Annotated in this window: 81 protein-coding genes (2 of these 81 cut by a window edge); 54 read left to right on the top strand and 27 right to left on the bottom strand. The window is 42.9% G+C overall.

From position 1 onward, the window contains the following. Nucleotides 1-373, bottom strand: the 5' end (the start) of a protein-coding gene (locus AAFX28_RS01650) for an aldehyde dehydrogenase family protein (protein ID WP_408685039.1). 1,148 nt of this gene lie to the left of the window's left edge; the window shows 373 of its 1,521 coding nt (coding positions 1-373); the start codon lies at nucleotides 371-373; the stop codon falls past the left edge of the window. A 265-nt stretch (nucleotides 374-638) separates the two neighbouring features. Here AAFX28_RS01650 and AAFX28_RS01645 point away from each other — a divergent pair, with 265 nt between their 5' ends. Further along, a complete protein-coding gene (locus AAFX28_RS01645; RefSeq protein ID WP_408685037.1) occupies nucleotides 639-2,405 on the top strand; it encodes a sigma-54-dependent Fis family transcriptional regulator in 1,767 nt (588 codons plus the stop codon). On the opposite strand, the gene AAFX28_RS01640 is transcribed toward AAFX28_RS01645, so the two are convergent. Then, complete coding sequence (locus AAFX28_RS01640; protein ID WP_408685035.1) at nucleotides 2,398-2,802, bottom strand: VOC family protein; 405 nt, start codon at nucleotides 2,800-2,802, stop codon at nucleotides 2,398-2,400. The two genes, AAFX28_RS01645 and AAFX28_RS01640, sit on opposite strands and share 8 nt — an antisense overlap. A 90-nt stretch (nucleotides 2,803-2,892) precedes the next feature. Between AAFX28_RS01640 and AAFX28_RS01635 the strand changes: the two genes are divergently transcribed. From AAFX28_RS01635 to AAFX28_RS01555, 17 genes are all read left to right on the top strand, one after another. Beyond that, complete coding sequence (locus AAFX28_RS01635; RefSeq protein ID WP_408685033.1) at nucleotides 2,893-3,201, top strand: putative quinol monooxygenase; 309 nt, start codon at nucleotides 2,893-2,895, stop codon at nucleotides 3,199-3,201. A 17-nt stretch (nucleotides 3,202-3,218) separates the two neighbouring features. Further along, on the top strand, nucleotides 3,219-3,662 hold the full coding sequence (locus tag AAFX28_RS01630; protein WP_408685031.1) for a YtoQ family protein: 444 nt from the start codon (nucleotides 3,219-3,221) through the stop codon (nucleotides 3,660-3,662). Nucleotides 3,663-4,166: 504 nt separating this feature from the next. Continuing rightward, nucleotides 4,167-5,576 (top strand): undecaprenyl-phosphate glucose phosphotransferase, encoded by a 1,410-nt coding sequence (locus AAFX28_RS01625; RefSeq protein ID WP_408685029.1) that lies wholly within the window; start codon nucleotides 4,167-4,169, stop codon nucleotides 5,574-5,576. A gap of 23 nt (nucleotides 5,577-5,599) precedes the next feature. Then, on the top strand, nucleotides 5,600-6,169 hold the full coding sequence (locus AAFX28_RS01620; RefSeq protein ID WP_408685028.1) for a polysaccharide biosynthesis/export family protein: 570 nt from the start codon (nucleotides 5,600-5,602) through the stop codon (nucleotides 6,167-6,169). Between the two features lie 27 nt (nucleotides 6,170-6,196). Continuing rightward, nucleotides 6,197-8,425 (top strand): GumC family protein, encoded by a 2,229-nt coding sequence (locus tag AAFX28_RS01615; RefSeq protein ID WP_408685026.1) that lies wholly within the window; start codon nucleotides 6,197-6,199, stop codon nucleotides 8,423-8,425. A gap of 70 nt (nucleotides 8,426-8,495) precedes the next feature. Further along, nucleotides 8,496-9,620, top strand: coding sequence for a non-hydrolyzing UDP-N-acetylglucosamine 2-epimerase (gene wecB / locus AAFX28_RS01610; RefSeq protein ID WP_408685025.1), 1,125 nt, complete (start codon nucleotides 8,496-8,498; stop codon nucleotides 9,618-9,620). A gap of 13 nt (nucleotides 9,621-9,633) precedes the next feature. Then, nucleotides 9,634-10,881 (top strand): UDP-N-acetyl-D-mannosamine dehydrogenase, encoded by a 1,248-nt coding sequence (wecC, locus tag AAFX28_RS01605; RefSeq protein ID WP_408685023.1) that lies wholly within the window; start codon nucleotides 9,634-9,636, stop codon nucleotides 10,879-10,881. A gap of 16 nt (nucleotides 10,882-10,897) precedes the next feature. Beyond that, a complete protein-coding gene (locus tag AAFX28_RS01600) occupies nucleotides 10,898-12,043 on the top strand; it encodes a lipopolysaccharide biosynthesis protein (protein ID WP_408685021.1) in 1,146 nt (381 codons plus the stop codon). Between the two features lie 122 nt (nucleotides 12,044-12,165). After that, nucleotides 12,166-13,875, top strand: a complete 1,710-nt coding sequence (locus tag AAFX28_RS01595) for a heparinase II/III-family protein (RefSeq protein ID WP_408685020.1) — start codon at nucleotides 12,166-12,168, stop codon at nucleotides 13,873-13,875. Beyond that, nucleotides 13,876-14,943 (top strand): hypothetical protein, encoded by a 1,068-nt coding sequence (locus AAFX28_RS01590; protein WP_408685018.1) that lies wholly within the window; start codon nucleotides 13,876-13,878, stop codon nucleotides 14,941-14,943. Beyond that, nucleotides 14,940-16,004, top strand: a complete 1,065-nt coding sequence (locus AAFX28_RS01585) for a hypothetical protein (RefSeq protein ID WP_408685016.1) — start codon at nucleotides 14,940-14,942, stop codon at nucleotides 16,002-16,004. Before AAFX28_RS01590 ends, AAFX28_RS01585 begins: the two co-directional genes overlap by 4 nt. Beyond that, nucleotides 15,997-17,193, top strand: coding sequence for a glycosyltransferase family 4 protein (locus AAFX28_RS01580; protein ID WP_408685014.1), 1,197 nt, complete (start codon nucleotides 15,997-15,999; stop codon nucleotides 17,191-17,193). Before AAFX28_RS01585 ends, AAFX28_RS01580 begins: the two co-directional genes overlap by 8 nt. Then, on the top strand, nucleotides 17,190-18,317 hold the full coding sequence (locus AAFX28_RS01575) for a glycosyltransferase family 4 protein (RefSeq protein ID WP_408685012.1): 1,128 nt from the start codon (nucleotides 17,190-17,192) through the stop codon (nucleotides 18,315-18,317). The genes AAFX28_RS01580 and AAFX28_RS01575 overlap by 4 nt, the downstream gene beginning before the upstream one ends. A gap of 16 nt (nucleotides 18,318-18,333) precedes the next feature. Further along, nucleotides 18,334-18,984 (top strand): hypothetical protein, encoded by a 651-nt coding sequence (locus AAFX28_RS01570; protein WP_408685011.1) that lies wholly within the window; start codon nucleotides 18,334-18,336, stop codon nucleotides 18,982-18,984. Nucleotides 18,985-19,139: 155 nt separating this feature from the next. After that, nucleotides 19,140-19,619, top strand: a complete 480-nt coding sequence (locus AAFX28_RS01565) for a hypothetical protein (protein WP_408685009.1) — start codon at nucleotides 19,140-19,142, stop codon at nucleotides 19,617-19,619. A 343-nt stretch (nucleotides 19,620-19,962) separates the two neighbouring features. Next, nucleotides 19,963-21,066 (top strand): O-antigen ligase family protein, encoded by a 1,104-nt coding sequence (locus AAFX28_RS01560; RefSeq protein WP_408685007.1) that lies wholly within the window; start codon nucleotides 19,963-19,965, stop codon nucleotides 21,064-21,066. Beyond that, a complete protein-coding gene (locus tag AAFX28_RS01555; RefSeq protein WP_408685005.1) occupies nucleotides 21,056-21,502 on the top strand; it encodes a low molecular weight protein-tyrosine-phosphatase in 447 nt (148 codons plus the stop codon). The genes AAFX28_RS01560 and AAFX28_RS01555 overlap by 11 nt, the downstream gene beginning before the upstream one ends. Nucleotides 21,503-21,547: 45 nt before the next feature. Here AAFX28_RS01555 and AAFX28_RS01550 read toward each other — a convergent pair whose 3' ends face one another. From AAFX28_RS01550 to AAFX28_RS01530, 5 genes are all read right to left on the bottom strand, one after another. Further along, the gene (locus AAFX28_RS01550; protein WP_408685003.1) at nucleotides 21,548-21,685 is read right to left on the bottom strand and encodes a hypothetical protein; all 138 of its coding nucleotides are present in this window, start codon (nucleotides 21,683-21,685) and stop codon (nucleotides 21,548-21,550) included. Nucleotides 21,686-21,883: 198 nt separating this feature from the next. After that, nucleotides 21,884-23,332, bottom strand: coding sequence for a decarboxylating NADP(+)-dependent phosphogluconate dehydrogenase (gnd, locus tag AAFX28_RS01545; RefSeq protein WP_004742688.1), 1,449 nt, complete (start codon nucleotides 23,330-23,332; stop codon nucleotides 21,884-21,886). A gap of 35 nt (nucleotides 23,333-23,367) precedes the next feature. Then, nucleotides 23,368-24,084 carry a 6-phosphogluconolactonase gene (pgl, locus tag AAFX28_RS01540; protein WP_408685000.1) on the bottom strand — a complete coding sequence of 239 codons (717 nt, stop codon included), beginning with the start codon at nucleotides 24,082-24,084 and terminating at the stop codon, nucleotides 23,368-23,370. After that, nucleotides 24,081-25,583 carry a glucose-6-phosphate dehydrogenase gene (zwf, locus tag AAFX28_RS01535; protein WP_408686795.1) on the bottom strand — a complete coding sequence of 501 codons (1,503 nt, stop codon included), beginning with the start codon at nucleotides 25,581-25,583 and terminating at the stop codon, nucleotides 24,081-24,083. Before zwf ends, pgl begins: the two co-directional genes overlap by 4 nt. 349 nt (nucleotides 25,584-25,932) lie before the next feature. Next, nucleotides 25,933-28,809, bottom strand: coding sequence for an HD domain-containing phosphohydrolase (locus AAFX28_RS01530; protein WP_408684998.1), 2,877 nt, complete (start codon nucleotides 28,807-28,809; stop codon nucleotides 25,933-25,935). Nucleotides 28,810-29,037: 228 nt separating this feature from the next. Between AAFX28_RS01530 and AAFX28_RS01525 the strand changes: the two genes are divergently transcribed. Next, nucleotides 29,038-29,421 carry a cytochrome b562 gene (locus AAFX28_RS01525; protein ID WP_408684996.1) on the top strand — a complete coding sequence of 128 codons (384 nt, stop codon included), beginning with the start codon at nucleotides 29,038-29,040 and terminating at the stop codon, nucleotides 29,419-29,421. Between the two features lie 150 nt (nucleotides 29,422-29,571). Here AAFX28_RS01525 and AAFX28_RS01520 read toward each other — a convergent pair whose 3' ends face one another. From AAFX28_RS01520 to AAFX28_RS01510, 3 genes are all read right to left on the bottom strand, one after another. After that, a complete protein-coding gene (locus tag AAFX28_RS01520) occupies nucleotides 29,572-30,120 on the bottom strand; it encodes a cytochrome b (RefSeq protein ID WP_408684994.1) in 549 nt (182 codons plus the stop codon). A gap of 73 nt (nucleotides 30,121-30,193) precedes the next feature. After that, nucleotides 30,194-31,768: an N-acetylglucosamine-binding protein GbpA gene (gene gbpA, locus AAFX28_RS01515; RefSeq protein WP_408684993.1), complete on the bottom strand. Its 1,575-nt coding sequence runs from the start codon at nucleotides 31,766-31,768 to the stop codon at nucleotides 30,194-30,196. A gap of 478 nt (nucleotides 31,769-32,246) precedes the next feature. Beyond that, nucleotides 32,247-36,014, bottom strand: a complete 3,768-nt coding sequence (locus AAFX28_RS01510; RefSeq protein ID WP_408684991.1) for an Ig-like domain-containing protein — start codon at nucleotides 36,012-36,014, stop codon at nucleotides 32,247-32,249. 376 nt (nucleotides 36,015-36,390) lie between these two features. Here AAFX28_RS01510 and AAFX28_RS01505 point away from each other — a divergent pair, with 376 nt between their 5' ends. The 5 genes from AAFX28_RS01505 (at nucleotide 36,391) to AAFX28_RS01485 (ending at nucleotide 43,210) form a co-directional block, all read left to right on the top strand. Continuing rightward, nucleotides 36,391-37,140 carry a helix-turn-helix domain-containing protein gene (locus AAFX28_RS01505; protein ID WP_408684989.1) on the top strand — a complete coding sequence of 250 codons (750 nt, stop codon included), beginning with the start codon at nucleotides 36,391-36,393 and terminating at the stop codon, nucleotides 37,138-37,140. Beyond that, nucleotides 37,128-37,571, top strand: a complete 444-nt coding sequence (locus tag AAFX28_RS01500) for a hypothetical protein (protein WP_408684988.1) — start codon at nucleotides 37,128-37,130, stop codon at nucleotides 37,569-37,571. Before AAFX28_RS01505 ends, AAFX28_RS01500 begins: the two co-directional genes overlap by 13 nt. A 570-nt stretch (nucleotides 37,572-38,141) precedes the next feature. Beyond that, entirely contained in the window at nucleotides 38,142-41,045 is a 2,904-nt protein-coding gene (locus AAFX28_RS01495) for a glycosyl hydrolase family 18 protein (protein ID WP_408684986.1), read from the top strand. Nucleotides 41,046-41,291: 246 nt separating this feature from the next. After that, nucleotides 41,292-41,648 carry a hypothetical protein gene (locus AAFX28_RS01490; RefSeq protein WP_408684985.1) on the top strand — a complete coding sequence of 119 codons (357 nt, stop codon included), beginning with the start codon at nucleotides 41,292-41,294 and terminating at the stop codon, nucleotides 41,646-41,648. A 107-nt stretch (nucleotides 41,649-41,755) separates the two neighbouring features. Beyond that, nucleotides 41,756-43,210, top strand: coding sequence for a PepSY-associated TM helix domain-containing protein (locus AAFX28_RS01485; RefSeq protein ID WP_408684983.1), 1,455 nt, complete (start codon nucleotides 41,756-41,758; stop codon nucleotides 43,208-43,210). A gap of 54 nt (nucleotides 43,211-43,264) precedes the next feature. On the opposite strand, the gene AAFX28_RS01480 is transcribed toward AAFX28_RS01485, so the two are convergent. Next, nucleotides 43,265-44,641 carry a DUF3131 domain-containing protein gene (locus tag AAFX28_RS01480; protein WP_408684981.1) on the bottom strand — a complete coding sequence of 459 codons (1,377 nt, stop codon included), beginning with the start codon at nucleotides 44,639-44,641 and terminating at the stop codon, nucleotides 43,265-43,267. A 221-nt stretch (nucleotides 44,642-44,862) separates the two neighbouring features. Between AAFX28_RS01480 and AAFX28_RS01475 the strand changes: the two genes are divergently transcribed. The 4 genes from AAFX28_RS01475 (at nucleotide 44,863) to AAFX28_RS01460 (ending at nucleotide 49,622) form a co-directional block, all read left to right on the top strand. Continuing rightward, nucleotides 44,863-45,498, top strand: a complete 636-nt coding sequence (locus AAFX28_RS01475) for a hypothetical protein (protein ID WP_408684979.1) — start codon at nucleotides 44,863-44,865, stop codon at nucleotides 45,496-45,498. Between the two features lie 119 nt (nucleotides 45,499-45,617). Continuing rightward, nucleotides 45,618-47,321 carry a type I secretion system permease/ATPase gene (locus AAFX28_RS01470; RefSeq protein WP_408684977.1) on the top strand — a complete coding sequence of 568 codons (1,704 nt, stop codon included), beginning with the start codon at nucleotides 45,618-45,620 and terminating at the stop codon, nucleotides 47,319-47,321. A gap of 11 nt (nucleotides 47,322-47,332) precedes the next feature. Continuing rightward, nucleotides 47,333-48,646, top strand: coding sequence for an HlyD family type I secretion periplasmic adaptor subunit (locus AAFX28_RS01465; RefSeq protein WP_408684976.1), 1,314 nt, complete (start codon nucleotides 47,333-47,335; stop codon nucleotides 48,644-48,646). A gap of 262 nt (nucleotides 48,647-48,908) precedes the next feature. Further along, on the top strand, nucleotides 48,909-49,622 hold the full coding sequence (locus tag AAFX28_RS01460) for a hypothetical protein (RefSeq protein ID WP_408684975.1): 714 nt from the start codon (nucleotides 48,909-48,911) through the stop codon (nucleotides 49,620-49,622). A 126-nt stretch (nucleotides 49,623-49,748) separates the two neighbouring features. On the opposite strand, the gene AAFX28_RS01455 is transcribed toward AAFX28_RS01460, so the two are convergent. Further along, the gene (locus AAFX28_RS01455) at nucleotides 49,749-54,614 is read right to left on the bottom strand and encodes a beta strand repeat-containing protein (protein WP_408684973.1); all 4,866 of its coding nucleotides are present in this window, start codon (nucleotides 54,612-54,614) and stop codon (nucleotides 49,749-49,751) included. 158 nt (nucleotides 54,615-54,772) lie between these two features. Next, on the bottom strand, nucleotides 54,773-55,765 hold the full coding sequence (locus tag AAFX28_RS01450; RefSeq protein WP_408684972.1) for a hypothetical protein: 993 nt from the start codon (nucleotides 55,763-55,765) through the stop codon (nucleotides 54,773-54,775). A gap of 200 nt (nucleotides 55,766-55,965) precedes the next feature. Here AAFX28_RS01450 and AAFX28_RS01445 point away from each other — a divergent pair, with 200 nt between their 5' ends. The 11 genes from AAFX28_RS01445 (at nucleotide 55,966) to AAFX28_RS01395 (ending at nucleotide 68,356) form a co-directional block, all read left to right on the top strand. After that, entirely contained in the window at nucleotides 55,966-57,219 is a 1,254-nt protein-coding gene (locus tag AAFX28_RS01445) for a PP2C family protein-serine/threonine phosphatase (RefSeq protein WP_408684970.1), read from the top strand. Beyond that, entirely contained in the window at nucleotides 57,171-57,503 is a 333-nt protein-coding gene (locus AAFX28_RS01440) for an anti-sigma factor antagonist (RefSeq protein ID WP_408684968.1), read from the top strand. Before AAFX28_RS01445 ends, AAFX28_RS01440 begins: the two co-directional genes overlap by 49 nt. Nucleotides 57,504-57,512: 9 nt before the next feature. Then, nucleotides 57,513-58,637 (top strand): sugar phosphate nucleotidyltransferase, encoded by a 1,125-nt coding sequence (locus tag AAFX28_RS01435; RefSeq protein WP_408684966.1) that lies wholly within the window; start codon nucleotides 57,513-57,515, stop codon nucleotides 58,635-58,637. Nucleotides 58,638-58,656: 19 nt separating this feature from the next. Further along, nucleotides 58,657-59,151, top strand: coding sequence for an ATP-binding protein (locus AAFX28_RS01430; RefSeq protein ID WP_408684964.1), 495 nt, complete (start codon nucleotides 58,657-58,659; stop codon nucleotides 59,149-59,151). Between the two features lie 62 nt (nucleotides 59,152-59,213). Continuing rightward, nucleotides 59,214-61,073 carry a glycosyltransferase gene (locus AAFX28_RS01425; protein ID WP_408684962.1) on the top strand — a complete coding sequence of 620 codons (1,860 nt, stop codon included), beginning with the start codon at nucleotides 59,214-59,216 and terminating at the stop codon, nucleotides 61,071-61,073. Further along, the gene (locus tag AAFX28_RS01420; protein ID WP_408684961.1) at nucleotides 61,063-62,388 is read left to right on the top strand and encodes a DUF3131 domain-containing protein; all 1,326 of its coding nucleotides are present in this window, start codon (nucleotides 61,063-61,065) and stop codon (nucleotides 62,386-62,388) included. Before AAFX28_RS01425 ends, AAFX28_RS01420 begins: the two co-directional genes overlap by 11 nt. A gap of 21 nt (nucleotides 62,389-62,409) precedes the next feature. Then, complete coding sequence (locus AAFX28_RS01415) at nucleotides 62,410-63,810, top strand: DUF3131 domain-containing protein (protein WP_408684959.1); 1,401 nt, start codon at nucleotides 62,410-62,412, stop codon at nucleotides 63,808-63,810. Between the two features lie 9 nt (nucleotides 63,811-63,819). Then, nucleotides 63,820-65,202: a DUF3131 domain-containing protein gene (locus AAFX28_RS01410; RefSeq protein ID WP_408684957.1), complete on the top strand. Its 1,383-nt coding sequence runs from the start codon at nucleotides 63,820-63,822 to the stop codon at nucleotides 65,200-65,202. Beyond that, entirely contained in the window at nucleotides 65,199-66,122 is a 924-nt protein-coding gene (locus AAFX28_RS01405) for a hypothetical protein (protein ID WP_408684955.1), read from the top strand. Before AAFX28_RS01410 ends, AAFX28_RS01405 begins: the two co-directional genes overlap by 4 nt. Before the next feature lie 144 nt (nucleotides 66,123-66,266). Continuing rightward, complete coding sequence (locus AAFX28_RS01400; protein WP_408684954.1) at nucleotides 66,267-66,992, top strand: family 16 glycosylhydrolase; 726 nt, start codon at nucleotides 66,267-66,269, stop codon at nucleotides 66,990-66,992. 80 nt (nucleotides 66,993-67,072) lie between these two features. Further along, nucleotides 67,073-68,356, top strand: coding sequence for a glycosyltransferase family 2 protein (locus tag AAFX28_RS01395; RefSeq protein ID WP_408684952.1), 1,284 nt, complete (start codon nucleotides 67,073-67,075; stop codon nucleotides 68,354-68,356). Between the two features lie 70 nt (nucleotides 68,357-68,426). Here AAFX28_RS01395 and AAFX28_RS01390 read toward each other — a convergent pair whose 3' ends face one another. Next, complete coding sequence (locus tag AAFX28_RS01390; RefSeq protein WP_408684950.1) at nucleotides 68,427-68,759, bottom strand: Hpt domain-containing protein; 333 nt, start codon at nucleotides 68,757-68,759, stop codon at nucleotides 68,427-68,429. 12 nt (nucleotides 68,760-68,771) lie between these two features. Next, complete coding sequence (locus tag AAFX28_RS01385; RefSeq protein ID WP_408684949.1) at nucleotides 68,772-70,472, bottom strand: response regulator; 1,701 nt, start codon at nucleotides 70,470-70,472, stop codon at nucleotides 68,772-68,774. Nucleotides 70,473-70,659: 187 nt separating this feature from the next. On the opposite strand from AAFX28_RS01385, the gene pepT reads away from it, so the two are divergent. From pepT to AAFX28_RS01335, 10 genes are all read left to right on the top strand, one after another. Further along, nucleotides 70,660-71,889 (top strand): peptidase T, encoded by a 1,230-nt coding sequence (gene pepT, locus AAFX28_RS01380; RefSeq protein WP_408684947.1) that lies wholly within the window; start codon nucleotides 70,660-70,662, stop codon nucleotides 71,887-71,889. A 75-nt stretch (nucleotides 71,890-71,964) separates the two neighbouring features. After that, nucleotides 71,965-72,432: a DM13 domain-containing protein gene (locus tag AAFX28_RS01375; RefSeq protein WP_408684945.1), complete on the top strand. Its 468-nt coding sequence runs from the start codon at nucleotides 71,965-71,967 to the stop codon at nucleotides 72,430-72,432. A 259-nt stretch (nucleotides 72,433-72,691) separates the two neighbouring features. Beyond that, nucleotides 72,692-83,671 carry a DUF11 domain-containing protein gene (locus AAFX28_RS01370; protein ID WP_408684943.1) on the top strand — a complete coding sequence of 3,660 codons (10,980 nt, stop codon included), beginning with the start codon at nucleotides 72,692-72,694 and terminating at the stop codon, nucleotides 83,669-83,671. 21 nt (nucleotides 83,672-83,692) lie between these two features. After that, nucleotides 83,693-87,226, top strand: a complete 3,534-nt coding sequence (locus AAFX28_RS01365) for a hypothetical protein (RefSeq protein ID WP_408686794.1) — start codon at nucleotides 83,693-83,695, stop codon at nucleotides 87,224-87,226. A gap of 9 nt (nucleotides 87,227-87,235) precedes the next feature. Continuing rightward, the gene (locus AAFX28_RS01360; RefSeq protein ID WP_408684941.1) at nucleotides 87,236-88,153 is read left to right on the top strand and encodes an OmpA family protein; all 918 of its coding nucleotides are present in this window, start codon (nucleotides 87,236-87,238) and stop codon (nucleotides 88,151-88,153) included. A 47-nt stretch (nucleotides 88,154-88,200) separates the two neighbouring features. Further along, a complete protein-coding gene (locus AAFX28_RS01355; protein ID WP_408684940.1) occupies nucleotides 88,201-89,055 on the top strand; it encodes a mechanosensitive ion channel family protein in 855 nt (284 codons plus the stop codon). Between the two features lie 9 nt (nucleotides 89,056-89,064). Beyond that, the gene (locus tag AAFX28_RS01350) at nucleotides 89,065-89,460 is read left to right on the top strand and encodes a GFA family protein (RefSeq protein WP_408684939.1); all 396 of its coding nucleotides are present in this window, start codon (nucleotides 89,065-89,067) and stop codon (nucleotides 89,458-89,460) included. 192 nt (nucleotides 89,461-89,652) lie between these two features. Continuing rightward, nucleotides 89,653-90,243, top strand: coding sequence for a response regulator (locus AAFX28_RS01345; RefSeq protein WP_408684937.1), 591 nt, complete (start codon nucleotides 89,653-89,655; stop codon nucleotides 90,241-90,243). Between the two features lie 140 nt (nucleotides 90,244-90,383). Further along, nucleotides 90,384-90,704: a hypothetical protein gene (locus AAFX28_RS01340; protein WP_408684935.1), complete on the top strand. Its 321-nt coding sequence runs from the start codon at nucleotides 90,384-90,386 to the stop codon at nucleotides 90,702-90,704. Between the two features lie 339 nt (nucleotides 90,705-91,043). Further along, on the top strand, nucleotides 91,044-93,077 hold the full coding sequence (locus tag AAFX28_RS01335) for an EAL domain-containing protein (RefSeq protein ID WP_408684933.1): 2,034 nt from the start codon (nucleotides 91,044-91,046) through the stop codon (nucleotides 93,075-93,077). Nucleotides 93,078-93,149: 72 nt separating this feature from the next. Here the strand turns inward: AAFX28_RS01335 and arsB are convergent, their stop codons facing one another. Both arsB and AAFX28_RS01325 read right to left on the bottom strand, forming a co-directional pair. After that, nucleotides 93,150-94,229 (bottom strand): ACR3 family arsenite efflux transporter, encoded by a 1,080-nt coding sequence (gene arsB, locus AAFX28_RS01330; RefSeq protein WP_408684931.1) that lies wholly within the window; start codon nucleotides 94,227-94,229, stop codon nucleotides 93,150-93,152. Nucleotides 94,230-94,308: 79 nt separating this feature from the next. Further along, nucleotides 94,309-94,653, bottom strand: a complete 345-nt coding sequence (locus tag AAFX28_RS01325) for an ArsR/SmtB family transcription factor (protein ID WP_408684929.1) — start codon at nucleotides 94,651-94,653, stop codon at nucleotides 94,309-94,311. 165 nt (nucleotides 94,654-94,818) lie between these two features. Between AAFX28_RS01325 and AAFX28_RS01320 the strand changes: the two genes are divergently transcribed. Then, nucleotides 94,819-97,569: a M16 family metallopeptidase gene (locus tag AAFX28_RS01320; protein ID WP_408684927.1), complete on the top strand. Its 2,751-nt coding sequence runs from the start codon at nucleotides 94,819-94,821 to the stop codon at nucleotides 97,567-97,569. Between the two features lie 41 nt (nucleotides 97,570-97,610). Here AAFX28_RS01320 and AAFX28_RS01315 read toward each other — a convergent pair whose 3' ends face one another. The 7 genes from AAFX28_RS01315 to AAFX28_RS01285 all read right to left on the bottom strand — a co-directional run bounded on the left by AAFX28_RS01315 (nucleotide 97,611) and on the right by AAFX28_RS01285 (nucleotide 106,916). Next, nucleotides 97,611-98,228: a lipase family alpha/beta hydrolase gene (locus AAFX28_RS01315; RefSeq protein ID WP_408684925.1), complete on the bottom strand. Its 618-nt coding sequence runs from the start codon at nucleotides 98,226-98,228 to the stop codon at nucleotides 97,611-97,613. Nucleotides 98,229-98,303: 75 nt separating this feature from the next. Continuing rightward, nucleotides 98,304-98,978 carry a prepilin-type N-terminal cleavage/methylation domain-containing protein gene (locus tag AAFX28_RS01310; protein WP_408684923.1) on the bottom strand — a complete coding sequence of 225 codons (675 nt, stop codon included), beginning with the start codon at nucleotides 98,976-98,978 and terminating at the stop codon, nucleotides 98,304-98,306. Nucleotides 98,979-99,059: 81 nt separating this feature from the next. Continuing rightward, nucleotides 99,060-99,830, bottom strand: a complete 771-nt coding sequence (locus tag AAFX28_RS01305) for a hypothetical protein (protein WP_408684921.1) — start codon at nucleotides 99,828-99,830, stop codon at nucleotides 99,060-99,062. A 218-nt stretch (nucleotides 99,831-100,048) separates the two neighbouring features. Beyond that, nucleotides 100,049-100,837: a PhzF family phenazine biosynthesis protein gene (locus AAFX28_RS01300; RefSeq protein ID WP_408684919.1), complete on the bottom strand. Its 789-nt coding sequence runs from the start codon at nucleotides 100,835-100,837 to the stop codon at nucleotides 100,049-100,051. Between the two features lie 149 nt (nucleotides 100,838-100,986). Further along, a complete protein-coding gene (locus AAFX28_RS01295) occupies nucleotides 100,987-103,824 on the bottom strand; it encodes an FAD-binding and (Fe-S)-binding domain-containing protein (RefSeq protein WP_408684917.1) in 2,838 nt (945 codons plus the stop codon). A gap of 102 nt (nucleotides 103,825-103,926) precedes the next feature. Next, nucleotides 103,927-105,066, bottom strand: coding sequence for an FMN-dependent L-lactate dehydrogenase LldD (gene lldD, locus AAFX28_RS01290; protein ID WP_408684916.1), 1,140 nt, complete (start codon nucleotides 105,064-105,066; stop codon nucleotides 103,927-103,929). 158 nt (nucleotides 105,067-105,224) lie between these two features. Beyond that, nucleotides 105,225-106,916, bottom strand: coding sequence for an L-lactate permease (locus AAFX28_RS01285; RefSeq protein WP_408684915.1), 1,692 nt, complete (start codon nucleotides 106,914-106,916; stop codon nucleotides 105,225-105,227). Between the two features lie 155 nt (nucleotides 106,917-107,071). Between AAFX28_RS01285 and AAFX28_RS01280 the strand changes: the two genes are divergently transcribed. Then, nucleotides 107,072-107,971 (top strand): LysR family transcriptional regulator, encoded by a 900-nt coding sequence (locus AAFX28_RS01280; protein WP_408684913.1) that lies wholly within the window; start codon nucleotides 107,072-107,074, stop codon nucleotides 107,969-107,971. A 94-nt stretch (nucleotides 107,972-108,065) separates the two neighbouring features. Here the strand turns inward: AAFX28_RS01280 and AAFX28_RS01275 are convergent, their stop codons facing one another. Both AAFX28_RS01275 and AAFX28_RS01270 read right to left on the bottom strand, forming a co-directional pair. Then, complete coding sequence (locus AAFX28_RS01275; protein WP_408684911.1) at nucleotides 108,066-109,688, bottom strand: ABC transporter ATP-binding protein; 1,623 nt, start codon at nucleotides 109,686-109,688, stop codon at nucleotides 108,066-108,068. Between the two features lie 12 nt (nucleotides 109,689-109,700). Beyond that, complete coding sequence (locus AAFX28_RS01270; RefSeq protein ID WP_408684909.1) at nucleotides 109,701-110,195, bottom strand: hypothetical protein; 495 nt, start codon at nucleotides 110,193-110,195, stop codon at nucleotides 109,701-109,703. A 204-nt stretch (nucleotides 110,196-110,399) separates the two neighbouring features. On the opposite strand from AAFX28_RS01270, the gene AAFX28_RS01265 reads away from it, so the two are divergent. Then, nucleotides 110,400-112,760, top strand: a complete 2,361-nt coding sequence (locus tag AAFX28_RS01265) for a Lon protease family protein (RefSeq protein WP_408684907.1) — start codon at nucleotides 110,400-110,402, stop codon at nucleotides 112,758-112,760. Nucleotides 112,761-112,808: 48 nt separating this feature from the next. Here the strand turns inward: AAFX28_RS01265 and AAFX28_RS01260 are convergent, their stop codons facing one another. Continuing rightward, nucleotides 112,809-113,807, bottom strand: coding sequence for a 2-hydroxyacid dehydrogenase (locus AAFX28_RS01260; protein ID WP_408684905.1), 999 nt, complete (start codon nucleotides 113,805-113,807; stop codon nucleotides 112,809-112,811). 158 nt (nucleotides 113,808-113,965) lie between these two features. On the opposite strand from AAFX28_RS01260, the gene AAFX28_RS01255 reads away from it, so the two are divergent. Then, nucleotides 113,966-114,433: a GNAT family N-acetyltransferase gene (locus AAFX28_RS01255; RefSeq protein ID WP_408684903.1), complete on the top strand. Its 468-nt coding sequence runs from the start codon at nucleotides 113,966-113,968 to the stop codon at nucleotides 114,431-114,433. Nucleotides 114,434-114,637: 204 nt separating this feature from the next. After that, a protein-coding gene (locus tag AAFX28_RS01250; RefSeq protein WP_408684902.1) for a methyl-accepting chemotaxis protein crosses the window boundary here: on the top strand, nucleotides 114,638-115,343 show its 5' portion. It continues 932 nt past the right edge of the window; 706 of the gene's 1,638 nt are visible here — the first part of the coding sequence; it begins with the start codon at nucleotides 114,638-114,640; its stop codon lies off the right edge, out of view.

Below are 115,343 nucleotides of genomic sequence, written 5' to 3'. Positions count from 1 at the left end.
AGTGATCCACAACCAAAGGTAAATCTGCTGCCAATGTCTCTCTAACAGGCTTACCATTTTCCCAAGTTTCTGCCACCGCTAGTTCTTCAAGGTTTTGTTCAATTCTATCTGCTATTTTAAGCAACATATTTGAACGTTCAGTTACGCTAGTAGAAGCCCAACTTGCGCGTGCTTTATGAGCGGCATCAAGCGCCAAGCTGATATCAGCTTCACCAGAACGAGCGACTTGGCAATAGACTTGTCCATTGACTGGTGACGTGTTTTCGAAGTACTCGCCAGATACAGGCTTTACCCATTCTCCCCCGATATAGTTGTCGTAATGTGTTTTAAAATTAACGATGGACTCCTGGCTGCCTGGTTGCGCGTAAATCATAAAAATATCCTTATTGTGTTTACTTTTTGTGTGTTATTTATCGCGGTTGTCACAACCTCAGTAGGTGAACAATTCGCGAGTGAGCGAAGTAGGTAACGCAAATCACAGACCAAATGTTAAAAACTTGTTGTATTTTTTGTCTAAAGCTAGAGTGTTCAAAGGCTACACGAAGGCGTTTTAAACAGAGGCAATAACTGGACAGTCGTAACAATGTGTTCAGTTGTTCATTATTGGAACACTTAGAGTGTTCCGTGCTGGGACAGGTATGGAATTACAATCTTTTGAAACAGACGGTTGGTTGGCTTCCTCATGGAAGAGAAGCTCTAATGCAGGTTTGAAACAAATAAAGAAACCAGATGATATTCATTTGCCGAGATCGCTGTTGAAAGAGAGGCGATCTATGTCTCAGGTCGTAATTGAGGCGGTCGAACAGTCTGCACTCCCTCTTTTTAATCAAGTCCTTGCTCATAGCGACAGCCGTTTGATCTTGACGGATCCAGATGGTGTTATTCTTGCCGCTTGGGGCCAAGATAGATTTCGAGAAAAGCTATTATCTATTGCTTTAGAGCCTGGGAGTTGTTGGCAAGAGAAGTTAAAAGGGACGAACGCGATTGGTACCGCCCTGTATGAACAGCGAGCGGTTTCAATTATTGGCGATCAACACTTTATTAAACAACACCGATTTATAAGCTGCTCGGCAAGCCCACTGTTTAACTCTGAGGGAAAGTTAGTTGGGGTTCTTGATATTACGAGCGAGCAAAGTCGGCATGATGTCACGGTTCAGGTCTTAGTCCAGAACATGGTGCAATTAATCGAAAATCACATGCTGACTCATACTCCCAATGGTGCAATTCAGATCAACCTAGCGCATGATGAGTCGGTATTGAAAAGTGGCTGGCAAGGAATTGTGATTGCAAACGAACATGGAGAGGTATTGGCGCACAATCAAGTAGCAGCACAACTTATCCCTGAAGTGCCATTGCTTGGTTCGAGTATTGAGACTCTTTTGGAACACCGAACAGAAGGGCTGTATCCATTAGTCTTTGACCAAAAGGCGTTAGGAAAAAGCAAACGACCGAAAAAGAGCTTAAGCCCGTCCAGTCAGCTTCATTATGGGGAAGAGAGGATAGAGTTGGCTTGGCAACAAGCAAATAAAGTCATCGGGCGTGATATCAATCTTCTGATACTGGGCGAAACTGGAGTCGGTAAAGGAGAGTTTGTTAAAGAATTACATAAGCAAAGCAATCGCGCCAAACAACCATTAATTACAGTAAATTGCGGTGCATTACCTAAAGATCTAATTGAATCAGAACTGTTTGGGCATGCCCCTGGTGCATTTACAGGCGCGAGCAAACAAGGTTACTTAGGTAAGATACGTCAAGCGGACAAAGGGATTCTGTTTTTGGATGAAATAGGAGAGATGCCTTTGGAAGCACAATGTCGTTTGCTAACAGTCTTACAAGAGAAAATGGTGGTGCCAGTCGGTGGTGTAACCAGCCATAAAGTTGATATCCAAATTATTTCTGCGACCCATCAAAATTTGGCTACATTGGTTGATCAAGGCATGTTTCGAGAAGATCTTTACTACCGTTTAATTGGGCTCGCAGTTACTCTGCCTCCACTTAGGGAGCGTCAAGATAAGCAAAATATCATCGAAGCCATCTTTGCCAAGTACAGACAAGGAATTCAATCGATTTCTCCTTCGTTAATGGCTGAATTAATGACTTATGAGTGGAAAGGAAATCTAAGAGAGCTAGACAACTTACTGAAAGTCACTGCTTTGATTGCCAGTGAACAAGAAGAGCTTTCGGTAGAGCATATCCCTGAGCATCTCGCTCAACCATTGATGTCTACTGCTATGTGCAAAGAAGATACTTCAGGAACAGACTTAAATACCACATTAAATCAAACACTTATCAGTGCCTATAAAGTACACCAAGGCAACATCAGTAAAGTTTCACGTGTATTAGGGGTAAGTAGGAACACCGTGTACCGAAAGCTTAAAGTATTAGGTCTAATACCCACTAAGTAACGCTTTGCCCAGAAAGTGCGGGGTGGTACAGCGGCTGAATGATGTGACCTTCGGGATCTTTACAATGAAAGCTTCTAGCTCCGTCACTGTGATCATGCGGTGAATCGAGCAAAGGAACGCCTTTAAACAGCATATATTCATACCATTGATGGAGCTGTTCTTTACTTTCCACAATCAATCCGAAGTGGTCAACGCTAATTGGAGAACAAATCCGCTGCGTCTTAGCTCTACCCAAAGAAAGATTGTCACACCCATTTGTTAGGTATATTAGGTTGTTATTTGCGCGGCGAAGAATCTTCATACCGATCACTTCGGTGTAAAATGATTCACACTCTTCAAACTTTTGCACCACTAAGGCTATATGTCTGATACCTGAAAATGCTTTTGGTCTTTCCATGACTTAGCTCCTTGTTTTAAATTTTGATTGTTATTGTATACAATCTGTATGTAATATATCAAATAATGACAATAATTTCAGGGAGAAAGTATGAGTATGTATTGTATCGTTGTTTCTAATCGCGTGAAGGAAGGGCGAGAAGGGGACTATCTAGCCATCATGCAAGAGAATGCAAAGTCATCGGTCAACAATGAAGTTGGATGTATACAATTTGATGTCTTGGAAGATACTTCGAATCCCCAACTATTCCATCTTTATGAAATCTATCAGTCTTCTGAAGCATTGGCTGAGCACAAAACTACAGCGCATTATCTTTCAAGTAGAGAAAAGCTAGCGGATATTGTCGTGGAGCAATCGGTAATTCGCTCTAATGTCGTTATGATGAACACTAAAAACTAGTTAGGAGAAATAGAACAATGCTATGGAAAGTATATTTAAGTGGAGAAATACACACAGATTGGCGTGAGCGAATCATCGATGGTGCGAAGGCCAACGATCTCAATGTCCAGTTTTTCTCAGCTAATACTGATCATGAATCAAGTGATGCAGCGGGTGATTTGCTGAGAGGTAACGAATCTAACTTTTGGAGAGATCACCAATCCTCTAAGGTCAATTCTATTCGCACTTCTACGTTGATAAAGCAATGCGATATAGGAGTCGTGCGCTTTGGTGATAAATACCGTCAGTGGAATGCAGCATTTGATGCAGGAATGTTAGCTGCACACAATAAACCCTTTATCACTTTACATGATGAGGCTCTAGTCCACCCTCTTAAAGAAGTTGACGCGTCGGCAATGGCTTGGGCAGAGACCCCAGAGCAAGTTGTAGAGCTACTCCGTTATGTAATTAACTCACGTTAGTTAAGCAAGCGATGACTATGGCTACGAGTTTTCCGAAAGATTCGTAGCTACATTTAAATGAGGTTATACACTATAACCCAAAGGCATAACTTATTATTAATTAGCCATATATTAAATTCACTTCAAGAATAACTCTCTTCGTCAATTCAACCTGCTCATATGTTGAGCTTAAACATTAGTTGTCTCAAAAATAATAAGCTCTAAATCATAGTTTCAAATCTAAGACTTATAGGTCTATTTATGTTTTTTGTTTATTAAATCTGACTTTTTGCGATCTGTGTATCAAACAATAGTGAAAAAAATAATAGATATGTAATCAATTTATGGAGGCATATTTAATTCATTTTTAAGTTATTTTGATTATCAAAAATGAGACTTTACAACTCGTGTGTATATATTTAAAAATGAGACCGCCTAGTCCAGTAATTGAGATGGGCAGATTCGATCATCATTATTTATAGCAATCTAATAACCACAAGGTTAAAGGTGGTAGCGTACTAAAATATGGACATGACAACGTACAGTAAGGTTAAGTTTGGTGAAGAAGAATCAAATGCACTCTATCGAGTAATTGATGGTTTTATAATTATAATATCATTGCTTACCATATCCCTTTTATATTTGGGGTCTATTTCAAAAATATATATCGTATCTGGTTTGATATCAGCGCTGCTATTTGTTTTTTTTGCAGAGCAGTCGAGCCTTTATAGAAATAGAGGAGCATTTACTCAAAAAGGTGAATTTAAAAATATACTCTCAGTTTGGATGCAAACACTATTAGTATTGTTGCTCTTTGCATTTTTTACAAAGTGGACCGAAATTCACTCGAGAGTTGTTGTGACTGCGTGGATGCTAGCTACACCGATCACTCTTATCACTTGTCGCCTAGCGGGCAACCAATTGTTGCGTTCGCACTATAAGAAGTTTGATTACAAACAAAAGGCGATAATTGTTGGTGTATCGAATGCTGGTATTCGACTTGCTCAAGATATTCAATCTGACAAGTCATCGAACTTGGAGTTTGTTGGCTTTTATGATGATAGAGAGCCGAGTCGCCTGCCTGCAAGTAGCCAAGAACATCAAATACTGGGAACAATTGCAGACTCAGTAACAAAAGCCAAAATGCGTGAAATTAGACATGTATATATTGCGCTCCCGATGGGAGAGGTTAAGCGAGTCAAAGATGTTGTGAACATGTTTTCAGACACAACGGCGCGTGTGTACTTAATCCCTGATATCTATACGTATGAACTGATGCAAGCACGTTGGAGAACAATAGGCAATAGTCCAACAATTAGCATTCAAGATACGCCATTCTATGGGCTGGCAAGCGTTACTAAAAGACTTGAAGACATTGCTTTAGCATCTTTAATTACTCTTTTAATCAGCCCTGTTCTCTTTTTTGTTGCGTTAGGTGTCAAGCTCTCGAGCCCAGGCCCGATTGTGTTTAAACAACTCAGATATGGCTTAGATGGTGAAGCGATTGAGGTCTGGAAGTTTAGGTCAATGAGAACAACGGACAATGGCTCTGTGGTTAAACAAGCAACCAAAAATGACCCCAGAGTGACAAGGTTTGGTGCGTTTATTCGAAGAACATCCTTAGATGAGTTGCCACAGTTTATTAATGTACTTCAAGGGCGAATGTCCATTGTTGGGCCAAGACCTCACGCTGTCGCGCACAATGAAGAATATCGACAAATTGTAGACAAATATATGCTTCGTCATAAAGTCAAACCCGGCATCACAGGGCTTGCTCAGGTGAATGGTTATCGAGGTGAAACCGATACCTTAGATAAGATGGAAAAACGAGTTGAGTATGACTTGAGGTATATCCAAAACTGGAGTTTAACCTTAGATATTAAGGTGATTGTTCTAACCGTCTTTAAAGGTTTTGTCGGAAAGACGGCATACTAAATAGATAACATTTTGAGCAAGTAATGATTAAGAAAATACTAATTGTAATTTTTGCAATGGTGAGTTTTAGCTCGCTCGCAAAAAGTCATGGAATAAAAGACTATCTCGTTTCTCCAGGAGATGTAATTAATATTACTGTTTACGGAGAAAACGATTTAACGATCGATAAATTACATATTGATACTCGAGAAATAATCGAGTTCCCTTATTTGGGTAATCTGTCAACTAAAAATAAAACACTCAATTTAATTCAGAAAGAGATTACAGATGGTCTAAAAGGAAGCGTGCTAATTAACCCTAAAGTCTCTGTGACTATCGAAAGGTACAGAAATATCTATGTAAATGGTGTTGTTAACCATCCAGGAGCGTTCGAATGGCAGCCTGGTTTAACAGTAGAAAAAGCGGTATCGCTAGCGGGTGGTTTTACTGCTAGATATAAGAAAACGCGCGATATCTATCTTACCAGAGAGAATGACCTTAAAGGGTTGAAAGGTAATGAGTTAGAAGAGTTCCTAAAAGACCAAGAAGAAGTTTCTCTTACGCAGTTTGTGGGACCTGGCGACACCATATACGTCGTAAGCACATTATTTTAATCATTCAGTTAACGTTAGCTAAATTTCATGCAACTACTAAAAACAGAGCAAAGCTCGGCATCATTGCAACTTATAGACTTAGGAAAATATTTAATCCTTCTTCGTAAGAATTGGTTCAAGATTGCCTCATTCTCACTACTAGTAACCGCACTTGTGGTTCTAATTGTATTTTCAATGACACCTAAGTTTCAGGCTACGGCGATTCTAATGATAGAGGCAGAAACCAACAAAGCTGTTTCTATTGAAGAAGTTGTTGGAATTGATTCGACCAAGAAAGAGTATTACCAAACTCAGTTTGAAATCCTTAAGTCAAACCAAATTGCGGAAAGAGTCATTGAAAAACTGAACTTAGAAGATCTTGCTGAGTTTAATAGCACATTGAAACCCAATACGTCGATTTTAGTAACGCTCAAAAACTTGCCTCTTTTTCAAGCTTACAGTGTTCAAGAGTCTCCTACTGATAGTGAGTTAAGAGAGTCTATACGACAAGAGGCCATATCGACCTTTTCAAAGCAGTTAACTATTACGCCGATTAGAAAGACGCAACTTGTTAAAATAAGTTTTTTATCAGATAACCCTCAATTAGCAGCTCAAATAGCAAATGAAGTGGGTAAGGCGTACATTGAGTCAAATGTTGAAGCGCGACTAGCGGCAACCAAAGACGCTTCTATCTGGATCAGTAACAGATTGAAAGAGCTTCAAAGTGAATTGCTAGCTTCGGAAACAACGCTTACAGACTACTTAACCCGTGAAGAGTTGATTGATGACAGCGGTATTGATGCATTAGCAAGTGCTGAAGTCAGTAATTTGAGTGAACGACTAGCTGAAGTGACAGATAGACGTATTGAAGTTGAATCAGCGTATTCATCCCTGCGTCGTGGCAAAAATCTAGACATAACAACCATCGCTTCCATTCCTGCTATTTCGACACATCCACAGGTTGTTGAAATTCGCAAGTTGCAGGTCACTGCTGAAAAGAATGTGCGAGAGCTAGCGCTTCGTTATGGGCCAAAGCATGAAAAAATGCTTCAAGCTCATGCGCAACTCGACTCGGTTAAAGAGCAATCAAAGCAGTTAGTTGGACAGCTCATTAATGGTATGGGCAAAGAATTATCATCACTAAGAGCGCAAGAATCTTTGCTTAGTAAAGAGCTAAGCCGCAAAAAGAAAGAGTTCCAAAGTCTTTCCGTTAAAAAACGAGAATACGAGTCTTTAAAACGCGAAGTGGAAACTAACCGCCAAGTCCTGAATTTATTTCTAACACGCCAGAAAGAGACAACCGCGACAAGTGATTTCCAAGCGGCTAACGCGCGTTTCACTGACCTGGCAAGGGTACCGCTTTCCCCAATCAAGCCGAATAAGAAGTTGATTATAGCGATGGCATTGGTGGCATCATTCGGCTTCGCGGTTGTATTAGTGTTCGTTTTAGATGCGATTCGCAACACCATCTCATCGGTGAAAGATTTTGAAGAACGTTTTGGTTTAGTGCCATTAGGCGGAATACCGCAGGTGGTGAATAAAAGGTTTAAGCGTGAGAACTTAGATAACTCTGTCTTCTTTGATACTGAACACCTGCCATTTAGTGAGTCATTCCGTTCTATTCGAACAGCATTGACACTCAATTTGATGAATAGTGGCAAAAAGCGCTTAGCTGTTACTTCGTCTCTGCCTAGCGAAGGAAAAACAACGTGTTCGATTAATTTGGCGATGGCATTCGCGAAGGTCGAAAATGTAATACTCGTTGATTGTGACTTAAGAAAACCTGCTGTAGCTGAACGCTTTGGATTGAAGAAATACCATCAAGGTTTAACCAACCATCTACTGCTCGGTACAAATTTAAAAGAGTGTCTGATTAAAGATGAAGCCTCAGGTCTAACGGTATTGCCTGCTGGCATGCTTACCCCAAATCCTCAAGAGCTGCTCAGTTCGGAAAAGTTCGCCAAGTTGTTGGATAAACTAGAGCAACATTTTGACAGAGTCATTGTTGATACACCCCCGACTTTGATGGTGAGCGATAGCATGGTTATCAGTAAGTTGGTAGGCAGTATCATCGTGGTCCTAAAGGCAAACTCAACACGAGTTAATAGTTTAAAAAATACGATGGCACGGTACATAAGCCACGATATCTCAATTGATGGCGTCATTGTCAATCAAGTTACTAGCAAGACACTCAAAGCGGAATATGGATATGGCAGTTATAGCAAATATGGCGCTTACGGAACCTATGGTGAGAACCATTTAGCCGAGCAATCGTAAACCACATTCATAATGAAGCATACCCTGTATGGGCAGGGATTATTTTTAAACTCAATAGAGCTCTTAGATTATGGAAAATAAGAAGATTCTTACTGTTTTTGGTACGCGCCCTGAAGCGATCAAAATGGCTCCCCTTGTTCATGCTCTTAATGCAGACGAACGCTTTGATGCACGATGTTGTGTAACTGCTCAACATCGAGAGATGCTAGACCAAGTCTTAGAATTATTTGAGATCACACCAGATTACGATTTGAATTTGATGAAGCAAGGTCAGACGCTCAATGATGTCACTTCACGAATACTCACTGAACTAAAACCTGTATTAGAAGAGTTTGAACCAGATGTTGTATTAGTCCATGGAGATACTGCTACAACTTTTGCTGCCAGTTTAGCGGCTTATTATCAACAAATCGAAGTTGGTCACGTTGAAGCAGGCCTGCGTACAGACAATATATATTCCCCTTGGCCTGAAGAGGGGAATAGGAAACTAACCGGAGCTTTGACTAAGTATCACTTTGCACCGACGGAAACTTCAAAACAGAACCTACTTAAAGAAAATGTTGTGGAAGATACTGTTTCTATCACCGGGAATACGGTTATTGATGCGCTATTGATGGTGAAAGAAAAAATAGCGGCAGATACAGCATTAGAATCTTCTTTATCGGCACAATTTCCGTTTTTGGATAGCAATAAAAAACTGGTTCTTGTTACAGGTCATAGGCGTGAGAGTTTCGGTGGAGGCTTTGAACGCATTTGCCAATCATTAGCACATGTAGCAAAAGCACATCCCGATGTACAAGTTGTTTACCCGGTTCATTTAAATCCAAACGTTCGTGAACCTGTTAACAGAATTCTACAGAATGTCGACAATATACATTTGGTAGAACCGCAGCAGTACTTGCCATTTATTTACTTAATGAGCAGAGCTTACATCATTTTGACCGACTCAGGTGGAATTCAAGAAGAAGCCCCTTCGCTTGGTAAACCAGTTCTTGTAATGCGTGATACTACGGAACGCCCAGAAGCAGTCGCTGCAGGGACTGTACAGCTAGTGGGTACCGACATGGACAAGATCATTACTGGTTTGGAAGCGTTACTCACGGATAGCGAGGCTTATCAAAAAATGAGCTTTGCTCACAACCCATATGGCGACGGACGAGCATGTCAAAGAATATTGGATAGATTAGCTAATTAATTGGATAGATATTATGTCATTTGAAACAGTGTCAGTTTTTGGACTAGGTTATATTGGGCTTCCTACTGCTGCCGTTATTGCATCGCGCGGTATTAATGTTGTTGGTGTTGATGTCAACAAACACGCAGTGGATACGATAAATGCAGGCGATATTCATATCGTAGAGCCTGATTTAGATATCGCTGTGCGAAGTGCTGTGAACGTTGGAAAACTGCGCGCTACGACCACAGCAGAAAGTGCAGATGTTTTTATGGTTGCGGTTCCAACACCATTCCAAGGAGATGATCATGAGCCTGATCTCTCCTACATAGAATCAGCCGCTCAAGCGATTGCCCCAGTCCTACAGAAAGGCAACCTAGTTATATTGGAATCGACCTCTCCGGTAGGTGCGACGGAAAAGCTGGCTGAATGGTTAAGTAGTGCACGTCCAGATTTGAGTTTCCCTCAAGACGTTGGTGATAGTGCTGATATAAAAGTTGCTCATTGCCCCGAGCGAGTTTTACCTGGTTACGTGATGCAAGAGCTTATCTCCAATGATCGAGTTATTGGTGGTTTATCTGGAGCTTGTGCTCAGCGTGCGAAAGAGTTGTATCAAACATTTGTACGAGGCGAATGTATTGTGACTACTGCTCGAACGGCGGAAATGGCTAAGTTGACGGAAAACTCATTTAGAGATGTGAACATCGCCTTTGCAAACGAGCTATCAATAATCTGTGACAAGTTAAAAATCAACGTTTGGGAGCTTATCAAGCTAGCTAACCGCCATCCTCGAGTTAATATCCTGAACCCAGGGCCTGGTGTGGGTGGCCACTGTATTGCTGTTGACCCTTGGTTTATCGTGAACAGTTGCCCTGAAGAAGCAAAGCTGATTGAGCAGGCTCGATTGGTTAACGATAGCAAGCCACACTATGTTGTCGACCAAGTAGCAAAGGCAGCTGATCAGTTTAAGCGCCCAGTAGTAGCCTGCTTAGGTTTAGCATTCAAAGCTGATATTGACGATCTTAGAGAGAGTCCAGCGGTGCAAATTGTTGAGGCGCTGGAACAGCGAGACGTAGGCCAGTTGATCTGTGTTGAGCCAAATATAGACGTTCTTCCTAAGTCTCTATCTGAAAAAGGTATTTCGTTAAGTAGTTATGAACAGGCGATTGAACAGGCTAATGTAGTCGTTATTTTGGTTGACCATAAGCAGTTTAAGCTAGCTGATCAGCTGGATTTAGCCAAGAAAGTCGTCATTGATACGAGAGGCCTCATAAGAGGTTAATGGTCTGAGTGAAACTATGAATCTCAAAGACGCGCTCTATTCTGTGATAACTGGAAATATGATGGCGCAGGTGATGACTGGACTTGCAGGTCTGGTCATTATTCACCAGCTAAGTCCCACTGATTATGCACAATTTACGCTATTCCAAACATTATTACTGTTGGTGGTAGGGGTTGCTGTGAACCCATTTAATCGAATGGTCATCATATCCGAGCAGCCGCTACCAGTTAGGCTAATTATTAAGTATCAGCTTGTATTAGTTTTAGGGCTAATTGCGTTTTCATTTTACTATTTTAAACAGCAGCTGATGCTAGTGGCTCTGTTTGCTTTAGGCGCGATAGCTCTTCTTGCTTTTGAATGTTTGAAAAGCTACTCGCAAAGAAACTTAGATTTTTCTATGTACCGGAAGCTTGTCAGTAAACGAGCAGCTTGCTTTGCGGTACCAGCGATTGTAGTCGCAGTTGCCTATGACTCTGTGTACTTGATTGCGCTGGTCATGGCAGCTTCTTGGTTTTCAATCTCATTATATTATTGGCGTAGAGTTAAGTTCTCAGGAGAAGAGTCTTATAGTCAGAAGGTAGTAATTAGAACGGCGTTTTCATTATTCATCTACTTTGCATTTTCTTCGATTCTTTCTCAAATGGATCTGTTTTTCCTTAGATATTTCTCATCTGACTATGAACTAGCCACCTATGGCGCTTCATTTCAGTATTATTTATTTTTGATTTTAGTAATGAATTCTTTAAAGCAAGTGCTCTTGCCAATGTTTTCAAGAGGCATTGAACTGTCTCTAACCAAGATAACAACCAAGCTGATTCCAGTTTATTTAGCTTTTACTTTGGGCGTTGTCGTTCTAATAGTGTTTGCGCCAGTGTGGACGTCGATCATTGAGCAAGGTAAATACGAAACTACAGATACTGTTTTTGGCATATTGGCAGCCTCTTCAGTTTTTTCTCTCATCTTTAGTCCTGCATCAGAGCTGTTGCAATCTAAAAGCGAGTTCCTTTATATGAACATTGTTCTACTGTGTTGTGTGCTGCTTAACTTCGCGTTAAATATCTCCTTAGTTGAAACTTACGGCGCGAGAGGGGTCGCAGTTGGCACGTTAATAACCTTTGCTCTACTCAATATTGCGTTCTTTGTTAGGGGACGGAAATTGTGATGCTGGCAAACAAAATAAAGAACAGAGTTTTTAGAGAAAAGAAAAAGTGGAGCTCGGCTATCGGAGCGATGGTTAGCAACCCCTATCAATCATCAATATTGAAACCTAACCAATTAGGGTTTTTGAGTGGACTGAATCTTAGTCACCCAGTAAGCACCGGTTTTGATGTGTTTGCAATTGAACCACTATACGTGACTAGTATTCCTAAAGACTATTGGCACTGTGATCATCGTACACATGACCATTGGTCTACGAAATGGCACAGTTTATTACCTTATAAGCTGTTAGGTGAAAGTGACGTTAAAGTTCCTTGGGAGCTAGGGCGGGGGCAATGTTTTACCCAGTTAGCCTATTACCTAGCTGCAAATCAATCTGGCAATGAGCAGCTAAAGAAAGTCATCAATGAGTTTAGGGCCCTAAACCCTGTCGGATATGGGGTCCAATGGCAGTGCTCTATGGACGTATCAATCCGTTTGGTGAACCTGATTCATTCAATGTCTATTATGGGGATTGGTATCGAGCCGGAATCTGACATAGAGATGGCTCAGTGCTTGAGTGAACACTATTCTTATATTCATTCAAACCCAGAAGTGTTTGATAACGGCTTTAGAAACAATCACTACCTTGCAGATTTGATGGGGCGAATTTTTTATCTTTCACTTTTCTCGGACAAGTATGCTGAGGCTACGGCTTTGTTTGAAGAAATGTTAGATGAATTTGATAACCAGTTTTTAAGTGATGGCGGAAATTTTGAAGGGTCAACAGCGTATCATTTCCTTTCATTGGAAATGGTAGTCCTGTCTATTTCTATCTACGCTCACATTTGTGTACTGAGAGGCAAAGCGTTTGGTATTGAGCGCCTATCGAGGGTTAGAGAAAAGCTTCTCGCAGCAGTCAAATTTGCTCATAACGCGTGTTCTATTACTGGCTATCCAAGTCGTGTAGGGGATGACGATAGTGGGATGGTCATTCGCTCTATTGATCTTAGCACCGTTGAATTAGCTCAACGAAATCGATATGTCGCACAACAAAGGCTGATTGCTTTTGAAGCCTTCATATCGGAGCTTTCTAAAGAATGGAGTCAGCACAGTTATTGTAGGGTTTTTAGTGCTTTTCTTGGAGTCAGTAGTGACACTGCAATAAATATCGACGGTGATGAGCCTTACGTTTCATTCCCAGAGTTTGGTTTATACAAGTTTAGCCACCAAGGGTTTGAGCTTTGGTTTAGACATATCGAACAATTGGGTTGTAGTGGTAAAGGCGGTCACAATCACTGTGATGATGGGTCGATAGAACTCTATATTGATGGTGTTCCTTGTATCGTTGAATCGGGTACCTATTGCTATACCTCGAACGCTAATAAGCGTAACTATTACCGTTCTGATAAGCAGCATAATGTGGTTGTTGCCGATGATAGAAAGCCATTTCACTTCACGCTTGATGACAAAATGTTGTTTGAACTTAAAGAGCAACCAGACACGCATTCCAGTGTAGAAGCAACAATGTGCTCAATTTCTCACCAAACAAATCGTAACGGGATTTCACAGACGAGAAATATCGACTTAAAGTCAGGTCAGTTAGAGATTTCCGATTATATAGAAGTTGGCGATGGTGTATTAAATTTGACGCTGTATCCGGATATTAAACCAGAGGTTGATGGCCACAATATTCGCCTTGCGCCACTTGATATTGTTATTGAGCATATTGGTTCAAAGAGCGTTGAAGTTGTGGATAGGGTTTACTCAGATTACTACCTAAATGAACGGTCATGTAAAGCCCTCAAGATTACATTTACGGAATACGTGCGTTTAAAAATTAAGAGGGAACTGTAAGTGAAAGTGATATTACTTTCGTATCATTATTTGCCTGAAATTACTCCTAGAGCATTCAGGGCTTCATCACTATATGAAATGTTGACTGCACAAGGACATGATGTTGAGTTGATAGTGCCTACATCAGCGGCAGAGGGTAGTTCTAGCTCTTCTGGTTATGGCGGCTCTAAGCTCAAAAGCTCAATTCGAAAAGGTGTGGAAAGATTGCTCCCTGGAGGTAAAGACCTCAAAGCATTGCCGTTCTTTTATAGAGCTTTGAAAGGTAAGCAAGCGGACTTGATACTATCTATTGGCTTGCCCTTTTCTGTACATTTAGCGGTAGCATTGGCTAAAACATTCGCCAATACCAAGGCGAAAGCAACAATCTTTGATTATGGGGATCCTTATAGTCAAAACCCCAATGGTAATCAATGTTTCTATGCTACTCCGCTGGAAAAGTGGGTTCTTAAGTCTTGTAACTATGTGATGACTCCGGTGGAAGCTGCCATTCCGGCGTTCGAAAAACTAGTGTCTAAACAGGTTGGGCCGCAAATCTCGGTAGTTCCCCAGGGGTATGATCTACATAATGTCAATATTGCTGAGTATTGCCCAAATCAAGTCCCGACATTTTGTTATGCGGGCATATTGTACAAAGGTATTCGCGAACCCCGCAATTTTTTGAAGTTCCTATCTCTGCTTGAAATAGACTTTCGTTTTGTTGTGTATACCAATACTGCTAGTTCCGAAAACATGCAAATTCTTGAAGAATATAAACAGGAGTTTGGGAACAGGATTGAAATTCATTCATTGATACCCAGAGAACAATGTATCTATGAACTAAGCCAAGCAGACTTCTTAATCAATTTTGCGAATAAAGGTGGTGTTCAACAGCCTAGCAAGCTTATTGATTACACATTATCGAAAAGGCCTTTCTTATCGATCGACAGTGACCAACAAATCTTCGCGCAATTTGAATCCTTCTTAGCTGGAGACTTTTCTCAATTCGTTCCTTTTGATGTATCTCGCTACGACCAAAAGTTAGTAGCAGAAAAAGTAGTGTGCTTAGCAGAAGAGGCGATGGTCTCATGAAGTTATTCAGTGAACAGAGCTATCAATTGTTCTTTATTGGCTTTTTGTTGTTGTATACCTCTGTTCTCTCTGTTTACCACCTAACAGGTACTAATGCGCTTAAAGCTCTGACCAATTTAATGGCGGTGGGAACAATTGGCTACAGCCTAACTGCGGTGCTGGTTAACGCGATGACAGTAGGGGTAAGAAAAAAACCTGCTTTGCACTTATTGCTGGTGGCTATTGCGTTGGTGTTACACCTGATGGTTAACGGTTCACATACTGACTACGTCGATTTGTTGAAGTTTTTCTCTTTGTTTTTATTCGTGTTTATTGGAATAGGAATGGGGTGGAGTAAACTGTTTATTCCGACAAAAGTGTTAGCCTTTTTGTTCTTACTTCCCTTGTTAGTGGAAGTTCTGGGAGGGTCTCGGGTTTATCACAGCGGGATTAGCTTTGGCTTTTTCCCTAACGCGAATACAGCAGTCATGTACTACTCAGTCTTGCTTGCTGTGTACCTCAACATGGCGCAAAAAAGTAGTACACAATCGATGCTTTTCACTGCCGTTGCACTGTTTTTCCAAAAACTTGGAGCAATGCTCGCTGTCGCTTGTTCATTGGCGATTGTCCATTTTAAGGTGATCTTTCGCTATTTACCGGTGGTAGTACTCGCCACTGTTATTGGTGGTGTGGCTGCTCATAGCATGGGACTGCTCGATAGAGTTTTCGAAGTTTTAGGGGGGTTAATTGAGCTCTATTCATATAACTCGTTTTACGACGTTGCAGATATGAGCTATGCAGAGATCATCATAGAGATTGGCTCAACAGACCTCTCAGCTGTGTTTAGGCTTAAACACTGGTCGGAAATAATTTCTCATTATCTAACACAAGGGGTTCCTACCTATTTATTTGGGTTTGGTGCTCGAGAAAGCATGGTGTTTACGACCGAGGGTTTAATGCCCCATAGCGATATTATTCGTGTTCTATGTGAATTAGGTGTCGTGTTGTTTCTGCTCTTTATTTCGATGTACCTGTTGCATTTAATGGTAGGGATTAAGACAAATGAAAGTCATTATGTCTAACAAGTTTCATCGTCCACAAGGAGGGTGTGAGACTGTTTACTTTTCGGAAATTGAAGGCTTGAAGAAAAAAGGCTTCGAAGTTGCTGAATTCTCAATGCGTGAGAGCAACATGTCTCACTCTGATTTCTCGAGTTTTTTTGCTGATGAAGTTCGCTACGATGGTATTGGAATTAAAGATAAGGCCATTTCGGCCAGTAAGGCTATTTATAATTTTAATGCGAAAAGTCAGTTGGATGAACTGATCGATCAGTTCGAGCCCGATATTTTTCATGCACATAATATTTATCATCAAATATCACCTTCCATTTTTTCTTCGACTCAAAAGCATGATATCCCAACGATCATGACATCTCATGATTTGAAGCTGGCATGCCCAAATTACAAGATGTACGTAAATGGGAATGCCTGCAGTAAATGTCTGGGAGGTAAATTCTGGAACTGTGCTATCAACCGTTGCTCCAAAGGGAATTTCGCACAAAGTATGATCAATACCGTTGAAGCATACACTCATAAAGCACTTGGTTTATATAAACAAATTGACCGTATCATATGCCCAAGTCGCTTTAATGCTGAGATGCTGATTCGTGCAGGATACAGTGAAGAAAGTATCTCAATCTTACCCAATGGAATCAATTTAGACGCGCTACCAGAGCCTGCGGACAAAGAAGGATTCATTTTATATGTAGGAAGATTAACTTACGACAAAGGTGTTGGCAGCATTATTCAAGCGGCTTCGAAGATGCCCCATGTTGAATTTAAAATTGTCGGTGATGGGCCTGACAAAGACTTATTTGAACAGCAAGCGCAAGGTTTAAAAAATGTGCACTTCCTTGGTTTCAAAAAACGTGAGGAAGTCGACCTTCTGATATCGAGGTGCTCGGGAGTTATTGTATCGTCGTTACTCTACGAAAATTGCCCAATGTCGGTATTGGAAACTATGTCTCAAGGAAAAGCGGTCATCGCTTCTGACATAGGTGGAATTCCTGAAATAGTAAAGCATGGTGTAAATGGCTTTTTATATCGGAATGAGGATATCAGCTCATTGTGTGAGTCGATAGAATTTGTAGTCGATGGAGGGGAGAGGATCAACTCGATTGAGTTGCAAGCCCGTGCGGATATCGAGACTCGTTATAGTGAAGCAGCACACCTCGAAGGACTAATTTCAATTTATCAAGAGACAGCAAAATGAAAATATGTGTCATAGGGACTCGTGGCATACCCAATGTCTTGGGAGGAGTAGAAACTCATTGTCAGCACCTTTATCCATACTTGGCGAAGCAACATGGGCATGACGTTACTATCATCGCCCGTTCTCCCTACGTTGATTACGAACAGAGGATATTTGAACAGGTTTCTTTGAAAACGATCTGGGCGCCCCAAAAAAAATCGGTCGAGGCGATTCTACATTCGTTCTTAGCAGCGATTAAAGCCAAAAGATTAGGTGCTGATGTCGTTCATGTACACGCAATTGGTCCGGGTTTACTAGTGCCGTTTTGCAAGTTTCTAGGCTTAAAAGTTGTGTTTACTCACCATGGACCAGATTATGATCGACAGAAATGGGGAAGGTCAGCTAAAGCAGTACTGAAACTAGGTGAAAAACTAGCTTGCAAATTTGCGGATGAAGTTATTGTGATATCAAGTGTCATAGGAGACCTTATTAAGCGCAAACATGGCAGGCAGGATACCCACCTCATACATAATGGCGTCGAATCTTTTGATGCATTGAGCATCGATTCCACTCCTCATTTAGATCGTCACCACCTAGTTTCAGGCCAATACATCGTTGCTGTAGGTCGCTTTGTTGAGGAAAAAGGGTTTACTGATTTAATTCATGCTTATAAAAAATCAGACAAAAAGGTTCCCCTAGTTCTTGTTGGTGATTGTGATCATGAAACAGAATACAGCGCATCTCTAAAGCAACTATCCCAAGAAACACCTGGAGTGGTGCTGACAGGGTTTATTAGTGGGAATGAACTTAAAGCAGTATTCTCCAATGCCAAAGCATTTGTCATGAGCTCTTACCATGAAGGCTTGCCGATTGCTCTCCTTGAGGCGCTATCTTATAGCTTAGATATCGTAGTGAGTAATATACCCGCAAACTTAGAGGTAAATTTGCCCATGGATAAGTACTATGCCGTGGGGAATATCGCTGAACTAACAAATAAGATAAATGGGCTCATGCTGTCTGAGTATCAAACTCAAGATTATAGTGATTACCTAACCAAATATGACTGGGAACAGATTGCAGTCCAAACCGATCAAGTGTATGCCCAAGCCTTAGGGCAAGACGAGACGCTTGCCGCTAGGACGTAGCTAATTGGTGAAGGACGTGATTAAACGAATTTTGATTCTAACGATGATGACGATACCTATTTATCTGATTTACCAAGCGATTAACCAAACATTGGCATATCACTATTTTATTGGAACACAAGCACAGGTAAAACAGATACTAGGCTCGAGGAAACCGGTGAGCAACGACGATGCAAGGAAGATAGATGAGCTCAATAATTATGTTACCCGCTTTGATCCTAATAACCCTTCTTACATTTTGTATTTAGCTCAACTAGATAGGTGGGTTAAGCATAACTTAGGTAAGCCAGTAAATAGTGAAAAACTGTATCACCGTCTCGAAGTTTCTAATCGTATTCGTCCATTAGAAGGTAAACAATACCTTGAGCAAGGAATGGGGTTGTGGCGTGATGGTGCAAATTTTGAACAAGTTAAGCATTACATCCGACTTGCTAAAAAGTTTGGTCAGTATGACCCCCAAGTATCGGTCGCGACATTTGAGCTCTACATTGCCCATTGGGCTGAGCTAAGTGTTGACGATAAACTCTCGGCACTAAGTTTCTTTACAGAGTCTGAACGTTATGGTTTAAGGCCAGAGCAATTTATAGGGGCTCTAACCAGTACGCAGCATCGTCAAAGAGCCTGTTACTTATTTAAAAACTACAGCTCCTCTGAGGTGAACTGTTAGATATTAGTCCGAGTGTTTCTGATATGGACTAACAAACTGTAGCTATTGTGAGACTCGAAATGGATTTAGCTCCGGCAAAGTTTCACTCTGATAGCATAACCATGGGCCTCGTGAAGGATAGGGGCATTTGTTTCATTAAAAACTAAAGGTTGTTTATGAAGTTAAAGACAATAGCCGCAAGCTTAGCTCTTGGCTCTACAATATTGGCAGGTCCACTCGCGTTAGCAGAGCAAATTAGCCAAGCTGAGCTTACAGATATGATTGCGAGCTCTAGCGCGTCCACAGAAGAACTGGTTGCCCAGTTACTTTCTCAGTACCCAGAAATGGTTGAAGCGGTTGTGGCCGCAGTTGTAGCCGCAAAACCTGAAGCCGCTGCAGAAGTCGTAAGCGCTGCTTTGAATGCTGCTCCTCAAGCTGCTGACACTGTGATACGTTCCGCTATTTCCGCCGCTCCTGAAGCAGTCAGTTCTATCGCGCAGGTAGCACAGGCGGCTAATGTATCAAATGAAGTTGTAACGCAGGCAGCGATCTCGGCAGGGGTTGACCCCACTCAAGTTGCGCAAGCAACGGCAGCGGGTACACCATCAGCGCCGCCACCCCCAGCGGCTGCTCCAGTATCTGTTTCTGGTAGTTAACCAATCAAAGCCCACTCTGGGCTTTATTTATATTAAGTGCACTATGTACCAACGTTTCGAAAAAATAAGCTTCTATTCGCTTTTACTGTTGATTGTCTGGCTTCCTATACCTTTGGCCTCGAACCGAGTATGGGCTTGGTCAATCATGGAAGTTTGGGTTTCAATTCAGACTCTTTTGATATTAATAAGTTATCTTCCTGAAAGTCGTTCTTTTCCGTTTTCTAGGTTGAAGAGATTCCTCTGGTTGCTGCTACCTCTAACTCTTTTCCAGTGTTGGGTAGCATTTCAAACCCTGCCGTTAAACATACATCTTCTTGCTCTAATTTCTCCAAAGGCCGCAGAGGTGTTCGCAGCGTTAGGCTCAGAGATGGGAACGGTCTCTTTAGATGTTCATGGAACTGAAGTTGCTTTGTTAAAGGGCATTTCTTATACGTTGTTTGCATTTAACACCGTTCTACTGGTGTTCACTCCAAAGCGACTTAAGTTAGTCGTCCTTGCCTTAGTCATTAGCGGTACTTTCCAAGCTTTTTATGCAGCAATGGCTGTATTACTTGGTTGGGAGTATTCTCTGGTGTTTGGTTTTAAAGAGTCTGACATTGCGACGGGTTCTTTCGTCTATAAGAACCACCTAGCCAACTATTTGATGCTTTGTCTCGCAGTAGGTATTGGGCTGATCATATCGCAATTGCATGTGAGTCCATCGGGGTCTTGGTTTGAACGCTTAAGAAGGTGGGGAGAAGGGCTAGTCTCTCGGAAAATGTTTGTACGACTAGCGTTAGTAATTATGGTTATCGCATTAGTGATGACACGTTCTCGAATGGGGAATACAGCATTTTTCGTCGCTACAACTCTCGCTGGTTTGATTGCACTCATTTTCTATAAATATAAGCCACGTGCACTGGTTCCTTTAATCGTGAGCTTGATCATTGTGGATACTGTGGTTGTAGGAGCGGTGTTTGGCTTAGGAAAAGTAAAAGAGCGTCTAGAGCAGACTTCGATATTAAAAGAAACTCGAGATGAGGTTATTGAATGGTCATTACCTATCGTATCCGACTTTCCTTTGACCGGCACTGGAATGGGGAGCTTCTATACCGTTTTTCCAAGTTATACGCAGTTTAATATTGGCTACTACGATCATGCACACAACGACTACCTACAATTTTTAGTTGAGGCTGGTATTCCTGCTACACTTTTGCTTGGTTTTTCTTGGTTATGGGCAGTCTTTTTATCTGTACGTTCGATGAAAAGACGTAACAGTAAGACGTTACGAGGTGCAGCTTTTGGGTGTTTGATTGGCTTGCTCGGAATGTTGATGCACATTTCAGTCGACTTTAATTTACAAGCTCCGGCCAACGCAATGACCTTTGTGCTATTACTCGTTTTAGCAGGAACTACAGCGAGTATCCAAATCGTTAGGCCGAAGAAGGAGTCGGAAATTGTTCAATAAGATTCTAGTGGTTTGTATGGGTAATGTGTGTCGTTCCCCGATGGGAGAGGGCATACTAAAAAAGTTGCTTCCCAATAAAGAGATCAGGTCAGCAGGGCTAATTACCGACAAAAGTGGCCTAGCAAATTGTAAAGCGGCCCCGATATCTATCTTAGTTTCCAAGGAGCATGGAATTGATATTCAAGATCACCGAGCAACCCAGGTGACTGAGGCAATGTGTAACCAAGCTGATCTTATTCTTGTGATGGAGCCAAGTCATATTGAACGTTTGATCCATATATCACCATTGGCGAGGAGCAAAACCCTGCTGTTTGGGCAATGGAGTGGAGATGGGACGATTGATGACCCTTACCAAAAAGATTCTCACGCGTTTCTGTTAGCATTCCAACGAATACAAAATGCCGCAGAAGCGTGGGCGAGACGATTAGATACATAAAAAAAGAGGAGCAAATAGCTCCTCTTTGTTTTGAAACCTAGCTGTTTACAAGCCACCTTGTTGCTGTGCTTGTTTTACTAAAGCCTGACGTTGAGTTTCCGTTTCTGTTACCACGTTATCGTCCTTTGAAGTGTTTTGTTCCTCAGTTTGTGGAACGAATACAAAGTACTTATTAATAGTCATCTCAAGAACCTCAATTATGATTGTGTTAACCATCCAGGTTAGGGTTAGTCACCATATCCGTACTAATGGTGTACGGCTCCTTGTATAGGTTTCAAAAAATAGAGGATGTTAACTTAGTTAACATCCTCCATAACACACTAATTATAGTAGGACTTTTCGGTATGATGAAATACCGTACTCATCCTTTTAGGCGTTTTCTTACACGTCGTAAGTAGTAGACGCTGTATCGCCGCCTGTACCTGTCCAGTTTGTGTGGAAGAACTCACCACGTGGACGGTCAGTGCGCTCGTAAGTGTGAGCACCGAAGTAATCACGCTGAGCTTGAAGCAGGTTAGCTGGTAGACGAGCTGTTGTGTAACCGTCTAGGAAAGATAGCGCTGAAATCGTACATGGCATTGGAATGCCAGACTCTAGAGATTTCGCTGCTACTTTACGCCATGCCGCTAGGCTACCTTGTAGAATATTTTTGAAGTACTCGTCAGAACCCAGGAACGCGATGTCTGGGTTTGCTTCGTACGCATCACGGATATTACCTAGGAATGCGCTGCGGATGATACAACCACCACGCCACATTAGTGCTACGTTACCGTAGTTTAGATCCCAACCGTTCTCGTTAGATGCTTCGCGCATTAGCATGAAGCCTTGAGCGTAAGAGATGATCTTTGAAGCTAGTAGAGCTTGACGTAGTGCATCAACCCACTCTTGCTTGTCGCCTTCAACTGGAGTGATTGTTTTACCGAATAGAGATTCAGCTTCAACACGTTGATCTTTAAGCGCAGATAGGCAACGAGAGAATACAGACTCAGAGATTAGAGTCAGTGGAATACCTAGGTCTAGCGCGTTGATACCAGTCCATTTGCCAGTACCTTTCTGACCAGCTGTGTCTAGGATCTTCTCAACTAGAGGCTCTCCGTCTTCATCTTTGTAGCCAAGGATGTCAGCAGTGATTTCAACAAGGTAGCTGTCTAGCTCAGTCTTATTCCAATCAGCGAATACAGCTTGCATCTCGTCAGCAGACATACCAAGACCATCTTTCATGAACTGGTAAGCTTCAGTGATAAGCTGCATGTCGCCGTATTCGATACCGTTGTGTACCATCTTAACGAAGTGACCAGCACCATCGTTACCAACCCAGTCACAACAAGGTTCACCTGCGTCAGTTTTTGCAGAGATACCCTGGAAGATTGGCTTAACCGCTTCCCAAGCTTCAGCTGCGCCACCTGGCATGATTGAAGGGCCAAAACGTGCACCTTCTTCACCACCAGATACACCAGTACCGATGAAGTGAATGCCTTTCTCACGACAATGCGCTACACGACGGTTTGTATCAGGGTAGTTAGTGTTACCACCGTCAATGATGATGTCGCCTTCGTCTAGAAGTGGGATTAGGTTGTCGATGAAAGTATCAACGACAGCACCAGCACGAACCATTAGCATCACTTTACGTGGCGCTTCTAGCTTCTCAACTAGCTCTTCTAGAGAGTAAGCACCAACGATGTTTGTGCCTTTAGCTGGGCCTTCTAGGAATTCGTCTACTTTCGCAGCAGTACGGTTGTGAGCAACAACTTTAAAACCGTTGTCGTTCATGTTTAGGATAAGGTTTTGACCCATTACAGCTAGGCCAATTACACCGATATCACCTTTCATTATTTCTCTCCAATTTTCCTATTTGGACGCTCGCATTACGCGATTTTTGCTGCTGCGTCTGAATCTAAGTACCACTCCGTTTCGCCAGATTTTGACTGGATTTTCGCTGCAGGGTAAGGCAGCTCGCTTGCTGGAGTAGTATGAATTTCGTGTACGATGTCAACTTTACCTGCTCCAAGAACAAGGTAGCTGATTCGTTTTGCTGCTTCTAAAACTTTCGCGGTTTTAGAGACGCGGATTTGACCTGACTCAGGGTGAGAAGCCAGTACAGACAGGTTCTCATCTTGGTAGTTCGTTGCACCTGGGAACAGTGATGCTGTGTGGCCATCCGCGCCAACACCTAGTAGGATCCAATCAAAAACAGGCGTACCGTTTTCACAAGGAATCACATCAGTCATCTCTTTTGCAAAGCGCTCTGCTTCAACTGCAGGCTCTTCTTCACCACGAATACGGTGAATGTTCTCTGCTGGAAGATTCACATTTGAGAAAAGTAGTGCATTTGCTTCACCGTAGTTGCTTTCTGCATCATCCGGTGCAACACAACGCTCATCACCCCACCAGAAGTGAAGGTTGTTCCATTGAATACCTTCAGCGTATGGCGCTTGTGCTAGTAGCTTAAACAGCATCTTTGGTGTGCTGCCACCCGATAGCGAAATGTGCACTGGTCGGCCTAACTCACTAAAGGCTTTCATATCGTTTGCTAAGCTTTCGACTACTTGTTCAGCCGTTTGAAAAATCTTGTGATTGATCATAATTCGCAGTAATCCGTGTCTGTTAGGTTTTTACAAGGGAAGCGCCAAGCGCGGCCGTCACGTTGCAGAAGTTCGTCTGCCTCTTGAGGACCCCAAGTACCGCAAGCATAACCAAATAGTGCTTGAGGATCTTGCTTGAAGTCGAGAATAGGTTGCACATACTTCCAACAAGCTTCTACAGCGTCGGTACGTGCAAATAGAGTAGCATCACCGTTCAGTGCATCAAGAAGTAGACGCTCATAAGCCGTCAGCATATTCGTTTCTTGAAGATCCGCGTAAGAGAAGTTCATCTTAACTTCACGAGCTTTGAAGCCAGCACCTGGCTCTTTAAGCCCAAAGCTCATTTGAATGCCTTCGTCTGGTTGAATACGGATAATCAGTTTGTTCTCAGGAGCATCTTGACCGAATACTGGGTGAGGAGTGTTCTTGAAGTGAATCACTACTTCGGTAACACGCGTTGGTAGACGCTTACCAGTACGAACATAGAATGGTACACCGTTCCAACGCCAGTTGTTGATGTATGCTTTTAGACCAATGTAGGTCTCAGTACGTGAATCGTCGGCAACGCCGTTTTCTTCACGGTAGCCTACAAGGTGCTGGCCGCGAACGTCCGATGCCGTGTACTGACCAAGAACAAGGTCGTTGCGCAGGTCTTCTTCCTCTAAAGGTTTCAGACACTGTAGTACTTTAACTACTTCATCACGAATTGAGTCTGCATTGATTTGTGCTGGTGGCTCCATCCCAACCATTGCAAGAACTTGCAGAAGGTGGTTTTGGAACATGTCGCGTACAGCGCCTGAGCCATCGTAGTAGCCCCCGCGTTCTTCAACACCTAAGAATTCAGCACCTGTGATTTCAACGTAATCAATAAAGTTACGGTTCCAAAGTGGCTCAAACATCGCGTTTGAGAAACGAAGTACAAGTAGGTTTTGTACTGTTTCTTTGCCAAGGTAGTGGTCGATACGGTAGATCTGGTGCTCTTGGAAGTGATCGTGGATCTCTTTGTCTAATTTTTGTGCCGACTCTAAGTCGTAGCCGAATGGCTTTTCGATGATAAGGCGACGCCAGCCGTTTGATTCGTCATTTAAACCATGAGCCGCAAGATTCGCAGGGATAACACCATAAAGGCTAGGCGGTGTTGATAGATAGAAAAGGATGTTACCAGACTCAAATTGGTATTGAGCATTTAACTCGTCAAGTCGAGTCGCAAGCTTCGCATAATCATCAACTTCAAACGTATTGATCGCTTGGTAATGAAGGTGATTCATAAACGCATCAAGCGTTGCTGGTTCAGTCTTTTCCATTTCTTGAAGTGATTGCTTCAATTTTTCGCGGTATGACTCATCGCTGTATTCGGTGCGACTTACACCCAAAATGGCGAAGTTTTCTGGAAGCTGCTTGTCAGCATAAAGGTGGTACAAAGCAGGGATCAACTTGCGGTAGGTCAAGTCACCCGAAGCACCAAAAATAACGATGCTGCTGTTTTCTGGTATTACCATCATCCTTCCCTTAGAAACGAGGTAGTTAGCATGTGTAGATTGCTAGCGTTTTGTTTAGAGGGCTAACCCTAACAACGTTAACTCAAATTATAAAACTGATACTGCCTATCAAACTGATAGGCAAAACCAAAAAAACTTACCAATTGTAGGTGCCTATCGTTAAACAGTGATCGGGACCTAAATTCTATTTGGCAGCGTATTGTCTATGACTCTTTGACATACATCAACCTTTGAGAGGGCAATCGATTAAATAATGACTCATTGTTTATGTAAGTCTTTGATAGTTAGTAGAAGACATAAATGAATGGAAGATATTTGCACCTAGAGCAATTACTCATATCGTGGTGAACTAAAAGCGAGATTTAAGAAACGTTTTGACCTTTCGTATGTGAGCTTCCCGGTCAACTTTGCAGATTTGTTCTTTTGCTAAGAATAAGTTTGCATATTGCTTGTCTATCCGATTTTCAAGGAACAGCAGATAAAGCTTAGGGTCAATATGACCAGACGTTGCCATATCTGTCATTATGTTGAGTGACTCGGTTAAATTCTTGGCCTTTTTATATGGGCGGTCACTTGAGGTAAGCGCTTCGAATACATCTGCTATAGCCATGATACGGGCGGGAATCGAAAGCTCCTCTTCATATAGGCCGCGCGGATAACCTTGACCATCGATTCGTTCGTGGTGGCCTCCTGCGATCTCGGGAATATTTTTTAAATGTTCAGGGTAGGGCAGTCGCTTAAGCATCATCAATGTCTGGATGATATGATCATTAATGATAAAGCGCTCTTCATTGTTGAGTGTGCCTTTCTCAATGCACAAATTGTAGAGTTCCCCACGATTGTATTTAAACTCACTTGGTTTCAGAACAAAGTCTTCTTGCCAAAAATCTTGTGGTTTAGCATTTTCCTTCCAGCGGATTTGGTGAACTTGTTTATCGGAAAGGAGCGCCTCTTGAACGGGTAAGGTTGGCTGTTCACCTGATCTTTCTTTTTCGACCCATGATACGCCTAGGTGATCATCTAAGGTTCGAGTCCATTGATATTGACTGATATTTAATAGTCTTGCCTTTGAACTCTCATCCATGAATTCGCCACCAATATTACATTGTGCGACAAATGCGAAGTCATCATCCAATTGCTTGTGTTTACTTATTAACGCCTGCTTAAGCTGTTTGCTTTCGCCGTCTATGTTGACTTGTTTAAGGTAGTCGATCTCTGCCTGTGCTTTTAAAAGTTCAAAGCGCATTCTTACTTCGTGAATTCGGTCGTAAATCGTCTCGAGCTTGGTCGCTTTATCAATGACATATTCTGGTGTTGTGACTTTACCGCAATCGTGGAGCCAAGAGGCTAGATGGAGCTCCTCCCATTGTTCTTTATTAAGAGAAAAGGTCGAGAAATAAATGTCGTCTTTAGTTGCTGCTTCGGCCAATAGCTTAGTGAGTTTTGGTACTCGCTGACAATGGCTACCAGTATAAGGGGACTTGGTGTCGATGGCGGAAGCTATGAGTTCTACGAACGCAGTCAGCATCTCTTTTTGTTGCTCTATTTTATCTATGTTCTCTTTAGCAATCTCTCCAAAGCTGAGAAGTTCTTTTAAAAATGCATGCTTGTCACTTTGCTGTTGTGTAATAGCTCGTTCATAGCCGACGAGTAGGATCCCAACGAGTTGTTGTTCGCGGTTATGCAGTGGGAAAAAATAAAGGTCTGAGTTATAAAGATGATCGCGATAGTTGGCTAAAGCGTTGTCATCAAAGCTGAGGTGTACGATTTCACCTTTTGTTAGTTGAGTGTGTACCCAAGCTGTATTGTGAACAAGTTCGTTGATATCAATTTTGAACGGGATAATGGCGTGGTTGGCAGTACATTCAAAGCTAGTTGTCTTATCTTCCCAAGTAAACAGTACGATCGTCTCAGCCTTAGTGACCAAGAATGTTTGGTGCGCAATCGTCTTAGCTAATACTGAGAAATCTTGGTTGCTTGCAGTGTCTCTCAATAGTCGCAAAAGGTCGTATAGCGTGTGTTCCATCAATTCAATCGATTGAGTGAGATTAGCCACTTCTTTAATGACGCTTTTGTTGTAACGTGTTTTCTTAAAATCAAAGCGAGCAATATTGTCAGTCTGAAGCATGAGTGCGTGTAATGGTCTAGCCAATCGCTGAGCAACTAACCAAACTACAACAAAACTCATCGCAAGCATCGCAAATGCGACCTTAACTTGTTTATCTCTCATTGAAAGTAGAGAGGCCATTAAATCATCCTGAGGTGTTGCTTCCGCGAGAAGAAGTCGTGTTTGTTTATTAAGTGCCACAGGTGTTAAGGTGATCGACCATCTTTGATTATCATATTCCGTTGTTTCATAGAGTGTTTGGCTAGCGATCCGGTTTACGACACCATTAAAGATGTTTTCGTTATTTTCGGAAAGAGCGAGTACATTGCTTGAATTGAGCACCACGGGGGCATTGTGGTGGGCGAGTATTTTAAACTGGTTGTCGAAAAGAACTAACTTTGTGTTGTCTGAATACCCCAAATGAGAAATCTGGGCAGATAAAGAGTCCAAGGTAAAGTCTGCTCCGACAACAAAGCCACCATCTAATGAACGCCGTGATAGGGTCACTCCACTAGTTTGTAGAAAATAAAAAAAGTAGGGCTCAGTTAGTCGAATATCCCCATCCTTAGATGCGTTGTTAAACCAAGGCCTTGTTCTAGGATCAAACTCATTGTCTGAGAGTTTCCTTGAGCCAACAATGCGATAGCTGCCATCTAAAAACCAAAACTCATTTGACCCAGACACCTTGGTACTATTGATCATTAATGTAGCTTTCTTTGGCGCATTAAAGCGTTCTCGATCGGTATTGGTTCTCAGAGGGCGAATTAGCGTTAAATCTCCTTTGTTATTAGCAAAAAACAAAGCGACAACACCAGGATTACGCTGGAAAATAATCTGTAAAGGCGTTAGAAAATCGGCATTTGTAGGCTTACTGTTAACCATGTGAGTGAGATTACTTGTAGCCATAAAGTCGAGGGTTGTGAGCACAGGGCCTGTTTTGACGTGGAACGTAGATTCAAGCTTTCTGCTGTTCTCTTTACTCAGTTCTTTAGCACTACCAGTGAGTAATGTTTGGGCGTGTTGGTAGCTGATAGCGATGAGCACCGCGCCTACCAATCCTGTAAGCACAAGAAATAAGCTAGTAATATGGAGACTCAGTGAATATCGTTGTTTACGCACTTTGAACCCTATGTGAATTGCTCTCCTTAAGTATTGAGTATTTTTCGGAACCTGCAAAAAGAAAGGCTGATTGATGGTTTCATTCGAGGCATTTTTTGCAGTTGACGTCTGTTACTTGAGTATCTATCTTAGCCTCCAAAATTTATAACTTGATACAAATTAAACGGCTGTAGTTGTGGCATTTTTAAGTACACTAACGGCTCTGTTTCCAGACTAAGAACAAATATAATGAAAAAATTACTCCCTATTGCCGCCCTTGTAATGTCAGCCCAAGCCTTCGCTAGTGACTTTGACTTAAAAGCAACGATGAAGCAGATGAAAATGGAATTCAAACAAGCGGCTCAAGCTGAAGAAATTACGCAAATGCAATCTGCAGTGTCTAACCTCTCTGAGCTTATCGAGCAATCCAAACGTGGTGATTATCCGCCGGAAAAATATGACTTGTACTTAGAAGGATTTAACAAGCTTTCGATCGCAATTGACTCTGTAGAAGCTAAATTGGAAGCGGGCGACTTGTCAGCTGCAAAAGCAGAGCTAAAAATGGTTGATGACCTGCGAGTGGAATATCACGATAAACGAAATCCTAGCATCTGGAGCAAGATCTTCGGTTAATTTACCTTATTCTCTAACTCTAAAATCGACTGCCTCCCATCGTTAGGCAGTCGATTTTTCATATACGCCCTTAAGAAAATTCCAGCTAAGTCATAAGTGGTTGTTCTAACTAAAAGATCCTATTTTAAGGCTTGTATTTTATTGATGTCTCTACTTTGCATTGTAAGGATTGCTGTGACTGTAAGTCGGTATTCCTAGCATTCTCACTAAGGTCGTGTCTTTTAGTAAGTAGTGGTGGTGAAGAGCCGCGGCGATATGTACAGCGACCAATACAGTCAAACCAGCACAACTGAAGCGATGAAACATGAAGAAAAATGCATTTACTTCCGGGTTATTGATCGGATTGTTAATCATGACTAGCCAAAATAACGGAAATGGTTCTGTAAGCATGAGGAATCCAGTTGTAAAGACTAGAAACATTAGAAAGTAGATCATACTGTGAGCTAGCTTGACAATTCGTTGTGTTAACGTCGTGGTGCTTTCTTGTTTTTTTATCAGGTAGTTCCAGATGAAGCGAAGAGGAAATAGTAATGAACCCACTGTCGCAATTGACATATTCATAATAGAAAGGAACTTAAAAACTTTTGGATGGCTATCGATAACAAAATGCATCGCGTAACCTGCTGTAATTGTATATAAAATGATGAATGCCATCGTCCAGTGAAATAGACGTGTTAATAAATCATGTGCGGTGTTCATATATTGTTTTGTGTCTTATAGGTTAAAATAGCTCCGCATCGAATTAGCGGAGCTTCTTAAGGTCGTATGGAAATTAGTTACAACTAAATGGGCCTTTATCGAGCCACACACTTGGCGATTCTGAAGGACTTGTATTCACCCACCATTTAGCTTCATAAAGTCGCCCGTTAAATACGACATTATCTCCGCCATTGTAGACTTTCCCTTTCGCCCAAGGCAGTGTGACATCACTGAGTAACTGCCATGCATCACTGCTATCTGGAGCTGCACCGCTAATCCAGTACTTAGCTTGCCATACAAGATTTTCGTAGCTAACTTTTTCTCCACCAGTATAGGTTGTTGTTGCATCCCAATGAGGGTAGTTGCTAGCCTCAGGATCGCTGCCACAATCCTTCCCTTTTTCTACGAGGTGGAAGTCCGCAGTTTGTTGGCCAATTAGGTTGCCTTCACTGTCCTTGAATTTTGTCACTAACATATGATGACCAGGCTCAGACTTCGAGAGTTCCAGTGATACTGGTTCTGAAACCCCATCTTCGAGTGATACTTGAGTATAAGCCAACGTATTTTGTGCGTGGTTGTAGACTGTGAGTTCCGTAGTCATATCTCCAGTCGCGGTCAATGTGAGCTCCAAGGTGACAGGACTTTCACTTATAGAGTATTCAGGAGACACGCCAGAGATATCCAAGTCATAAATCGGTTCAGGATCTTTAACCTCGTAGGCTAACTCGACTCGAACAAGGTCATTACCGTTCTTGAGGTAAATTGGGTTAGTTCCGTGGATAGGTGTAAACTTGTCATCGGAAACTTGATTACCAGCTTTGATTAGGCTTTGAGTTCGATTGATTTTTTTAGCCAGTTTATAAGACCAATTGTTGGCTAGGCCATGTTTCGCATTCTTTATCTTTAAGCGGGAAGAGAGATCACGTCGCTCTCCAGTAGAATCAAAAACTCTAGTGTAAACAACGTCACCACGTTGCAAGTTGATGCCTGGGTTGATTTGGCCACCTTTAACCCACGCGGATGGGTCGGGTTGTTCTGGTTGGTTTCCATCAAATCTTACATCAAGGACGTTATAGAACGCTGCAGCCGTATCGCCAACATCCCAGACGGCAAGGATTACTTGATAACCTTCACGCTTTGGAACATTACACTCATGTTGAACCCGTTTTGGCGGTTGCACCATGCCCCCATCGACTGTACAGAAAGGGGTTAACTCAAACGAATTGCGTGTCAATGGGGTATTTGGGTTCCAATCAGCTTTGGTAATGTAGTATTTCCAATCGCGGGTTACATGGTTGGCCGTGAATGTCCATTCAAACGTGTTAAGGCCATGTGAAATAGGAGTTTTAACCCAGCGCGTAGCAGTCTGCTCATTTAAGGCTGAAAATTGGGTTAGACCACCACTTGCTATTTTGCCGTCGGGAGGGCCTCCGATAGGAAATCCTTCCGGCCCTTCAATACTTTGCGGCTCCCATTGAACTTGTCCGCAATTAGCATTTTTTTGAGACTGTGTGGAAACGGAACTACAAAGTGTTCCGCGAGCCTCTGCCACGCCACCGTCAATAGCGCTGACATACCCGTGAGATAGTGCTCCAGCGCTAAACAGTAGTGTAGAAAGAGGGATAAGCGATGTCTTTATTTTGGACATATTGAATACTTCCTGATTCGTTGAACAAAAAATGTTAACCACACCAATGATTGTTGTTGCAATGTGTCCCTTGCTAATTAATCCGTTGAGATGACAGCATCGTTTAGTTGCAACTCATGCCCGAACTATGAGCGGGAACAGCCAAAGATATGAAGGGTTCTCATTCTGGTTTTTCGGACAGGTTCTCAGTTGATGTGGACTTTAAGGTTAAGTTAATTGACTACTAATTCAATAACTTAGGATTGGAAAGTGAAGTCTTGTTCAGCTTTATCAAAAGTTAATATAACTTAAGGTTACTTTTTGAAATTAAAAGGGCTCAAGAGGCGATGGCAAGTGAGAATCCTTGTCTCCAGTTCGCTTGTTTCGCTCGGTATCTGTATTGAGAGAATGGGGAAAATACGTAGGGCTATTATGTGAAGTAAAATAAAAAAAGGCATAGCGTGATGCTATGCCTTGAGTTGCATTTAGAGGTAAGGTTTTACTTGATTAACTCAGTCCAAGCTTGATCCCAGTAGAGTCCAACACCAGGTTCATAGGCCCAGCTTGAGGCTGTTCCAGATGAACACCAGCCGCTCACTTTACACTCAAAGTTACGTTGTAGATGAGACACTTTATCTCCGGTTGCGTATACGTCACCGACAACATAGCTAGGGTAGTCACCAGGCTTTGGTTGGGCTCCATCCCCAGCAGTAACTTTTGTCCACGCATCTTCCCAGTTTGAACCTGTTCCTGGTGCATAATGTTCAGCACTGTCGACATTACACCAGCCACTTGCTGGGTAAGGTTTGCACTGGTAAATACCGCCATCAGAACCTTGAACTTTGGTGCCCGCTGAATATGAGCCCAGGCCATCGGGGTAAACGAAGTCAAATTCTTCCTCAGCGTCCATATTTTCAACATAGATTGGGAAATGTTGAGCGTCGTCGTCGGTTGTCCAAACTTTCACTGTGTAGTGTCCTTCAGACACACCAGGGCCTTTGACGTTAAGAACAAGTGTTTGCTCTTCGTTTAGAATCGTATTGGCATAAGCCACGCGATGCTCATTAGCCTCATTAAAGATACCAACATGTGTATTGATATTATCCGCGTATCCAGTCAATGTGACGGGAACAACGAGCCATGGATAGTCATCGATTTTTGTAAGTGTGTAAGTCTCTTTTAATGGCTCAACGGTTGTCTTTCCTTGGGTTAGTTCACTCTTGACGGTGAAGAAATAGGTTTCAGTTTCAGCATTCCCTTTCGGGTTTTTCACTACCACGTCGACTTGATAATCCCCGCTTTCATGAATGCGAATGTACTTGTTTTCTTCTGAACCAATGACTCCGTGCTGAGTATCGATGTTGTCACCCGTTTCAGTGTGAGATGTCGTAGCGGTATAGGTGTACTCATCGCTGGTGCCATTCTCAACCGACAACGCTAACGGGATAAACACATAACCATCGCTGTCTAAGTGATAGATGTCTTTTAGGTTGTCCCAGCGAATATCGAAGTCTTCTACCACATCATCAGTCACCTTGAACTTAAAGACTTTCTTCTCTTTGTCGCCAAATTCATTGGTGACTCTGACCACTACTCTGTAGGTGCCTGGTTCTGTAATGTGAAGATTTGGTGTGTGTTTACCGACTTTGCCTTTTAACTTGTATGGCTGATCAGTATCGGTGCTGACATTATTGACAGTTGCGACGAAGCGATAAGTTTCGCTGTCACCATCTTCGACTTCAAGTTCAAGTGGGATATACAATCCATCTGTATCAGTTAAGGAGTAAGCTTTTTCAAGTGATGGCCATACGATAGTGAACTCATCGGCTACATGCTTTTTCTCAATATCTAAAGTCACGGTAGCCAGATTTGACAGGCGGCCGTAGCTGTCTTTTACACGGTAGGTGAAGCTGTCGGTGCTAGTATCGCTGCCATCATGACGATAAACCAATTGACCTTGCTCGTTGACTTCAATGAGGCCGTGTTGAGGGTGTTGACGAATATTGACGCCTTGGTGATCAATACCAGCGCCGTTGTCAATATCGTTGGTGGTAGGGCTAATCAGTGTGTCTTGGCTAAAGTTGACTTTGATTTGGCTATTGTTAGCGGTAGCAGCAGGGCCTTCAGGAGTAATCTCTTTGATATAAATCGGAGTCCATGGCACCATATCAACGTGAGGGGTGTTGGTATAGTCATGTTCGTAACCAGCTCGTTCAACTTTATTCTGCTTGAGCCAGTTGTCATAATCAATGGTCATTGTCCCATCTGAATTGATCTCGAACAACTGCTTTGCTGTATAATTCATTAGGCGCGGGACAGCAAATGAATGGAAGAATTTATCATTTTCCAGTACATCTATCGTTGTTTGGCTATCTTTTGCTAAAGCCACATAGTCATCGATAGAATCACCACGCATTCCGTCATACTTTGTATTGGAGGTTGTGTCATTTTCGATAGTGATATTTAGCACAATATCTTCAGACATAGCTCCGTTGCTATTAAACAGTCGATAGATGACTTGGTCTGACAAGATACTAGGTGAAACGTGACGGTATGAAATGGTGCCGTTTGAATTGGCTACCGCTACCCCTGCTGTAGGCCATTTAACGATTTCAACTTTGTAGCCTTCTGATTTTACTGACTGAGGTAGAATTGGGACCTCTGTGAGCAATTGGTTCCTAGCATAAGCCTCTGAATAGCTGGGCGGAATACCTAGGGTAGGATTTTTTGAAGGCACTTTTGGTAGCACGCCAGACTGTTGCAATCGTTGCAAGTTTTGTTGAATTATGCGCCATTGAAACCCGAAGAGCTCATCATCCTTTCGCCCTGTTTTCATTAGATTCGTATATTCGTTTGGTAGTGCATCTAGGCCTTTAGATGTGTAATGAGCGAGAGAGAAATTATGCCCCAGCTCATGGGCTAGAGTAGCAATGGCACGATCATTATTACAGTATCGGCTGGTTAGCTTCCAACCATAGTAAGATTGAGTTTCCTTGTATTTGCCTGAAGAACCACTACCGCCCCTACAGTACACAATATTACCTTCGATATCGTCCCCATATAAAAACAAGTTTGAAAAATATTTTTCGCTGCCTTCTGGTGGAGGAATATCGTAGCCACTGGTTTCGTTGGACTGCCAGTCAAACTTTTGCACACCTAAGTCGAAGAAATGTAAGTTGATATTGAGCGGTTTGTAGATATTTGTAAGGTATTCGGATACCTCATCGAAGCGAGACTGAGTAATAGGCACATCAGGCATCTTTACTTCACGGAATGAAACGGGAACATCAATAGGGTGGTATGAATGTAATCCAACGGTTGCGACGAGTTCACCATCCGCTTTCACAAGCAGGTGGGTTTCACCCTCACTTAGTGCATTTATATCTACTGCGGCTGAATGTCCTAACTTCTCTACATTAATAGAAGCAATATTCTTATTAACAATAGAAAATTCAATGTCTTTATCTGATAAGGAAGATAAATCAAAGGTTAGCTGTTCAGGCTGGTCAGATGAAGGGTCAATCAGCTTTTCAGGATAAGGCAAACTGTAACCGGGATCGAAAGCAAGTTTGTTCTCGGAGGCGCTCTTGATACTCACTCCAAAGTCAGTAGCGGTAGCCTCACCATATAAACGCATAAAAATGGCAAAGTCTAACTCTTCTTCTTGCCCAGAAGGTGCAATACGCTTTGTGTTTGCATCCACAGGCAGATGCTCCAAGGGGCGAAAGGTCAGTTTTTGAGAATTATCTTCGACCTTAAACGCAATTTGATATTGCTTCCCCTTTTCAAGCGTTACACTTTGGTTAAATTTTGCAACGGAGGCCATACCAGCGCCACTCTGAGGTAATTTCAATGCGAGACTACTTGAATAGATTCTCTTTAAGGCTAGCGGCCCAGAATAGACGACTTTTTGACTATCTTTCTCGGTGATAGTTAGCGTCGTGTTGTTGTCTTTATCGCTCTCCCAGCGGAAAAAACCATCAATCAATATATGATCTACCGTGAGTCCGGCTTGCCCAGGAATGTAACCATTGACTGTAAGGTCTTGGGTTAAGGTTTCCCCTGGGTTAAGGGTCTTTTCGAATTCTTGCCCTAATATACGGGTATCATCTATACCCTCATAGACTAGCATCGTCTGATTTAGAGAGTTCTGAGCGGAAGCCTCATATGGTATCGTTTCTGTGTTGTTCTGAGCTTCACTGGTTATAGCCATTGGTGATGCAAGCGCTGACGAGATAGCAAGCGCAAGGTAAGATAGTTTTATCATTCTACTAATCCTTTATAGATCTTTTGACTGTGTGTTCAGTAGATTGAACATCCATAGTCGGTTTATTGGAGTGGTGCTTCCACTGGCACGCCCCTCCAAAAAACTAAAGAGTTGTAGAAACTATGTATGCCTAAATTAGGTGAAATTAGGTGTTTTATGCCATTAATGAGGAAGTGTTATCCATCATGTGGCATTTCAAATTGTGCTTTATATCGATTAAGTATAACTATTCGTTATGTATGGTTGGGTTTTAGACAAACACTAATGACTTGATCTTGGTTCACTTTCGATTTTTTTTCGCTTGGTCCGAGTAGTGTAAGAAAAATATTATGTTAGCATTAAAATATAGATATTCTTCTTAATAACATTACTTACGATGAAAGATAGTTCTGTATATATTTTAGACTCTGACAACTTCTCTGCTTGTTTTAATCCATTCAAGCGAACGTTAGCTGTTTTTGATATGGATGTTCTGGTTATAGAGCAAGATTTAACGACTCCTGAATCAGTGATGCTTCAACTAATATGTGATGAGCATATTAACGGGCACTTGATAATATCAAGAGGTGAAATTGAACTGACAGTATGGAGCGATGCAAAAGAATTAGATCGCAGCTCAAATTTAAATCAACTTGTTTCGACCTTAAGGAAAAAGCTTAAATCTATTTTTCATAAAGATGTGCTGATAACACACCCTAGAAAAGGATATTCATTGTGTGACGATATAACTATTTCGATTGATAGTGAACGTCAAAAAGGTAGAACCGAAAATCTAGATGTTACATTGGATAAAACAGATGAGCACAATGAGGAGCTGATAGAAGAAAATAATAAGGAAATAAAATTATCACTATCACTGGCCAAGTTTAATTCTTATGTTACCCCCTTTCTTTGGTTGGTAGTGATTGTTAATATTGTAATTTCATACCCTCATATTATGAGCTTTTTATCATCAAACTCTGAAAGTAAAAGTACAATGAAATCGCAAGAAAATACTTTGTTTCTAAAGGAGCATAAAGGGGTTTACTACTTAGTGTGCGAAAATAATAAAGGAAAATTTGCCCACAACTTAGTTGTTCTCTCTGATGTCGAAAAAGAAAAAGTTGGTTTGTTATGCACAAAATAATTGCTTTAGTACTCGCGATAGTTTCAATGCTAATAGCTTACTATGTGAGGCATGTAGGCTATATCACCGATGGGAACTATGTGGCCGATGGAGAAATCCTAGCAGATGAATTCAGTTTGTCATTTAAAGAAATGATATCAATATTTGATGGGAATATAAGCTATCATTATTCGGTTGAGGGGATAAATTGTAGTTACCAAGCAGACTTATATTCATTTGGCAGTATCGAACGATATGGAAAATCAACAGTAAAAGTTGATTTCGATAAAAAAAATTTCCGAGCTACAGGTGATTGTTCAAAAAAAATTGATGACATCATGCTGGCTGTAATGGGTAAAGAATTCAAGATGGAAGTAATTTCCGTTCGTAAAGACGAGTTCTGTGTGGACGTTGATTCTGGTCCAGTGACTTGTTATAGAAAACTAAAGTAGGATTTGATTATTAACTCAAGCAGTCATATCTCAATTGCTTGAATTTATTAAGGTAAAGCCCCTCATATGAGGGGCTGTATTTTATTAGGTGCTTGTCTATTGTTTAGACTCTCTGTGTTATTTGTTGAGGTATGATTTTCATCGAAGGTAGTTCATTTGATTTTTTGAAGTTTACAATCTTAATAATGTTTCTTGAATTTTCTTTTGTGATATTACTTCAATTTTTTGTTTGGTTCTCGGTTTTAACTTGGAATATATCCATTATTCTCCTCTTTATCCTGTTTGTTTATATAACTTAACCTGATCTTTTTAGTTGTTTTTATTATCTTTTCTCTCAGCGGAATACAGGCGAACGTTCATGTTTTAGTAATGTGTCAGTATTCTGTTTTAAGCTAGTGCTGTGTGTTTTCTTTCCGTGAACGTACTTTGGTTTCGTGATATTTATGCCAAGCAGTACTAACTAGTTATTTGAATTTTTGCGTTTATTAGCTGGAGGTTGAGGGATTATAAATTTTTTAAATGAGAAAAATAATACGCGTAAAGAATTAATGGAATATTAAAGGAATAAAAATGAATAAACTAAATTTGGTTACAGCTGCTATCGTAGCGAGCTTTTCTACCGGTGCGACATTTGTTAATGCCCAAGATTTCACTCGTGTTGATGAGTCTGTAATCACTAAGGCTGAAGTAAAAGAGAGAGCAGACGGCAAGGGCCCAAAAACGTCTTATATGGAATATCAAGTGAATGAGTATCAAAAGGACAGCTCACTTGCACCAATCTCTGCTTATGTATCCAACTGGGGTCAATATGGCCGAGACGTAAATATTGCTAAGTTTGCGAACGGTTACGACAAACTTGTCCTGTCATTCTTTGGTATGTGTGGTAGTGAAATCGGTGACCCTGCGAATACCAGTGCAATTGAGTCTCTAGCTAGAATCTGTTCATATTTAGGTGCTCCTGATTACGAAGTGGTAACAACAGACGCGTGGGGTGATATGGCTACCACGGTTAATGGTGCACTATCTGATCAAGACCAAGCTAATGCTGGTAACCCTCACTGGGAATCTGAGGATGTTCTTGCACAGCGTTGGTACCAAGGTCAAAATCGTGTTGCGGGCCTTTTGGGCGCGGCCAAAAAAGCGAAAGAAGCTAATCCGGATATGGAGTTAGCGTTTAGTATTGGCGGCTGGTCATTATCAGAACCTTTCTCTGATATGGCGAAGGACCCAAAAAATAGAAAAATTTTCGTAGATAGTACGGTTCAAATTTTCAGTAACTTCCCAATGTTCAGTCAAGTTGATATCGACTGGGAGTACCCAGGAGGCGGCGGTGCTGAAGGTAACACAGAAGACGATGCTGACGGCGATAACTACGCGAAGTTAATTTCTGAACTACGTGCTGGATTAGACAACATCGGTCGTACTGATGTGAAGATTGCTATTGCGGCTGGCGCACCAAAATCTAAACTGGATGCGTCTAACCTAAAAGGTCTAATGGATGCAGGCTTAGATATCATTCACCTAATGACGTATGACTTCTTTGGTACGCCATGGGCTGAAGGACTAAATCACCACACCAACTTATACCCTTATGGTGATGCTAAGTGGTCTACTGATACGTCAGTACGCTATATGATCGAAGATCTGGGTATCCCAGCGAAGGCAATCCATATTGGTTACGCAACGTACAGCCGAAATGCAGCAAACGCTGAACTTACTAGTGAGTCACCTTTAGCTGGTACTTACTCTATGCCAACCGATGGGAACCTTGTTGGTGGCTCTTGGGAAGCAGGTGTTACTGAATGGGAAGATTTCCTAGTGAACTTCGCATCTATAGACCCTGAAAACGGTATCGAAATGGATAAGTATCCTGGATACAAGATGCTGACTGATAAAGAGGCTAATGCTGATTACTTCTATAATGAAGAGAAAAACTTCTTCCTATCGATGGACACGCCTCGTACCGCTTTCCTAAAAGCTCAATACGTGAAAGAAATGGGCTTGGGTGGTCTATTTACTTGGATGGCTGACTACGACAATGGCTTGATGCTCAATGCGGCTCGTGAAGGTATGGGTTATAAGCAAACTGCCAACGCTTCAAACATTGATATGGAAAATATCATCTATAGCTGTGGTGAAAACGTTACAACGCAGCAAGAGTGTATTGATCTAACGACCCTTGATGACAAAGTCGTAGCTGAAACTAAAGCGGAAGCCGGTTCGGATATTGTTGCTGAGTTAGTGTCAGGTTCTAGTGTCAAGCTCGATGGTAGTGATTCTACAAGTGCATCAGGTGAGCTCACATACAAATGGACTAAAGGTAAGGTCACAGGCATTGATAAGTCGCAGGTTAAGTTACGTCGTGCGAAGACTGCTCAACCAGAAATTGTTATCAGTGACGCATCAGGAGCTAAGCGCCTAGTGACTATTGAGCCAAAGTTGGTTGTTACAGATGCTAAGGGCAATAAGTCTTCTGACAAGGTGAAAATTACTCTAGCTGGAGATAATGCCGACCCAATTGCTGAAGCAAAAGGCAAACAAAATATTGTTCGCGGTGATCTTTTAACACTGAACGGCAAGAAATCTTCTGATCCGGATGGCGATAAATTAACGTATCAGTGGAAGCAACTTGAAGGTGAAACACTACCGTTACCAAATAATGGCAAGCGTAAAGTTATTAAGCTTGAAACTGACGTTCTAAAAAATATCGATCAGAAACTTGTTTTCTCATTGACGGTAAGCGACGGCCTTGCTGAGTCGACAGACACAATCACGATCAATGTATCTGCGAATACTGAAGACAATGTTGCTCCACAGGGTGTAATTCAAGTTAAAGGTGAAAAAGTTGTAGGTAAGCAGGTGACACTAGATGGCACTAAGTCTACAGATGATGGGGTAATCACTGACTATCGCTGGAGTGTGAGCAACCCTCAAGGAAGCTCTGTAGTACTGGATGGGGAATCTTCATCTACTGCTCAGTTCATTCCTAAAGTGGAAGGGGCGTACAACGTATCGCTAGTCGTGGTTGATGACTTAGGTACTTCGGCAAGTACAAGCCAAAGCTTTACAGTAGAGGCTGCGCCGGTATTACCAGGCTATCCAACTTACGTTCCTGGCAACAACTACAAGCCTGGTGATCGAGTAATTGCTTCTGGCACTGTTTATGAGTGTGAGAAGTATGAAACTTGGTGTTCTAATGCAGCTTATGCGCCAACGGGAATTTACGGTGACCAAGCATGGATCACAATTGGCGACTCTGGCAATGGTAACGGTGATGGTGGCGATAAAACGCCAGGCGATTACCCTGATTTTAAAGTAGGTAATACCTATGCCGCTGGTGATAAAGTGACTCACAATAGCCGCAACTTTAGCTGTAAGGTTTCTGGTTGGTGCTCAGCATCTCAAGATCAACAATGGGCTTATGAACCAGGTGCTGGATTATATTGGGAACAGGCTTGGGATGAAGTCGACTAATTAGTTGTTAGTTATTACGTTTTCATAATTTATGCCTGAGATAAGAATGCGCCCTCTTTGATAGAGGGCGTAAGTTTTTGTCAGCAATCTTTCGCTAAATTTTTTTGTTTCTATTGAAGTTGAGTGGACGAGCATTGGTTGATTTTAATTTATAAATCGCATGATCTGAGTTGGGTTTTTGAAAGCAAGTTGCTGAATTTGTTGCTAAGTGGTTATATATTTGCGCTCAAATAATTGAGAGTAATAATGATTCGAGCATCAAACTTTAAGCGAACTATGCTAGTAGCAAGTGCCCTGAGCTGGGTGCTTGTAACATTGATGCCTGTGATTAATGCCCATGGCGCCAGCGCTGGTGTATGGGCAACTCTTTGTACTATCAATGGTTTTGAACTGGTACAAGTTGAGGAAGGTAAGGCTGACGTTCAGCACAGCAAGCCTTGTCCATTTAGTCACTTTTCGATTTTTCATCAAGATTCTTTTCCAACACCCACATACATAAGAAAGACCTCGTTAGCGATTGGGGATCAATACACTTATTTGGCTCTAAGTGATAGGTTTCAGATTGCTATCCCAAGAGCGCCCCCATCTAGTTTGCTTACTTAAATTTCAATAAAACAATAGGCGAATTGCCACGAAGTAAAGTCAAAGCTCAACGACTCATCTTGAATCACTTCAAGAGGGGCGTTTTTGCGCACAAAAAGGAATATGAAATGTTGGGTAGTCAAGTTCAGACTCATCCTAAGGATGGCGCACGCGCGTCACAAGGTGAAAAGAAAGGTAAAGCTAGGTATTTCCTCGTATGGAGATGGCACTTTTATGCGGGACTGTTTGTTATCCCGTTTATGTTGATGTTAAGTGTTACTGGCTTAGTGATGCTGTTTGATGATGAGATTGAGGAACTTCGATACGGCGCACTCATTAACATCGAGCCTCAAAGTACTCAAGTAGCGGTATCCACGCAGCTTGAGGCAGTTCAAAAAGCTTATCCATCAGCGGTGATAACTCAGCTCATCGTGACAGGCAGCAAGGAGCAAGCGAATCGATTTAATGTTCGACTAGAAAATGGAAAATCTCTATTTGTAACAGTCAATCCATATGATGCTGAAGTGCTTGGTGAGATTGATCGTAGTGACAGCTGGTATCAATTGGCCAATGAGATTCATGGCACGTTGTTGATTGGCCAGTGGGGGGATTACCTGATAGAGGTATCTGCTAGTTTAGGTATCCTGTTATTAGTAAGCGGTATTTATTTGTGGATTCCGCGAGATAGCGCAACGAAAGTGGGGTTTCTCCGAATTCGAACCAACAGTGGCACCCGAACACTTATAAAAGATATACATACGAATCTGGGTGGTACCTTATCCGTGATACTACTACTATTTTTGCTGTCGGGCCTTGCATGGGCTGGCGTATGGGGCGCTAAGATGGTTCAAGGATGGAATACATTTCCAACTTACTATACGTGGGGAGATAAGCCGCAATCTACGCAACTGCATAAACATCTAAACCATGGTAGTGAGGAAGAAATGCCATGGAATCTAGAACTGGCAGCCGTTCCTGAGTCTTCAGGTCACCATGGCGGTCATCAAACAGAAAATGATCTTACTCAATATCATTCGGATGACTCGATAAGTGTTGATGCTATTGCACTAAAAGCTGAGCAGTTAGGTCTAACCCAATACCGAATCTACTTACCTCAGTCAGAAACGGGCGTGTATACAATCGCAGCTAATTCTATGGCCGGAGATGTGATAGACCCGCGCTTAGATAGAACGGTACACGTTGATCAATACAGTGGCCAAACATTGATTGATGTGACGTGGGATGATTACACGGTAGTGGCGAAGCTAATGGCTGCTGGTGTCTCTTTACATCAAGGCGACTTAAGTCCGGTGAATAAATGGCTTAATGTCTTTTTCTGCATTGCTTTTATCGCCATCTCTGTGACAGGGGCTTGGATGTGGTGGATTCGAAGACCGGTGAAGCAGAGTAGACTGGGTGTACCACCACGCTTTGAACTAGATGGTATATGGAAAGTGGGTTTAGGGTCATTGCTCTTGGTTGGGGTGTTATTTCCATTAGCTGGAGTGACGATTATCGTCGCCATGTTGTTCGATACGCTGCTGATTCAAAAGAGTCAACGATTGAAAGCCTATATGCGTTAACTCTTTGATTTAACATGAAAGTGGCGATTCTATTTGTTGTGAATTTCCACTTTTTTACCTGAGCTCAAGTATTGGTTGAGAGCCGTTAGCTCGGTACCATAATGCGACCAAGATTAATGAATTAGTATTAATATTGAAAGCTGAATTGCTCCCACCATTAGCGTACACTCCTGTGGGAATGCTCCTATATTGACGGCTGCTGGTTAAGACCTCGTTAAAAAGTACTTGGCTAAATTCGTCGTCAAATAGAGAACTGAAAGCAAACGCAGCTTTATGGCTAAGTACCTGAGGGTTTTCAATAGTTTTACCTGCTGGGCTCACACTGGTCCAAGGCTTGCCGTAATAGTAAATGTTATTGTAGGCAAACCATGGGTTTTTGTTCATTGCGTCTTCAGCATAACTGGTGACTTTGTTTTGAGTAATCCAAACAAACTTATGAAGCTGATAGATTTGATTTAGCTGACTCCAATCTGGGTTTTGCTCATACTCTAGGCTGGCTAGGAAGTAAGGATCACTCGTTAAAAATGGTACGTTTCGAGTATCAATTTGTATATCGATATCTTCTACATTGACGGTCTTTAGGTGCTTATTTAAATCTGGTAAGTCGACAGGCAAATTGAATAGCTCGAATCCTTTTGCCGCGTACTGAAGATAACCATTTCTTCCTTCTTGGCGATAGTACTCCTTGCCCTTATATACATTTGCACCGAAAAGAGTTCCATCGTTAACCGCTTTGCTGAGTTGCCAATTGCTGACAACAGTCGCGACCTCATCGATCAAATCTGGATGTTGCTGACAAACGATTTTTAACCAAATTAAAAGTCGACCGATATCTAGTGCCGACCATCCACTGCCGTTACTTTTGCTCGAACTCAACCGACCAGAAGACTCTCCAGTCTTGGTGCTGTACTCTCGATTGGGCAGGGTATCTTTGTATAAGGGAAGGGTTTGCAAAGTGGTTAACGTTTTTCGCAAGTCATAGTGAGTTTGGGACGTCGTTCGTAGGCCAAGAGCTTCCATAGCAAGCAGAGCTCCAATTCCGCTGGCCACATCCCACATGGTAGTATGGGGGTACCCTTGCACAGAGTCCCAAAGCCCTGTTTCTGTGCGCTCATTTCGAAGGAAGTAGTATTGTGCTTTCTTGGCAAGTAGAAGCTCATTACGATTTAATGCTCTCTGTACATCCAGTGCTGGCCGATGTTGAGTCAAATCATGAGGTATTGTGTCATCGGTTTTGTGGTCGGCTAACTCATCTTCAATTCTAGGAGCAATAACTCGACGGTGAAAAGTTGTTGTTTCTTGTGTCTTGGGTGTTGGAGCAATGACATTTCGCTGACCGTAAAAGCTCAACTCATCTTCACTCCTCATAGGAGTGCTTACAAAGATAAGCGTAATCGCGAGCATACAAGCACTATGTTCGATCAGTTTCAATATTGTCCACCAAGTGCAATTTGAAGCATATTTGACATAACGTAATGATAATACAAGATTTCGTGACTAACCTAACTGATCACTCATATTTTGAATTAAGGTTGTTGATGATAAATTGAACAATTATCTTGTGGCTTGTACGTAAAAACTGTTAGACTTATTGCATAACAACGGACAGAACTGGCTAAACGGACTTGAATTTAGTTTGGGTAGTATTTGTTATGTTGAAATTCTTTGATTTCGTGTCTGAGTTAGGTTTTGAAGTACCTAAGCATCTTTCTTTTCTAGCATCGGATCCAAAACCGTTCCAATATGCGCAACCTTCTTATTCACTTGAAGAAGGTGCGAAACAGCGTATTCATCAATATCTAAGTTCAAATGTTTGGACTCGCGCGAGTTACGGAGCGCTGAGCAATGTCGATATTGCTATCGCATTTTCTTTTGGTGACAGCGACGACGTGAATGTAGAGCTCGCGACTCAAGTCGAAAGAGTATTTCAATGCGCACCACAATTAGACTTGTATTTGCAACAGGAAGTGGCTTGTCATGTAAAAGACATTCCATATATTTCTATCAAGAATGCCCAATATCAGACTACTACTGATGTTGCACGGTATGCCTTGAACAATCATGGTAAAGCTCGTGTGTTAGTGATTGCACAGTCGTGGCATGCTCAACGGTGCATCGACACTTGTGAAGAGTTAGGTCTTAATGTCGTTGCATTACGTGTTGTCGATGGTTTTCCCTCGCAAGACCCACAACCTTGGGTAAGAAATCCTATTAATTGGATTATCAAAGAAAGCTTTCGCGACGAAGCGACAGGTTATGAGATAAGTGAACGCTTTAATCTAGTTTAGTGTTCACTCAATATGTTGTATTCGAACTATGAGCTAAACACACTGGAATTCTCTAAAGCAGCAGAAAAAATGTCTATACTCAAATAATAATTATATGCAACAGTATGAGTTGGTTGGGTATGGCAGATCTGATAAGCAGTCCGTTCGAGGCTGTGAAGAAAGAAAGTTGGGCGGCACTTGGCTTTAGCATGGGGATCAACCTGTTGGTTCTTGCCGTCCCTATATATAGTTTACAGCTGTTTGATCGAGTGATGAACAGCGCAAGTATTGAAACACTATTCGCTCTTTTAGCGATAACGCTGTTCTTAGTCACATCACAAGCGCTATTAGAATATATACGAACATTATTAATGCAGCGCTCGGCGCTTAAGCTTGACACGCAACTGAGCGGTCATTTACTTGCGATGAGTGTTGCTTCTTCGTCTCAATCAAATCGAATAGACAAACAACCGATACAAGATCTCAATACCCTCCGAAATTTTTTAGTTTCTCCCTCGACGTCATCCATTTTGGATCTTCCGTTCACCCCGTTTTTTCTATTATTGCTTTTTTTCCTCCACCCATACATTGGAATAGTAGCGTTGGTAGGGGTGTTACTTTTTTCACTGCTTGCAGTGGTGATGATGGTTGGTGGCAAATCAGTCAGCGTGGCCGCTCAGCAAGAGGCTGGAAAAGTTGCTATGGAGATTAATGATTATTTAAGGAATGCGCCGACGTTAAAAGCGATGGGTATGAGTCAGGCGATAGGGGAGGTCTGGGAAGAAAAAAATCATCAAATGCTTAAACTTCAATGGCTAGTAAATTCAAGGGTTGGCTTATTGCTGGCATTAAGCCGGTATTTTCGAACACTGCTCCAGATCGTAGTGCTAACTTTCGGTGTTTATCTCGCGCTGCAACAACAAATTGGGCTAGGTGCTGTTATCGCGAGCTCTATACTGATCGGTAGAGTATTAAGCCCCTTTGAAAGCGCAGTGAGTGGGTGGAAGCTATGGTATAGCGCATATCAGGCATGGCAACGACTCACCGAGAATATTGAGGTTCAAAATAAAACCCAGAGAACAATGTTGCCTATGCCAAAAGGGGACATTGAGTTTAACAATGTCATGCTTAAGTTTCCCCAGGCTAAATCTCCAACCTTACAAGGAATCAATTTCAAGTTGGGGGCGGGTAATGCGCTAGCAATCATGGGGAACTCAGGCTCCGGAAAATCGAGTCTAGCGTCGCTACTTATGGGTATTCACAAGCCGACTTTGGGTGAGATCAAGATAGATGGCGCGACGGTTGAAAAGTGGGACCAAGCACAATTTGGTCAATACATTGGTTACTTACCTCAACATGTTGGGTTGCTAGCGGGCACGGTAAAGCAAAATATCGCTAGATTTGGATCTGGAGAGGACGAAGATGTTATTGCCGCGGCGAAACTTGCCTGTATACATGAACTTATTATGGCCTTGCCTGAGGGGTATGAAACTTACATCGGAGAAGGAGGTGTCCTGTTATCTGGTGGACAGAAACAGAGAATCGGTCTGGCGAGGGCAATTTTCTCTAACCCAAGAGTTCTTGTTTTAGATGAGCCCAACTCAAACTTAGATCCAGAAGGGGAAACCGCCTTAGCGATTGTTCTTCAACACTGTAAAGAGCACAAAATAACGGTAGTCATGATATCTCATAGGCCCGGCTTTTTAAGGCAAATGGATTGGGTGATTAGCCTTAAAGAAGGCAAAGTTGAAAAAGCAGGTACTTGTGAACAGTTTTTGGGCTTGCAAGCCAATACGTCCGACCGAGCAAAGCAGGCGGCGGTTCCGTCTAGCCAGCAAGCTTAAGGAGCCTAAATATGAATGGAACATTTAGTACCAAGAAGCTGATTATTGCTGGTATCTCGATTATGGCTATCTCCATCGGTGGTTTTCTCACTTGGTCGATGACAATGCCGTTGAGTTCAGCCTCGGTCGCCAAAGGGAATTTAGTTGTCGAAAGTAAACGGAAACAAATCCAACATTTACAAGGTGGTTGGGTCAAACAGATTTTCGTCAAAGATGGCGAAAAGGTCGCAGTTGGGCAATTGCTGGTAGAGCTTTCCGACGCAAAATCTGAATCTGATTATCGACGTTACCTCTATAGAAGTTATTCATTGCTGGCTCAAAAAGCACGGCTTAATGCACTGCTAAGTCAGTCTCAGCAAGTTGTATGGCCAAAAGAGCTCACAAACCTTCAAGATCAAACGTTGATCGTTTCGCCTATTTTACGTAGTGAAAACGTGCAGTTTGAGCAGGGGATGTTACGTCGTCAGCTTATTCAGTCGCTGTACGAGCAAAAGCTAACGCTCTATCGTGAAAAGATTCAGGGAAATCAGTTTCAAATGAAAGCAATTACTTCCCAGCGTGATCTAATCTATCAAGAAATCGAGATGACGAAAGGGCTGGTGGCTAAAGGCTATGTGTCAAAAACGCGTATGCTTGAGCTTCAACGGCACTATGCACGTATTGAGGCAGAGTTAGCGGAAATTAAAGTCACTATTGATGTATCTAAACGTGAGTTAGAGTCACTACATAAAACCTTTGAGAGTCAGCTTTTAGAACTAGAGCGGGATTATTCTGGACAGTTAAAGTCGGTCAATGATGAGCTCCGAGATATTGCACAAGTACTCAGTCAAGTTGAAGATGTTCGGTCAAGAATTCAAATTCGAAGTGAGTTTGCTGGCCGTGTGGTTGGTTTGAATATTTCCAGTGTTGGTGGGGTAGTAAAACCTGGACAAGTGCTAATGGAAATCGTCCCTGAAAGTGACGAATTGATTGTTGAAGCTATCGTCCCTCCAAAAGACATCGACATCGTGCGCGCTGGTCAACATGCGCGAGTTAGATTGACCGCATATAGTGCAAGAGAAGTTCCTCCTGTTCTAGGTGAAGTCATAGATGTGTCTGCCGATAGAGTGTTGAATGCAGGGGATACGGCTAAAAGTGAACATGGTTACTTGGTAAAGATCCGCTTCAACAAGGAAGACTTAGCGTCCTTACAAGCGACGCAAGGCATCGAGCTGTATCCAGGCATGTTGACGGATGTATTGATTCTGGTCGAAGAAAGAACCTTGTGGGATTACTTAATTGGGCCAATTACTAGCGGTGTCAGTCAGGCCATGAGGGAATCATAATGCATGAATCAATGGTGTTTTGGTTGAGCTTTTATGGCTGTTTTTTCTTGCTTGCCACATATGTGGGATATCGCACGGATAATCTCGTTGCAGGAATGCTTTTGGGCTATGTTCTGGGGCCAATCGGATTAATTATTTTACTGTTTAGCAGCAATCGAAAATATGGTCGCTGTCCACACTGTGCCGCTAAAGTTCATAAGAAAGCATACTTTTGCCATAGTTGTGAACAGAAATGCTACAAACAGTTGGTATAGGGGGAGCTATGAGTAAACACACGGCGGTTTTAGCCACTTTGTTTATTGCTGCTGCTTTGACGGCAAGCTATCTAGGATATCGTTATGCCATAGTTGCAGGCCTACTGACTGATGTGTCAACTGAAAGAGATAAGCTAACAAAGGTCATTCAAGACCTAACTGGTGAACTGACGGAAGTAGATCAGGCTAGGTTGATTGAGCAATCGCATTACACTCAGACGTTAAGCAATAAAGAACAGCAGATCGAAACTAAAGATGTGAAGATTGCTGAGCTGACGGCATTGCTGGCGGTGGCTGAAAAAAATGCCATGACGTATCGCTCTAGATACATGTCAGAGAAGAAAGTCGCTTCCAATGCCCAGGTATCTTTAAGTCGTGCGCTTGAAGAAGAAAAGAGAACTCTGGAAGCTAAGAATAAAGAGAAACTGGCAAACCAATTATCGGAGTTAGAAGGGGAGTATTCTGCTCAAGCAGAGAAGGCTGAGTCAGAGAAACGAGTCGATGAGTTGATGACGGACTTTGCATCTTTGCAGGTTGATCTTGATGTGATAAATACCTGTGACAAAGCCTACTTAGAGCGATACGGAGAGGCCAAAAGTATGTTGAGCCACATGCGTACGTATATCCAAAAAAGCAGCTTGAGCCAAGATTACTACTATTTTGTGATTTCTAACGACGCGCTATTGGCTAGGAAAACGCGAGAGATTTGTATAGAGAATTAAAGCGTTAGCCAATTATCTTTGACTCAAAATAAACCCGCTCAATTGAACGGGTTTTATTTATATTGATGAACTATTTGAACGTTTAAGTTAAAGCCCGCAATTCAACAGCGGGCTTTATCATTCGCATTATACTTCGGTAGAGTCTGGGAATTGGATATTGCCACTATCTAAGTCACTCCAGATAACCACCTCTTGGCCTGCATCATTTTCAAAGCGATAGCCGTATAGCGAGCCAGTATCAATGTTACTTGATTGATAGATACTCTCTAGGTCACTGCTCATTTCGACATGGCTTTCTGTCAATTGCCAGCCCCAACCAGAAACGTCTATGTTACTCGCCCCTGTACAGACAAATTGGCCAGCGGTATCGCCCGCTGTATTGTTCGCGGCGATTTTATCTAGCGCGAGAGACAATTCCGTATCACTTGAGTTAATTTGCACACCCTCGAGTTCTTGGAACGCATTGTGTGTCATATCAATCATCTGAGATTGGTTATCGCTGTTAACCAACAATACATCAAAGTCAGAGCCGCCACTGAAGTGAACTACGTTATTTTCACCAGTATTGAGTTCATTGGAGTCAAAGACGAGTTGGTCGTTACCGGCGCCGCCATAGAGTCTGTCAACACCATCACCACCGTCTAGAATGTCGTCACCTACTTGGCCATAGAGCACATCGTTACCAGCATCACCTGATAGTCGGTCATTGCCAACACCGCCATCTAAGGTATCTGCATTGTCATTTCCGCTTAACACATCGTTGCCTTCACCACCTGAAACATAGTCTTCACCTGAGCCACCAGCAATAGTGTCGTTACCTTCTGCACCGTAAAGCATATCATTACCTCCATTCCCTGAAAGTGAGTCGTTTCCGTCTTCACCAAATACGGTGTCGTTGCCTCCGCCACCTTGAAGAGTATCGCTGCCGCTTCCTCCCCATAAGGTGTCATTACCAGAATCACCTTTAAGTTTGTCGTTGCCCTCGTCACCGTAAAGTGTATCGTTACCTGAGCCCCCTGACAGGTAATCGTCACCGGCACCGCCTTTCAATGTGTCAGTGTCGTTCTGACCCCAGAGAGAATCGTTACCTTCACCCCCTTCAAGCTGGTCATCACCAGAACCACCGTAAAGTTTGTCACTATCAGCGCCACCAAAGAGTTGGTCTGAACCTGATCCAGCTGAGAGGGTATCGCTACCTTCGTCACCGTGTAGTATGTCTGAACCACCGCCGGTAGTGATGTTGTCGTTCCCTTCATTGCCGGAAATGGTATTGGTACCCGCATTAATCGTAATGCTGTCGTTACCTAGACCGCCTTTAACTTGGTTTGTACCGCCCTCGATTGATATAGAGTCATTGCCCTCACCTCCATCAATGACGTTTGAGCCAGAACCAGTTACGGAAATAGTATCTTGTCCATCACCGCCGGAGATATTGTTGTTGTCACCTGATGCTGTGATTGAATCGTTGTCGGCACCACCGTCAATCGTATTGGAGCCTGCGCCTAGGACAGAAATAGTATCGCTGCCGTCTCCATCGAGTACTGTGTTGCTTGCACCGCTGAGTTTGATGTTGTCAGCACCTTCACCGCCATCTACTGTATTGTTGTCCGAGCTGTCTTCGATGTAATCAGAGCCGGAGCCACCGAGTAGGGTGTCAGCGCCTGAACCGCCAAGAAGAATATCATCGCCAACGTCGCCAGATAGGGTGTTGGTTCCTCCTTCAGCAAGAAGCTTGTCGTCACCTTCACCACCATAAAGAGCGTCATTACCTGTGCCGGAGTAGAGTTGGTCGTCACCTTTGTCACCAAATAGTGAGTCATTGCCAGCGCCACCAAAGATTAGGTCATTGTCGTCACCGCCAGAAACCGTATCATTCCCTTCACCAGCATCGATTAAGTCTTCACCTTGGTTACCAGATAGGTCGTCATTACCTGATGCACCGTAAAGCGTGTCGTTACCTTTGCCACCCGTCGCGGTATCAGCGCCCGAGCCACCGAATAGGGTGTCTTCACCTTCGCCGAGAGAAATTTGATTATCACCAGCTTCGCCGTAGACGGTGTCATCGCCAATACCTGCATCAACATTATCCCTGCCATCACCAGCATAGAGAGTATCGTCACCTGCAGCCCCAGTGATGGTATCGTCATCAGCGCCACCATATAGGGTATCGCTAGCGTTACTACCGATAAGGGTGTCATTGCCTTCACCACCGAAGATGTTGTGGCTTCCGGTTGCGGCAGCGGTGAGCGTATCGTTACCTTGTTCGCCTAAAATGGTATCTTGACCATCGTCGGTAATAATGTCATCACCATCACCCCCAGCGATAAAGTCGTAGCCAGCGCCGCCAATCAGTTCGTCGTTACCGGCTCCACCAAATAGAGCATCATTACCGGCACCGCCTTGAACTATGTCATCACCAGAGCCCGCGTCGATATGGTCATCACCAGCACCAGCTTCAATACTGTCGTTACCATCGCCTGCAAAGGCTTGGTCATTACCTTCACCTAAGTCCACTGTATCGGCATTGATACCACCATAAACAATATCGTCTCCTAGGCCCGTGGAAATAGTGTTTTTACCTGACTCACCATAGACGGTATCTGCGCCTTCACCAGTGTCGATTTGGTCGTTACCTGACCCCGCAAACACAGTATCCGCACCTTGCCCTGAGCTGATAACGTCATCCCCGGCGCCGCCAGACAATAGGTCGTCTTGAAGTGCACTGATAAGGCGATCATTACCGTCTTCACCATAGATTTCACTTCGCCCTGTGCCGCCGTCTAGAATATCGTCACCTTGGCCACCGACTAGAACGTCATCGCCCGCATCACCAAGAAGAACATCATTACCTTTGTCGCCAATGAGTGTGTCGTTACCTTCACCGCCAGTGATAGAGTCGTCACCTTCACCACCGAATGCGACGTCGTGGCCAAGCCCAAGGTTTATGTTGTCATCTCCGCTGTTCCCTTCAACGATATCGTCACCAGCATTTGCAGTTATGGTGTCGTTGTCAGAGCCGCCGTACAATTTATCGCTCTCTGTCGAGCCAATTAAGGTGTCTTCGCCAGACCCACCATAGAGCTCACTCGCATTGAGGCCCGCTTCAATAGTGTCATTGCCTGCTTCACCAAAGAGCTGGTTATTACCAGAGTTACCTGTGATGGTATCGTCTCCGGCTCCTGAAAATATTTGGTCGTTACCTGCACCAGCTTGGATCGTATCGTCTCCACCTCCGGTAAAGGCTTTGTCGTGGCCTTCACCTAGCTCGACGTTGTCTACACCGCTGCCAGAAAAAACAGTGTCGTGGTCAGTACCCGTTGAGATGGTATTGTCGCCGTCACCAGCATAGACAGTATCGTGACCTTCGGCTGTGTCGATAGAATCGCTGCCAGATCCCGCATACATGAGATCATCACCAGCGCCAGAAGAAATGGAATTGTCACCGTCGCCTGCATAAATTGTGTCGTGGCCAGTACTTGTATCAATATTGTCGTTCCCAGCGTCGGTGTAGACGGTGTCATCTCCAGACGCTGTTGAAATGGTATTATGGCCTGTTTCGCCGTAAACCGTATCCGCACCGTCACCGGTATCAATTATGTCATCGCCAGACCCCGCAAATACTTGGTCATCACCAGCGCCAGTTGTAATGGTATCAACCCCTTCATTGGCGTGAATAATGTCATCGCCTTCGCCTCCATCAATGGTGTCATTACCTTCACCACCGAATAGTTGGTCGTTACCTGTGCCACCAATTAAGGTATCGTCACCAGAATCACCGAAGAGGGTATCGTGCCCTTCGCCGCCTGAAAGGGTATCGTCTCCGAGTTCACCAACTAGGGTGTCGTGTCCTTCTCCGCCTGAAACTTGGTCATTGCCGTCGCCACCGAGTAACAGGTCATTGCCTTGTGCACCAGAGATTGTGTCAGAACCAGCACCACCTAAAACAAAGTCATCGCCTTCACCTGCGAGAATATGATCGTCGCCTTCTTCGCCGTGAATCTCGTCGTTGCCACTGTTGCCTTCTAGATAATCGCTGCCTTTACCCCCGAATAGCTTGTCGTTGCCTTCACCACCGTATAATTGGTCTGTCCCATCATCGCCGATTAAGGTGTCGTCCCCAATTCCACCGTGTAAGGTATCGTCACCCAGTTCTCCCATAAGGAGATCATTTCCTTCGCCTCCATGGATTTCATCTGTCCCATCTGAACCGAGTAAGGTATCGTTGCCAGTGTCTCCATAAAGCGTATCGTCTCCGCTACCACCAACCAGTACGTCGTCACCTGAACCGCCATGAAGTGAGTCATCGTTGATGTCACCATCAAGGAAGTCATTACCAGAGCCACCATAAATGGTATCGTTACCTTGCTGACCTTTTAGAATGTCGTCTCCGGTACCCCCGTCAATGGTATCGTCGTATATATTACGAACTTGGATATCCATATCGGTGAGTGAGGTAATCGGTTGGTTTGATTGATCTAAAAATCGGAAAGTGACTTCACCATTGCCGACAATAGAGGATTCAGGAATATCTATGTCGACATCGATAGTCCCATCCGCATTCACTTGAACTAATTGAGTGGCAATGATAGTGCCTTCCTCATCTGTTAATTCAACCGTAATGGCGTCATAGTCAGAAAAGCCTGCTGCAGATGTTGAAGTGTTTACGGATTGGTTGACAGCAAAATTATCGAGCTTTATTGAATGGGACGTTTGTTGTCCATCAGATTTCTGTTCAAATTCATAGACAGTATGACTCGTTCCCCATGAGTCATCGCCTTGAGCCACATCAGGATTAGCTTGAGTGAGTTCATACTCGACATCACCAAGAACGGTATCAGCTCCCTCTCCCGTTTTTATCGTGTCGCTACCTTCACCGGCAGCAACGAAGTCGTTCCCACCTAATGTTTCTATATCATCGTTACCTGCGCGGCTGTTGACAGAATCGTCTTGTGCAGTGCCTACAATAACGTCATCGTGTTTAGTACCTTCCATGAGATTTCTCCTAGCCATTACTTAAGTTAAACCAACAAGCGGATTTATTATTGAAATAGCATTTATGATGCCAGTTTCATATTTTGTTGTTATAGGTAAAGATTAGACTCGTTCTGCAGGATTACCACGAAAGTTTATACGTCCTTATGGAATAAGGGCTAAAAGGCGAAGCTAAAGGCTATTGTGATAGCCCCATCTTTAAAGCGGCCGGTGTCTTGTCCTCTTTCTGATTTATTCCAACGATTCCCAGAATAATTGTTATATTGCAAAGTGATGGTACCAGGTCGCCAGTCAAAATAGCCGAAACCATAGGTATAGTCTGGGTTCCAAGGCTGTTGTTGGGATTTATCAAAATAGTAAAACGCGGTTCCATTAATATACCAATTGCCAAAAATAGAATATTTGCATCCTAAGCTGACGGTTTGGTGGTTTTTCATATAGGAGATCGTTGCCAAATCGAAGAATTCGGGGGTGAGGTTATAGTCAAATTGACAGCCAATGGCACCATCGTCTGTAAAGCTTAACCAGTCTAAGAGGGGAGAGGTAATAGGGAACTTCCAACCAAGCGCCCATGTTCCTTGATCAAACTCAGTTATCTTCTGACCGGGCTCAGGGTTGAAACGATTTCCACCATAGTTGGAGTAAACCAAACTAAAAGTATATGGTCGCCAATCGCTATAGCCGAAGACATAAGTAAAGTCTGGATTCCAATCTTGTTTCTGGTCTTTATCCCAATAGTAGTAAACCGTTCCAGACACAAACCAGCTACCAGCGATGGTGTATTTGAGTGAGAGTGTGGATGTGATGTTGTGGTTCGCTGGCCCTTGCGTACTGCCTGCTGGAATATTGGCAGATTCTGTCTGAGCGATGGGGTGGTGATACCCGATATTGCCACTTAAACCATCGAATAGCTCTTTATCTTGCCAATCTTGAAATGGAAATTCAAAAGAGCTGCTAACCCCTTTCCACACTTCATCTAAAGGAGATTCGTCGTGAGAAACGGGTGATGGCGCTGTTTCATCAGTGACGAATACGTTTTCTTTAGGCTGTGGGGCATGTTGAGCTGTATTGGCAAGATAATTATCCGCCGTACTCACATTTGGCATTGTGAGCAAAGGAAGGACAAGTATTAGACGTAGTGTTTTTGTCATATTTAACAGTAAGCCAAACGTTATAGTGTTATCAGAAGCACAACTAATCGATAAGATGTAGAAATTGTTAAGAAACTATTTGCATTGCCACTGATTGAGTCTAACCTAAAGCTATAAAGCCTGCGAACGAAAAGCTGAAAATATATTTGGCAAGTTATTGATTTGTGAGGCAGCGTCAGGGTAGTCAATTAAGGTTAGGGATGAACAAGATTCTTTTAGTAGATGACAACCGAACTATACTTATCTATATGAGTTCGGTCCTCAAAAAGAGGGGCTACATCGTCCATACTGCAAAAAGTGGTAAGGAAGCATTAGCTGTTCTAGTCGAATCGGATGACATCCAGTTCGTGCTTAGCGACTGGATGATGCCTGGTATGAGTGGGGTTGAGTTATGCCAACATTTGAAATCAGGAAACCTTAATCGCTATATCTTTTTCGTACTACTCTCTTCTAAAGGCGATGAACAGTCGATCATAAGTGGCATTGACGCTGGCGCGGATGACTTTGTTGATAAAAAAACGTCCGTTGATGAACTTGAAGCTCGTATTCGAGCGGGCTTTAGAACCTTAGCGCTTCACAACGAGCTAGTCGAAAAAAATAGACAACTTGATGAAGCGTTCGACACCATCAAAGGCGACCTTGATTCTGCGAGTGAGCTTATTCGACATATTTTGCCTAAAACCTATTCCTTCTCCTGTGTTGAGTTGAGCTATATCTCGATACCCAGCGCCCAGATTGGTGGTGACATGCTCGGGTATATGCAGCTTGATCAAGAGCATGTCGCGTTCTATTTACTTGATGTTGCGGGTCACGGTGTGTCATCAGCTCTGATGTCGTTCTCAGTGCAAACGAGCTTAGCTGTCACTAGTGGAGATTCTGCAATTGTCTTGAATAACATTGACGGTCGTAAAGAAATCGCCAGTCCAGAAGAAGTTATTAGCAAGCTCAATCAAATGTACATGAGTGGGGATAGCAATGTTCTCTACTTCACTATGATTTACGCAGTATTAAACACACAAACAGGTTTAATGTCTTATTGCTGTGCGGGACATCCACCATTGGTGTGGTATCACGGTTCCAGCGGTCAGGCGGAGCTAATCGGCCATGACAATTTTGTCGTGGGCGCTTTTGAAGATGTCGAGTATCAATCTTCAATTATTCAGTTGGAACCAGAAGATAAAATTTGGTTTTACTCGGATGGAATTACAGAAGCAGAACAGAGTGGCCAACAGTTTTCTGAAGACGGGCTACGCAGTGCCATCGAAAGTCTAAATAAGTATCCAACCCAACAACAAACAGAGATTCTCGTCAACCAAGTACGTGATTGGCAACATTCTGAGTGCTTTGATGATGATGTCAGTGTGTTGGTCGCGGAATGGAAAGGGCCTCTAAAAGGAGATGCAGAATGCAATATGAAATTAGTAAACAAGGCAACAGCACAATTCTTCAAATAACGGAAGAACGTTTTGATGCCAAGTTAGCCCCAGAGTTTCGAGCTGAAATAGAAACACTGATTCCGAAATTGTCTGACAATTTGGTGTTGGATATTCAAAGTGTCCGTTTTATGGATAGCAGTGGTTTGGGGGCCGTAATGGGTGTCTACAAGCTTCTGAGAGATAAGAACATTAGTGTTGCTAATGCTCAACGTCCAGTTCTTGACTTGTTTAAATTAACTCGCATGGATCGTCTGATTAAAACGTATGAGAGTGTAGACGAAGCTTTGGCAACAGCTGTTTAAGGGGGCGTTATGAAGGGAATGATTTTGGCCGCTGGGAAGGGAACCCGCGTTCGCCCTATTACTCAGTCTATCCCAAAGCCAATGATTCCAATACTGGGTAAGCCAGTGATGGAGTCAATGATAGAGCTATTTGCGCAGCATAATATAAATAAAATAGTTATTAATACCAGCCATTTAGCAGAAGTCATCGAAGGGTATTTCGGTGATGGTCATCATTTTGATGTACAACTTTCTTATTCTTATGAGGGTGAGCTCATCGACGGGGAATACCACAGTCAGGCTCTTGGCTCTGCTGGTGGAATGCAAAAAATTCAACAGTTCTCTGGTTTTTTTGACGAAACGTTTGTTGTTGTTTGTGGTGATGCGTGGATTGACTTAGACCTTTCAGAAGCCGTTCGTCAGCACAAAAAAAATGGTGGCATAGCAACCATCATTACAAAGAACGTCCATATCGATGAAGTTGAGAAGTATGGCGTAGTGGTGACCAACGAAAAAGGTCAGGTCACGAGTTTCCAAGAGAAGCCTTCAAAAGAAGATGCTCTCTCGACAAAAATTAATACCGGTATTTACATCTTTGAACCTGCAATCTTCGACTATATCCCCAAAGAAGGTGAATACGATATTGGTAGCGAACTCTTTCCTAAGCTCGTTGAAGAGCATGTCCCATTCTATGCGGTCGATATGAGCTTTCAGTGGCTTGATGTGGGTAATATCACCGACATTTGGAGCGTCACTAGGGACATTTTAGAAGGTAAAGTCCCGGGCTACCGGATCCCTGGAACTCAGGTTAAAGCCGGAGTTTGGGTTGGTATCAATTCTGTGGTTGATCTAGATAGCTGTGATATTAGGCCGCCAGTCGTTATTGGGAGTGGTTGTAAAGTCGAGCCAGGAGCAAAGTTACTAGGCCCAGCATTAATCGGAGCGAACTGCCAGCTTGACAGTGGCTGTATTGTTGAGGAATCCCTGATTTTTGACTACATACAAGTGCACTCTAGCAGCCATGTGAAGTACCAAACCATTTTTGGCAACTATTGCATTGGTCATGATGGCAAATCAAACGATGATCTTGAATGGCACAACTTACGTTCTCATGGGAACCACAACCGTGTGACAGACATTTTAAAAACCATTTAACAGAGTAGGGACACGATACATGTTAACGAATGAAAGTGAACTATTTGAACAGGTATACCCAAGCTCACTCGATGCTTCTAGGCAAGCTGCTGAGGCGCTAAATGAGTACTGGTCGAAGATTGGAGTGTCCCCTGGTTTAGCTACTCAGTTAGAACTATGTATTGTTGAGATGGTAAACAATGCGTATATCCACGCATATAAAGAAGTTGAAGGGAAGGATGTCACCGTTCGTTGCCAACTCACGCAAGAATCAAACAAAGCAAATCTATCGCTAGAGGTCCTTGATGAAGGGGAGAGTATGACCTCTAATGACTTTCAAAAAGCGATGTCGAATGACTTTTTGGAAGCGGACCCTAGTGATGAGAGTACTTGGGAAACGTCGGGGCGAGGGTTCTTGATTGTGTCGAGTTTAATGGATGAAGTGACGCTAAGTTCTGAGCAAGGAATAAATCGATTTGTGCTTACTAAACAACTTGAGGAGAGTGAATTAATGGACACGACACTTTCTTCCTAAGTAAAGGAGTTCCACCAAGAAGTTTGGCTAGAGAAAAGAATAATAATTAGGGAAATCAACGGATGGATAACTACTTTCAACAATTCGAAGGACGAGTTCCGCCTGAACCTGTTCCTCACAGTATTCCGCGGGAATTACTTTATCAATACTTAGCAACTTGTAACTTAACGCTTGGTTTGTGGTACTTAGGCTGGCGATGGATGTATGCGCTCAACTATGATGCGCTATGGTTCTCTTTACCACTAGCTTTCGCCGAGTCTTGTGCATTTATTGGTTCTATTTTATTTACTTACAATCTTTGGAAGGTTGAAGATGAACCGAAGAAAGCGCCTCCCTTTAAAATATCAGAATGTGTTCATGACACCGATGAAGATAGACCGATTAGTGTTGATGTATTTTTCCCTAGCTACGATGAAGAACCAGAACTCGTTAAACTGAGTATACTTGACGCCAAAAAAATCCGTTATCCACACCAGATAGATATCAAGATATACATTCTAGATGATGGTAAGCGACCAGAAATGGAAGCCATGGCTAAGGAAATGGGTGTTGGTTACATCACCCGAGACGGCAATATTGGTTTTAAAGCGGGCAACTTGCGTAACGCCATGGAACGTACAAGTGGTGACTTCGTTGTTATTTGTGATGCGGATACAAGACCATTCCCAACCATTCTAGAAAATACACTCGGGTACTTTCGCGACCCTACCGTTGCTTGGGTTCAGACACCTCAGTGGTTCTTTGATTTGCCAGAAGGGGAGCGCTTACCAGACTTAATGGAGCGCAAACTTGGTTCATGGTCTCGATTCATCGGTAAGGGCATTGAACGGGTTTACGGACCAGTGACATTTGGCGATGATCCGTTTGTGAATGACCCTCAAATGTTCTATGACGTCATTCAGCGCCGACGCAACTGGGTGAATGCTTCGTTTTGTTGTGGAGCTGGATCTATACACCGCCGTGAAGCAGTAATGGAAGCCGCGCTTCGAGCGTATGCTGAGCAAATTACTAGCGAACAGGATGAAGTAGAGAAGCAAATACGTCGTCTTACTAAAGAGAAAAAGGTAGACGCAGAAATATCTGCAAATCTGCGCGATGAAATCTTATTCGATACTGAATTTACACCATATAAGTTTCATGTATCTGAAGATCTATACACATCAATCGTGCTGCACTCTGACCGTGAAAGAAACTGGCGCTCTGTCATGCATCCAAGAGTGGAAAGTAAGATGTTATCGCCACAAGACTTGCAGACATGGACAGTTCAACGCTTTAAATACTCTGGTGGTTCAATCGATATTTTCATGAATGATAATCCTATATTCCGTAAAGGGTTAACTTTTAAACAGAAGCTCATGTACGGAGCGAGTTTTTGGTCCAACTTATCTGCGATTTGGAACATCATTTTCTTGGCGTGTCCGATCGTCTATTTCTTAACCTCAACAGCGCCGGTAAGTGCTTATGACGTGACCTTTTACCTGCACTTCTTACCTTATGTATTGATGGCAGAGCTTGCGATGATGATAGGCACATGGGGCGTTGCGGGTTACAAAGGTAAGACTAACTTCTTATCTTTCTTTCCGGTAAACCTGAGAGCACTTTGGACCGTTCTTCGCGGTCAAAAAATTACTTTCCCTACCACACCGAAAGAAAGGCAGACCGGTAACTTCTTTAAGCTCGTGATTCCACAAACGGCGGTGTTTGTATTGAGTTTATTTAGTCTTGGATTTGCTTGGATAGGGCACTCAACCGGCATGTGGGGCAACTATTCATTTGGAGGGTTAGTGCTGAATACGTTCTGGATTATCAACAACATGATGGCTATGTGGGGAATGATTGCAGCCGCATTTTGGACACCACCGACGTCGACTGAAGGTGAAAAGGAAGTGACAAATTCAGAGGAGCTGAAGTATGGGGTTTAAACAATCATTATTGAATGCACGCCACCATGTTGTATTCATTCTAGGTCTTGCTACTGCACTTGCGATTGCATTCAGCATTGAGAGCAGAGAACCAGGTAGAATATTGGGTAATATCACCTTTGAGATACCTGAAGATATTCCTTTCAAATCTCAACGAGTTTTATCTGAAGAGGAGTTTCAGTGGGCTAATATTGCATGGCAGTATTTTGAGAACAACTATCAAGAAAATACAGGGTTGGTTAACTCGGTGGATGGTTATCCTTCCACCACTATGTGGGATACTGCCTCGTATTTGATGGGGTTACTAGCGGCTGAAAAAATCAACATCATCACTAATGAAGAATTTAATCGACGCATGGATAAGGCGTTAACAACCTTGGCGAGACTGCCATTAGTAGACGGCAAGTTGCCAAATAAAGCTTATAACACGCAAACGTTAGAGATGGTTGATTACGCCAACAACCCTAGAGAGAACGGGATCGGCTGGTCTGCAATTGATATCGGTCGAATCCTAGTGCCGATGAATATTCTGATTTGGCAATACCCTCAGTTTAATAGCCAAGTGAATGATGTACTAAACCACTGGAACGTCAGTAGTATGATCAAAGATGGCTATATGTTCGGTGCTAGACCGACAGCTACTGACGAGGCGGTGATGGAACTCGTGCAAGAGGGGCGTATTGGCTACGAAGAATACGCCTCTAAATCTTTAGCTTTGATGGGAAGGGATGTCTTCAACTCCATGAAATATATCGATTATCTTGAAATGATTGATATCTATGGAATTGGAATTCCGACCGATAAACGCGACCCAGCTAAATACCATGCTCATAACTATGTGGTGAGTGAGTCCTATATTTTAGATGGTATTGAGTTTGGTGCCGACAGTGTATCTAAAGTGTTTGCACATCGTGTGTATCAAGCGCAAGAGAGCCGCTACGAAGACACTGGAACATTAACTGCTGTGAGCGAAGATAACGTCGATGAGGCCCCTTATTTTGTTTATAACACTGTCTTTTCTGATGGCAAAAAGTGGAACGCTATTTCAGATGACGGGAAAGACCAATCACACTTAAAAACTTTGTCAACAAAGGCCGCATTTGGTTGGTACGCGCTGTATGACACGGACTATACCCAACTGCTGATTGACGAAGCATCAACGCTCCAATCTGAAAGCAAAGGGTGGTATTCAGGGCGTTATGAAGTAGATGGACGAATCAATAAGGCGATCACTGCGAATACAAACGGAATTGTACTGGAATCCCTTGCATACATAGAAAACGGACCGCTCCTAACGATAGGCGAACAAAAATAACAACAATAAGAAGGAACACGTATGCGCTCAATTTGTGTTGGCTTAATAACATTAGCGATCGTTGGTTGCGGGAATAAATACAATCAGTTTTCCGAAGATATTGTTGAAAGGAAAACGCATTGGACCGCTCCAAAACCTCGTCATGGTGAATTGACTGAAAAAGAGATGGATCTGGCTCGTATTGCTTGGAAGTACTTTGAAAACAACTACCAAGAGTCGACGGGGTTGGTCAATGCGGTAAACAACTACCCATCAGTAACTTGGTGGGATGCGGCGTCTTACTTAGCGGGCATGGTCAGCGCGTATGAGCTGGGAATTATTGAGAAGGAAGAGTTTGACCGAAGATTAATGCGATTTCTAACGACATTGAACACGCTTGATCTATTTAAAGGTGAACTACCTAACAAGGCCTACAACACTCATACAGCGGCAAAGGTAGACTATGGTAACCAGCCAGGAGAGATAGGCTACTCTGCTCTTGATCTAGGTCGTTTAATGATATGGCTATACATAATTAAGCAACGTTTCCCTGAGTTCGCCAACAGTGTTGACTCTGCGGTGTTACGTTGGAACTTCTGTAACGTCGTGGATGAAAATGGGACTATGTTTGGGGCATTGCTCGAACCTGGAAAGGAAGTGCAGTACCTTCAAGAGGGGCGTTTAGGTTATGAAGAATATGCAGCAAAAGGGTTCGAGCTATGGGGGTTCAATACCACTCAAGCAGCAATGGCCGAACCTTATGCGACTATAAACTTATTTGGTTACGACGTCCCTTATGATACGCGAGATCCAAGGAAGCTTAAGGCGCACAGTTATGTTGTAACTGAAAGCTATGTCCTTGATGGTATCGAGATGGGGTGGGATTTAGTCGAAGACCGATCGCCTCATGACGACAAGTATTCTCATGAATGGATTGCTGAGTTCGCACTTCAAATTTATCGTGTTCAAGAAGAGCGTTATAAACAAACCGGTATTATCACTGCGCGCACAGAGCACCAACTGGCTGGTGCACCTTACTTCGTCTATGACACCATCTATACGGATGGATTTGCGTGGAACACCATCTCTGAAGTTGGTGAGTATCTGCCCCAATTCTCTGCTGTTGCCGTTAAAGGCGCGATGGGTATGTGGGTCCTTTGGGATACTCCTTATACTGACTTACTTTTTGACCATGTATCAACAGCTTACGATCGTGAGAAAGGATTTTACGAAGGTATTTTTGAGAATGGCACAGGTTTGATCAACACGTTCACTTCAAATAACAATGGTATCACCTTAGAAATCCTTCTTTATAAGCAGCAAGGCAAGTTGCTCACGTACAAAGACGAACTGGCACCAAGTATATGGGAAAAAGCGCTAGAATCTCCTTTTGGATACGAAGGCCAATGTCTACCGCGTAAAAAGATAACGCCTGTTGAATAAGGGTGCTCGATGCTGACAAGATGGATCGTAATTGTGCTGTCGATCTCCATTTCTGGCTGTGGGGTTGTTTACCGCGGAGTAAATGATGGGGTAGATGCTCTCAATCAGTCTCAATTGGTAAGGCAAGGTCGTCATGGCAAGCTCACGGAAGAAGAGCTTGCATGGGCGGCTACGGCTTGGAAGTATGTTGAAAACAACACACAATTACCCTTGGGGCTTGTCAACAGCTTAGATAATTTCCCTACAACCAACATGTCAGGTCTGGCGGACTATTTGATCGCGCTAATTGCAGCCAAAGAGTTCGAATTTATATCCAACAAACAATATGACGAGCGTTTAACGTTAGTTTTAAGTTTCCTAAATACCATGGACCTAAGCTATGGTCAGGCCCCAAATAAGGTCTATAGTACTCAGTCCGGCCAAATGGTGAACTACGCGAATCAACCGCTAGACATAGGCTGGTCTTCACTTGATGTAGGTCGATTACTCATTGTCTTAGCTATTGTTAAGCGTCACTCTCCGGAGTTTTCAGAATATATTGATAAAGCGGTCTTGCGTTGGAACTTCTGTGAGTTGATCAGCGAAGATGGAGAGCTCTATGGGTCGTTACTCGAGAATGGACAGCTCATTCGCTACAAAGAAGGACGTTTGGGGGTTGAAGAGTACACATCATATGGTTACTTGGATTGGCAAATCGTACCTGAGAAAGCAATGAACATTGAGCCTTATGATATTGCGACCATTTATGACGTCGATCTCTTGTTTGATGGGCGTGACCCTAGGGTGTTCAATGTTCTACGACCAATCTACAGCACACCATATCTTTGGATGGGGTTAGAGTTCAATTGGGACAAAGTAGGAGATGTGACTAGTTCGGATGCCACTCATACCAATAACACTTTAGCTGCGATGGCTGACGCGGTTTATCAAGTCCAAGAAAAACGTTGGGATAACGAAAGAATCTATACTGCTCGTGGTGAACATGTAGTGACGGGCGAGCCGTACTTTGTTTATGACGCTATTTATGGACTAGGAACACCTTGGATCACTCTTGCGGAAGATGGATCTTCTTATGATGAACTCGCTTTAGTCTCTACCAGAGTGGCTTTTCAAATGTGGGCGTTGTGGAAAACGGATTACACTGACCGGTTAATGACATTGGTTAAAGAGCTCTATGACCCTCAAAGAGGGTGGTATGAAGGTCGATATGAACTGACCAGTGCTTATGAAAAAGGCATTAGTCTTAAAACAAATGCAGGTGTGCTAGAAGCTTTGTTATATAAGCAAAGTGGCAAGTTGTATAAAGCCAATAAAACAAAAGAGTACCGAGACGTCAGATTTGATTCACGCTTTGACCACCCCGGCCGATGCTTAGTGGAGACATTTCGATGAAATATATATTTATCGCCATGTTAGTTTGGGTTACTCCTTTGGCTCATGCGCTCCAACAAGCGTCCATTGACATGTTAGGCTCACCAACATTGCTATTAGCCCAAGGGCGATATGCGCAAGCATCGAATTCTTTCCACAATCAAGCCAACAAGACTATGGGGTTGGAGCGCCAACTTGGTCGCGAACAGATGTGGCAAACTGCGGGTCTATTGGAAGCTCTAGCTGCTATGTCAGCAGAAAAAGTTGAAGATCCAACGGCGTACGAATATTGGTCTAATAGTGTTCGCTATTTTCTGATCAGTGGGAGTTCATGGGAAGAGTTAAGACTTACGTTTCGCCAATCTTTTGAGCAATCAAATAGTCGAGTGGCTGCTGGCTCAATTCAAGGTGATATTGGTTATGATGTAGATGACCAGTGGCTACAACTACTTTCATTGATTGAAATTTGGGAGAGTAAACTAGGTTTCTTTGGCTATGACTCTCCCAAACCAGGTTTAATGACTAAGCAAGCTCAACCTAGCTCAGGGATACCGCGCAGTGCTAGTGGCCAGCAGTTAAAGCAATATAGCCCAAACTCTAAGTTGATGATCGGTAATAGCTTTTCCTCCAAGCAGACTTTCATTGTTGCGCCAACAGCGACACAAAATGAAAAGCAGGAAGTTGAGGAAGGTTCTGTACTCACTCCACCTTCTCAAGAAGCGAATGACTTAGAGGATCAAACAGTGATTGCTACTTCGATTGAAGAGCCTCTGAATGTTGATGAGTCGGAATCTGAAGCATTACTTTCTAGCGAAGCCAATAAAGCGCAAGAAGCACAGACCATCTCTAGAGGCAACAACTCGGAAGGTAACCTAACCCAGCCCGTACAAGCTACTCAGAGAAGGTCATTTGCTCCCGTTATTGACGAATCACAAAATTAGTTCGAAAGTTTATTGAGCAAAATTTGCACTACTGGATTACGCTTTATATACAACTAATCTAATAAGAAATTTATTATGTGGATGTATCGTTCATTTTGTGCGGCAACACTTTCGTTCGCACTTTTTATAGCCCCGGCAAATGCAATGAATTTTAAAGACGATCTTACGCGACTAGACGAAACCAAGTGGTGGTTATCAGATGGATGGGAAAACGGTTTCCCTTTCTTAAATCGCTGGGATGCAAGTTCGGTTTCTTTTTCGAAGAAAGGCATGGCAATTTCTCTGTCCCCTGATGCTCAACGGCAGCCGGATGGTCATTTAGTGTTCTCGTCTGGTGAACTTCGGAGTAATGAATTTTATGCGTATGGGTGTTTTGAAATTGATATGAAGCCAGTAAAAGCACCTGGTGTCGTTACCTCTTTTTTCTTATTTTCAGGACCTCATGACAAACCTGAAGATGGCAGTGGAATACATAACGAAATCGATATCGAGTTCTTAGGCTCAAACACCAACATGGTTCAGCTGAACTTTTGGACTGATGATGATGCTTATGCAAATAGTCATGAGACGCTGATTTTCCTTGGGTTCGATGCTTCACAAGACTTTCATCGCTATGGGATCTATTGGGGAAAAGATCATATTGAATGGTTTATTGATGGTGAGTCAGTGCTCAAAGTCCTAAATAGTCGATATGACCCTATTCCAAGTGTTGACAGTTCGCGTTTGCGAATCATGGCAAATATGTGGGCGACCGATCCGGAGATTTCAAACTGGGCAGGTGAATTTAAAATTAAAAAGAACAGAGTGTATAAAGCACAGTATCGGAACTTCTCATTTACGGAAGGTACAAGCTGCAAAAGTAACAAATAATCAGCGATCTAATTTGTTATGATACAAGGTGCATACTATCCTGAAGGTGATAATATAAAAATCACGGCTAGGAAAACAGTATGGATACGTCTTTATCTTTTGCATTAGATTTGCTGAATCAGTCTAATACACACTTTGACCTCACCAACTCTCAACATCAATCAAATCTGATTAAACTAGCGGAAAAGCTAGAGGGTTTACATGACTTAAGTAACGAACATTTACGGGAGTTAACCACACAATTCAATGGGCCACTGGAGTTCCAACTCGCTACTATGTTGGTTGAGTCACGTCGAGCCATCGAAAGTGTCCAGAAGCCAATCAAAATTGGTGTTGTGTTTGCCATGTGGGGTGAGCATAACCGATTACAACCAAAGCACACTCACAACCTAAATGGTGAAGATTCTTTACGAGCTAAGATCGAACAGCTGGAGTGGATAACAAAGGGAACCCAAGTTGGATGGCATCTCTATGCTGTAGACGATGGTTGCCCACATGGAAGTGCAGATATTGCAGAGCAGATAGCTCAAACCTATCACGAGGAAGTGGCGTCTAAAGTGTCGGTTCTTCGTTTAGCAAATCAAGTTCCTACCTCGGAGGGCCCGTTAAGAAAGCTTCAATCGGCGGATGACTCTAAGAAAGGTGGGGCGATTATATTGGGTTGTCAGGCTGCGTTAGCCAATGACGTGGACGCAGTAGTGTATACAGATGCGGATAACTCAGTACATCTAGGCCAACTGGGTATGATCGTTGAGCCATTCGCAAACCATGGCAAACAGGTGGTTCTTGGCAATCGTAAACACGAGCGCTCAGTCCTTGTAAAACAAGAAGAGCGCTGGGGTATCGGTATTAAAACGCTGAGACACATGCAGCGAATGATAGGCGCCCAGATTTTCGATAGTGGGATTAAAGATACGCAAGCAGCGTTTAAATTGTACAGCCGAACAGTGCTAGAGAAGATTTTGGCTGACCCGACGGTGTTTGATTTTTCATTTGATACCGACTGGATTTTTGCGGCAATGGAACTGAATCAACCAATTACTACCATACCTTTTGCATTCATTGATTCGGCTGCAGAATCGGCGTCGATTGTTCAAGGACCAATGACGACTTGGTATGTGCTCTTAGATGGTTTAGTGAAAGCAGCTAAAGCTAGAGATGTTACATACAGTAAAGAGATGGCTGATGTCTTTACGAGTGAAATAAGCTCACACCACGACTTGGAGCTACTGATTGATGTACTGCCTCCAGAACTTGCCACTGTTTCTGACAGCGATCTAGGAAACCCGAAAATAATGTCCCCTCAATCAGTTAAGCATTGGATTGTTAGCGCGAAGCAATTGAATTCTCAACTGCCTGCATAACCGAACTTATTAAAAAATGGCTGGATTTACATTAAGTCCGGCCATTTTATTTTTTAAGCTGAATTTGAGCTTAGTTGTTTGCCAGTGCTTGCTCTATCTGACGGTTGATAACAGCCACTTCTTCAAAAATAACATCCATATCGTCTGGGTTAATCGCGTCACCTTGCAAAAGCTGAATCTCTACGTTGTTCAGTGCGGCAGATGCTGTTTTCTCCCCAAAACTCGTTAGGATGCCTTTTAGGGTATGAATAAGCCGATGTAGTTCGTCAAGATTGTTCGCTTGCATCAGCTCTTTAATCTCTTCTAAAGCGTTGGAATGATCCTCGTGGTAAGTACTTAGCACAGCATGAACGATCTCATGGTCATCACCTAAATAGGCAGTAAGTGCCTCAAAATCAAGCATAGAGACTCCGTTTTAATTTAATAGGGAAAAAGGGCTAGGGGGCTTAGTAGCAAAACCATTTCTTAACGAGTCGCCAAACCACTGACTCCAGTTTGGCGGGAGATCTAGCTTAGACAGTTCATCGACATAGTAGCTGGCCTTTGGAGATTGGTAGGTGGTGTTTAATGAGGATGAATACAAATAGTCTAATTTGGCTCCAACAGAGAGTGGATACTGACCTAAGTGCTTTTCTGCTTTCTCAAGCGAGGCATGATCTCGTGAAACGGTAGTGTAAGAAAACAAACGATGCATTTTTTCAGAGTTAGTGTCGCAGCTCCCGCGTGATGTAATCATGCTTTGGATAGAGTGGCACAAGTTTGATTCACCAAAGTACATTAAGGCTGGGATATATTGAGCTAACAACGGAGAGGGACAATCTGAAAAATTATTGTAAAACAGGGAAAGACCTTTAAGAACCTTTTGGTGCGCTTGTTGTGCCTTGTCTTCATGGATCAATATATGGCATTGAAAGAGTGCCATCATAGAGCGTAGCTGAATAACTCTTTTGGATGTTACACGCTTACTGACTAATGAGGCAAAATTTCCCAAATGTTTCAAAATCAGTTGCTTAACTTTCGGGTCGACAGATGACTTATAGCAGCTTTCTAATGTCAACAAGTAAGCTGAAACAGATTGTATCCACTGGCTGTCTGCCAAAGAAATGTGGCATGCATAGGTATAACCAATTTTGATTATATCCTCACGTTTTCCAAGCTTTTCGGCTAACTGACTTGCACGCACTGCTCGGTGGCTAATGCTCGGAGTAAGATCAAATGCTTTCTGCGCGTAGTGCAGCGCTTTATCTATCTCGCCCTGCTCTTCGTATAATGAGCTCAGAAGATCAATGATATGAAGAGAAAGCGGATGTTCAATTAAGTATTTATGAAGGCTCCCGAGTGCTTCATGCATTAAATTCTGTGAGTGAAAAACGTGCGCTTGCCCGATGATTTTATAGGGATGGTCAGGAGAGGATGAAAAACTTAGTGCTGTTTGTAATAAATCCCACCGTTTTTGTTCAATCAAGTGCTCGAACAAATTAGCTTCTGCAGAGACACAGATTTTTTGAGCGTTGATGATCGACAGGGCTTCTGTCAAAAGCGTCTCACTTTTGATCGGGAACAGTGCTCTAAGTTTCGTAATTTTATGTGACTCAATAGTCAGTAAACTCAGGCGATCTTGCAGTGTTTTGTTGTTGATGGGTTTAGAGATAAAGTGCCGAACTTTTCCTGAGAGCGAAGTTAGAACGGTTTGTTGTCGAGAGTCGCCAGATATAATCAGTATTCCAACCGCATCGTGAATAAGCTTATTGCGATATAGAATACTAGCAAGCTCAAAGCCAGTGATACTCTGTTCCAAATGGTAATCAATGATAATGATATTAAAGTAATGTGATTCAACAGTTTGAATGGCATCTTGGCAATTATGCGCAGTAAATACATTGGTTTGAGCAACTCCAATACTAACTAATTGTTGCTTCACTAGAATTGATGAAGTTCGAGAATCATCGATAATCAGAATTTTTCGATCAGACAATAAGTTAGGCACTGTGGGATTACCTCCATTTGTTGCAATAATAATGGTAACCTTGTTGCATATTGTCAAGAAGGGGATGCTCAAACTGTTATGAATCAATTTGGGTATAAGCGCAATACGTGATTGTATCGATATAAACAAGCATATACCCATGACGCGCAAACTAAGATTACAGTAAGGTTTGTATCATTCTTCCGAAAATCTCTTGAGGATTGGAACCTAGTTTGATGTAAGGCAGTAATACGAAGAGCTTCCAGTATTACACTGCTAAATCGCTAGGGTACCCTATATAAAACAGCGTATTACACGCAAAGAGGTAGACGAAGATATGAATGAACTTGTAGAGCGATTCTTGCGCTATGTGACTTTTGATACTCAATCCAATCCTTCGAACTTATCTTGCCCAAGTTCTCCAGGGCAGTTGGCTTTTGCTGAATTTCTAAAGCAAGAGATGATTGAGCTAGGTTTATCAGATGTGTCACTCGACTCCAACGGTTACTTAATGGCTCGATTGCCAAGTAATGTCGATTATGAAGTACCAGCGATTGGCTTTATCGCTCACATGGATACGGCACCAGACGCATCAGGACAAGATGTTAAACCTCAGATTATCTCGGATTACCAAGGCGGTGATATTGCACTAGGTAAAGGTGATGAAGTTCTTTCTCCTATTCAGTACCCGGACCTTCATCAGCTCCATGGGCATAATCTGATTACCACCGATGGTACAACACTCTTAGGTGCAGATAACAAAGCTGGTATTGCTGAGATTCTTTCTGCTGTCGCTGAGCTCATTGCAAACCCTGACATTCTCCACGGTGATATTTGTGTCGGATTCACTCCTGATGAAGAGATTGGCCGTGGCGCGAACTTATTTGATGTTGATAAATTTGGCGCTAAATGGGCTTACACTATTGATGGTGGGCCTGTTGGAGAGTTGGAATACGAAAACTTCAACGCAACCAGCGCTGATGTGATTTGTCATGGTGTCAATGTTCACCCGGGTACAGCTAAAGGCAAAATGGTTAATTCAATGAACATTGCCGCTCAGTTTCAAATGCTCATGCCTGCAGACGAAACTCCAGAAACAACCGATGGGTATGAAGGCTTTTATCACTTGAAGTCAGCTGAGATGTCAGTGGCTAGAAGTGAACTAGGCTATATTATTCGTGACTTTGAACGCGAAGGACAAGAGCGACGTAAAAGTTTTATGCGCGAGAAAGTGACGCAACTAAACAGTCAACTGGAACAAGGTAGGGTTGAATTACGACTGACAGACAGTTATTTCAATATGAAAGAACAAGTTGAGCCTTTCCCACACGTGATTGAGTTAGCTAAACAAGCCATGATTGATTGTGATATTCAGCCGCAGATAAAACCTATTCGAGGTGGCACGGATGGTGCGAGACTGTCGTTTATGGGGCTACCTTGTCCAAATATTTTTACCGGAGGCTATAACTTCCACGGCATTCATGAGTTCATCTCCATAGAAGGTATGGAGCAAGCCGTAAAAGTAATTGTGACGTTGGCAGAAAAAACGGCACTTAACTATCGATAAGTTATATCCAGAGTACTGATATCTAGTGAAAAGTCATATACATTTATAGTAATGGATTGATAGCTAGGTATCAGTATGAAAAGGATTTTTTTATTTGCCACCCATCTAGGGTGTATCGCCATAGGTTTTGCGATCGGGATATATGCATTACCCATTCTTACGCAGCCCCCTTCTCCTTCGATGAATGACGTGCAAAACGTCACTAATCAAGCACTTCATACCGCGACATTTCAAAGGGATCGACAAGACAGTGACTTTTTTCACTGGGGTGAAGGTTCGGTTTCAATCAGTTCAAATCAAGTCGCATTCGTTGGTGAGTTAGCGCCAGGTCCAGATTATAAGCTCTATTTTTCTCCTAAGTTTATCGAAACTGAAGCCGATTTTAATATGAACAAGCATCAAATGGTAAAAGTCGGCGAAGTAAAAAGCTTTGATCGTTTCACCGTAGCATTGCCTGAAGAGTTTCCGCTTAGTGAATACAACACAGTGATTATTTGGTGCGAAACATTTGGAGAGTTTATTACTTCAGCTCGTTATCGTTAGTTGTTTTGTAAGGATGTTCTGAAGTTTTATTTTGCTTACTTAATAGAGACTTACAAACTGTAATGCTTTGCAATATTCGGTTATTTTCTAACAAAATACTGACATTTTGTTAGTGCTCAAATTGATAATGCGTAGCTTGCTCAACTGCCGAACATCTCTAATAAATACTTCGAGTGAGATAGCGGCTACTTGCACAAAGGATGATTCCGTTTTGTTTAATCCGTTTAGCTCAAAACTATATATATACCTATCATTGTTGATGTCCTTGGTTTCGCTGCAAGCCTTTGCGGCAGATATAGAGGTGTCGGTCTCGCCTACGACAGAGATCTACCAAAACGGGCAGAATATTGATTATCAGATAACGGTAATTAATACGACGGCAAAAACCTTTCGTGATGTCTCAATTAAAGACCTAGTATGGGATACACAGGCGGATAGTGAGGCTGGGCGCGTTAAAGCATTTAGTTCACTAACTATTATACCTGGAAACAGTTGGGGCTCGAAGCCTGGCACCTTTACATCAAGTGACGCCAACCTAGATGTAGACGATGCTGTACTGTTGCCTTTCGGTAAAATCGAGTACCACATCCAGGCTATGGTCAAAGATGACGTCGTTGGTCAACTTGAGTTGGGTGATACTACTGTTCAGGTGGATGTTGATGGAGACGGTAGCGCAGAAACGTTTTCGCCCACAACGAAGAGCGTTTTTAGTCCTGTTCCTTACGAATATACAATGAGCTTGTCTGTTGATAAGACTTATTATTCGGTCGACCAATCCCTGACTTATACATTAGAAGTAGAAAACACTGGTAGTTACCTAGTTCAGAATCTGTCTATTGAACAACTATTCGCCTCGCTCAACATCGATACAGTCGATGGCGCAAAGGCTTCGCCATTTAGCAGTGTAGAAATCAGTGGTAGAAAATCAGGTAGTCAAAGCGACTTGGGCACATATCCGACTTCGGGAGACCTATCAGTTACTGGCGCTGCAATTGATGTAGGCGGGAAACTTACGTACACCATTACAACTAAGGTTATCACTGGTGCTGTGGGTGATATTGTTACATCCGCAAAAAGTCACACGAAAGAAGGTGACGTAGTGAGTAACGAGCAGACAACCCCACCAGCACAACCCAAAGTTACTATTGAACATACGATCAACAATTCGAATCCATATCTTGTTGGGAACGAGCGCGTGTTTACAATTAAAGCGAGTAATAACGGCTCAGGTATTGCTCATAATTATCATGTAAAACACAACATCTCTGAGCTGATATCCAATTTAGGCTTAGGTAATAACCTTCAATCTACTCATGACTCAGAAGATGTCACAGGGAACCCGTTTGCTACTTGGACAGTCCAAGTTACTGACATAGGTAGCAACACGCAGTCCAATTACAATGACAGCGGCACTCAAAGCGACATTGCTTTTGACGATCAGATATCCCTTTATCCGGGGGAGGAGATCTCCTATGAAATTAAAGCAACTATTTCACCTGTGGCAATTGGAGTTGTGCAAGGTGCCAACGCAGGCGTATTTGATGATAAGGATGCTTTAGTACAAGACGCTCAAATCTCGAGTTCATTCACTGCTGAACGAACGCTCAATGTTGATGACCCGGAAATAAAAATAGTAAAAACAACGTCTGATAGTCAGTACGTTCCAGGTAAGACAGTTGAGTATGAGATCAAAGTCAGCAACACATCATCAAAGTACTTTGCTAATGACCTTGTTGTTGTCGATGACTTAGCATGTATTCAGAGTGAGCAAGCAGCAGGTGCAGGGCAGGGGCAAGCGTTCAAACGTTGGAAACTTGAACCTAAAAGTGCAGAAGACGCGTTAGGGACAGATCCCGGTAAATATAGCTATGGATCTTGGATGACAACTCCAGTGACAGTGTCACCTGACATTGCTCCAGGGAAAAGTGTCACTTACACACTGACTGCAGAAGTGAATGAGTCGAGTGTTGGGCTTATTGTTGATAATAATCCTGCTTGTAGCGACAATGTGACTGAGGATGGGTCAGGTGTACAAATGCCAGACGATAATCTCCGTGCGAGTAAAGACGTTGATAGTCGCTACTACTCTTCAGGCGATATTCTGACTTACACCATTCGTGTTGACAATGATGGTGATGGTTTTGCAAACCAAGTTCCTGTGATTGATGATCTGACCGCCGTACAAACGACCGACATTACTGGTAAGCTTATCCAAGCCTTTGATGACTGGAAGATCACTGCGCAAGCCTATCGAAATGATGGAAGCTCAGCGACATCGAGTGTTACGGGAATTACTGGTGAAATAAACTCGCCAGAGATTCTCGATGTTAAAGCAACGATTGAACCACATAGCTTTATTATCTATACGATTGAGGCAAGGACCAACCCTCTAGCAAATGGACATATTCAAAACAGCGTCACAGTAGATGAATCTGTTTATGCTGACCGAGGCTCAGATCCTCGAGATTTTGAAATTGCCTTGAATAAAACGGTTAAGACAAATAATGACACTGGATTTCACTCAGACCGTACCAGTTATTCAAAGCTAGAAAACGAAATTACCTATCAAATTCACCTTAAAAATGCCAAAGGAAATGGCTATGCGACCAACGTAAACGTTATTGATGAAATTTCAAAAATCTCAGCAGGCATACTAGAGCCTGATACGAAAACTAAACAAGTATTCTCTTCTTGGACCATCTCGGCCGAAATTATTTCAGATGACCCACTGTTAAATGGAAACAGCGCTTACACCAAGGTGGGTGATTTTGAAGACAATAAAGACATCAACTTAACCGCTCAAATAGCGCCAAATGTTGAAGTTGTTTACACCATCGTTGCCAAAATCGATCGCTCTAAGAGTGATGAGATTATTTACAAACGATTCGATAATACGGTCAGTATAGAAACTAAAGACTCAGACTCTCAAAGTGGTGCGTCTGATACGGTGTCAGTTCACCCTAAATCTCCCAATGTAGTCGTGGTAAAAACCTCTAAAGAGAACCAATTTGTCCAGGGGCAATGGGTAGAGTTTAACGTCACAGTCTATAACCGCGGAGCGGGCTACGCCAATGAAGTCGGCGTAAAAGATGACATTATTGGGATGAATGCGTTCTCTGAGTGGACGATTAAGGCTGAAACAGACAGCAATAATACGACATATAAAACAGGGAGTTACGCAGGTAACCCTTCGAATTACCCTAACAACGGTAACATCAACACTAAGATTGACCTCGATCCTCAGACGTCTGATGGTATGGGGCATGTTACCTATACGATTCGTGGTTTAGTTCGCATGGATTACCGCGAGCCTGAAATCTCAAACACTGTTGAGATTCACGATCCTGTCAATAATCTTGATCAATCAGCAACAGCAGAGATTGGTGATAATGGTGACAGCAAATTAAATGTCTCGATCCTCAAAACTGCTGATCGCACACAGTTCGTGCCGGGTGAGGACGTTACTTACTATATTACGTTGCAAAACAACAGTGAGAATGAAGCGACATCGCTTAAATTAGGTGACCCACTGACAGAGATACGCTCTGTACTTGCCAACAATAAGAACAACCGATTTGCAGATTGGGACAATCAATCTCCATTTGAGTATTGGCAGTTTGACTACGCTGACGGAGCTGGCTGGCAAAAGCAAACCAACGAAGACTTACTCTACCCGGAAGGTGAGAATAGTAGTTTCTCACTCGCTGCCGGTGAAACTCGAACGTTTAAAATTAAAGCGCATGTGAAAGATAATGTTATTGGCTCAAATAGTAGTGGTGGCTTCAAGCGAATCATCGCCAATGACGCTTATATATTCCGAGACTACAAACTAGTTACAGAAGAATCCCACGTTTCTCATCATGAAATGGAAAGGGTTGATAGTGGTGGTCTAGTCACACGTACGCTATTAGTGAATGGTAAAGAAAGTCGATTCTACGCTCCGGGTGATACTCTAACTTATAGAGTGAAAGTTTCTTCAAACCGAGGTTACTACAACAACCATAAAGTGTTCGAAGACATTAAAGGTGTCAACGTGTTACTGCTTGATGGTAGCAAAGCGAACCCATTTAATGACACCTTCTCGGTCTCAGTGAATAAAGATGATACAAATGGGGGAGATGGGACGACTGACGGAACTCTCGATGGTACGGTTGAAGATAATCAGAATATAGATACAACGATCGATGTCGCTGGCGGTGACTACGTGCTCTATAGCGTCGAAGGTGTGGTTCGCGGTGATGCCACTGGCGATATCACCATTGGTGGTATTACAGTAGAACCGTATGATTATCATTTAAAATTCACTAAAACCGTCGATCAGAAAAACTATCAACCTGGTGAAAAGCTCACTTATCACTTAACGATCCAAAATGATGGAAAAGGTAGTGCGTACGACATCTTTATCGAAGACAAAATTTCAGAAATCACAACTGAAGTTCTTGATGGTTCGCAAGATATCGCTTTTCCTGATGGCTGGACTATCGAGCCTAAGGTCTTAGGTGGAAACCCTTATGCTGAAGTGGATCTTGATGGCACGTTAAAGAACAATGAAGACATTATTACTCGTATTTCTGTACCCGCTGGAGAAACTATTGATTACGTTGTTACTGCAGTAGTAAATAAGAATGCGGTAGGTGACATTGTTAACCGCTTGAAGGTCGATGGCGACTCAGTCAGTGCAGAGTCGAAGTCAGATACGGAAAAGTACGATTTTGAAAAACACCTTATTCAATATCTTGATAAAGATGGTGTTACCGAACTGACAGGGGGATATACCCCAGGTGGTTACCTTGTCTATGAAATATTGCTTAAAAACCTAAACAATGTTCACTTACAAGACGTCAAAATTGTCGATGATATCTCTGGCATAACGACTGATTACTATGATGGAACGAGTGGTCAAGCATTTGATTCTTGGACAATTACAACAGAAACAGACACCAGTGGTTTATCAGATCCAGGCACTACTCGTAACAACGAAAATATTGATACGGCGTTTGATATAGCAGGTAGTGCGTTTGTTACTAGTGGAACCTATGTCAAATATACGATCAAAGCGAAGATTTCTGAGAAAGCTGTTGGGCCAATCCGCAATACGGCCAGAGTTGATGGTAAGCATAATCTAGATTCTGAACGTGCCGATATGCTCGCTGCTGAGCTGAAGAAAACGCATGTCGCCTACACAGACAGTTCACTGGCGACAAAGAAAGTCTCGTATAACTTTGATCCGAGCACAAAAGGTGCTGAAGTTGTTTACAAGCTGCGCCTTGAAAATAAAGGTAAAGGTACCGAGTACTTAGCTTCATTAAAAGAAGAGTTCTCGAAGATCAAAAGCCGTCTTGCACAAGAAGCAGCGGGTGAGAGTGATGGCCAAAAAGGGCCTGTCTTTGAAGAGTTTGGTTGGACTGTTTCCGTTACCCAGTCATCAGAAATGGTGACTTCTATCGGTGGTTTCACTGGCGGCAGTAATGTCGATATTGATATCCCAGTTCTCTCGATCGCTGCAGGTGGGTGGGTTGAGTTCATTATTGAAACCCAAATCCGTCATGATGCCCTTGAAAACGTGGTAGCTAAACCGCTATACAACGGCTCTGGCTTTGGCAAGTCAACGATTAAACCCGACAGCCAAGATCTGTTCGTGACTAAACGAATCCTTTCTATAGGAGGGCGCTCATATTCTGATGGTGATACCTATAAACCAGGCGAAGAAGTTGTCTATCTTTTAGACGTGGATAACCGAGCGAAAGTCTGGGCAGATCAAACGCGAATTCAAGATGCGGTTTCAGATATTCAAGTGGAAGTGTTAGGTGGTGCAACCGAGCAAGCGTTTGAAAGCTTTACGATCACTAATACGATTTCACAAGGATTGGAGCTTAGAGTCGATACTTATCTACCTCCGTATGATCCGAATAGTGACCTTGATGTGACAACAGATATCGGCCCTGCTGAAGATATCCAGTTTACCATCAAAGGAATTGTCCGAGATGATGCGCTTGGCGAAATAGATGCCAACCGAGCTAGTGCCGGCGGGCATCAGGTCATTACTCCTGTTATCCCACCAGTCGCGCCAAATTTAGTGTTTGAAAAACTTGTGACAAACACGACGGCGGATAGCAGTAGTTGTTCCTTCCCATCGAACACAGGTTCAGGATGTGAATACAATCCAAGTGGGCAAGTAAGCTACACGATTACAGTCGAAAACGATGGTGAAGGGATTGCAAATGACGTAGCGATCGTCGACAAACTTAACACGATCGTCACGTCTAGCGGTGCAAAGGCGTTTAGCAGCCTATCCACAACTGTACTTGAACAGCCAACTCCAGATCGTTTCTCTATCTCAGGCAATTACTCGGGTAGTAAGCCACTTGATGCAACATTTGACCTAATGCCGGGTGATAAGGTTGTATTTGGCCTGTCAGGCAGTGTTGATGGCGATGCGACAGGGACGATCACTAACGTCGCTAAAGTGGATGGGAATGACTCAAACGCTATTGTACTAGGACAGGGAGACGCTGAAATTCTTGCGTCTAAGAGTACTGATACGCCTACTTATGTTCCTGGCGGAGAAGTTCGCTACACGATGTATATTGCGAATACGTCGGACTCCAACGCTGACCTACAAGTCGAAGATGAGATCTCTAAATTCTTAGTCGAAACGGCAGATGGCAGCATGCAGACGGCGCTTAAGTCATGGAAAACAACGGCAACGTTTATAAGCAATGCAGGCGCGGCGCACAACGATGCGAGTGCGATTCCGTCGACAGGCGATATCAATGGTATCGTTAAATTAGGCGCAGCAACCACTGAACCGACGGTATTAAAAATAGACGTTGTTGGTAACGTGCGTGATGATGCGGTCGGCAAGTTCGGTAATACACTCTACGTTGATAAAAAGCAGTACGATCTGAAAGAGCATTTCATCTATCCTCAGCCTGGTAGTGTCACTGTTACTAAAGAGGCCTCAATCTCACCGGCTCTTTATGCGCCAGGAGATCAAATTGGCTTTGATATTGAAATAGAAAATACAGGCTTAGGTTACCTTCAGAATCTGAGCGTTGAAGACCTAGCGAAAGACATTAAGGCCGATGTGGTGGGTAGCCTTCTTCCTGGCCGAGTATTTGATTCTTGGGATAACGCAGCTAGTTCTGTGACTATTGTTGACGCTGGTGCAAGTAAGTCATTTACCATCTCTCAAACAGATTTTGATAGTGCTGATGGATTTAAAGGTGAGTACCAGCTCGCTCCAGGTTCTAAAATTCAGCTGCACTTGGAAGGGAAGGTTAAGAGTAACGTTATTGGTGAGATTACAAACCGAGTGGCCGTGGAAGCTGAAGGTGTGAATGAAGTCACTGATAGCGCGACATACCAACCAATTGACGCTGAAGTTACCGTCTCAAAAGTGGTTGATAAGACGATCTATCAGGCTGAAGACGAACTCACATACACAGTCGTGTTAACCAATACTCAGCGAGTTTGGGCAACGGGCGTCCACGTCACGGACTTCGTTGACCGTATCAGTGCTGAGACCATCTATGGCAATACAATATCTGCTTTTGACCCTAGTTCGATTTCTATCAGTGCGACTTCATTGAAAGGGACAACCACGCTACCGGCACTATCGAACAACTTTATCGATAATACGTTAGATATTGCGCCTGAAGATGTCATTACAGTGGTAATTAAGGGGACGTTAAAGCCTGAGATTATCGGCGATGTAACGAATACAGTTAACGTGGAATACGATGGTAAAGAGCTTGATGCACAAGCCATCAGTACCGCCTTAATACCGAAAATTACCTTTGAGAAAGCACCTCTTGAGGAATTCTACACGCCAGGATCGATGAATGGATTTTTGATTACGATCGAGAACCAAGACGCAGCGTTTGCAAACAATATTGTGTTAGAGGATTTGATTTCGACGGTTATGGTGCAGACGGTTGATGGCGTCGACAAGCAAGCATTCAGCCATTGGACATACTCATTTAAAGCGAATGATCCAATGACGACTGTTGACTCTCATGCTTTCAGCTTGAATAGTGATATTCGACATACGATTGACCTAGCGCCTAATGACACCATCATATTTGCCGTGCAAGGTGAAGTAGACAAACGTGCTATTGGGGATATTAACAATACTGCGAACATTACTTACGATGGAAAGAGCAGTGATGCTAGTGCTGTTATAAAGCCTAAACCAGCAGACATTACCGTGACCAAAACGGCGGATAGAGAGTTCTATCAAGCAGGCGAGTCAGCGCAGTTCGTCGTCACGGTGACCAACAAAGGTGAAGGTTTTGCCAATGATGTAGCCATCAAAGATATCATGACAGACGTTGAGGTGACCTTGGTTGATGGCAGTACTGGTCCCGCGTTTGAAAGCTGGACGGTTGATACCGCTTTAAGTGATATCAATTCGACTTTGACGGTCACGCCAAGTGGAAAGGACCCTGATATCGATACGGTGGCAGATATTGCTCCAACGAGTTCAGTTACCTTTACCATTAATGGCAAGGTTAACCGTTATGCCACCACTGATATTCTCAATAGAGTCACTGTAGATTTTGGGACAGAACCTCAGCAAGTCGCAGATGCCTTGATTAAGCATCGACCAGTGTCTCTGAAACTAGAAAAGTTTGTCGGTGAAACTGGCTCTGAGACTGAGATGACCTATGAACCTGGGAAGCCCGCGACATTCAGAGTCATTTTGACCAACCAAAACGAAGGTTTTGTAGCAGGCATAGAATTAAAAGACTTGCTCGACTCTCTAGAGGTTGACACCGTAAATGGCGGCCGTGAACCAGCGCTGGAATCGTGGTCAATTAAGGTCAATAAAGGCAATGACCTGACGACTATTTCACCAGATCCAAGCGGTAACAACCGAGAAGTTGATGCTAAAGTCAACTTAGCACCAAATGATGTATTAGAGCTAGTCATTACCGGTAATGTAAACAGCTTTGCCAACGGTCAAATTGATAACAAAGCGAGTATGTCAGTTAATGTAGGACGACCAGAGCGATTTACTGCGGTAGCCAGCCTTATACCGGAGCCTGATAATGTCATCATTACCGAGGTGGCTGACAATCCAATTTACACAGCCGGTGAACCTGCTACGTTCCGCGTGACACTGTTTAATGACAGTAAAGGTTTTGCCAATGACGTTGTACTTAAAAATGTAATTTCTCGCATGAAGGTACAAACTAGACCCGATTTGACGACGGGTGATAGAGAAGTTGTGAATGCATTCACCGATTGGAAGATTGAATCGAAGAGCAATGATCCTCGTTCGAATGTCAATGTTGGTACCTTATCGGACAACGCGGATATCAACATAGGTGGTGATATTGCTCCAGGCGATACCGTTGAAATCGCAATCACAGGTACAACGGATCCGCGTGCTATGGGTGAAATTATCAATACGTCACAGAAGATTGACGAATCAGAGTCAACACTGGCTTTAAGCACGAGAAGTTCTACAGTTGAGACTGTAAGTGCAATGATCACCCCACGTGCAGTTAGCTTTGCGATCGATAAAACCACGTCTAAAGGTGAGAATGCAGAGTACACCAACGATGACTCCGAACTGATCTATCTATTGAAAGTGAGTAATGAAGGCTCTGCTACCATAACTGGCACAAAGATGGTGGATGAAATCAGTAAGCTTCAAGGTGCGAATGGTAATGCTCTGTTTACCACTTGGAAAATGAGCATTGTTGAGTGGCCTACAGGGCAAAACAAAGGTGAGTTTACCGATAAAGATCTTCTATTACCCGACAGTGGACCATCATTAGACCTGCTTCCTTACATGGGGAACGGCTATGAGATAACGATTACTGGGCAGTTAAACAAAGGGTTAGATGACAATATCACCAACACATTCACCGTGACAGACCCTAGTACGGGGATTAGCGCTTCTGATGATGTCACTATTCATGTTAAGAAGTTTGCGGATAACGAGGGAGACCTGTTAGTTACTAAAGAAGCATTGCAGACGGATGCTCAAGTTGGTGATGTCGTAGAGTACGAAGTAACGATCTTTAACAATAACGAGTCTGAGTTTAAGAACGTTAAACTTGTCGACCGCTACCCATCAGGTTTTGCTTATGTGGAGGGTTCTACAGAACTTGTAAACAGTGGTCCTGATGGTGAGTTTGATACAGGGGATGATGTCATTAAGACTGATGACCCTGCAGTGACGAACAACCTCACTTTTAATGTTGGTGATATGTTGGCGTACGGCAGCAGTGATAAAACTATTACTGAAAAAGTACGTATTCGTTACCTGCTAAGAGTCACAGTTGGAGCGACATTTGGAAAATACGTTAACTCGGCAGTTGCAATGGCACCTCCAGAAGGACAAGTGTCTGGTGCGTTAGAAGAGAAATCCAATACTGCAACGGCCACAGTCGAAGTGTTGCCTGACAAAGTGTTTGATACCGCATCTATTATCGGCAAAGTGTTCGAAGACCATAACCAAGATGGATTCCAAGCAGATGCAACTGCATTTGATGTACAGGTGACGGTGAATATTCCACATCGCAATTACGTTCCGGGTTCGACGCTCATGGTTCGAGAAGGAAAAGAGATATCGCTTAAAGATGTTGAGCACCAAATTGAATCGAAAGCAGTAGAGCATAACTACGCGCATGACAGCGCAGCGAAGCAGCATCGCAAAGTACAGCCTTATGATTCTGCGCTGATTGAAGGGTATGAAATCAATAAACTGTTTGGTATATCCAACAACCGAACATTACCAGGTAGTAATAAGGTCGCGTTCCAGTTTGAAACCAAGACGGATGAAGGGTTCACCTTCAGCGTTACAACAGATGCCGGCTCTCGACTGTTCTTTGACAAACAAGGCAACTTCACGCTTAACCATACTGGGGACAAAGAAGATGGGCTGTCGGCTGAGAACTTAAATGTCACACGTAACTTATATCGTGATGATGACCATTACTTATGGGAAATCGTGATTGAAAACAAAGGCATTTATGAGGACGGCATCCCTGGGGTTAGGTTATTAACAGTTGAAGGTATTGTCATAGAAACAGATCAATATGGACGTTACCACGTTCCGGATCAGTGGGTATTGGATAAGAAAGGTAAAAACTTCTTAGTCAAAGTAGACACCGACTCACTACCTACAGGGATGAAGGTGATTAGTGAAAATCCGCGAGTTCAACGCATTTCACCGAACAAACTCACGAAGTTTAATTTTAGTGTTGCAGTTGAGGGAGAGTAAACCGTGCCAAATAAGACAAACATGCATGCACTAAAGCTTACTCAGTTAGCGGTTGCCGTTGCAGCAGCTTTACCACTGTTAGTTATGGCGAAAGACACGAGCAAGTTAGAAAAGCTAGATACAGATACGACAGGGATAGAGGTTAAACTTCACCAACAAGAAGATAGCTCACGAATTTATCTTCAAGAAGGTGCGATCTGGGCAAGCCGAGATATCACTCGATTTGACCCTGTGCTTGATGTAAGTGTTGGTGATGAGCTTGAAGTAGCGGAAGGTAAGTTGCAAGACAGTGTGAATTTCACTATCAGTTCCAACTACAGCTACTACATGGCGCGTTACCAGATTGAAATCTACCGTGGTAGAGACCGCTCTTTATCTGAACCTTTAAAGGTACTGACTGGTACAGAAGTTGCGAACGATATCGATATCGAATGGGATGGGACAACCGATGTTGATTATCAGTTTGCTGTGGGTGAGCAACTGCAGTTTAGATTCAAAGCGTGGGACAAAGATGGAAACATGGATGTCACTACGATTGGCGTTATGGATTTGGTCACGGCGGATTCTGAAGTAGAGCTTGACCGCAATGATAGCGAAGATGAACTGTCGCGTAGCTTCGGTCGAGCTAGTTTGATGCGTCACAACATTCCAACCAACTCTGGGTTAGCGAAATTTATTGGTACAGGGCTAAAAGGCGTCGACAAAGTTGTTATTGGAGAAGATGAGTTCGATATAGAAGATGGTGAGCTTTACGCCGAGCAGTTTTTACCTGCCGATGCTTATATCTTCCCAACCAAAGTGGTGTTCGATAATGGTGATGAGCGCCGTTATGAGCTTTATGTGCGTATCCCTGATACTTATTATGCTCAAGCTGGTCTCGCGGACATGTACATCGGTAACAACCGAGTCACGGGGGATACGGGAGCCTTGGGCGTAAATGACCAGTACCAAGATGATGTGTATAACCAAGGTCGTATTGCTTACTTTAGCCAAGGCAAATTTGGTGACAAACTACGTTTAACTACACACTTTGATAGTAAAGATGGGCAGATCAAAGACATCTTTAAACATCCTTTTGCGGCCGACGATTCCGATGTATTCGATATTCTAGAAGACGATGATGAGCTCTACTACGGAGACTATGGCGACGGGGCGAACATCCATAAAGTCGTAAACACCAAAGGTAAAGTTTACTTTGATCTTGAGTATGACAAATCTCAGGCTCTGTGGGGTAACTACAACACAGGTATCACGGGCACTGACAATAATGATTACAACCGAAGCCTGTATGGCTTTAAAGGGGATTATCGCACACGTTCAACTACTAAGTTTGGTGACGATAGACTGAACGTTGTCGGTTTCGCTGCTTCTGCTGATTCATCTTTTGCCCATGACGAATTTTTAGGAACTGGCGGGTCTTTGTACTTTTTACGCCATGGTGAAGTGGTTCCAGGCAGTGACAAGGTTTACGTTAAGGTAGTAAACAAAGACTCTGGTATTTCTGAAAAAGAAGTGCCACTGCAATCAGGCCGAGACTATGAAATTGACCCTTACCAAGGTCGAATTATTTTAACGAGACCGTTAAGCAACATAATCTCTGACAGTTTTGGCTCGGTTATTGATGATACTCCAACAGATGGTTATGAAAACTATCTGGCAGTGGATTATGAATACGTGCCGCAAGGTTCTGAAGTTAAAGATGCCATGACTTATGGTGGTCGCATCAAAGGTTGGGCGAACGATTATATCGGTATCGGTGCGAACTACGCGACTGAAGAACGTGATGGCCAAGATTATGAGTCATACGGTACTGATCTCACGTTAAGAGCCACAGAAGGTACTTACGTAAAAGCGGAATTTGCGCAAAGTGAAGGCCGCCAAACAGACTCTAACTATGTTTCTTTTGACGGCGGTTTAACCTTTACTCCAGTTGGCTCAGATCTTGAAGAACGTAAAGGTAATTCGATTCAAGTAAAAGGTGTGGCTAACCTTTATGACATTGCGCCAAATATTTTTGGAGTGGTCGGTAATGACATTAAAGCTTGGTATAAAGAGAAAGATGCAGGATATAGCTATGCGAGCCAAAGCGATGATCTAGAGCAGCTTTCCTACGGGTCTGAACTTCGCCTGCAAGCGACAGATCGTCTAAGTTTCGCTACTCGTTATACCTCTATCGAAGAAACAGAAATCGATGGAACTAAACAAACGGATACGCAGCAAGCGGAGCTAGAAGCTCAATTTAAAGTCACCGATCATATTAAGGTGTCTGCTGCAGGTAAACAGGTTGATGAACTTAACCGTGAAAACGAAAAAGGTAAGGGAACTCTTGCAGGTTTAAGAGCTGACTATATCTGGGACTCAGACAACAATGTCTACGTTAAAGGTCAAACGACAGTTGATCAAACTGAGCAATATGATGACAACGACAGTGTGTCGGTCGGTGCTGAATTTAGAGTGTTTGAAGACCTTACACTTGGTGCTGAATACACTACAGGTGATCGTGGTGATGCTACGGAAGCAACTGCAAGCTATGACATTACTGAAAACTACACGACTTATGTTACTTATACCGATGACAACTATGAGGGAGAGAACAACGTTATCGTCGGCCAGCGTGCGGATCTAACTTCTAATGTCGACTTTTATCAAGAAAACCAATTTGTCGATGAGAACAACGGCAAAGGACGTATCGACTCATTTGGATTTGGTTACGATATGTCTGATGACATTGATTTTGGCATTGGTTATCAGCAAGGTGAAATTGAGAAAAAGAATGAGCAAGATCCAACTCTCCTAGAAGTAACCGAGCGAAGAGCAGCGACGTTCACCGCCAATATTGATATTGATGACGTGAGTTTGAAACACAAAGTCGAATACCGTGTCGACAAAGGTAATGAGAATGTCGATCCGAGCCGCAGGCGTGTCGATCAGTTTGTCACAACCAACCGATATACTCATCATCTAACAGAAGAGTACACCTTGTTTGGTAAGTTCAATTATTCAAAATCGGTGAGTAAAGATACCGACCAAACCTTAGAGCGTTTTGTTGAAGCCACAGGTGGTCTGGCTTATAGGCCGATTTACAATGACCGACTAAACCTGTTGAGTCGTTATACCTACATCGCTGATCAAGATAACCTAGACCGAGACGTTGATTATTCTGATGAGGAATCACATATCATCGAAGTGGAAGGAATCTACTCGGTAAATGCGAAAGTAGATGTTGGAGCTAAGTACGCTCATAAAGATAAGAAAGAAACTTTTGAACGAGCTTCGGGTAACAACGAAATTGTAGAAAGCAATATTAACCTATACGGTTTGAGTGCCTCTTACCATGTAATTAAAGAGTGGGATATCACTGGTGAATATCATTGGAAGACAGACACTCTAAATGATGAGCTTGAGCATGGTGCGTTGCTATCTGTGAACAAACACCTTTCAGATAACTTTAAGGTCGGTATAGGTTATAACTTCTCTGGCTTCGATAGTAATTTAGCAAACGATGATGATTACAATGCGAAAGGCGTCTTCATCAACCTAATCGGTAAAATCTAGAGGGACAACATGAGATTTAGAATCAAAGCCTTAACAACTTTAGCTTTTCCTTTTGCGATTTCAGCTTGCTCCACCGATACATACGTCAGTCAGGAAAATATCGACAAGTTTGGTGATCCGCTGGTGGAAAAGTTTCTTATTAGAGAATGTATTGTACCAGAGCGAGATATTCACATTGCTATGGCCTCTCACTTTGATTTTGATAAGTCAGAGCTGAAAGCTGAAGACAAGCAAAGTGTCGACCGTTTAATTAGTAGTATTCGCAAGATGCATGGTCAAATTGCTATTGTAGGGCATACGGATTATCAAGGCAGTGATGATTACAATATCAAACTTTCATTGCGCCGAGCTGAAGCAGTGAAAGCTTATATGCAGTCACAACTTGATGCCAGCCGTTATGATTGGGAAGTAAAATACTACGGTGAATCGAAACCGCTAGTGGAGGGTCAATCTAAACAAGCAAATGCTGAAAACCGCCGAGCTTACGTGGTGTTTGAACAGACTCAAACTCAAGTGGAAAATGAGTTCTGTGCACCGCCAGAACCTAAACGAAAGGTCTTTGTGGCGATGACATCCCACTTTGACTTCGATAAAGCTGATTTGAAACTCATCGATGAAGCCAGTTTGGATGAATTTGCCAGTCAGCTTAAGGGGTTGAATGGTCGAGTATTAATCGCCGGACATACCGACCGACAAGGGTCTATCAGTTATAATGAGAAGCTTGCTGAACGCAGAGCTGAATCCGTATTGCAATATTTGCAAACCAAACTAGACCCTAGCCAATTTGTGTGGGAAGTTAAGTCTTTCGGGGAATTAGACCCAGTGACACAAGAACAAAACCTTGATGCAAATGCCTTGAACCGCCGAGCCTTTATTGTTTTTAAAGAAGGTGATTTACCTGAGCAGCCGCAGCTTGGAAGCGAATAGAACCAACTAAGGGGCGTGAAGCCCCTTTTTACTAGCAGGAGTAGTGCGTGGAGAAAGTACAAGTAGCAATCGATTTTCTTCTATCTCACAAATTAGTTTTTACAGCGTTAATCATTGCCATTATCGCCATCATCCGCCGGGTTACTTTATCTATGATCCGTGGTGACGTCGCTTTTGTTTCGGAAGAGCAAAGAAGTTGGATGTCGCGCACTAAGAACGGCGCATTTATTGTCACCGTGTTGTCATTGTTTATTTTATGGCAGTCAGAGATTAACGAGTTCGCTCTCTCAGTCACGGCAATAGCTGTAGCAATCGTTGTAGCATCAAAAGAAATTATTCTGTGTTTTACAGGCTCTATCCAACGAGCGAGTTCGCGTTCATTTCGGATTGGAGACTGGATTGAAGTTGGTAAGATATGCGGTGAAGTTATCGAACACAATATGATGGCAACCGTGATTCAAGAAATTGACCTTTACCACGGCCAATATCACTACACAGGTAAAACAGCAACGCTGCCTAATAGTATGTTTTTCACTTATCCAGTGAAGAACCTCAATTTTATGAAGCGTTACGTCTACCATGATTTCTCAATCATTGTGCCTAAGTTCGTTAACTTGTATCCACTAGTGCCTTTGATGCTTGAAAAAATTGATGAGCATACAAACTACTTCAACGAAGTAGCAAAGCGTTACAACGCAATGATTGAAAAGCATGCGGGTGTCGACTTACCGGGTGCAGAGCCCCACATCCATATTACTAGTGGTGGAACAGGGGAGCAGGTTGTCCACTTTATGCTTTTTTGTCCAACAGACAAAGCGACACATCTGGAACAGGAAATTAGATCAGACTTTATGGCGCTATACGAGGAACGTTTTCCGTGTGAAGCTGCCACTGCAAGCTAAGGAAATAGCATGATTAAAAAAGTTGGTGAAACGGTTATAAAACCAAAGCATAAAGCATCATGTCATTGTGGAGAGGTAGAGCTAGAGTTGAGCTTGCCCAACGGCATAGAAAAACCACGTCGATGTGACTGTTCGATTTGTCGGCGTAAAGGTGCGATCGTTGGTTCGGTGAAATTGGATGGAATTCGTATCGTAAAAGGCGAAGCATCACTGAAGCTTTACCAGTTTAATACTCATACCGCAAAACACTTCTTTTGTTCACGTTGTGGTATTTACACTCATCATCAACGCCGTTCCTATCCTGATGAATACGGCTTTAATATAGGCTGCTTGGAAGGTGTGAACCCCTTTGACCTTGGTGAAGTAGTCACAAATGATGGTGTAAATCACCCAGCTGACCGTTAGGATTCACCTACATTGTAAAACGACTAACTAGTTATATCTGACGACATTCCAAAATGACGATGTAGCTCGTGTTGCATTTCCAATTTGGAATGTGGACTTTCCACATCATCAATAAAATTAGCTCTATTATATAAACTCACGAAATGAATTGTGAAGTAAACATTCCACTAACAGATTCAAGTGAGGTCAAAAATGAATTCAATCAAAGCACTTATCCTAGATAGTCAGCCCATTGTTCGAAATGCTCTGGTATCAATGTCCGCTCATATTACGAGCCAGACTAATATCTTCCAATCTGACTCGATAAAGGATGCTTATCGTATTCTTCGAGAGCAAAATATTGAAATGATCATACTTGATGTTGACCTAAATGACGGTAGTGGGCTCGACTTTATTCAACGTATTCGAAAAGGTGGTTATAAAGGTAAAGTGCTATTTGTTTCCTCAAACAACCATCCTTTATTCAGCCACACGGCCAAAAATGTAGGCGCAAATGGATACATACTTAAGACAGAAGATACTTCGCTGATCAATGATGCGCTCCTTGCAACTTACAGAGGCTATTCAGTATTCAAGCATTGTTTAATTACAATGCGTGATCTTCCTGACCTGTCAGAGCGTGAATCAGTGGTATTTAACTATTTGTCTAAAGGTTATTCAAATAAGAAGATCTCAGAGTTACTTTCTTTGAGTGCGAAGACAATCAGCACCTACAAGGCGAGAATTCTAGAAAAATACAACGCTAACTCGATCATTGAAATAATGGAACTTCAACGAGCGTAGTAGATCATCTAGCAGCTGCGTCATTCAACACTAATAGTTTTTCCAAACTGGAAAGAATCCTAGCCAACAACTGACCTTAAACAAACATGGAATAATTGAGCACGGATCTCTCACTGTCAACATTGCAAGAGAAATCGATTATGACATTAACCAAAATCGCCACCGAAGCACAGTTAATTTCTAATAATACCTTACACCATATGTGTACGAGACTACTTTGTGATCAAGGGTTTAGCGAGCCAGAAGCTAAAAATATTATTGAGGTAGAAGTGTATTTATTGAGTCCCAAAGACTTACTGGATGTTCGTGAACAAACTTTAAAGCATGAGCTTTCACTTGAACAAGCGAGATTGCTGGTCTTGAAACAGAAACAACGCCGCTATTTCTTAATACTGTTACAACAATTCTGGGAAGCTCAAGCGATGAAATATAAAGGACAATCTACTCCCTTATTTTTCTGAGTACAGTGTTAACTTGTTTCGAATCAAGAAGTTAAAATATTTCATCAAGATTCACTTTGCGACGGTTAAGCAAAGGAGCGAACGAAAGGTTTGGTTGCTGTGGAGACTAGATAGGTTTGGTTAACAGCTATCCTTTGTCGTTACGAGTAAAAATGTGATTGGAAATGTTTTTGATTATTAAGTATGTTGCGCGCAATTGTCGATATGAGCTTAGTTACTCACAATTAAGCGCAGCTTAAGGAAAGCAATTAATCATTAAGGATCCGCTGTAAGTTCGGCAACAGTAGCGTGCAGACAGGTACGCTGATTATTGATGTACAACGGCTTATCAACTCCTTAATGAACAACAATTCGATTTATAACCTATTTACCAAGGTGTCTGAAAACGCATACCTAAACGGACTATGTAATGTTTTCGTTATGCTCCTTCCTGTATCACTTCTATCAGCATTTACCATGTTGATTGGTAATGGTTTATCTTGGCTAGGGTACATAACTCTCTCTGAGCACTTAACTTTTATTAGCACACTTGTGTGGAAGCTATTCCCACTATTGCTATTGGTTTATTACGCGCTGTTTTTGTCCCGCTTACATAAGCTGTCTCGTACCATTATTGTCACGCCTTCACTACTTGTGTACGTGATATTGAGTAACGAATGGGGCTTGCTCCATGTTGGCTCAGTGTTGCCAGCGAACTACCCACTCGCGATTGCCACACCATTATTAATAGCACTTTCTGTTAAATGTATGACGCGTCGACGAGTGTTTGTTAATAGCGAGCTCCCTAATGTCGTTGACCAGTCTATTAACCTAATTTCAGCGACAGTTCTGTTGGTATTGGTATATACAGTGATTGGTCACTTATTGGGTTCATGGTTTCAATCTTGTACCAATGCGAGTTCGCTGTTACCCGAGCTAGGTGTCAATTCCTTGTTTGATGCTCTTTGGTACGAACTTATCCGTAATTTGCTGTGGTGTATTGGTATCAATGGGCACATCATCTTTTCGCCGTACAAAGCAGATCTGTATGAGTTAACTCAACAGAGCTTTTTGCTATATAGCCAGTGGGGCAACGAATTACCGATACTAACGAGCAACTTCTATGACATTTATGCTGGAATTGGTGGGTCAGGGAATACGTTAAGTCTTGTACTTTGTATGTTGTTCTTTACCCGCAACAAAGGGTATCGCACATTAGCTATGGCAACCTTGGTATTAAGTATTTTTAATATCAATGAACCAATTTTATTTGGGTTGCCTGTTATTTTTAACCCTGTTTTGCTTGTGCCATTTTTGCTGACTCCGTTGGTCGCGATTAGTATGGCATATGTCGCGACATATATGGGACTAGTACCACCGATATCTGAGTTTGTTAGTTGGATGACGCCGACTTTTATCAGTGGCTATCTAGCGACGGGTGAGAGCATAAGTGCGGCATTGCTGCAGTTGATGATCATCTTAGTTGGGGTGGTTATCTATCTTCCTTTCTTTAAGCAAATGGACAAGGTTATTGGGAGCCACGCGATATTTTCTAAAGGTTCCTCAGATGAATTTTTTAATTACGAAGGGATTGGAAGTAATAGGGCGGTAGCATTGTTGCCACATATGAGCAGTAACTTAGCTGCCCAACGTCATATTAGCAGCTTGCAACAAAACGGAGAGTTTGTCTTATTCTATCAACCACAAATGGAGACAACGACCAACAAAATCGCTTCAGTTGAGGTTCTGATTCGCCATAAAGCGCATGATGGGAAGATCACGCCACCCAACTTTTTAGCGAGTTTTGCGAAACTGGGGCTCACATCAGAGCTTGATTTGTGGGTAATTCAGAAGGCGCTTGATGAGGTCGCTCCACTGGCCAGTGATCCATCGTTTAAGGTGTCGATCAATGTTTCTACAGAGACGTTCCTGATTACTAACTTCGCTACGACAGTCATCGATATGATTGATTCGAGCGTATTAAACTTCAACCAAGTAGAGCTGGAAATAACGGAAGATCTTTTAATTCAAGATGAGCAAGCAACGTGGGATGTGTTTAAAGTGCTGCGAGAGCACGGTATTAGAATTGCGCTTGATGACTTTGGAGCAGGGTATTCGTCAATTGGCTACTTAGGAAAATATGAATACGACAAAGTGAAGATTGATCGTTCTTTAGTTATGAACTTAAAACACCGCAATGGGCGAGAGATGTTTAGGCTCACTAGTGAACTTGTACGACTGACTGGAGCTGAAATCGTCGTTGAAGGCGTAGAGGAAAAAGAAGAACTAGAATTTATTGCGGAGCAGGGTATCAACCTAATTCAAGGGTACTATTTCTTTAAGCCGATGCCATTCAATGAAGTCTACCAAATGCTAAACAATGGGGTGAATTGACTGCCCCAGTACAGATAACGAAACGTAAATAAATCAAACCCAGCAACAAGGCTGGGCTTGATTTTAAGGAAGTTAGTTCTGAGGGTAGTACTTCGCTTTCATTCGCAACGCCACGTTCACTAAAGCGATTAATACTGGGACCTCAATAAGTGGACCAATAACACCAGCGAATGCCTGGTCTGAATTTAGGCCAAATACCGCAATACTGACGGCAATTGCTAACTCAAAGTTGTTGCCTGTTGCAGTAAACGCGATTGACGCATTCTTGTCGTAATCAATACCCATTTTCTTACCGACAAAAAAGCTAACGAAAAACATCACCACAAAGTAGATTGCTAGTGGGATAGCGACACGAACAACATCCATTGGAAGTTCAAAAATCATTTCGCCTTTCAAGCTAAACATCAGCACGATGGTTGCTAGCAGCGCGATTAATGTAATAGGAGAAATTCGCGGAATAAACACTTCGTTATACCATTGCTCGCCCTTAAGCGCTGTTAGCCACTTGCGGCTTAAGAAACCGGCCAGGAACGGAATGCCTAAATAGATTAAGACACTTTCAGCGATATCAAGCATAGAAATGTTGACGTCAAACCCTTGGTAACCAAGCACAGGCGGAAGCACAGTAATGAATAACCAAGCCATAAAGCTGTAGGTGATGATTTGGAATGCACTATTTAGAGCAACGAGTGCAGCACCGTACTCTTTGTTACCGCCACCGATATCGTTCCAAACCAGTACCATAGCAATACAACGAGCTAAACCAATCAAGATTATACCGACCATATAGCCTGGTTTGTCACCCAGAAAAACAAGCGCGAGTATGAACATGAGTATCGGTCCGACAATCCAGTTCATTATCAAAGAAAGAGTGATGGCTTTCTTATCTTTACGGACTTTGCCCAATAAGCTGTAATTTACCTTTGCTAGCGGTGGGTACATCATCAAAATAAGACCGATTGCCAAGGGTATGTTGGTGCTACCCACTGACATTGACTCATTCCATTCTGCTACTTGTGGGAATAAAACACCGATCCCTATACCCATCGCCATTGCGACAAAAATCCAGACAGTTAAATAGCGGTCGAGAAAACTCATATTTGTTGAAGCTGACTCTGTTCTTACGTTGTTGGTTGCGATCTCTTGGCTCATGGCAACACTCTCTTTCGTGTATCGTCGAATGACGATTGTTTGGGTTAAGTGTAGGGGAGTTCAAGACTCCCCAGTTAAACTAGCTAAATACGGTATTAAATAATTTGGAAAATTGTTCGATTTCAGAAGTATTGACGCGATAACAGACTTTAGGTGGTATGGCTTCGGCAGTAATGAACCCAGCCTGTTTGAGAATGCGAAGGTGCTCAGACACCGTTGATTGTGCTAAACCCAACTCTGAAACTAGGTCACTGTTTAAGCAACCGCCCAGCTTTTCGAGATTAATTAAGATTTTTATAATCCTAACTCGAGCAGGGTGAGACAGCGCTTTAGCTTGGGCTGCCAGTTGAATTTCCTGCGCACGTTCACGCTCTGAAGACTCAAATGCTTGGGTGTTATCGGCATTACACTGAGATTTGCTCATTCTCAATCCAGTAAATAGTTAATCGTCGAATTGCGATTAATGATACGCTTGTCGTATCAAATCTGCAACCCATTCTAACATTTATCAATAAAGCTACGATATTTATAAAATATTGCATTTGTTTGGCGTATATTGTCAGCGAACTAATAACTATAAAGTATGGCTATGAAAAAACTATTTTTTGTAATTTTGTTGGTGCTTGTCGGATGCAGCCAACCCAAACAAGATATATCTATTGAGACAGACTCTGGATGGACGTCTGGACAACTAGAAAATGGATTGAAATATCACATTTATCCTAATGATAAAGAAGCCGTCGCAATTCGTATGTATGTCCATGTAGGATCGGCTCATGAAACAGAAGAACAGAAGGGGTATGCGCACTTTTTAGAGCATATGGCCTTCAATGGTTCTCGTAATTTCAGCTCCAACGATATAGTCCATTTATTTGAACACTCAGGGCTGACTTTTGGTGCTGATATTAACGCCTACACCTCTTACTATGAGACGGTGTATAAACTTGATTTGCCTAACCCCAAGGAGCTCTCAAATGGGGTTAAGTGGATGCGAGATATTGCAGATGGCTTGAACCTTTCTTCAGACGAAATAGAAAAAGAGAAAGGGGTTATTCAAGGAGAGTTTCGACGCACCCGCCCTGAGAACAAATCGCTGTCAGAAAAGTATTATGACCACTTGATTCAAGGCACAGAGCTTGAAAGTTTAGATCCATTAGGTACTAAAGAGTCTGTTAATAATGCCACTACTGCATCAATAAGAGCCTTCTACGAAACTTGGTATCACCCTCAGTTAACCGAAGTGATTATCACTGGGGACATCGCACCTGAAGAAACGAAAGCGTTACTGGAAGAAAACTTCGCAAATTGGAAAGGAGGAGAGACTCCCAAAGGCTCTGAGATTGCACGGACAACATTGGATCTAACGGATTTCACGGAGGAAATAGGTGAGTTTGATTTTCCGAGTATCAGTGTTTTATTAGATCAAAGCCCGTCATCGATTGTTACTAGGCAGGACTTATATGACTTTTGGATGGACGATGTCATACAACAACTTATTTGGGCTCGTATAGATGAGAAACTGAATCAGACTGCACAGCCTGTTCAGAGTTTATATTCGTCGTCGTATTACATTAATTATCGTCGTTATTCCTTACTCTCGGTGAGTTTTACTGAGGAAGAAAGGAGCAAGGTACAGAGTCTATTTACCGAGACTTTCGCTTCATTACGAGATCATGGTGTAACAGAGCTCGAGCTAGAAGCTTCTATGGCATATTACACTCAACTATTAAAAACAGTCGATGAACAATGGAAGCAACGCACTGCGGTTGATATTGCTGAATCTAAGGTGAATGCGATATCACTTGATGAACCTTTGCAGTCGAAAGAAGATTATCGACAAAGTTTAGAGACGTTCATTGAGTATGCGACGTTTGATCGTGTTAACGAACAGCTTACTCATTTCTTGAAGCAAGACTATGTACTTATACTTGGAGCGGAGCAAACGGATAGTATTGAGGCCTTAAGTAAAACAATTCCAAGTGTGCGTAAACAACTAGGTCAGGCTGGTGTGAAGCCTTTAGCACTAGAAAGCAAACAGGATGAGCTAAGTCGACCAGATGGCAAGGGCGCTATAGTTAATGAGCGAACTCTGGATAATGGTTTTACTGTTTGGCAGTTATCAAATGGCATTGAAGTCTGGTTTGAGCCAGATGAAAATGCTGGCGAGCGAGTTCGTCTTGTCTACGGCAGTCAAGGTGGTAAAGCTGCACTTGATCCTAGACTATTCGCAGCATCAGAGCTATCTATAGCAACAATCTCTAGAAGTGGTATCGGAGAGTTTAACGGTACTGAATTAGACTCTTATCTAAGACGAAACAACATCGAGGTTTATCCATTTATTGGTTTTACTGACCACGGATTAGAAATAGGTGCTCCAAGAGACAAGTTATCAGAGGCGTTGAGCGTGCTGTTCAATATTACAACCAATGTTAATGTCGAAAAGAGGCAGCTTGCAGCGGTATCGAGAGAAACGATCGAGGGAATGAACAACTATCTAGATACACCAGTCGGGAAGTGGTCGCGTGAGATCAACCGAAATAGTTATTTGCCCGATAGCTTCCACTACATGCTACCAGCGCCAGAGTTTTCAATGGTCGATGAGGGGCAAGTTAAAGAAGTTCATAAGCAGCTATTCACAGTGAAGCGTTCAAATAAGCTTGTGGTTATTGCGGACCTAAAGCCTGAGCAAATACGTGAAATGTTGCGTTTTTACATAGCGTCCATTCCTTTAGAGAATGCTCCGAGCTATACATTTGACGCAAGATACAACTTGGATCCCAAACCACGAATCGATCTGGCGATTTTCAACGAGCCAAATACGTATTACATGGTGCGAGTTACTAACCCGGACGCCAAACCTAGCGATGTGGAATCTGTCTTTATAGATGATATGATCCAGCGTCATCTTTCAAAGCGTTTGACCGAGTATATTCGTGAAGATTTGGGCTTAGATTATGCGCCGGATAACTATGTCACCTCCCAAGATGGTGAGCCAAGTATTGATTGGTTTATTGAAGCGCAAGTTGCTCCGAGTGATATTGATAAAGTTGATGCTGCCGTCGACAAAATACTCAATGAGCTACTTCAAGGAGTCGCTCAAGAAGATGTTGATTTAGTGGCAAAACAATTAGCAGTGGCGTTACACCCATTAGCCGACGATACGGTACAAAGAGCGTGGTTTTATGCTCGTTACCTTATGCATGGGTATGGGGTAGAAGCATTGACGGATATTGATGCCATGACCCAATCCATTACGAAAGATGCCTTTAATGAGCGGGTACAGCTGATCTTCGGGGAGCAATCCATAAAAACGAAGTATGCGCTGACACCAGAGAAGTAGGCCCAATAATGACTGAAAAGCAGCGTTCCTACGCTGCTTTTTTAATGTTCAAAATGGTGTTTTTGGATAAAGCAATGAATTTGGTTTGGGACTAATGAACTATAAATAAGGCTAGTGTGGCTACTCTTTATTTCGATATGGTCTGTCATGCCATCAAGCTTGGTCTCTTCGACAGTGACTGTACCATCAGACATCATTCTATTATCCATCAACAGTAAAGAACGTACTCCTAATGGCAGAGTACCAGCAATGCTTCCTAACTTTTGCTCTAGAGCCCATGCGCTTTCATGCTGTTTAAGGCCAAAATCAGGAGAGTTACCTAAAATGGCGCTCATTCCGAGTTCTTGAATTCGGGTTACGATAGAAGCCCCCTTTAGTGGTGACCCAATAGTAACAACGTGGGAGACTTTTTCTTTAGAGGGCAGACGGCTTTCGAGGTAACGTTTGATGATTAAGCCTCCTAAACTATGTCCGACTAGGATATTTGGCATCGAGTCTGATAACGTTCTATCAAGTAAAGTGAAGAGACGTTGCTCGTTAATTGCGACGCTGTTGTAAGAGAGTACCTTGGTTCTATAGCCGTACTTGCGTAACTTGTGGCTAAGAGGTTGCATGACCATTCCGTGCATATACAGACCATGCAAAATAATTACTTTCATCGTCACCTCCTAACAATCTTCACTATTTCATGTTCTTAGAGGGCGTAATTATACCGCAAGTAGGTCTAAGTCTGGTTATGGGAGTGTGATATCACCGGTATATCTCTCTAATTCTTCCGTCCAAGTAAAGTTTTGCGTTAGGTCCCTACGTCCGGTGACTAGTTGGCCATCTACTGCGTTGTAAAGAATAAATGGTGCATCGGAAAGGTCGCCACCAATACTGTAGAAATGGCAATAAGAAGCGTATCTTCGGCGTTGATGAATAAAAACTAAATAGCCGTTTTCAATCGCGTCAGGAAGCAGTGAAACATCAACCGACTCGGCGTTTTCTCCACCTAGTCTTGGGTTGGTACTACTAAACGAGGGGTGGTCATCGAAATAGTCAGACTGAGTGATAGTCTCAAGAACATCAAAACAAGTATCTGGTCTATTGATGGCACGTGTACTTCCTGCGTGACTCCCTATTACGGGGTAACAACTGCCTGAATAATTGGAATTTATTCCATCGATTGTAAAGTCGACGCCAGTGCCTGCGATATTTGAAACAATGTCTCCTCCGCGGGCTAAACATCCACTTTGGTAAATGGTAACGCCAGTTCTAAAGTTTTGAAAAATAGTAGTGACGCTAGCTGCAGATGATTCGGCACTGAAATTGATAAAACGAGGCAAGGCTGCAACGGATAGCACTCCAACGAGTACTATCACGATGACAAGTTCAATTAGTGTGAAGCCTTTACTATCTGCTGTCATATTGCTCAATACATCAAACGTTAATATGAGTGATAGTAGCTAAGTAATATAGATGTTGTAAAGGGTATAATGAACGGTTAACTATGAGCGGGTAAATCGGAACGTTTGTAACTTCTGCTGCTCACCTTCAACAAATGCATAGCTCTCTAATAGCCACACATTTGGCCCTGCAAATCCCAACTCTACATGAATGTCAGCACTATTAATGTCTCTGTAAATGACGTCGCTAGTATTAATAGGGTAGAAGTTGTATCGGTTCGAGTTGTTTTGCTTTTCACCTGCAAAGTTCACGGCAACATCTTTGGTATTGTTGATAATGGATAACTGGTAACCATCATCAGATGTATAAGAGAATGCCGCGGTAAGATCTATCCCTTGTTCATTGACAACATTCACATCTGCCTGGGTAGTTTTAGCTAAGGATCCGTTGGCACTTAGAGGCTTAACATCGTCCATTTGGTGGTTATGAGTCTGAATGTTGACATTCCACTCTCCAACAAATTGATCGAGTTTATCCCATCCTTGCTGTACGGGAGCATTGGTTTGTTGAGCGTTGTTGTTTCCAATTTGAGCAATCGCCTCGTCTCGACTATTCGAACGACTAGCTTCGCGGTTATTTTGAATATCAGCAGAAGCACCAGCGACACCTCCAGCGACACCGCCAGCGATAGCCCCTTGCATTGCGAGCTCCGCATCACCGGTCAAAGCCCCTAATGTTAATCCTAACAACGCACCACCGGCTGCTCCTTGCTTCGTTAAAGCGTTAGGGTCATCTTCACCAGGGGTAACACAGCCTGCTAGAAGAGGGAGAGAAATGGCAATAGCGAGGGTAGTTTTCATTGTTGGATTCATAGCAAATTTCCTAGAACAGTGTTTTTTATTTCGTAAACATAACCAGTAATTATCAGCTCAATGTCAGTAAAAAAGAGCAGTGAGTAACGATTTGTTTCCAATCGTTTCATTGGTCTGTCGCGTTAGAATTAGATTACGAAATATAAGGGACAGGATCGATCAACTGGTGCTTATATCGCCTATAACCACCAGTAATGAGTAGGAAGTTTTGCTATGGCTTATATAAATATTTTCCCGTGGGAGTATGGAACAACGTCACCGGAAACAATCACTTGCTCTGGCTCAACATGACAATAAAGTATGCCACCGCGCTTGGATGCTTGGTAAGCCATTAAGTTTGGTTTATTGAGTCTTTCTGCCCATAATGGTGCCAATCCAGCATGGATAGAACCCGTTACTGGGTCTTCATCTCCGCCATTTGCAGGCCAAAAGTAGCGCGAGACAAAGTCATATTCTTTACTGGCAGCAGTAGCAACGACGTCATAAGGTGCGAGTTGCTTTAAGTAGTCGCTCTTAGTTTGCAGGTCGATAATGTCTTGTTCATCGTCATAAATTGCGAAATAAGCTTGATCGCTTCTAAGTACTTCTTTTGGCTGAATTGAAAGACCTTCAAGCAAAGCGGGTGGAGCGTCAACCGGGGTAGGTTCTCTGCGTGGGAAGCACATAAGAATTCGACCAGACAGGTCTTTTTCGACAGTTAAAGGACCTACGATTCTTGTGTCAAACTGAATGACTTCACCCGCATCGAAATGATTAAATAACACATAAGCTGCGGCGAGTGTTGCATGACCACAGAAATCGACTTCGCAAAGTGGTGAGAACCAACGAATCTCGTATCGGTCAATGCCGATTTGCTTAACAAATGCCGTTTCCGATAAGTTATTTTCTGCAGCGATGTTGAGCATCGTATCATCGCTTAACCACTCATTCAGTGGGACAACCGCCGCTGAGTTACCGCTAAATCGACGCAATGTGAAAGCGTCGCAGACAAACATTTCGAATTCCATAGCCATTCCTTGTGAGATACTGAATCTGATGAGTAAATTATTACCTTTTGTTACAGCTAATGGAGTCAAAAGGCAAAGAGTTGCGAGTTAGGTCTAACCGAATCATCCCTAGCTTACATGACACTTTGCCTTTAATACGAGCTATGTAGTTATAATGGACTGCTCACTTCATCAACAAGGTATAAAATTGATTGGTAAGGGATGCCACTGTGGTGTGAAAGACCTATTTCACAAGTCCGACTATTACTGAAACCACGTTGACAGTTTTCCGGTACTTGATCTTTTAAGGGGCTTACTGCGGCAGCATTGAGTTCAGGTGTTGTAAAACCTTTGTCTCCTGCCCAACCACAACATGAGATATGTTCCGGGACAATGACCTCAGATGCGCAAGCTTTTGCTAAGGAAAGCATGTCATTTTCAAGGCCCATACGTCGTGAGCTGCAAGTGACATGCAACATGACGGTTTCTTGCTTAGTATTAATCGATAAGTGTTCAAGTAAATACTTAGATACAAACCCAGTAGGTTCAAGTATCTCAAGTGGTCGAGTGAAGTTATCTATACTTCTCTTAGCACACGGACTGGTGTCCATAAGCACAGGATACTCGCCTTCATAGCTTGCTTTCCAAAGTACATCTTCAAGCTGCGAAGCTTTGTGTTTCGCAATATCAGTCATTCCTTTGCTGTCGTAAGGCATCCCGCAGCATTGTTCATCTAAAGATTCAGGAATGATCACTTCAAAACCCGCCTTCTTAATCAGTGACAATGTCACCTCGGTAAGGCTACGTTGATCAGAAGCATTGGATTGTTGACCCATTGTTCGAGATGCACAGGAAGGAAGGTAGACGACTTTTTTATCTGAACGCACTAGCCCTTCTAATGCTTTATCGAGATCATGCGAGTTAGCTTGAGGAGTTTCGGCAAGCCAAGCTGGGGTCTTGCCTTTACTGAGTTTTCTAATCCCGTTCGTCACCTTAGACACGCCTTGTTCGCCGATGACTTTAACTGCGATCTTGTTTGCTTTTAGCGATGCTCGAGTGAGAGAGGCTGTTGTGCTGAAGTGCTCGGCGGTCCATTTAGCGATAGGCGTAAACTTCTGATATTTTGCCGTCCGCAATTGTTTAACTAGGTCACCAGTATTGATTCCGACCGGACAGCGGTCAGCACACAAGCCAGTTGCTGCACAGGTGTCTAAACCTTGGTACTCAAAGATGTGTTCCAGTTCTGTTGCATCAGTTTGTTCACCAGCTGCACGACGTCGTTGAAGCTCGCGATAAAGCACGATACGTTGGCGAGGAGAAAGGCTGAGCGTGCGAGAAGGGCACACAGGCTCACAGAACCCACATTCAATACAACGGTCAACCAAGGAGTCTGCGGCTGGCATAGGTTTTAAGTTTTCGATGTGGGAATGAGGGTTATCGTTGATGATCACACCAGGATTGAGCAAGCCTTGAGGATCAAACAATGCTTTAATTTTTTTCATTAATTGATAACCATCTTTACCCCATTCTAGCTCCACATATGGCGCCATATTGCGACCAGTGCCATGCTCGGCTTTCAATGAGCCTTGATATTTAACGGCAACAAGCTCAGCCACGTCATCCATAAAGCCGCCGTAACGATCAATTTCGCTCTGAGACTCAAAACCTTGGGTGAAGACGAAATGAAGGTTACCCTCCAAGGCATGGCCAAAAATGATCGCTTCAGAATATTGGTATTTATCGAAGAGAGCTTGGAGATCGCGTAAACCGTTGGCAAGATTCTCAACTGGAAAGGCTACGTCTTCAATGATGACCGTTGTGCCTACTTCGCGCACTGCTCCAACCGCAGGGAACATGCCTTTACGAATGCCCCAAAGCGTTGCCACTGTTTTTGGGTCGAGTGTGAACGGGACTGACTCTACAATGGTGTAGTCTTTAAGTGAGTCCATTATCGAGTTGCATTGGTGGTCTATCGTGTCGTTATCGCTAGCGTGTGTTTCTACCAATAATGCCGTTGCCTCAAGATCCAAGTGCTGGATAAAGTCAGGCATACCTGGTTTATCTGCTACAGATCGCAAAGCTCGGCCGTCCATTAACTCTACCGCGGCAACTGGAGTTTTCGATAGGGTAGTCACTGCTTGGCTCGCTTCTTCAATATCCGCAAAAACAAGCAATGAAGAGGCTTTAAAATTGTGTTCAATGACGGTGTTGTAGGTCACTTCAGCAATAAACCCAAGAGTTCCTTCTGAACCAATCATTAGGTGCTCAAGAACCTCAATAGGATCATTGAAGTCGACTAGGGCATTCAGTGCATAACCTGTGGTATTTTTTAAGCGATACTTGTGACGGATGCGCTCACTAAGAGCGTCGTTGGTCTGAGTCTCAGTGATTAAAGACTGCAGGCCTTCAATGATGTCTGGTCGGGTGGCTTTGAATGCGGCGATACTTTCTTTGCTCGCGGTATCAAGCAAGGTTCCGTCGCTAAATACAACTTTAATGCTGTCGATAGTGCGGTAAGAGTTTTGCGCTGTCCCGCAGCACATACCACTGGCATTGTTTGCTGCGATGCCGCCAATTTTACAGGTGTTGATTGAAGCAGGATCAGGGCCTATTTTACGTTTGAATGGAGCGAGGTATTTATTCGCATCAGCACCGATTACGCCGGGCTGTAGGATGATCTTGTCACCATTGTCGACAACTTCGTGGCCACGCCAATCATCGGTCAATGTAAATAGGACTGAATCGGAAACAGCTTGTCCCGAGAGGCTTGTCCCCGCCGCCCTAAACGTGAAATGAATGTTCATCTCGCGGCAGCATTGAATGGCGTAAACGACTTCTTCGAGGCTTTTTAGTCTTAAAACGATTTGTGGGACGAGTCTATAAAAGCTGGCATCAGTACCATAGGCTAGGCGCTTTGCCTGTTCAGTAATTATTCTTTCTGGTTGGATTTCAACAGCGAGTAGGGCTTCAAGCTGTTGATAGCGGTTATCGTTGAGACGATTCGACATGTAAGCTTCCTTGTGTTTGCCACTGGTGTTTTATTTTTTATATCTCCAGTAGGTAAAAAAGGTGTCACAGTTTGTCTTTATTTGCTGTGACACCCTCTGAATTTACTTAAAGTTAACCAATGAATCTCGATTTAAGTCGTTGATACTTTTTGCTCCAGTTAGCGTCATTGCTACACGCATCTCTTTCTCGTAAAGGTCGAGTAGGTTCTCAACACCGGCTTGTCCTTGCGCAGCTAAAGCATAAATAAATGAGCGGCCTAGCAAAGTACAATCCGCACCAAGAGCAAGCATTCTCACAACATCTAAGCCAGTTCTTATCCCCGAATCAACAAAGATCTTTAGGTCACCTTTCACCGCATCGGCAATCGATGGAAGGGCTTTTGCTGTTGAAAGAACACCGTCAAGTTGGCGTCCGCCGTGGTTAGACACAACAATGCCATCAGCACCAAAAGAAACTGCGTCTTTTGCATCTTGTTCGTCTAGAATGCCTTTAATTACCATTGGGCCATCCCAGAAATCACGAATCCACTCTAAGTCCTTCCATGAAATTGATGGGTCAAAGTTATCTCCAAGCCAGCCGATGTAGTCTTCCAACTTAGTTGGCTCACCCCGATAAGTCGAAATATTGCCAAGGTCATGAGGTTTGCCAAACAAGCCAACATCAAAAGCCCAGCTAGGATGGCGCATAGCTTGGAAAACACGACGCGCAGCCGCATTAGGGCCACTCATTCCTGAGTGCATGTCGCGATAACGAGCTCCCGGTACTGGCATATCAACAGTAAACACAAGGGTTGTCACGCCTGCCGCTTTTGCTCGTTCGAGAACATTTTTCATGAAACCACGATCTTTTAGCACGTAAAGCTGAAACCACATCGGGCGCTCAATGGCAGGGGCAACTTCCTCGATAGGGCAAACTGAAACCGTTGACATAGTAAAGGGAATGCCTTTGTTCTCGGCGGCTTTGGCTGCTTGCACTTCACCACGACGTGCATACATACCCGTTAAGCCGACAGGAGCTAGCGCTATCGGCATCGACAACTTTTCACCAAATATCTCAGTTTCTAGATTTAGATCTTCCATGTTGTTGAGTACACGTTGCTTGAGAGCAATATCAGCAAGATCTTCGGTATTTTTACGCAGGGTATGTTCACCGTACGAGCCGCCATCTATGTAGTGAAATAGAAACGGTGGCAGTTTGGATTTTGCTGCAGCTCGGTAATCTGTAGAAGCAGAGGTAATCATAAGTCAGTCCTATAAATCGGGAAATATCGCCTCTCTGTGTAGGCTTATTTTTGGTACTAATTAAAGAAGAGGCGTTAATACTCAACGTGTCGCAATTGCTTTCACATTCGCTTGCCTCTTGTCAGGGGGAACGAGCATTAACGCCTCAAAACGAATATCTATTTCATAAGTGCATCGGTAATTTGTAGGCCGTAAATAGCGAATAAACCAATCGCACCCGTTACCAATAAGTAATACATGGTAGGGATAATGGTTTTTCTCAGCGTTGCACCTTCACGGCCCAATAGACCAACCGTCGCTGAAGCGGCAACAACGTTGTGGATAGCAATCATATTACCTGCTGCTGCACCGACCGCTTGTAGAGCGACAACAACCGCACTTGAAATCGTTAGTGTTTGTGCGACTTCAAATTGGAATTGGCTAAACATCATGTTTGATACTGTGTTTGAGCCAGCAATGAATGCTCCCAATGCACCAACGGTTGCACTTAAAGCAGGGAATGCGTCACCAACAAGACCGGCAGCAAAATTTGCAGTTGTTACTGGCATGCTGGCTAAATCGGCAGCGTTAATACCCGAGTTGATGAAAATACGGACCATTGGAATCGTGAACACAAGTACGAAGCCCGCACCAATAAGTGTTTTGCTTGATTCTCCAAATGCTTTTGCCAGTGGAGTCACGCTTCGTGATTGAAGTAGCACTGCAATCAGTGCGACAAACACTAAGATGCCACCCGGTAGGTATAGAGGCTGAATAGCGGTACTGATACCAGCTTCACCAAGAATGTTGCCAAATGACAAGCTAACGCTGCGCAGAGCTGCTTTAAAATCTGCACTTACACGGCTAGCGACTAGAACCACGGCAAGTAGTACATAAGGTAGCCAAGCTAAAGCCATGCTCATAGGTTTGGATTTACTATCATCAAGGTCGATCTTTAATGAACCTAACCACTCTGCTGGCCATTTATTCTCGTCTTCAAAGTCCCAAGTTGATTTTGGCACTAGGAAACCACGTTTTGCCGCAGACACTACGACAGCAAGGCCCACTAAACCGCCAATTAAAGATGGGAACTCAGCACCTAGGAATACGCCGGTCAGTGCGTAAGGGATGGTGAAAGATAAACCAGCAAAGATAGCAAATGGTAGGATGTCTAGGCCTTCAGTCCAGCTCTTATTCTTACCAAAGAATCGAGTAAGCATCATTGCCATTAGAACAGGGATTAACGTACCAACGCTTGCGTGGATAAGTGCAACACTAGAAGTGATTTGTTGCAGATATGCGTCCCAGCTTGAACCGTTAGCAAGAAGTGCTTCACCAATGTTGTGTGTATCAAGGCCTTTATTCACACCGACAATAATAGGAGTACCTACTGCACCGAATGAAACAGGTGTAGATTGGATCATCATACCCATAAGTACAGCAGCAAGCGCCGGAAAGCCGATAGCTACAAGCAGCGGAGCCGCAATGGCAGCCGGAGTACCAAACCCAGAAGCGCCCTCAATAAAAGAGCCAAAACACCAAGCAATAATGATGGCTTGAACTCGGCGATCTGGAGAAATATTAGTGAACCCGTTTCTAATTGTCGAAATTGCGCCCGTGTGCTTGAGAGTGTTAAGCAAAAAGATGGCACCGAATACAATCCAAAGTACTGAAACGGTAATTCCTAGTCCTTGGAAAATGGACGCGATAACGCGAGTTGTCGACATGTCCCAAGAAAATAGGGCGATGATGACAGTGAGTCCAAAAGCGACAGGCATCGCTTTTTTGGCTGGCCAATTAAGGCCAACGAGTAATATGGCTGCCACCACAATCGGTGAGAAAGCCACTAGGGCAAGTATTGTTTCACTCATTGGTATGTCCTTTACATTCTTCAAACTGGACTCTACGGAGTCTCTTGGAATTTATAGATGTGACGTCTTTGTTAATTTGCGGTGAATTTACCCCTTTATTTTTTATTGATATAGGGAAATAATGAAAATAATTAATTCCAAAAATGACATAATCAATGCGTGCTGATGACTTAATCCTATTTTCTCAAGTTGTTGAGATGGGCAGTTTTAGTAAGGTAGCTGAGATAAATAGCCTTACAAATTCGGTAGTTAGCAAAAGAATTGCAAGGCTCGAAGAAGAAATTGGAGTTCAGCTATTATATCGAACTACGCGTAAATTGACGTTAACCGAAGCGGGTAAGGCGCTCACTCACGGCGCCAAAAATGTGAAGCAAGCCACTCAGGAGGCTATGGATGCAGTTTCAGGCTTTGGTGAAAATGTCAGCGGTCACATCAAAATGTCAGTTCCTACTATTTCCGGAGACTTGATTCTAGCTGATGCCGTCGCTGAGTTTTGTAACCTTCACCCTGGCTTGTCAGTGGATATGTCGCTCGACAATCGCTTCGTTGATCTGGTTGATGGTGGATATGACTTAGTTATTCGCACCGGATATCTCGAAGACTCCAGTTTGATCGCAAGGCATATTTTAGACTCTCAGTGGGTTGTGTGCGCTTCACCTGCTTATATTGCAAGAAATGGAAAACCGAATGAGCCCCAAGACCTTGTTCTGCATAACTGCTTGCAATACGCCTATCAAACCACAGGTGCAAGTGAGTGGGAATTTAAATCGGCTCGGGGAAACTATATTGTCAAAGTCGCGGGCTCATTTTCAACTGACAATGCGACGGCATTGAGAAAAGCAGCGCTCGGTGGACATGGCGTCGCTTACGTACCGCGTTGTTTGGTTTACCATGATATTCGTAATGGGCAGTTAGTTGATCTGTTTCCAGAACAAGTAGGAAAGCGACTTGGTATATATGCCGTTTACCCGTTCACGAGACAACCACCGAATAAGGTCAAGTTATTAATAGAGCACATTCGCACACGATACTTGGCTATTTCTCATTATTTCTAGTTTACGTGTAATAGACAAGAAAATGCCGATGCTTCCATGCATCGGCATTGAGTCGGCGGCCAAACCAACGTTTATAAGTTTAGGACAAGGTTACCTACGCTGCTTCAGTTTCTTCATCCAGATCGAATGAGGCTGCAATCAGCTTTCTGGTGTAATCACTTTGAGGGTTATGGAATATTTCCTCAGATGTACCTTGTTCCATGACTTCTCCTTTCTGCATAACGAGAACTCGGTCGGACAATGCTTTTACCACGCTAAGGTCGTGACTGATAAACAGGAAGCCAATGTTATGCTTTTTCTGAATGTCTTTAAGTAAGTCAATAACCGTTAGCTGAACTGAGCGGTCAAGCGCAGAGGTTGGTTCATCAAGCAAAATGAATGATGGCTCTAGTATAAGAGCACGCGCGATGGCGATACGTTGTCTTTGTCCTCCAGAGAACTCATGCGGATAACGATTGATCGAATGAGGGTCTAAGCGGACTTCTTCAAGTGCTTTTCGTGCTCTTGCCATACGTTCTTGACGGCTCAAATGAGGCTGGTGGACAGTCAACGCTTCAGTAATGATGTCCCCGACAGTCATGCGAGGGGATAGGGAACCGTAAGGGTCTTGAAACACCATTTGAACATCTTTTTTGAGCTCAAAACGTTGCTTCTCTGACAGATCCGACAGATCTTGCCCCTTAAACTGAATGCGTCCAGTAGAAGGAAGTAAACCGATCAGCGCACGGCCGAGTGTTGACTTACCTGAGCCCGATTCGCCAACAATACCTAAAGTCTCTCCTTGTTTTAGCTCTAAGGAGATTCCTTTGACGGCTTCAAAGTACTGGTTTCGGTTTGGCAAAAAGTGCGACTTAATAAGAAACTTAACGCGAATGTCGTCAGCTTGAAGTAAAGCCGGAGCATGTTCACTAATTGGATCTTTACTGCCTTTCGGAATCGAATTAATCAGCATCTGTGTGTATTCATGCTGGGGGTTGGCAAACAATGTGTCGCATTGGCCTTGCTCAACAACATCCCCTTTACACATTACGATAACGCGATCTGCTAGGTGCTTAACGACGCCCAAATCATGGGTGATGAACAAGATAGACATGCCCATCTTGGCTTGGATCTCTTTAATTAGATTGAGCACTTCAGCTTGGACTGTAACGTCTAGGGCAGTGGTAGGTTCGTCAGCGATTAGAATATCTGGCTCATTGATTAGTGCCATAGCAATCATGATTCTCTGAAGCTGACCGCCGGAAAACTCATGAGGGTATTTGGTATAGGCTTGCTCGGGATTTGGCAGATGTACAAGATCGAACAGTTCTAGCACCTTACTCTTCGCTTGTGAGCGCGTCACGTTGCGGTGGCACATGATCGCTTCAGCAACTTGAATACCAACACGCATAAATGGATTTAGCGACGTCATCGGCTCTTGGAAAATCATCCCAATTCGGTCTCCACGGATAGACTGCATCGCTTTTTCAGGAAGATCGAGAAGCGATTGATTTTCGAATTCAATGCTCGACTGGGAATGTACGATAGCGTTGTTTGGTAACAGCTGCATTAAGGCATTAGTCGAAACAGATTTACCGCTTCCAGATTCTCCAACGATAGCAAGTGTTTCTCCTTGCAATAAATCGAAACTGACGTCCTTTACTGCATCGACAATACCATCATTAGTGGTAAAGCTCACCGACAGGTTTTTAACCGATAAAATGGTCGTCTGTGACATGTTATTTCCTTATTAATTTATTATCTGTGACTGTTCCATGACAGCGTTATGTTGTTTTAATGTCGAAAAGTAATGGTGCGCCTTTTGTACATCCTCGAACTCCAACATCCATTGTGCGCTTCTTTGGGCACTACAGAATGCCCCTATATGTCGTAATAGGTCTTCGCATTGATTGTGAATAATGTGCTGTGTGGCGTGTACCAAGTCGAAGGTTTCAATGGATATGAACTGAAGCTGAGCATAAGTTTGGTTAAGCAAATCAAAGGCTTGTTTGTGCTGACCCATTTTATTTAGGATCTCTGATTGTGAGACAGCAGCGTCACGTAGCCCGGTGACTAAGCAGCTAAATTGGCAAGGCTTAGTATTCTCGTCATTGACAGCACTTTGGAGATGGGAAGGAAGGTGGTTCAGCACTTGATCATAAAGATAATGCGCTTCTGGCCAATGCCCTTGTTCTAACAACTGTTCTGCTTTCAGGTAATGTGTCCAGCACTGTTGTAAATCCATGTCCATATACTCCACTAACGAATTAAGGCTATATTTAAATGCAATTCATTAACCAATGCAAATGGTTATCATTTAATTGTTTGCAATTTGTCGTAAATGAACAAAAAGTAATCACTTGAACCTGAATTGGCTGTAAGTCACTAAAATATAAATAAAACTGGCCTAAACTAGTCCTTATAGAGTATTCAACACAAGGATAGAGTGATGACAATTCAAAGACTTGAAGCCAGTCAGCTATACCTACCAGCTGAGCTAGAAAAATTAGAAAGCAAGTCGACAAAAGAGTTACCGCCTATCGACGAAATTGTCGGCCAAGAGCGGGCTCAAAAAGCGGTCGAGTTTGCAATGTCGATCAAAGAGAAAGGCTACAATATTTACGCAATAGGCCAGAATGGATTAGGTAAGCGGACGATGATTCTGCGCTATCTAAATCGCCATCAGCACGATGCAGAGGCGTTGTTCGACTGGTGTTATGTGGCCAATTTTGAAGATATTCGTACGCCTAGAGTATTAAAACTTCCTTGTGGTATTGGTAGTAAACTCAAGCAGGACATTGAGAAGTTGATGTCAAAGCTGGTCAATGCGATGCCTCTAGCATTTGATAATGAGCTCTACTTCAGCCGAGCGGACAAGCTGAAAAATCAATTGGCAGCAAAACAAGAAGCAGAGCTAGCGGTTATCACTAAAGAAGCCAAAACCAAAGGCATCAGCTTAACGATCACTACTCAGGGTGATTACCAGTTTGTCGCGATGAACGGCGAAGAGCTGCATAGTGAAGAAACGTTTGATGAGCTGAGTAAAAAAGAACAAGAGTACTTCGGTAGCGCCATTGACGAACTTGAAGTGCAACTTCGAACTATGGTTAGACAGTTAACCGAGTGGGAAGAAACCTACAGCGAGAAGATTAAAAAGCTTAATGATGACGTGACACTAGATGTGATTACTCACTTTATTAAGCAGCTCAAAAAGGATTACTCTGGCTATCCAGCGATCAAAACCTATCTTACTGAACTACAAGCCGATATCGTTGAAAATGCCGACATTTTCCTAGAACAAAGCGCAGAACAAGGTGAGGCAGCAACGGCGTCATTAGATAAGAAACTACCACGTAGATATAAGGTTAACGTTTTAGTAAGCCGTAAAAATGAAGAGTTCCCAATTGTTGTCGAGGAAAACCCTAACTACCATACGCTCTTTGGTTATATTGAAACAGCAACCTTTAAAGGCACTGTGTTTACTGACTTCTCGCTGATTCGTCCAGGAAGCTTACACAAAGCCAATGGTGGCGTGCTGTTGATGGATGCACAGAAGGTATTAGAACAACCGTATGTATGGGATGGGCTTAAGCGTGCGTTAAGAGCGAGGCAGCTTAGTTTCACTTCTCTAGAAAAAGAGGTGACGTTAACGGGGACAGTATCGCTTGATCCTGAGGCTATTCCGCTAGATGTAAAAATCATCTTGTTTGGTGACTACCGTACGTATCAATTACTGCAGCACTATGATCCAGAGTTTAGCGAACTGTTTAGAGTAACGGCTGACTTTGAAGATGAAATGAAGCGCGATGCTGATTCAGAGCTTCAATACGCGAAGTTTATCTCGAGTGTGGTCAACGACAACAATATGCTTCATTGTGATCGCAAGGCTATCGCTCGCATTATTGAGCACAGTTCTCGATTAGCAGGGGATCAGAACAAGATTTCTCTGCACTCCGCAAACATTGCGAACTTGCTGAGAGAGTCCAATTACGTCGCTAAGCAAGCAAACTCCAATATGATTCGTTCTAGTCACGTTGAAGAAGCGCTAGCTAACCAAGAAATGCGTATCAGCCGCTTGAAAGATAGCGTGATGGAAGGCTTTGTAAATGGCACGACGCTTATCCATACGCAAGGTGAAGCGATCGGCCAAGTGAATGCTCTTTCAGTATTGAGTACTAGCGAATATATGTTTGGTGCGCCAAACCGAATTACAGCAACGACTTGTTACGGAGATGGGGAAGTCATTGATATCGAGCGCAGTGTAGATTTAGGGGGCAGCATCCACTCGAAAGGGGTGATGATTTTAAGTGCTTATCTATCTTCCGTGTTTGGCAAAACAGCGAAAGTCCCGTTGAGTACGACCATTACTTTTGAGCAATCATATGGTGGTGTAGATGGCGATAGTGCGAGTATGGCTGAGTTCTGTGCTGTCGTTTCAGCATTCTCTAAACAACCTAACCGTCAAGATATTGCGATTACGGGTTCAATGAACCAGTTTGGTGAATCACAGCCTATTGGTGGCGTAAATGAGAAGATCGAAGGCTTCTTCGATGTATGTGGCATCAAGGGTCGCAATGAGAACCAAGGTGTTATCATTCCGCGCTCTAACATGCACAACTTAATGCTGCGTCCTGATATTGTGAAAGCGGTAGAGAAAGGCGAATTCAATATATGGGCTATTGATCATGTCACTGAAGCCATCGAACTCTTTACTGGTAAGTCTGCCGGCACTCCAAGTGATGAAGGTAGCTATCCAATCGATACAGTCTATGGCATTGCTCAGGCTAAGTTGAATGCATTGAGAAAATAATCAACTCATAAAAATAGCCCCTTAATCGGGGCTATTTTATTTCAGGCTTTAAAACTCAATAATCTCGTTGCCAGATAGGCGTTTGTTGGCAAATGCTTCGACGTTACTCAGTGTTGTTTCTGCAATGTTGCCTAACGCTTCATTGGTTAAGAAAGCTTGGTGACCAGTAAACAATACGTTGTGACAAGCAGAGAGTCGGCGGAATACATCATCAACGATAACGTCATTCGACTTATCTTGGAAGAATAGCTCTTTTTCGTGTTCATAAACATCAAGACCCAGAGCGCCGATACGGCCTTTTTTCAGCGCTTCCACGGCAGCTGCCGAGTCTAACAAACCACCACGGCTGGTATTGACGATCATTACACCATCTTTCATCTGTTCGAACGCAGCTTCATCAAGTAGGTGATAATTCTCTTTAAACATCGGGCAGTGCAGGGTGATGATATCACTTTGTTTAAAGATTTCTTCTTTAGAGCAATAGGTTGCGCCCATTTCGATGGCGAGCGGGTTCTCGTATGGGTCATGACATAAAATGTTCATCCCTAAACCCTTGAGGATACGCATGGTTGCAATACCAATTTTACCCGTACCTATGACACCGACCGTTTTGCCGTAAAAGTTAAAGCCAACCAACCCTTCAAGATTAAAGTTCGCATCACGCGTGCGTTGGTAGGCTTTGTGGAAACGGCGGTTTAGGCTCATCATCAGGCCAACTGTATGCTCAGCTACAGATTCTGGAGAGTAGGCAGGAACACGTACCACTTGAATACCCAGCGCTTTTGCTGCTTCTAAATCGACACGATCGAACCCGGCACATCGCATGGCAATGAGCTCGACCCCTTGTTCTGCCAATGCTTGTAAGACATCTTTGGATAGATCGTCATTTACGAACGCGCAAACCACTTGGCTTCCATGCGCCATCTTGGCTGTTTTCTTATTAAGTGGAAATTCATGGAAATGGAGATTGAACCCATGCTCTTTGTTCACTTTTGAAAAGGACACTTCATCGTACGATTTAGAACTGAATACCGCGACATCTATCATATAAACCTCTCAAAGATAGTGGGGAGAGTAACCCCTTTATTGAATACTTAATTTTGACAAAAATAAACCATGAATTACCAAGGGCTATTTAAGCCTTGGAATGAACTAACCCTCTGATCTATATTGAGTCATACTTTTCATATGATTTAAGCGTTCACATGATCAAATTAGCTCCATTAAAAACGGATTTTCTTAAAGACGTGACTAAATTGTCGGTCGCAGAACAACAGTTGCCTTATGTGGGTACGATTGATGAAGTGTTAATTAATGCTGACGAAAATACTCATCCACATATTGTACTCGTTGGTGAGCAGGTTATCGGCATATTTCTCATCGATATGCTTTATGGGCAGTCATATGAATTTGCGGAATTGGGAAGCCTAGGGTTTCGAGCATTTTTAATCGATCAGCATCAACAGGGGAAAGGCTACGGGGCTCAAGTTATGAGTCGATTGCGAGAGTATTTGACGATGCATTATCCAAACCATCATTCAATTTATCTCACCGTTAACTGTAAAAATACACACGCATATCGGTGTTATGCTAACAATGGGTTTCACGACACCAATGAGTTTTATATGGGTGGTGTTGCTGGCCCACAGCATATTATGTTGATGAAGCTATAGGCATCAGGAAAATTTCAATTACTTGAGATGACTAATTTGTTATTACCTCTTAAGTATTACTAATTTCATATCATTGTTACACAAAACGTAAAAATCCCTGCTACGTTGAATTTATAAAATATAAAAGTCGATTATATGTAACCGCTTATTTAATAGGGTTTTTATGGTCGATAGTTAATTATAAATTTGGCTAGGTAAATAACTATGTTGGTAACGAAACTTAAAGACGTCTCCATTGCTGCAAGGGCATGGTCAATTCTTGGGCTGTTTGCAGTCAGCTTACTTACGAATACTTTCTTAAATATCGATGCATCTCGCCAACATATGAGGGAGAACTATGAACGTGGCGTTGAAACCATGGTCGAAAGTGCGTTAGGGGTCATCAAGCATTATTATCAGCAGAGCCAAAGTGGTGCATTAACAGAAGGGGTAGCTCAAGCCAGAGCATTAGAAACGATAACGGCTATGCGTTTTGATGGCGACAACTACATCTTTGTTGGTGACAAAGAAGGTTATCAGCTTTCCACAGGGGTCTTGTCGCTACTTGGTACCAACATCATGGACTTGCAGGACAGTAATGGTCAGTACTTTGTACAGAACCTTTATCAAAAGGCACAAAGTGGTGGAGGTTTTGTTGATTATTATTGGAGAAATCCAGATAAAGAAACGTTAGACCCTAAAACCAGTTACGCGATCATGTTTGAACCTTGGGGGTGGATGGTAGGCTCGGGCATGAATATGGACGCACTACAGTCGGTAACTCAGCGATCAGAAATCACCTCACTCAGCTATGCAGCCGGTATTTTAATAGTGTTGTCTATTGTGGTCGGTTATTTTATCAAGACGATTACGTCACCACTTAAACGAACGATTAGAGCGATGAAAGTGTTGGCTCAAGGGGAAGGCGACT

The sequence above is a fragment of the Vibrio sp. TBV020 genome, from assembly GCF_046056895.1.
Classification (GTDB): Bacteria; Pseudomonadota; Gammaproteobacteria; order Enterobacterales; family Vibrionaceae; genus Vibrio.
The sequence above is the reverse complement of the archived record's forward strand: the minus strand, read 5'-3'. Positions and strand labels throughout refer to the sequence as shown.

Bases quoted from the DNA above. Each gene is read 5' to 3' on its own strand.
- AAFX28_RS01645 (WP_408685037.1), top strand. From the start codon at position 639: ATGGAATTACAATCTTTTGAAACAGACGGTTGGTTGGCTTCCTCATGG.
- AAFX28_RS01640 (WP_408685035.1), bottom strand. From the start codon at position 2,802: ATGGAAAGACCAAAAGCATTTTCAGGTATCAGACATATAGCCTTAGTG.
- AAFX28_RS01635 (WP_408685033.1), top strand. From the start codon at position 2,893: ATGAGTATGTATTGTATCGTTGTTTCTAATCGCGTGAAGGAAGGGCGA.
- AAFX28_RS01630 (WP_408685031.1), top strand. From the start codon at position 3,219: ATGCTATGGAAAGTATATTTAAGTGGAGAAATACACACAGATTGGCGT.
- AAFX28_RS01625 (WP_408685029.1), top strand. From the start codon at position 4,167: ATGGACATGACAACGTACAGTAAGGTTAAGTTTGGTGAAGAAGAATCA.
- AAFX28_RS01620 (WP_408685028.1), top strand. From the start codon at position 5,600: ATGATTAAGAAAATACTAATTGTAATTTTTGCAATGGTGAGTTTTAGC.
- AAFX28_RS01615 (WP_408685026.1), top strand. From the start codon at position 6,197: ATGCAACTACTAAAAACAGAGCAAAGCTCGGCATCATTGCAACTTATA.
- wecB (WP_408685025.1), top strand. From the start codon at position 8,496: ATGGAAAATAAGAAGATTCTTACTGTTTTTGGTACGCGCCCTGAAGCG.
- wecC (WP_408685023.1), top strand. From the start codon at position 9,634: ATGTCATTTGAAACAGTGTCAGTTTTTGGACTAGGTTATATTGGGCTT.
- AAFX28_RS01600 (WP_408685021.1), top strand. From the start codon at position 10,898: ATGAATCTCAAAGACGCGCTCTATTCTGTGATAACTGGAAATATGATG.
- AAFX28_RS01585 (WP_408685016.1), top strand. From the start codon at position 14,940: ATGAAGTTATTCAGTGAACAGAGCTATCAATTGTTCTTTATTGGCTTT.
- AAFX28_RS01580 (WP_408685014.1), top strand. From the start codon at position 15,997: ATGTCTAACAAGTTTCATCGTCCACAAGGAGGGTGTGAGACTGTTTAC.
- AAFX28_RS01575 (WP_408685012.1), top strand. From the start codon at position 17,190: ATGAAAATATGTGTCATAGGGACTCGTGGCATACCCAATGTCTTGGGA.
- AAFX28_RS01565 (WP_408685009.1), top strand. From the start codon at position 19,140: ATGAAGTTAAAGACAATAGCCGCAAGCTTAGCTCTTGGCTCTACAATA.
- AAFX28_RS01550 (WP_408685003.1), bottom strand. From the start codon at position 21,685: ATGACTATTAATAAGTACTTTGTATTCGTTCCACAAACTGAGGAACAA.
- gnd (WP_004742688.1), bottom strand. From the start codon at position 23,332: ATGAAAGGTGATATCGGTGTAATTGGCCTAGCTGTAATGGGTCAAAAC.
- pgl (WP_408685000.1), bottom strand. From the start codon at position 24,084: ATGATCAATCACAAGATTTTTCAAACGGCTGAACAAGTAGTCGAAAGC.
- zwf (WP_408686795.1), bottom strand. From the start codon at position 25,583: ATGGTAATACCAGAAAACAGCAGCATCGTTATTTTTGGTGCTTCGGGT.
- AAFX28_RS01525 (WP_408684996.1), top strand. From the start codon at position 29,038: ATGAAAAAATTACTCCCTATTGCCGCCCTTGTAATGTCAGCCCAAGCC.
- AAFX28_RS01520 (WP_408684994.1), bottom strand. From the start codon at position 30,120: ATGAACACCGCACATGATTTATTAACACGTCTATTTCACTGGACGATG.
- gbpA (WP_408684993.1), bottom strand. From the start codon at position 31,768: ATGTCCAAAATAAAGACATCGCTTATCCCTCTTTCTACACTACTGTTT.
- AAFX28_RS01510 (WP_408684991.1), bottom strand. From the start codon at position 36,014: ATGATAAAACTATCTTACCTTGCGCTTGCTATCTCGTCAGCGCTTGCA.
- AAFX28_RS01505 (WP_408684989.1), top strand. From the start codon at position 36,391: ATGAAAGATAGTTCTGTATATATTTTAGACTCTGACAACTTCTCTGCT.
- AAFX28_RS01500 (WP_408684988.1), top strand. From the start codon at position 37,128: ATGCACAAAATAATTGCTTTAGTACTCGCGATAGTTTCAATGCTAATA.
- AAFX28_RS01495 (WP_408684986.1), top strand. From the start codon at position 38,142: ATGAATAAACTAAATTTGGTTACAGCTGCTATCGTAGCGAGCTTTTCT.
- AAFX28_RS01490 (WP_408684985.1), top strand. From the start codon at position 41,292: ATGATTCGAGCATCAAACTTTAAGCGAACTATGCTAGTAGCAAGTGCC.
- AAFX28_RS01485 (WP_408684983.1), top strand. From the start codon at position 41,756: ATGTTGGGTAGTCAAGTTCAGACTCATCCTAAGGATGGCGCACGCGCG.
- AAFX28_RS01475 (WP_408684979.1), top strand. From the start codon at position 44,863: ATGTTGAAATTCTTTGATTTCGTGTCTGAGTTAGGTTTTGAAGTACCT.
- AAFX28_RS01470 (WP_408684977.1), top strand. From the start codon at position 45,618: ATGGCAGATCTGATAAGCAGTCCGTTCGAGGCTGTGAAGAAAGAAAGT.
- AAFX28_RS01465 (WP_408684976.1), top strand. From the start codon at position 47,333: ATGAATGGAACATTTAGTACCAAGAAGCTGATTATTGCTGGTATCTCG.
- AAFX28_RS01460 (WP_408684975.1), top strand. From the start codon at position 48,909: ATGAGTAAACACACGGCGGTTTTAGCCACTTTGTTTATTGCTGCTGCT.
- AAFX28_RS01455 (WP_408684973.1), bottom strand. From the start codon at position 54,614: ATGGAAGGTACTAAACACGATGACGTTATTGTAGGCACTGCACAAGAC.
- AAFX28_RS01450 (WP_408684972.1), bottom strand. From the start codon at position 55,765: ATGACAAAAACACTACGTCTAATACTTGTCCTTCCTTTGCTCACAATG.
- AAFX28_RS01445 (WP_408684970.1), top strand. From the start codon at position 55,966: ATGAACAAGATTCTTTTAGTAGATGACAACCGAACTATACTTATCTAT.
- AAFX28_RS01440 (WP_408684968.1), top strand. From the start codon at position 57,171: ATGCAATATGAAATTAGTAAACAAGGCAACAGCACAATTCTTCAAATA.
- AAFX28_RS01435 (WP_408684966.1), top strand. From the start codon at position 57,513: ATGAAGGGAATGATTTTGGCCGCTGGGAAGGGAACCCGCGTTCGCCCT.
- AAFX28_RS01430 (WP_408684964.1), top strand. From the start codon at position 58,657: ATGTTAACGAATGAAAGTGAACTATTTGAACAGGTATACCCAAGCTCA.
- AAFX28_RS01425 (WP_408684962.1), top strand. From the start codon at position 59,214: ATGGATAACTACTTTCAACAATTCGAAGGACGAGTTCCGCCTGAACCT.
- AAFX28_RS01420 (WP_408684961.1), top strand. From the start codon at position 61,063: ATGGGGTTTAAACAATCATTATTGAATGCACGCCACCATGTTGTATTC.
- AAFX28_RS01415 (WP_408684959.1), top strand. From the start codon at position 62,410: ATGCGCTCAATTTGTGTTGGCTTAATAACATTAGCGATCGTTGGTTGC.
- AAFX28_RS01410 (WP_408684957.1), top strand. From the start codon at position 63,820: ATGCTGACAAGATGGATCGTAATTGTGCTGTCGATCTCCATTTCTGGC.
- AAFX28_RS01405 (WP_408684955.1), top strand. From the start codon at position 65,199: ATGAAATATATATTTATCGCCATGTTAGTTTGGGTTACTCCTTTGGCT.
- AAFX28_RS01400 (WP_408684954.1), top strand. From the start codon at position 66,267: ATGAATTTTAAAGACGATCTTACGCGACTAGACGAAACCAAGTGGTGG.
- AAFX28_RS01395 (WP_408684952.1), top strand. From the start codon at position 67,073: ATGGATACGTCTTTATCTTTTGCATTAGATTTGCTGAATCAGTCTAAT.
- AAFX28_RS01390 (WP_408684950.1), bottom strand. From the start codon at position 68,759: ATGCTTGATTTTGAGGCACTTACTGCCTATTTAGGTGATGACCATGAG.
- pepT (WP_408684947.1), top strand. From the start codon at position 70,660: ATGAATGAACTTGTAGAGCGATTCTTGCGCTATGTGACTTTTGATACT.
- AAFX28_RS01375 (WP_408684945.1), top strand. From the start codon at position 71,965: ATGAAAAGGATTTTTTTATTTGCCACCCATCTAGGGTGTATCGCCATA.
- AAFX28_RS01370 (WP_408684943.1), top strand. From the start codon at position 72,692: ATGTCCTTGGTTTCGCTGCAAGCCTTTGCGGCAGATATAGAGGTGTCG.
- AAFX28_RS01365 (WP_408686794.1), top strand. From the start codon at position 83,693: ATGCATGCACTAAAGCTTACTCAGTTAGCGGTTGCCGTTGCAGCAGCT.
- AAFX28_RS01360 (WP_408684941.1), top strand. From the start codon at position 87,236: ATGAGATTTAGAATCAAAGCCTTAACAACTTTAGCTTTTCCTTTTGCG.
- AAFX28_RS01350 (WP_408684939.1), top strand. From the start codon at position 89,065: ATGATTAAAAAAGTTGGTGAAACGGTTATAAAACCAAAGCATAAAGCA.
- AAFX28_RS01345 (WP_408684937.1), top strand. From the start codon at position 89,653: ATGAATTCAATCAAAGCACTTATCCTAGATAGTCAGCCCATTGTTCGA.
- AAFX28_RS01340 (WP_408684935.1), top strand. From the start codon at position 90,384: ATGACATTAACCAAAATCGCCACCGAAGCACAGTTAATTTCTAATAAT.
- AAFX28_RS01335 (WP_408684933.1), top strand. From the start codon at position 91,044: ATGAACAACAATTCGATTTATAACCTATTTACCAAGGTGTCTGAAAAC.
- arsB (WP_408684931.1), bottom strand. From the start codon at position 94,229: ATGAGCCAAGAGATCGCAACCAACAACGTAAGAACAGAGTCAGCTTCA.
- AAFX28_RS01325 (WP_408684929.1), bottom strand. From the start codon at position 94,653: ATGAGCAAATCTCAGTGTAATGCCGATAACACCCAAGCATTTGAGTCT.
- AAFX28_RS01320 (WP_408684927.1), top strand. From the start codon at position 94,819: ATGAAAAAACTATTTTTTGTAATTTTGTTGGTGCTTGTCGGATGCAGC.
- AAFX28_RS01315 (WP_408684925.1), bottom strand. From the start codon at position 98,228: ATGAAAGTAATTATTTTGCATGGTCTGTATATGCACGGAATGGTCATG.
- AAFX28_RS01310 (WP_408684923.1), bottom strand. From the start codon at position 98,978: ATGACAGCAGATAGTAAAGGCTTCACACTAATTGAACTTGTCATCGTG.
- AAFX28_RS01305 (WP_408684921.1), bottom strand. From the start codon at position 99,830: ATGAATCCAACAATGAAAACTACCCTCGCTATTGCCATTTCTCTCCCT.
- AAFX28_RS01300 (WP_408684919.1), bottom strand. From the start codon at position 100,837: ATGGAATTCGAAATGTTTGTCTGCGACGCTTTCACATTGCGTCGATTT.
- AAFX28_RS01295 (WP_408684917.1), bottom strand. From the start codon at position 103,824: ATGTCGAATCGTCTCAACGATAACCGCTATCAACAGCTTGAAGCCCTA.
- lldD (WP_408684916.1), bottom strand. From the start codon at position 105,066: ATGATTACCTCTGCTTCTACAGATTACCGAGCTGCAGCAAAATCCAAA.
- AAFX28_RS01285 (WP_408684915.1), bottom strand. From the start codon at position 106,916: ATGAGTGAAACAATACTTGCCCTAGTGGCTTTCTCACCGATTGTGGTG.
- AAFX28_RS01280 (WP_408684913.1), top strand. From the start codon at position 107,072: ATGCGTGCTGATGACTTAATCCTATTTTCTCAAGTTGTTGAGATGGGC.
- AAFX28_RS01275 (WP_408684911.1), bottom strand. From the start codon at position 109,688: ATGTCACAGACGACCATTTTATCGGTTAAAAACCTGTCGGTGAGCTTT.
- AAFX28_RS01270 (WP_408684909.1), bottom strand. From the start codon at position 110,195: ATGGATTTACAACAGTGCTGGACACATTACCTGAAAGCAGAACAGTTG.
- AAFX28_RS01265 (WP_408684907.1), top strand. From the start codon at position 110,400: ATGACAATTCAAAGACTTGAAGCCAGTCAGCTATACCTACCAGCTGAG.
- AAFX28_RS01260 (WP_408684905.1), bottom strand. From the start codon at position 113,807: ATGATAGATGTCGCGGTATTCAGTTCTAAATCGTACGATGAAGTGTCC.
- AAFX28_RS01255 (WP_408684903.1), top strand. From the start codon at position 113,966: ATGATCAAATTAGCTCCATTAAAAACGGATTTTCTTAAAGACGTGACT.